104 protein-coding genes and 1 pseudogene (2 of these 105 running past the window's edge) are annotated in these 115,343 nt (G+C 35.7%); 49 read left to right on the top strand and 56 right to left on the bottom strand.

Features of this window, described 5'->3' with window-relative positions:
* The 5 genes from CGC58_RS05065 to CGC58_RS05045 form a co-directional block, all read right to left on the bottom strand.
* Positions 1 to 1,187: the 5' portion of a suppressor of fused domain protein gene (locus CGC58_RS05065; RefSeq protein WP_095895549.1), read on the bottom strand. Its footprint begins 955 nt before the window's first position; the window shows 1,187 of its 2,142 coding nt (coding positions 1–1,187); its start codon is at positions 1,185 to 1,187; its stop codon lies off the left edge, out of view.
* Between the two features lie 48 nt (positions 1,188 to 1,235).
* Complete coding sequence (locus CGC58_RS05060) at positions 1,236 to 2,204, bottom strand: SPFH domain-containing protein (RefSeq protein WP_095895548.1); 969 nt, start codon at positions 2,202 to 2,204, stop codon at positions 1,236 to 1,238.
* A 164-nt stretch (positions 2,205 to 2,368) separates the two neighbouring features.
* Positions 2,369 to 4,270: a coiled-coil domain-containing protein gene (locus CGC58_RS05055; protein WP_095895546.1), complete on the bottom strand. Its 1,902-nt coding sequence runs from the start codon at positions 4,268 to 4,270 to the stop codon at positions 2,369 to 2,371.
* 173 nt (positions 4,271 to 4,443) lie between these two features.
* On the bottom strand, positions 4,444 to 5,091 hold the full coding sequence (locus tag CGC58_RS05050) for a hypothetical protein (RefSeq protein ID WP_095895544.1): 648 nt from the start codon (positions 5,089 to 5,091) through the stop codon (positions 4,444 to 4,446).
* Positions 5,092 to 5,676: 585 nt separating this feature from the next.
* Positions 5,677 to 8,085, bottom strand: a complete 2,409-nt coding sequence (locus CGC58_RS05045) for an outer membrane beta-barrel protein (protein WP_095895542.1) — start codon at positions 8,083 to 8,085, stop codon at positions 5,677 to 5,679.
* Between the two features lie 288 nt (positions 8,086 to 8,373).
* Here CGC58_RS05045 and CGC58_RS05040 point away from each other — a divergent pair, with 288 nt between their 5' ends.
* Complete coding sequence (locus tag CGC58_RS05040) at positions 8,374 to 8,823, top strand: YhcH/YjgK/YiaL family protein (protein WP_095895540.1); 450 nt, start codon at positions 8,374 to 8,376, stop codon at positions 8,821 to 8,823.
* Between the two features lie 21 nt (positions 8,824 to 8,844).
* Positions 8,845 to 9,825: a polyprenyl synthetase family protein gene (locus CGC58_RS05035; RefSeq protein WP_095895539.1), complete on the top strand. Its 981-nt coding sequence runs from the start codon at positions 8,845 to 8,847 to the stop codon at positions 9,823 to 9,825.
* Positions 9,826 to 9,887: 62 nt separating this feature from the next.
* On the opposite strand, the gene CGC58_RS05030 is transcribed toward CGC58_RS05035, so the two are convergent.
* The gene (locus CGC58_RS05030; RefSeq protein WP_095895537.1) at positions 9,888 to 10,988 is read right to left on the bottom strand and encodes an OmpA family protein; all 1,101 of its coding nucleotides are present in this window, start codon (positions 10,986 to 10,988) and stop codon (positions 9,888 to 9,890) included.
* 222 nt (positions 10,989 to 11,210) lie between these two features.
* Between CGC58_RS05030 and rlmN the strand changes: the two genes are divergently transcribed.
* The 3 genes from rlmN to CGC58_RS05015 all read left to right on the top strand — a co-directional run bounded on the left by rlmN (position 11,211) and on the right by CGC58_RS05015 (position 13,198).
* Positions 11,211 to 12,254, top strand: coding sequence for a 23S rRNA (adenine(2503)-C(2))-methyltransferase RlmN (gene rlmN, locus CGC58_RS05025; RefSeq protein ID WP_095895535.1), 1,044 nt, complete (start codon positions 11,211 to 11,213; stop codon positions 12,252 to 12,254).
* Positions 12,255 to 12,385: 131 nt separating this feature from the next.
* Positions 12,386 to 12,616 (top strand): hypothetical protein, encoded by a 231-nt coding sequence (locus CGC58_RS05020; RefSeq protein ID WP_095895534.1) that lies wholly within the window; start codon positions 12,386 to 12,388, stop codon positions 12,614 to 12,616.
* The gene (locus CGC58_RS05015; RefSeq protein WP_095895532.1) at positions 12,617 to 13,198 is read left to right on the top strand and encodes a hypothetical protein; all 582 of its coding nucleotides are present in this window, start codon (positions 12,617 to 12,619) and stop codon (positions 13,196 to 13,198) included.
* A gap of 124 nt (positions 13,199 to 13,322) precedes the next feature.
* On the opposite strand, the gene tsaB is transcribed toward CGC58_RS05015, so the two are convergent.
* The 3 genes from tsaB to CGC58_RS05000 are packed head-to-tail and all read right to left on the bottom strand — an operon-like array spanning position 13,323 to position 15,549.
* The gene (gene tsaB / locus CGC58_RS05010) at positions 13,323 to 13,964 is read right to left on the bottom strand and encodes a tRNA (adenosine(37)-N6)-threonylcarbamoyltransferase complex dimerization subunit type 1 TsaB (RefSeq protein WP_095895530.1); all 642 of its coding nucleotides are present in this window, start codon (positions 13,962 to 13,964) and stop codon (positions 13,323 to 13,325) included.
* Between the two features lie 32 nt (positions 13,965 to 13,996).
* Entirely contained in the window at positions 13,997 to 14,698 is a 702-nt protein-coding gene (gene rsmI / locus CGC58_RS05005; RefSeq protein ID WP_095895528.1) for a 16S rRNA (cytidine(1402)-2'-O)-methyltransferase, read from the bottom strand.
* Positions 14,698 to 15,549, bottom strand: coding sequence for a hypothetical protein (locus CGC58_RS05000; RefSeq protein WP_095895526.1), 852 nt, complete (start codon positions 15,547 to 15,549; stop codon positions 14,698 to 14,700). Before CGC58_RS05000 ends, rsmI begins: the two co-directional genes overlap by 1 nt.
* 118 nt (positions 15,550 to 15,667) lie before the next feature.
* Between CGC58_RS05000 and CGC58_RS12850 the strand changes: the two are divergent.
* The 7 genes and pseudogenes from CGC58_RS12850 (at position 15,668) to CGC58_RS04960 (ending at position 25,368) form a co-directional block, all read left to right on the top strand.
* Positions 15,668 to 16,399, top strand: a pseudogene (locus CGC58_RS12850) (HmuY family protein).
* Between the two features lie 18 nt (positions 16,400 to 16,417).
* Positions 16,418 to 17,047: an HmuY family protein gene (locus CGC58_RS04985; RefSeq protein WP_095895520.1), complete on the top strand. Its 630-nt coding sequence runs from the start codon at positions 16,418 to 16,420 to the stop codon at positions 17,045 to 17,047.
* 159 nt (positions 17,048 to 17,206) lie between these two features.
* A complete protein-coding gene (locus CGC58_RS04980) occupies positions 17,207 to 19,378 on the top strand; it encodes a TonB-dependent receptor (RefSeq protein ID WP_095895517.1) in 2,172 nt (723 codons plus the stop codon).
* 33 nt (positions 19,379 to 19,411) lie between these two features.
* The gene (locus tag CGC58_RS04975) at positions 19,412 to 23,644 is read left to right on the top strand and encodes a cobaltochelatase subunit CobN (protein WP_095895516.1); all 4,233 of its coding nucleotides are present in this window, start codon (positions 19,412 to 19,414) and stop codon (positions 23,642 to 23,644) included.
* 62 nt (positions 23,645 to 23,706) lie between these two features.
* Positions 23,707 to 24,405, top strand: a complete 699-nt coding sequence (locus CGC58_RS04970) for a hypothetical protein (RefSeq protein ID WP_095895514.1) — start codon at positions 23,707 to 23,709, stop codon at positions 24,403 to 24,405.
* A gap of 28 nt (positions 24,406 to 24,433) precedes the next feature.
* Complete coding sequence (locus CGC58_RS04965; RefSeq protein ID WP_095895513.1) at positions 24,434 to 25,033, top strand: MotA/TolQ/ExbB proton channel family protein; 600 nt, start codon at positions 24,434 to 24,436, stop codon at positions 25,031 to 25,033.
* Complete coding sequence (locus CGC58_RS04960) at positions 25,030 to 25,368, top strand: DUF2149 domain-containing protein (protein WP_095895511.1); 339 nt, start codon at positions 25,030 to 25,032, stop codon at positions 25,366 to 25,368. The genes CGC58_RS04965 and CGC58_RS04960 overlap by 4 nt, the downstream gene beginning before the upstream one ends.
* 77 nt (positions 25,369 to 25,445) lie before the next feature.
* On the opposite strand, the gene rpmA is transcribed toward CGC58_RS04960, so the two are convergent.
* Positions 25,446 to 25,706: a 50S ribosomal protein L27 gene (rpmA, locus tag CGC58_RS04955; protein WP_095895509.1), complete on the bottom strand. Its 261-nt coding sequence runs from the start codon at positions 25,704 to 25,706 to the stop codon at positions 25,446 to 25,448.
* A gap of 25 nt (positions 25,707 to 25,731) precedes the next feature.
* Complete coding sequence (gene rplU / locus CGC58_RS04950) at positions 25,732 to 26,361, bottom strand: 50S ribosomal protein L21 (RefSeq protein WP_095895508.1); 630 nt, start codon at positions 26,359 to 26,361, stop codon at positions 25,732 to 25,734.
* Between the two features lie 129 nt (positions 26,362 to 26,490).
* On the opposite strand from rplU, the gene CGC58_RS04945 reads away from it, so the two are divergent.
* The 8 genes from CGC58_RS04945 to CGC58_RS04910 all read left to right on the top strand — a co-directional run bounded on the left by CGC58_RS04945 (position 26,491) and on the right by CGC58_RS04910 (position 32,883).
* Positions 26,491 to 26,982 (top strand): LptE family protein, encoded by a 492-nt coding sequence (locus CGC58_RS04945; protein WP_095895506.1) that lies wholly within the window; start codon positions 26,491 to 26,493, stop codon positions 26,980 to 26,982.
* Between the two features lie 4 nt (positions 26,983 to 26,986).
* Positions 26,987 to 27,859: a hypothetical protein gene (locus tag CGC58_RS04940; protein WP_095895504.1), complete on the top strand. Its 873-nt coding sequence runs from the start codon at positions 26,987 to 26,989 to the stop codon at positions 27,857 to 27,859.
* Positions 27,860 to 27,868: 9 nt separating this feature from the next.
* Positions 27,869 to 28,225: a preprotein translocase subunit SecG gene (gene secG / locus CGC58_RS04935; RefSeq protein ID WP_095895503.1), complete on the top strand. Its 357-nt coding sequence runs from the start codon at positions 27,869 to 27,871 to the stop codon at positions 28,223 to 28,225.
* 221 nt (positions 28,226 to 28,446) lie between these two features.
* Positions 28,447 to 28,725, top strand: a complete 279-nt coding sequence (locus CGC58_RS04930) for a co-chaperone GroES (RefSeq protein ID WP_095895501.1) — start codon at positions 28,447 to 28,449, stop codon at positions 28,723 to 28,725.
* A 50-nt stretch (positions 28,726 to 28,775) separates the two neighbouring features.
* Positions 28,776 to 29,129: a four helix bundle protein gene (locus tag CGC58_RS04925; protein ID WP_095895499.1), complete on the top strand. Its 354-nt coding sequence runs from the start codon at positions 28,776 to 28,778 to the stop codon at positions 29,127 to 29,129.
* 57 nt (positions 29,130 to 29,186) lie between these two features.
* Positions 29,187 to 30,821 (top strand): chaperonin GroEL, encoded by a 1,635-nt coding sequence (gene groL, locus CGC58_RS04920; RefSeq protein WP_095895497.1) that lies wholly within the window; start codon positions 29,187 to 29,189, stop codon positions 30,819 to 30,821.
* A gap of 191 nt (positions 30,822 to 31,012) precedes the next feature.
* Positions 31,013 to 32,170, top strand: coding sequence for a serine hydrolase domain-containing protein (locus CGC58_RS04915; RefSeq protein ID WP_095897121.1), 1,158 nt, complete (start codon positions 31,013 to 31,015; stop codon positions 32,168 to 32,170).
* On the top strand, positions 32,170 to 32,883 hold the full coding sequence (locus CGC58_RS04910; protein ID WP_095895495.1) for a 3'-5' exonuclease: 714 nt from the start codon (positions 32,170 to 32,172) through the stop codon (positions 32,881 to 32,883). Before CGC58_RS04915 ends, CGC58_RS04910 begins: the two co-directional genes overlap by 1 nt.
* A gap of 83 nt (positions 32,884 to 32,966) precedes the next feature.
* Here the strand turns inward: CGC58_RS04910 and CGC58_RS04905 are convergent, their stop codons facing one another.
* The 21 genes from CGC58_RS04905 to CGC58_RS04810 form a co-directional block, all read right to left on the bottom strand.
* The gene (locus CGC58_RS04905) at positions 32,967 to 33,953 is read right to left on the bottom strand and encodes an ATP-grasp domain-containing protein (RefSeq protein WP_095895493.1); all 987 of its coding nucleotides are present in this window, start codon (positions 33,951 to 33,953) and stop codon (positions 32,967 to 32,969) included.
* Positions 33,954 to 33,981: 28 nt separating this feature from the next.
* Positions 33,982 to 34,587, bottom strand: a complete 606-nt coding sequence (locus CGC58_RS04900) for a sugar transferase (RefSeq protein WP_095897120.1) — start codon at positions 34,585 to 34,587, stop codon at positions 33,982 to 33,984.
* A gap of 63 nt (positions 34,588 to 34,650) precedes the next feature.
* On the bottom strand, positions 34,651 to 36,582 hold the full coding sequence (locus CGC58_RS04895) for a polysaccharide biosynthesis protein (RefSeq protein ID WP_095895492.1): 1,932 nt from the start codon (positions 36,580 to 36,582) through the stop codon (positions 34,651 to 34,653).
* Positions 36,583 to 36,667: 85 nt separating this feature from the next.
* Positions 36,668 to 37,792, bottom strand: coding sequence for a DegT/DnrJ/EryC1/StrS family aminotransferase (locus CGC58_RS04890; RefSeq protein ID WP_111970135.1), 1,125 nt, complete (start codon positions 37,790 to 37,792; stop codon positions 36,668 to 36,670).
* 312 nt (positions 37,793 to 38,104) lie between these two features.
* Positions 38,105 to 39,118, bottom strand: a complete 1,014-nt coding sequence (locus CGC58_RS04885) for an ATP-grasp domain-containing protein (RefSeq protein WP_095895490.1) — start codon at positions 39,116 to 39,118, stop codon at positions 38,105 to 38,107.
* A gap of 11 nt (positions 39,119 to 39,129) precedes the next feature.
* Positions 39,130 to 39,753 (bottom strand): sugar transferase, encoded by a 624-nt coding sequence (locus CGC58_RS04880; protein ID WP_095895488.1) that lies wholly within the window; start codon positions 39,751 to 39,753, stop codon positions 39,130 to 39,132.
* 17 nt (positions 39,754 to 39,770) lie between these two features.
* A complete protein-coding gene (locus CGC58_RS04875) occupies positions 39,771 to 41,063 on the bottom strand; it encodes a phenylacetate--CoA ligase family protein (RefSeq protein ID WP_095895486.1) in 1,293 nt (430 codons plus the stop codon).
* 131 nt (positions 41,064 to 41,194) lie between these two features.
* Entirely contained in the window at positions 41,195 to 41,842 is a 648-nt protein-coding gene (locus CGC58_RS04870; protein WP_095895485.1) for an HAD family hydrolase, read from the bottom strand.
* Positions 41,832 to 42,797 carry an ATP-grasp domain-containing protein gene (locus CGC58_RS04865; protein WP_095895483.1) on the bottom strand — a complete coding sequence of 322 codons (966 nt, stop codon included), beginning with the start codon at positions 42,795 to 42,797 and terminating at the stop codon, positions 41,832 to 41,834. The genes CGC58_RS04870 and CGC58_RS04865 overlap by 11 nt, the downstream gene beginning before the upstream one ends.
* A gap of 33 nt (positions 42,798 to 42,830) precedes the next feature.
* Positions 42,831 to 43,826, bottom strand: coding sequence for a glycosyltransferase (locus CGC58_RS04860; protein ID WP_095895481.1), 996 nt, complete (start codon positions 43,824 to 43,826; stop codon positions 42,831 to 42,833).
* Between the two features lie 35 nt (positions 43,827 to 43,861).
* On the bottom strand, positions 43,862 to 45,016 hold the full coding sequence (locus CGC58_RS04855; RefSeq protein ID WP_095895479.1) for a glycosyltransferase family 4 protein: 1,155 nt from the start codon (positions 45,014 to 45,016) through the stop codon (positions 43,862 to 43,864).
* A gap of 352 nt (positions 45,017 to 45,368) precedes the next feature.
* Positions 45,369 to 46,157 carry a glycosyltransferase family 2 protein gene (locus tag CGC58_RS04850; RefSeq protein ID WP_095895477.1) on the bottom strand — a complete coding sequence of 263 codons (789 nt, stop codon included), beginning with the start codon at positions 46,155 to 46,157 and terminating at the stop codon, positions 45,369 to 45,371.
* Between the two features lie 7 nt (positions 46,158 to 46,164).
* Positions 46,165 to 47,319, bottom strand: coding sequence for a glycosyltransferase family 4 protein (locus CGC58_RS04845; RefSeq protein ID WP_095895476.1), 1,155 nt, complete (start codon positions 47,317 to 47,319; stop codon positions 46,165 to 46,167).
* A complete protein-coding gene (locus CGC58_RS04840) occupies positions 47,316 to 48,677 on the bottom strand; it encodes an O-antigen polymerase (protein ID WP_157909192.1) in 1,362 nt (453 codons plus the stop codon). Before CGC58_RS04840 ends, CGC58_RS04845 begins: the two co-directional genes overlap by 4 nt.
* Positions 48,674 to 50,122: a lipopolysaccharide biosynthesis protein gene (locus CGC58_RS04835; RefSeq protein WP_095895472.1), complete on the bottom strand. Its 1,449-nt coding sequence runs from the start codon at positions 50,120 to 50,122 to the stop codon at positions 48,674 to 48,676. The genes CGC58_RS04840 and CGC58_RS04835 overlap by 4 nt, the downstream gene beginning before the upstream one ends.
* A complete protein-coding gene (locus CGC58_RS04830; RefSeq protein WP_198540759.1) occupies positions 50,109 to 50,411 on the bottom strand; it encodes a serine O-acetyltransferase in 303 nt (100 codons plus the stop codon). Before CGC58_RS04830 ends, CGC58_RS04835 begins: the two co-directional genes overlap by 14 nt.
* A 389-nt stretch (positions 50,412 to 50,800) precedes the next feature.
* The gene (locus CGC58_RS04825; protein WP_198540758.1) at positions 50,801 to 51,145 is read right to left on the bottom strand and encodes a serine O-acetyltransferase; all 345 of its coding nucleotides are present in this window, start codon (positions 51,143 to 51,145) and stop codon (positions 50,801 to 50,803) included.
* 164 nt (positions 51,146 to 51,309) lie between these two features.
* Positions 51,310 to 52,593, bottom strand: a complete 1,284-nt coding sequence (locus CGC58_RS04820) for a nucleotide sugar dehydrogenase (protein WP_095895470.1) — start codon at positions 52,591 to 52,593, stop codon at positions 51,310 to 51,312.
* Between the two features lie 18 nt (positions 52,594 to 52,611).
* Positions 52,612 to 53,601 (bottom strand): SDR family oxidoreductase, encoded by a 990-nt coding sequence (locus CGC58_RS04815; protein WP_095895468.1) that lies wholly within the window; start codon positions 53,599 to 53,601, stop codon positions 52,612 to 52,614.
* Between the two features lie 668 nt (positions 53,602 to 54,269).
* Entirely contained in the window at positions 54,270 to 54,401 is a 132-nt protein-coding gene (locus CGC58_RS12895) for a hypothetical protein (RefSeq protein WP_262482467.1), read from the bottom strand.
* Between the two features lie 502 nt (positions 54,402 to 54,903).
* Positions 54,904 to 56,601, bottom strand: a complete 1,698-nt coding sequence (locus CGC58_RS04810) for a right-handed parallel beta-helix repeat-containing protein (protein WP_095895466.1) — start codon at positions 56,599 to 56,601, stop codon at positions 54,904 to 54,906.
* Between the two features lie 219 nt (positions 56,602 to 56,820).
* Between CGC58_RS04810 and CGC58_RS04805 the strand changes: the two genes are divergently transcribed.
* The 9 genes from CGC58_RS04805 (at position 56,821) to CGC58_RS04765 (ending at position 68,021) form a co-directional block, all read left to right on the top strand.
* Positions 56,821 to 58,449, top strand: a complete 1,629-nt coding sequence (locus CGC58_RS04805) for an acyl-CoA carboxylase subunit beta (RefSeq protein ID WP_095895464.1) — start codon at positions 56,821 to 56,823, stop codon at positions 58,447 to 58,449.
* A gap of 29 nt (positions 58,450 to 58,478) precedes the next feature.
* A complete protein-coding gene (locus CGC58_RS04800) occupies positions 58,479 to 59,075 on the top strand; it encodes a peroxiredoxin-like family protein (RefSeq protein ID WP_095895462.1) in 597 nt (198 codons plus the stop codon).
* A gap of 289 nt (positions 59,076 to 59,364) precedes the next feature.
* Positions 59,365 to 60,675, top strand: coding sequence for a c-type cytochrome (locus CGC58_RS04795; protein WP_198540757.1), 1,311 nt, complete (start codon positions 59,365 to 59,367; stop codon positions 60,673 to 60,675).
* Between the two features lie 42 nt (positions 60,676 to 60,717).
* Positions 60,718 to 63,792 (top strand): TAT-variant-translocated molybdopterin oxidoreductase, encoded by a 3,075-nt coding sequence (locus CGC58_RS04790; protein WP_095895460.1) that lies wholly within the window; start codon positions 60,718 to 60,720, stop codon positions 63,790 to 63,792.
* An 8-nt stretch (positions 63,793 to 63,800) separates the two neighbouring features.
* Positions 63,801 to 64,226, top strand: a complete 426-nt coding sequence (locus tag CGC58_RS04785) for a SlyB protein (RefSeq protein WP_095895458.1) — start codon at positions 63,801 to 63,803, stop codon at positions 64,224 to 64,226.
* Between the two features lie 68 nt (positions 64,227 to 64,294).
* Positions 64,295 to 65,701: an NrfD/PsrC family molybdoenzyme membrane anchor subunit gene (gene nrfD, locus CGC58_RS04780; RefSeq protein ID WP_095895456.1), complete on the top strand. Its 1,407-nt coding sequence runs from the start codon at positions 64,295 to 64,297 to the stop codon at positions 65,699 to 65,701.
* Complete coding sequence (locus CGC58_RS04775) at positions 65,694 to 66,218, top strand: DUF3341 domain-containing protein (RefSeq protein ID WP_095895454.1); 525 nt, start codon at positions 65,694 to 65,696, stop codon at positions 66,216 to 66,218. The genes nrfD and CGC58_RS04775 overlap by 8 nt, the downstream gene beginning before the upstream one ends.
* Before the next feature lie 5 nt (positions 66,219 to 66,223).
* Positions 66,224 to 66,793 (top strand): c-type cytochrome, encoded by a 570-nt coding sequence (locus CGC58_RS04770; protein ID WP_095895452.1) that lies wholly within the window; start codon positions 66,224 to 66,226, stop codon positions 66,791 to 66,793.
* A 25-nt stretch (positions 66,794 to 66,818) separates the two neighbouring features.
* Positions 66,819 to 68,021: a quinol:cytochrome C oxidoreductase gene (locus tag CGC58_RS04765; RefSeq protein WP_095895451.1), complete on the top strand. Its 1,203-nt coding sequence runs from the start codon at positions 66,819 to 66,821 to the stop codon at positions 68,019 to 68,021.
* 79 nt (positions 68,022 to 68,100) lie between these two features.
* On the opposite strand, the gene CGC58_RS04760 is transcribed toward CGC58_RS04765, so the two are convergent.
* On the bottom strand, positions 68,101 to 68,484 hold the full coding sequence (locus CGC58_RS04760) for a DUF423 domain-containing protein (protein WP_095895448.1): 384 nt from the start codon (positions 68,482 to 68,484) through the stop codon (positions 68,101 to 68,103).
* 245 nt (positions 68,485 to 68,729) lie between these two features.
* Between CGC58_RS04760 and CGC58_RS04755 the strand changes: the two genes are divergently transcribed.
* Genes CGC58_RS04755 through bioD form a run of 4 tightly spaced genes read left to right on the top strand, consistent with a single transcriptional unit; the run spans position 68,730 to position 73,131 of the window.
* Positions 68,730 to 69,980: an aspartate kinase gene (locus CGC58_RS04755; protein WP_095895445.1), complete on the top strand. Its 1,251-nt coding sequence runs from the start codon at positions 68,730 to 68,732 to the stop codon at positions 69,978 to 69,980.
* A gap of 47 nt (positions 69,981 to 70,027) precedes the next feature.
* Positions 70,028 to 71,338 carry a tRNA lysidine(34) synthetase TilS gene (gene tilS, locus CGC58_RS04750; protein WP_095895443.1) on the top strand — a complete coding sequence of 437 codons (1,311 nt, stop codon included), beginning with the start codon at positions 70,028 to 70,030 and terminating at the stop codon, positions 71,336 to 71,338.
* 5 nt (positions 71,339 to 71,343) lie between these two features.
* On the top strand, positions 71,344 to 72,498 hold the full coding sequence (locus CGC58_RS04745) for an aminotransferase class I/II-fold pyridoxal phosphate-dependent enzyme (RefSeq protein WP_095895441.1): 1,155 nt from the start codon (positions 71,344 to 71,346) through the stop codon (positions 72,496 to 72,498).
* 12 nt (positions 72,499 to 72,510) lie between these two features.
* On the top strand, positions 72,511 to 73,131 hold the full coding sequence (gene bioD, locus CGC58_RS04740; RefSeq protein ID WP_095895439.1) for a dethiobiotin synthase: 621 nt from the start codon (positions 72,511 to 72,513) through the stop codon (positions 73,129 to 73,131).
* A 51-nt stretch (positions 73,132 to 73,182) separates the two neighbouring features.
* On the opposite strand, the gene CGC58_RS04735 is transcribed toward bioD, so the two are convergent.
* The 3 genes from CGC58_RS04735 to accD are packed head-to-tail and all read right to left on the bottom strand — an operon-like array spanning position 73,183 to position 76,043.
* Complete coding sequence (locus CGC58_RS04735) at positions 73,183 to 74,133, bottom strand: mevalonate kinase family protein (protein WP_095895437.1); 951 nt, start codon at positions 74,131 to 74,133, stop codon at positions 73,183 to 73,185.
* 8 nt (positions 74,134 to 74,141) lie between these two features.
* Positions 74,142 to 75,176 (bottom strand): diphosphomevalonate/mevalonate 3,5-bisphosphate decarboxylase family protein, encoded by a 1,035-nt coding sequence (locus tag CGC58_RS04730; protein WP_095895436.1) that lies wholly within the window; start codon positions 75,174 to 75,176, stop codon positions 74,142 to 74,144.
* Positions 75,177 to 75,188: 12 nt separating this feature from the next.
* The gene (gene accD / locus CGC58_RS04725; protein WP_095895434.1) at positions 75,189 to 76,043 is read right to left on the bottom strand and encodes an acetyl-CoA carboxylase, carboxyltransferase subunit beta; all 855 of its coding nucleotides are present in this window, start codon (positions 76,041 to 76,043) and stop codon (positions 75,189 to 75,191) included.
* A 461-nt stretch (positions 76,044 to 76,504) separates the two neighbouring features.
* On the opposite strand from accD, the gene CGC58_RS04720 reads away from it, so the two are divergent.
* The 6 genes from CGC58_RS04720 (at position 76,505) to ald (ending at position 81,552) form a co-directional block, all read left to right on the top strand.
* Entirely contained in the window at positions 76,505 to 77,404 is a 900-nt protein-coding gene (locus CGC58_RS04720; RefSeq protein ID WP_095895432.1) for a 1,4-dihydroxy-2-naphthoate polyprenyltransferase, read from the top strand.
* A gap of 87 nt (positions 77,405 to 77,491) precedes the next feature.
* On the top strand, positions 77,492 to 78,169 hold the full coding sequence (locus tag CGC58_RS04715; RefSeq protein WP_095895430.1) for a metal-dependent hydrolase: 678 nt from the start codon (positions 77,492 to 77,494) through the stop codon (positions 78,167 to 78,169).
* A gap of 51 nt (positions 78,170 to 78,220) precedes the next feature.
* A complete protein-coding gene (locus CGC58_RS04710; protein ID WP_095895429.1) occupies positions 78,221 to 79,375 on the top strand; it encodes a 5-(carboxyamino)imidazole ribonucleotide synthase in 1,155 nt (384 codons plus the stop codon).
* A gap of 38 nt (positions 79,376 to 79,413) precedes the next feature.
* Positions 79,414 to 80,151, top strand: a complete 738-nt coding sequence (locus tag CGC58_RS04705) for a hypothetical protein (RefSeq protein ID WP_095895427.1) — start codon at positions 79,414 to 79,416, stop codon at positions 80,149 to 80,151.
* A gap of 12 nt (positions 80,152 to 80,163) precedes the next feature.
* Positions 80,164 to 80,346, top strand: a complete 183-nt coding sequence (locus tag CGC58_RS04700) for a CAL67264 family membrane protein (protein WP_026193871.1) — start codon at positions 80,164 to 80,166, stop codon at positions 80,344 to 80,346.
* Between the two features lie 96 nt (positions 80,347 to 80,442).
* Entirely contained in the window at positions 80,443 to 81,552 is a 1,110-nt protein-coding gene (ald, locus tag CGC58_RS04695; RefSeq protein WP_095897116.1) for an alanine dehydrogenase, read from the top strand.
* Positions 81,553 to 81,603: 51 nt separating this feature from the next.
* On the opposite strand, the gene recJ is transcribed toward ald, so the two are convergent.
* Positions 81,604 to 83,298 (bottom strand): single-stranded-DNA-specific exonuclease RecJ, encoded by a 1,695-nt coding sequence (gene recJ, locus CGC58_RS04690; protein ID WP_095895425.1) that lies wholly within the window; start codon positions 83,296 to 83,298, stop codon positions 81,604 to 81,606.
* A gap of 197 nt (positions 83,299 to 83,495) precedes the next feature.
* Between recJ and CGC58_RS04685 the strand changes: the two genes are divergently transcribed.
* From CGC58_RS04685 to CGC58_RS04670, 4 genes are all read left to right on the top strand, one after another.
* Positions 83,496 to 83,882 carry a DUF3408 domain-containing protein gene (locus CGC58_RS04685; protein WP_232748866.1) on the top strand — a complete coding sequence of 129 codons (387 nt, stop codon included), beginning with the start codon at positions 83,496 to 83,498 and terminating at the stop codon, positions 83,880 to 83,882.
* Between the two features lie 2 nt (positions 83,883 to 83,884).
* On the top strand, positions 83,885 to 84,439 hold the full coding sequence (locus CGC58_RS04680; RefSeq protein ID WP_095895421.1) for a hypothetical protein: 555 nt from the start codon (positions 83,885 to 83,887) through the stop codon (positions 84,437 to 84,439).
* Between the two features lie 147 nt (positions 84,440 to 84,586).
* Entirely contained in the window at positions 84,587 to 87,484 is a 2,898-nt protein-coding gene (locus CGC58_RS04675; protein WP_095895419.1) for an HsdM family class I SAM-dependent methyltransferase, read from the top strand.
* Position 87,485: 1 nt separating this feature from the next.
* A complete protein-coding gene (locus CGC58_RS04670; protein WP_095895417.1) occupies positions 87,486 to 88,163 on the top strand; it encodes a hypothetical protein in 678 nt (225 codons plus the stop codon).
* A 45-nt stretch (positions 88,164 to 88,208) separates the two neighbouring features.
* Here CGC58_RS04670 and CGC58_RS04665 read toward each other — a convergent pair whose 3' ends face one another.
* The 3 genes from CGC58_RS04665 to trpS form a co-directional block, all read right to left on the bottom strand.
* Complete coding sequence (locus tag CGC58_RS04665) at positions 88,209 to 88,691, bottom strand: DEAD/DEAH box helicase (RefSeq protein ID WP_394336611.1); 483 nt, start codon at positions 88,689 to 88,691, stop codon at positions 88,209 to 88,211.
* A gap of 8 nt (positions 88,692 to 88,699) precedes the next feature.
* Positions 88,700 to 90,346 carry an AAA domain-containing protein gene (locus tag CGC58_RS12665; RefSeq protein WP_157909191.1) on the bottom strand — a complete coding sequence of 549 codons (1,647 nt, stop codon included), beginning with the start codon at positions 90,344 to 90,346 and terminating at the stop codon, positions 88,700 to 88,702.
* Between the two features lie 333 nt (positions 90,347 to 90,679).
* Positions 90,680 to 91,648: a tryptophan--tRNA ligase gene (gene trpS / locus CGC58_RS04655; RefSeq protein WP_095895412.1), complete on the bottom strand. Its 969-nt coding sequence runs from the start codon at positions 91,646 to 91,648 to the stop codon at positions 90,680 to 90,682.
* Positions 91,649 to 91,746: 98 nt separating this feature from the next.
* Between trpS and CGC58_RS04650 the strand changes: the two genes are divergently transcribed.
* From CGC58_RS04650 to CGC58_RS04625, 5 genes are all read left to right on the top strand, one after another.
* On the top strand, positions 91,747 to 92,508 hold the full coding sequence (locus tag CGC58_RS04650) for a creatininase family protein (protein ID WP_095895410.1): 762 nt from the start codon (positions 91,747 to 91,749) through the stop codon (positions 92,506 to 92,508).
* 78 nt (positions 92,509 to 92,586) lie between these two features.
* Positions 92,587 to 93,828: an ornithine--oxo-acid transaminase gene (gene rocD / locus CGC58_RS04645; RefSeq protein ID WP_095895408.1), complete on the top strand. Its 1,242-nt coding sequence runs from the start codon at positions 92,587 to 92,589 to the stop codon at positions 93,826 to 93,828.
* A gap of 16 nt (positions 93,829 to 93,844) precedes the next feature.
* On the top strand, positions 93,845 to 94,306 hold the full coding sequence (locus CGC58_RS04640; RefSeq protein ID WP_095895406.1) for a hypothetical protein: 462 nt from the start codon (positions 93,845 to 93,847) through the stop codon (positions 94,304 to 94,306).
* A gap of 703 nt (positions 94,307 to 95,009) precedes the next feature.
* Positions 95,010 to 95,744 carry a DUF6261 family protein gene (locus CGC58_RS04635; RefSeq protein ID WP_095895404.1) on the top strand — a complete coding sequence of 245 codons (735 nt, stop codon included), beginning with the start codon at positions 95,010 to 95,012 and terminating at the stop codon, positions 95,742 to 95,744.
* Between the two features lie 548 nt (positions 95,745 to 96,292).
* The gene (locus CGC58_RS04625; protein WP_198540756.1) at positions 96,293 to 98,080 is read left to right on the top strand and encodes a chloride channel protein; all 1,788 of its coding nucleotides are present in this window, start codon (positions 96,293 to 96,295) and stop codon (positions 98,078 to 98,080) included.
* Positions 98,081 to 99,224: 1,144 nt separating this feature from the next.
* Here CGC58_RS04625 and rfbB read toward each other — a convergent pair.
* The 16 genes from rfbB to CGC58_RS04545 all read right to left on the bottom strand — a co-directional run bounded on the left by rfbB (position 99,225) and on the right by CGC58_RS04545 (position 114,324).
* Positions 99,225 to 100,283: a dTDP-glucose 4,6-dehydratase gene (rfbB, locus tag CGC58_RS04620; RefSeq protein WP_095895399.1), complete on the bottom strand. Its 1,059-nt coding sequence runs from the start codon at positions 100,281 to 100,283 to the stop codon at positions 99,225 to 99,227.
* A 331-nt stretch (positions 100,284 to 100,614) separates the two neighbouring features.
* Entirely contained in the window at positions 100,615 to 100,998 is a 384-nt protein-coding gene (locus CGC58_RS04615) for a VOC family protein (protein ID WP_095895396.1), read from the bottom strand.
* A gap of 47 nt (positions 100,999 to 101,045) precedes the next feature.
* A complete protein-coding gene (gene rfbD, locus CGC58_RS04610; protein WP_095895394.1) occupies positions 101,046 to 101,888 on the bottom strand; it encodes a dTDP-4-dehydrorhamnose reductase in 843 nt (280 codons plus the stop codon).
* Between the two features lie 16 nt (positions 101,889 to 101,904).
* On the bottom strand, positions 101,905 to 102,474 hold the full coding sequence (gene rfbC, locus CGC58_RS04605) for a dTDP-4-dehydrorhamnose 3,5-epimerase (protein ID WP_095895392.1): 570 nt from the start codon (positions 102,472 to 102,474) through the stop codon (positions 101,905 to 101,907).
* Between the two features lie 13 nt (positions 102,475 to 102,487).
* Complete coding sequence (locus CGC58_RS04600) at positions 102,488 to 103,639, bottom strand: AAA family ATPase (RefSeq protein WP_095895390.1); 1,152 nt, start codon at positions 103,637 to 103,639, stop codon at positions 102,488 to 102,490.
* Positions 103,640 to 103,714: 75 nt separating this feature from the next.
* Complete coding sequence (rfbA, locus tag CGC58_RS04595) at positions 103,715 to 104,587, bottom strand: glucose-1-phosphate thymidylyltransferase RfbA (RefSeq protein WP_095895388.1); 873 nt, start codon at positions 104,585 to 104,587, stop codon at positions 103,715 to 103,717.
* 9 nt (positions 104,588 to 104,596) lie between these two features.
* The gene (locus tag CGC58_RS04590) at positions 104,597 to 104,920 is read right to left on the bottom strand and encodes an L-rhamnose mutarotase (protein ID WP_095895385.1); all 324 of its coding nucleotides are present in this window, start codon (positions 104,918 to 104,920) and stop codon (positions 104,597 to 104,599) included.
* Between the two features lie 6 nt (positions 104,921 to 104,926).
* Positions 104,927 to 106,063: an adenylyltransferase/cytidyltransferase family protein gene (locus CGC58_RS04585; RefSeq protein WP_095895384.1), complete on the bottom strand. Its 1,137-nt coding sequence runs from the start codon at positions 106,061 to 106,063 to the stop codon at positions 104,927 to 104,929.
* 359 nt (positions 106,064 to 106,422) lie between these two features.
* Complete coding sequence (locus CGC58_RS04580) at positions 106,423 to 107,169, bottom strand: glycosyltransferase family 2 protein (RefSeq protein ID WP_095895381.1); 747 nt, start codon at positions 107,167 to 107,169, stop codon at positions 106,423 to 106,425.
* Positions 107,166 to 107,966, bottom strand: a complete 801-nt coding sequence (locus CGC58_RS04575) for a glycosyltransferase family 2 protein (protein ID WP_095895379.1) — start codon at positions 107,964 to 107,966, stop codon at positions 107,166 to 107,168. The genes CGC58_RS04580 and CGC58_RS04575 overlap by 4 nt, the downstream gene beginning before the upstream one ends.
* Complete coding sequence (locus tag CGC58_RS04570; protein WP_095895377.1) at positions 107,963 to 109,000, bottom strand: EpsG family protein; 1,038 nt, start codon at positions 108,998 to 109,000, stop codon at positions 107,963 to 107,965. Before CGC58_RS04570 ends, CGC58_RS04575 begins: the two co-directional genes overlap by 4 nt.
* Positions 108,997 to 109,788: a glycosyltransferase family 2 protein gene (locus CGC58_RS04565; RefSeq protein WP_095895375.1), complete on the bottom strand. Its 792-nt coding sequence runs from the start codon at positions 109,786 to 109,788 to the stop codon at positions 108,997 to 108,999. The genes CGC58_RS04570 and CGC58_RS04565 overlap by 4 nt, the downstream gene beginning before the upstream one ends.
* Before the next feature lie 33 nt (positions 109,789 to 109,821).
* The gene (locus CGC58_RS04560; protein WP_095895373.1) at positions 109,822 to 110,595 is read right to left on the bottom strand and encodes a hypothetical protein; all 774 of its coding nucleotides are present in this window, start codon (positions 110,593 to 110,595) and stop codon (positions 109,822 to 109,824) included.
* A gap of 6 nt (positions 110,596 to 110,601) precedes the next feature.
* On the bottom strand, positions 110,602 to 111,861 hold the full coding sequence (locus CGC58_RS04555; protein ID WP_095895371.1) for a flippase: 1,260 nt from the start codon (positions 111,859 to 111,861) through the stop codon (positions 110,602 to 110,604).
* Between the two features lie 169 nt (positions 111,862 to 112,030).
* Positions 112,031 to 112,915 carry an NAD-dependent epimerase/dehydratase family protein gene (locus tag CGC58_RS04550; RefSeq protein ID WP_095895369.1) on the bottom strand — a complete coding sequence of 295 codons (885 nt, stop codon included), beginning with the start codon at positions 112,913 to 112,915 and terminating at the stop codon, positions 112,031 to 112,033.
* 71 nt (positions 112,916 to 112,986) lie between these two features.
* A complete protein-coding gene (locus tag CGC58_RS04545; protein WP_095895367.1) occupies positions 112,987 to 114,324 on the bottom strand; it encodes a UDP-glucose dehydrogenase family protein in 1,338 nt (445 codons plus the stop codon).
* A gap of 193 nt (positions 114,325 to 114,517) precedes the next feature.
* Between CGC58_RS04545 and CGC58_RS04540 the strand changes: the two genes are divergently transcribed.
* Positions 114,518 to 115,343, top strand: the 5' portion of a protein-coding gene (locus CGC58_RS04540; RefSeq protein WP_095895365.1) for an SLC13 family permease. Its footprint extends 539 nt past the window's final position; only the first 826 of its 1,365 coding nucleotides appear in the window; it begins with the start codon at positions 114,518 to 114,520; its stop codon lies off the right edge, out of view.

The following is a 115,343-nucleotide window of genomic DNA, read 5'->3' as shown; positions in this document are numbered from 1 at the left end:
TAATTTCGTTCAGGCGTTGGTTTTATAATGTATATATCGCAATGAATATCAGGCGATTCTAATTCGTGCAAAACCTCATCAAATTTACCGAAAGACTTTTCAATGTAATTTTCCAAAGCTACACGTTCCTCTTCCGTGTAATAAGCCCAATCTTCGTAATTTTCATTTTCAACGAACTCAAGTTGGTTACTTTCAGCATTGTACGCCAATTGTCCTGATTGCAAGTTGCGAATAATGAAACCTAACCAATCTTTGATGTCGTTATAAAGATAACCTACCTCAAAGTTATTGATGTCTTCATTGAGCATTACGCAGATGATTTGCCCAGAGAATTCTTCTTGTTTTGGGTCTAAATCCATACAAATGAAGAATCGTTCTCCGGCTAAAATCGGAATCCATTTTTTGTTGAAAAGCGTATTTTTGATGTCTTCTTCATCAAAGAAAACTTCTTCGGAAAGCGTTACGTTTTTCCAATTTTCACCATAATGTTCTTTTACGAAATTTAGCCATCTTTCTTGAACTTCAGCCACTTCACTCAGCGAAACGAAATGCTGACTGTCTGTAGCGAAAAACGGCACAATTTCCGTTTGACCGTTAAATGTGCGATAGAGTTCCTTGTAAGCACCGGGAAGTTTCACACCGATTTGTTTTTCAAAGTTTTCCAACTCGGCATCGGAAGCTCCTTTGGCAAGAAGAGTGCGTAATTTAGGTGCTTTTTTCTCTAAAAAGTTTAAGAAACGCTCCAGCGGATACTGCACGTTTTCTCTTCCGCCATTGTAAACATCTACGGGCGAAATGCCTTTTTCTTGAGCGTATTCGATGCAAGCCAAGTAGGTTTCCACATCGTTTCCGCAACCTTGCAGTTCTCGTTCTTTGAGGAAATGTTTTTTGGCTAATTCGCTGTTATTTAGGTAAAAATACGAATATCCGATGCGGTAATTCCACGAAGCCGTGTCGCCGAGTTCTTCTTCCAGATATTTAAAAACTTCGATTGCTTTTTGCAGATATTTTTCGTTTCCGGCTGTTTGGTCGAGCCAGTAAAAGTTATTGTAAGCCCTTCCGAGTTCGCTCAAAACGGCGGTAGAACGCTGTTCCACAGGAAGATTTTCTATGAAATCAATAATGGCTTGGATGTTGTCGTTTTCGTCCCAAGCATCAATTTTTTTCAAGATTTGTTTTTCTGTCATAGTTTTAGAAATTAATTGAAATTATGTATGTTATATTTTTCTTCTGTTTTAAAAATTCGCTAAAATTTCAGCTTTTTTTGCTTTGTATTCTTCTTCATCGATAAGTCCGTTTTCAAAAAGCGTTTTGAGTTTTTGAAGTTTTGTTGTTGGCTCATCGCTGTTTACCGACTGATTTTGTTGCATTTGTTGTTGCATCGTTCCCATCATCATTCCCATTGCTACGCCTTCTTTTACGCTTGAATTAAGATTGCTGCGGTCGTTGCCAATGGCATTAGCAGTGTTAAATTGCTGAAAACGATTCATATCGCCAATAATATTCATACTTGTGGCCTTGTCATAAAACTCTGTGACTTCTTGAGGAAGAGTGACGGAGCTCACCGTGAATTGCGTTATTTCAATTCCGAAGTCAGAGAAATAAGGCTCAATCATCGGACGGATTTTATTGCTCAAATCGGTCATATTTCCTGCAACATCTACAACCGAAAGATTAGTATTGGAAAGAGCTTCCCCAAATTTTGGAGCGATAAAGTCACGAAGTTGTGCTTCCAGTTCAAAAACCGTTAATAAAGGATATGTGCCGGCGTATTCTTTAAAAAACTTGGCGATATCAGCTATTTTTACATTGTACGACCCAAATGCACGTACTCGTACCTGTCCAAATTGTGAATCACGCATCAGCACAGGAGCAGGCGTTCCCCATTTGAGGTTTACAAATTGTTTGGTTGAAAAATAATAGACATCTGCCTTGAATGGACTTTCAAAACCGTACTTCCAGCCTTTAAGTTTGGAAAGAATAGGTATATTTTGAGTGGAAAGCGAATGTGTGCCTGCTGTGAAAATATCGGCGATATTACCTTCATTTAAGAAAAGAACGGATTGGCTTTCGCGTACAATGAGCTTTGCTCCATTTTTTATTTCTTTATCTTGGTCAGGAACTTTCCACATTAGCAGATTGGGGTCAGGTTCCACCCATTCAATGATTTCTAAATACGGAAGTTTTGAATCTGGATTTGACATAATAAAATGATTTACTAATTCATTTGCAAAGATAGGCAGAAGCCCAAATTATGTCAAAGAAAAAGGCGTCTACAAACTGTCTACAAGGAGTATTTTTTGTTGTTTTTTGCTTTGTTAATGAGTGGCGTTTTGGGGTGTAAAGAAGATGAAAAACAACATTTTTATTACGCTGTCAGGCTTTGTAAAAACTCTTCTAAATTTTCTTCCTTTTCTAAGTTTAGTTTTTGTTTGATGCGATACTTGCTCATTCGGATGCTCTTTGGCTCCACATTAAAGGCAGAGGCAATTTCTTTCGTGGAGAGTTTCAAATACATATAAGCACAATATTTCAGGTCAAGGGAAGTGAGTTTGTTGGCTGAAAGTTCACTGAGTTTGTTAAAAAAATCAGGATGAATGTCCTGAAATTCCTTAACGGTTTGCTCGATAGTGTCATCTAAGAATTTTTCTTTTTTCAAAACACGGTCGATGTTGAAAGTGTTTCCTTCCTGTTTGATTTTATCCTTGATTTCTTCCAAAAGTTTATTTTTTCGGTCGATTTGGAGTGCATTTGCCAGAACTTCTTTTTGCATTTGTTCATTTTTGAGTTGCAAGAGCTCTTGTTCTGCTTTTAAGCGGGCTTGTTCTTCTTTCTCAAGCCTTAACTGCATTTTTATTTCCCGTTCCATTTGCGATTTTTGGATAGAAAGCAATCTTCGTTCTTTTTCTTTGAGCAAAGCACGTGCTTCGGCTTCGTCCTTTTCTTTTTCAAGTCGGAGTTGTTTTTCGGTTTGTAGTTTTGATTTGTTTTGTTGATTTCTCACGACAAAGATAAGAGCAATCAAAGCTAAAAAAGAGATGCCTATGTAGAGGTAATTAAGTTGTTTTCTGCTTTCGGCTAATTGTGATATGGTTTCTATTTCTTGTTTTATTTGTTGGTTTTCAAACTCGGCTTCGAGGCGGAGTATCTGTTCTTGTTGGGTTTGGTCGTGGAGCTTGGCTTTGTATTTCTCTTTTTCGTTTTTTAGGTAAAGAGCTTTTTCAAGATTTCCGCTTTTTTCGTAGAGTTGTGATAGGGCTTCGGCAAGAGCAATGAGCGTGTAATAATCGATAACGGGTTGTTGCTTACTGATTTCAACAAAGGCTTCTGTCAGAAGTTTTTCAGCCTCAGAGGTATTTCCTTGCTGCAGAGCGATTTCCGCCAAAAGTCCTTTTGCATTGGCTTGAATTGAAGCAGTGTTGCTTTTTCCTTGCGATACTTCAAGGGCAATTGCGGTGTGCTTCTGGATATTGGCTAAAGTATTTGAGTCGGAGAGACTTCCGCTTTGGAAATAGAAATCCGCAATGTTGATATTCGTTATTCCGTACGTGATTGAGCTTACTTTATTCGGATATTGCTTGTAAACTTCCGCAGACCTCTGTAAATAAATCAGGATACTGTCTTTAAAGGCTTCATTTCGTTCTTTTTTGTACAAATATCCCATAACGGTGGACATTGCCGAATAACCATTGGAAAGAAGATTGTAATTATGAGCCTTATCGGCGGTTTCGATAGTCTTTTGAGCATATTTTCGGGCAAGAGAAGCATCTTCCACACTTGAATAAGCCCCATAGAGAATGTAATAGAGCCTTGGTTTAAGTGATTCAATCTTATTTTCTTCTGCGATGGTTAAAGCCAACTGACAGTTTTCAACGGCGAGGTTGCGTATGTCAAGATAGTTATAGTAATAAGCCTTAGTGTAATATCCGTAAGCGAGTGCTTGAGCGGAATTAGACTTTTCAGCTTCATTTCTGGCTTTCTGCATATATTCTTTAGCCGAATTGGAGTTCTTTATGGCGAAAAAATACTTCACATATTCCGAGTAAACTTGCGGTAAATAATCTCTATGTTTGTTTTTAGCCTTTGATTCGGCTTTTTTAAGGGCATTGTAAACTTCTTTTAGCTTTCCTTCTCCTCGGAATGTTTCACTATCTTCCAGATAACTCTCAATTTCTTTCGAGAAATCTTGTCCGTAAATAGGTTCAGCCAAAAAAAGTATCAATAATGCGATAACTTTATATAAAACAGCTATTCGGAGTCTTTTTTTCATTTCTTTTTAAATTTGTAATGGCAAATATAGTAATTTGAAATATAGAAATAATTTCAAGAGTAGCTTTTTTGCTTCTTTTTTGGTAATAAATCAAATGAAAAGATGATAAAAAGCAATCTTTTATAGGATAAATAAAATCAATTTAGCTTAAAAAGGAAACAAGATTCTCCCAATTATTTTCCTTTTGCCATTCTGAGGAGTCTAAAATTAATGAAAGCAAGTGCCAAATAGTACAAAAACCCAAAAATAATAGCCTCGTGAGGTGTATCGACGAAAGCTCCCTTCATTTTTTTCACGTTTTGATATGCATCGGAGTTGAAAAAGAACTCATCTAAGGCAAAATAAGGTAAAATGGGAGAAAAAATGAGAGTAAAAAACGTCAAAATAAAGTAAGCCAAAGCACCAAGCACAGAAAATAGTATCAATCTGTTTTTGATGTCCTTATCTGTATTGAAAAAAGCAAATCGCATTCTGTGAAAGACGGTCACTAAGTACAAAATCAGTATCCGACTATCTCCCAAATTCAAAGAAAGATTAAAAACTAATGCAAAAATTCCGTAAAAGGGAAAGAAAATCAGTAAAGAATACTTGGCAGGGATTACAGCCATAAAAATTCCCGAATGCACCATAATAAATTCAAATATGATAAGCATAGCCAAGCTATACACTTTGTACGCATCGGAAATATCGGCGAAAAGCCAGAAGTACAAATACGTCCCTGCAAAAACCAGATACTGAAAAATGCTGAAATATTCCAACGATGTATCAAATTTCTCTATAATTGGGACACTTTTTTGCTTCTTGATTTTTTGTTTTGCCATTTCGGACTACTTTTTTGCAAATATATCTCTTTAAAAATATATATAATAGAAAAATTATTCTTTCCCTATAAAAATATTCTTATGAAAATCTCCCTACGATGGACTACTTTTATTTTATAGCTCGTAAAAATCTCCCTACGATGAGTTACTTTTTTTTATACCTCGCAAAAATCTCCCTACGATGAGTTACTTTTATTTTATATCTCGCAAAATTCTCCCTACGATGGGTTGCTTTTATTTTATACCTCGCAAAATTCTCCCTACGATGGTTTACTTTTTTTATACCTCGCAAAAATCTCCCTACGATAGGTTACTTTTATTTTATACCTCGCAAAATTCTCCCTACGATGAGTTACTTTTATTTTATAGCTCGTAAAAATCTCCCTATGATGAGTTACTTTTATTTTATATCTCGTAAAATTCTCCCTACGATGGGCTACTTTTATTTTATACCTCGCAAAATTCTCCCTACGATGGGTTGCTTTTATTTTGATTGATAAAAAAAATCACCTACGAGGGTGATATTTTATTTTAGAAGATGCTAAAAAAGGATGTTTTATTTGATTTTTGAAATGGAAAAACTCTTTATAGCCTGTCAGCTTCCTCCAAATCACTTTTATGGGAGGTTTTTTGACTTTGTTTTCCGATTTTGTAAGTTACATAGAACTTAACTTGACGTGATTCGGCATATCCCCAGATGTAATTATCCAAATTGGGCAAGTGACTTTCCGAATCCCAACGACGCGTATGGAAAATGTCAGTAAAAGAAAAGGCTACACTAAGTTGATTCTCCCAAAAACTGCGTTGCAACCCGATGTCAATACCTCCCGAAGGTTTGGAAATTTCGTTGGTATTGGCGATTTGTTTTGTGGTATAGTCGGCATTGATTTCGCCGGTAAGTTTCCAAGGAAGTTGAAACTGATGTTGTGAGTTGCAGGAGAAAGTCCATTTGCTGGGACTGAAAGAAGCATAATTTTCTATCTGAAATGAATTTCGGACATAGAATAAAGAAGGATTTATGTTCATTTTGTACCACGAAGCCCATCGGATTTCTTGCAGAATGCTTGCCGAGAAATGATTTTGATATCCGATGTTACGCGGAATCATTATCACACGTTCGTTGGGCTGTTTCTCGGTAATTTGTCCGCTGAAATCATTTGTATAGATGTAAGAAAGTATCGCGGTAGTGTTCCCCCAAGTTCCAGAACCACTAATTTTGTGTATTTTTTGGGGTTCCAAAAACGGATTTCCCACCCAGTCGGACAATCCGTCGAGAGCCAAAATAAAGGGACTCAAATCCTGATATGCAGGACGGGCAATTCGGCTGCTGTAATTCAAACTGTATGCTATTTTTTCATCTTTTTGATACGTGAGGCTCGCGGAAGGGAAGAAGTTAATGTAATTTCGTTTGTTTTCTTGATATTTTTGATTGCTTCCTTGACGTGGGAATAATTTCCCGACAGAAAAAGTATATTCGCTACGGATTCCTACTTCTGCGGAAAGCTTTTCGTTTATCCGGATAGCGTATTGCAAATATCCGGCAAGTAAACGTTCTTTATAATCGAAAGTATTGGAACGATTTACATTCAGCAGGTTGCCCGATGGTAATACGGTGAAAAAATCGGATATATTGTTGGAATAAACTTGCGAGAATTTAATTCCTGACGACCAATTTCCTTTCCACAATGGGAACTTTTGATGAAAGGCGGAAGCAAAAATGTGTATTTTTCGGTCGCTGTCAGCCATAAACACGTCATCTGCGATGCGATTTCCTCTCAAATCTTTATGCCAATTGGGTTGGTTTACTCCTGATAAGCCGTCGAAAAATACATAATCCACATCAATGTTATATTTTTCATTCTCGGAAGGTTGAAAGGCGTAAAAAGTACTCAACGCATAACGTGCATTTCTTTGTTTGAAGTAATTGCTTTCTCCGTAAAGGGTTTTTTCATATGTAAAATTATGGTCAAAGATGTCATTTTGCGTGTCGATACTTCCTTTACCGAAGATGGAGTTTGAAGAAAGGCTAAATCCGATTGTATTTTTGTCATTTAGTGAGTAATCCAGCCCGAAATTACCTGAAACGGAACTGCGTCGGTCTGTATCTGCCGACGAACTGATGTACCACTTATCATCTAACTTTCTTTCCGAGCCGTAATCATAATTTATGTAGCCAAAATGATGACTATATGAGGCGTTTATGTTTAGTTTCTCGGTATTGTGTTGCAGAGAAACGTCCGTCGCATTTCGCAGATGATTCCAGTAGGACACGCCACTACCTGCGGAAATGTACGTACCTTCAATGTTGTGTTTGAAAAGCACGATGTTGATTATTCCGGCTCCTCCTTCGGCGTCATATTGTGCGGACGGATTTAGCATAACCTCAATGTTTTTAATTTGTGATACCGAAACGGATTTAAGGAAGTTTGCCAAGTCCTCTGATTGCATATATGTAGATTTCCCATTGATAAAAACCATTGCCCCTTTCTTCCCGAGAATTGAAATTGCGTAAGAATTGTCTATCAATACGCCGGGTGTTTTTCGCAAGGCTTCAAGAGCGTTTCCTCCTGAGGTTATACTGCTTTCTTTGGGCGAAAAAATGATTTTGCCTTCCTCCAACTTAATGGCAGGTTTCTTTCTGTCTGCCGACACAACCACGCCACTTAATTCAGTAATCAAAGGTTTTAGCTTTATGACGCTCAGCGAGATGTTTTTATCCCATTTTAGAGGTGTTTTTTCCTCGTAGGTTTCAAATCCGGTGGCAAAAACTATTAATTTTATGGTTTCAGCATTTCCTTTCAGGGTGAAATTTCCCTCCGAATCGGTGCTTGTTTGTGAAATCACCACAGATTTGTCATACGATAACGCCGAAACAATTGCATAAGGTACTGCTTCGTTGTATTCATCAATCACACGCCCTGAAATAATGTAAGAATTTTGTGAAAAAACGTTGCCTGAAATTAAAAAGAACAAAAGTTGGATGATTTTTTTCATCTTTTAAAGTATTTTGATTGTTTTGAAGTTGTAGTATTGCGAAAAATGAATAAAAATGATTCAAATTTTGTACAAAATTAAAAATTAAAAATTAAAAATTAAAAATTAAAAATTAAAAATTAAAAATTTTATTCTTAAATGTAAATTTAGAATTAATGTAAAATAGTTTCGATGTTTAAGTGTGGAAAAAATGTCGCAATAAAGTCAAAATCAATAAACTTGGATATATATTTGCGTTTTAGTTGATTTTTTCAATATATTTGCATAGCACTAAAAATAAAAGAAACAATGATTCTATCCGATTTAAGTCAAAGTGGTCGTTATGAGGGTTTGCATCCTGCCTTCCCGAAAGTTTTCGAGTATGTAAAAAGTCATAATTTACTAAATGCCGAACTGGGAAAAATAGAAATTGACGGTGAAGATGTATTTATAATTAATTCAGAACCTGAATGCTTAACCAAAGAAAATCAGGTACTTGAGTATCATCAAAAATACTTGGACATTCATATTCTTCTTGAAGGTCAAGAAACCATCGGTTGGAAAAGTTTAGCTGATTGTAAGCAAGAAAAAAAGCCTTTTGATAAGGAGAACGATTATGGGCTTTATGACGACAAGCCAACAACTTACATTACTTTGTATCCGAATCAGTTTGCGGTTGTCTATCCTGAAGATGCACACGCCCCGATTATCGGTCAGGGGAAAATCCGTAAATTAGTGGTCAAAATCAAAGTAGATTAATTCACTTTTTTGGGCAACGATATGAAAGTTATCTCACAAATAAAAGAACCTATCCGCCAAGAAATGGAGCTTTTCGAGCAGAAGTTCCGTGATTCAATGTCTTCAAGAGTGGCTTTACTCAACAGGATTACGTATTACATCGTTAATAGAAAAGGCAAGCAAATGCGTCCGATGTTTGTGTTTCTGGTGGCAAAAATGGTTTCTGGCGGTAGGGTGGAGGAGCGTACATATCGTGGGGCGTCTGTAATTGAGCTGATTCATACGGCAACTTTAGTTCACGATGATGTGGTAGATGACAGCAACAAGCGTCGCGGATTTTTCTCTATAAATGCTCTTTGGAAGAACAAAATAGCCGTTTTGGTGGGTGATTATCTGCTTTCCAAAGGATTGCTACTTTCTATTGATAATTCGGATTTTGATTTGTTGAGAATTATTTCGGTTGCGGTTCGCGAAATGAGTGAGGGAGAGCTTCTGCAAATTGAAAAAGCTCGCAGATTGGATATTGTTGAGTCGGTTTATTACGAAATTATTCGCCAGAAAACAGCCACTTTAATTGCTGCTTGTTGTGCTATGGGAGCTTGTTCTGTAATTCCTGATGATAAGGAAACCATTGAAAAGATGCGTCTTTTTGGGGAATATATCGGGATGGCTTTTCAAATAAAGGATGATTTGTTCGATTATACGGAAGAAAGCATCGGAAAACCAACCGGAATTGATATTAAGGAACAAAAAATGACTCTTCCGCTGATTTATACGCTGAACAATTGTGCAGAAAAAGAGAGAAAATGGATTATTAATTCCATCAAAAACCACAATAAAGACAAAAAACGAGTAAAGGAAATCATCAATTTCGTAAAACAAAAGAATGGGCTTATTTATGCCGAAGATAAAATGCGTGAATTTCAACAAAAAGCCTTAGAAATTCTTTCCGATTTTCCTGATTCAGAATATAAAACAGCATTAACCTTGATGGTAAATTATGTTATTGACCGAAAAATCTGATTATTTAGAATAAAAAAAGAGCCTAAAATTGTAGGCTCTTTTCGTTTTGAATCTTAATTTAATTATTCTCCAAGAATTCTGAATTCTGTTCTGCGGTTTTTGTGGTGTTCTTCTTCTGAACATTGAACTCCGTTAGCACATCTGTTGATTAAGCGAGACTCTCCGTATCCTTTTGCAATCATTCTTGAACGTTGGATACCTTTGTTAGCTAAATAGTTAACAACAGCGTTTGCTCTTTGTTGAGAAAGAGACATATTGTACTGGTCGTTTCCTCTTGAGTCCGTGTGTGACATAATTTCCACACTTGTGTTTTTGCCTCTTAGTAAAGGTAACAACATATCGTCGATAACTTTTTCAGAAGCTTTTGTTAATTTAGCACTATTGTACTCATAAAGGATAGGTAACAAAGTTGGTTCTAACAATTTACAATCAACTTCTTCCCAAACGGTAACTCCTCCTTGTTTAACCAAAACTTGTTTAGTTACAGTTTTGTACTCGGCAGGAACTTCTACTTTACGAGTTGTTGCAGGTGAATCAATTACCTCACGCTTAATAGTAGCGTACTCAGCAGGGATTTCAATTTCCTCAACACGGGCAGGAGTTTTGATTACTTGACGTTTGAAGTTTGCCGATACAGCAGGAATTTCAGTTTCAGTTGTATGAGCGTCTTTTGTTAAGGTTACAACATTAACGCTTTCAAAACGAGCTGGTCTTTCAACAAAACACGCCGTAACACAAGCATCTTTGTTAATTGACGGACAATTATCAAGATGTTTGTATTCCCATCCTGAAGTTTTAGGGAAAACCTCAACGGTTTTCACATCATTTCCAAAAGCAGCAGGAACAACTTTCAGAATAGTTCCTTGTTCTTTTTTCTCGTAAGGAACCTCAACTGTTTCATAAACAGCAGGTACATAAACCAACTTTTTGCTTGCTTCTTTTACAAGAACACGCTCCTCGATGGTTTTGTACTTGGCAGGAACTACCTCTAACTTGCTGTACGCAGGAGAAATTTGGATAGTTTCTGTCTCTTCACGGAATTCGTCCTTAGTGATACATTTCACGTAACATTTCCCTGGAGCAGGATTTGCCGGTAAATCTTGGGCAGATACATAGCCCCCAACCGATAAAATAGCTACTAAGCTTAAGGTTGTTTTTTTCATATGAAAAATTAATTATTGGTTTAAAACAGTAGCAAAAATACAAATTAATATCGCATCTCAAAAAAATTAACAATACTTTGGCTTTTAATCTGACTTGAAACCGAATTATGTTAAGGATTTATTTACAAAAACGTCCTAAGAGGATAAGAATTTTCTTTTTTTGAAAGTAAAAAATCGATGTGTTTTGCACCTATTATTAATTATTTCCTACCTTTGCCTCCTATGCAAGAGAAAAAGGACATACGTGCGTTAAGCAAGGACGAATTGCGTCAGTTTTTTGAAACCAACGGAGATAGAGCGTTTCGCGGAAATCAGGTATATGACTGGCTTTGGAGCAAGGGATTACATTCCTTTGAGGCGATGACTAATTTGCCTAAGAAAACAAGGGAAATGCTTGAAAATAACTTTGTTATCAATCATATTGAGGTAGATGTAATGCAACGCAGCTCGGACGGGACGATTAAAAATGCAGTGCGTTTGCACGACGGTTTGCTGGTAGAGTCTGTTTTGATTCCTACCGAAACTCGTACAACAGCCTGTGTATCAAGTCAAGTAGGTTGTAGCCTGAATTGTACTTTTTGTGCAACGGCTCGTTTAAAACGGATGCGGAACTTGCTACCTGATGAAATTTTTGACCAAGTAAAAGTTATTGACAGTCAGAGTCGTATGTTTTTTGGTCGTCCGCTTTCAAACATCGTTTTTATGGGAATGGGCGAACCCCTAATGAATTACAATAATGTGTTGACAGCCATTGAAAAAATAACTTCGGAAGAAGGGTTGGGAATGTCGCCCAAACGTATAACGGTTTCGACTTCGGGCATTCCCAAGCTAATAAAGAAAATGGCAGATGATGAGGTTAAATTCAAACTTGCTGTGTCGTTGCATTCCGCCATAGATGAAGTAAGGACTTCTATTATGCCTTTTAACGAGAAATTTCCGCTAACGGAACTGCGCCAGGCATTGGAGTATTGGTATAAAAAAACGAAGAACAAAATTACCTATGAGTACGTGGTTTGGAAGGATATTAACGACAAGAAAAAAGATGTAGAGGCATTGATAAAATTTTGCCGTTTTGCTCCTTCAAAAGTAAACCTTATAGAATATAACCCAATTGACGAGGGAGATTTTGCTCAGGCAGACAGTGAGGCAATTGATATGTACCAGCGTATGCTTGAAGAGGCGGGAATTACCGTAACAGTAAGGAGGTCAAGAGGAAAAGACATTGATGCGGCGTGTGGGCAGTTGGCAAACAAAGAGGCGAAATGAGAGGTTTTGGTCTTTTTTTGAAGAATTTAACAATCTGCACGCTACTTATTTATAATGAGTCTTAAAAAACTTGTTTTGTAAAAATATTTTTTGTATGTTTGCCTTGCTTGAATTTTTAAAATGTATGTAAAATGAAAAGTTATTTAGTTCCAACTCATTACGTAGTTGGGTTTGGTACAAAAAACAGATACAATACTTATAATCTTTGGTTGTTTAAGGTTAGAAAAGTACATACTGATTCGTGGGTGCGAGTGTCTGACAACGGGGCAACAACAAGCAAAAACAATTATCTACCCTACTATATGAATACACACGCTATTTTAGGAAAAGATTTTGTTACTTATACTTTATACAGAAAATAGATGAAACGAATATTACTTATTTCAGTAGGTGTAATAGTTGCTACGTTAATATGTTCTTGTTTTGGAGAAACTTGTACAGATAATTACTTAGGGGCATTAAAAGTTGATGGAAAAGGAGGAGGTAAAGTTCTCGTGAAGTATACAGGACCGAAAAAGAGAAATTATGAAGTAGAATTTAGATTCAATTCTGTTGGGAATGAACTGCCTTATTATAATTATTTTATGCCTAATACCATTTGTCGCTCCAAAGATTTTAAAAAAAATAACTATAATTTTTTGGAAATAAAAAATTTAAGTTCAGAAAGCGTTTATGTTTGTGCTGTTCTTAGTGGAGCGGAAATAGATAGGCATCCCAATTATGTTCGCTATACAAGTTTGTTAGATATTTATAGCAAGCAAGATCAAGACCCCAATTATGATTATACAAAGGATAAATCCTTTGAGAGTGTTCAGTTAGATTATATGGATAGGTATGATTTTTATGAGCAATTATTAAAAGAGAACTATCCATATATTATAAAATTAGCTCCTCAGCAGGGTTGTGTAATGAAATGGGGCGGTTTGGGTATAAAGGCTTTGTAAGCAAAATTAGTAGTAATTTTAATAATAGATGAAAGCACAAGATTTTCTTGTGCTTTTTTGTTGAATAGATTGTTATACGAGTACATTATAACGCAACCCAATATAATGAAATTAGGCTTACAAATCATTTTAGGTAATTCGGTTCGAAATAGGCGATGTCTTCGAAACACTTGTTTTTGAATCGTTCAAAGGCGTGTACGACCATATCTCTCGCTTGCGGATAGGCGTTTTTTATGAAAAAAGCGTTGGGGTGGTGGCAAATTTTCGAGAATTTTTCGGCACCATCACCCAAGAAAATTACTTTTCCTTTGGAGAGCCAGTTTGCGTAACTGTCTTCATCTAAAATTTTAGCTTCGGTTTTTTCAATTTCATTGAAATTTTTATCAAAAACAGCACTGTACACTTCCATACGTCGTGCATCTAACATAGGTATAATCAGGTGGTTATCTGCTATTTGTGAGGCTAAGGTTTGCAGTGTAGGAACCGCAATTAATGGTCTTCCCAAAGCGAAACACAATCCTTTGGCTGTTGAAACACCGATTCGCAAACCTGTGTAAGAACCAGGTCCGCCACTCACGGCAATAGCGTCAAGTTCATTGATAGAAATCTTTGCCAAGTTAAGAACTTCATTTATGAAAACGTGCAGGCTTTCGGCGTGCGTGAATTTTCCCTTGTTTTCAGCCTTTTCAGCCAGAAGAGAACTCCCTTCCGAAATGGCTACAGAGCAGTTTATGCCAGAGGTTTCTATGCAAAGAATTTTTGTCATAAAATCAGTTTTGAGAATGTTTTTTGGGAGGATTACTCTTTTGAAGTTTCTCTTTTTTCCTTTGTTGTTTTCCCTTCAACAATCATCACAATTTCTCCTTTTGGAGTCTTCTTTTCATAATGTTGTAATAATTCTTCAAGAGTTCCTCGCTGTGTTTCTTCGTGTAATTTGGTGATTTCCCGAGAGATAGAAGCCTTTCTTTCCTTTCCGAAAACAGAAATAAAGTCCGCAATATTTTTGAGTAACTTGTGTGGAGAAACGTAAAAAATCATTGTTTTTTTCTCGTCTGCAAGCAAAGATAAGCGTGTTTGTCTTCCTTTTTTATCTGGCAGAAAGCCTTCAAAAACAAAACGGTCATTTGGCAAAGCACTGTTAACTAATGCTGGCACAAAAGCAGTAGCTCCCGGAAGGCATTCTACATCAACGCCTTGCTCAACGCACTCTCTGACAAGCAAAAAGCCAGGGTCGGAAATGGCAGGAGTTCCTGCATCGGTGATTAAACCGATATTTTCTCCGTTTTTGATTCGTTGTACCCAATGCCCAACCACCTGATGCTCATTATGCATATGATAACTTTGCATCGGGGTAGAAATCTCGTAGTGTTTCAGGAGTTTACCACTTGTTCGGGTGTCTTCCGCCAGAATGAAATCAACCTCTTTCAAGAGCCGTAAAGCCCTGAGAGTGATGTCTTCCAGATTTCCGATAGGGGTGGGGATAAGGTAAAGTTTACCCATTAAATTTCAAATCGCTTAAGCATTAAACCTAAAAATCGTTCTTCGTAATCTTCTTTTCCTCGCCAATGATTGTAGATAGGTTTTATTTCCTGCTCTATGTAAAGGGCGATTTCTTCTACGCTTTGAAGGTCATTAATATGTTGAACTACAGTGTTGTATTCGCTTTCGCTTCCGAAGAATAACTGACGAATAAATGCAAGTCTGTCGTTCAAGCCAATCTGAGCCGTTTTTCCGAGGCGGTCATTTAAAGACGGAGTTTTTGCAGTTTCGGCTTCCTCTTTTTTCTCAAATACAGGATGTTGCGTCTGAGAAATGAAATCTTCTAAAGATTGCTTTTGTGCTACTTGCTTTGTTTCTACTGGTTTGGCTTGTTCTTCAGTAGTGTGTTCATTATGAGTGTGTTGTTTCTCTGTTTCTTGGTGAGTGTGTGCTTTTTGAACAATATCCTGATATGCTTTATAAGCAGATGTTTTTGGTGATTCGGCAGTATAGCTTGTTTTTGCTACTTGGCTTTCTTCACTTTTGGAAGGGATTTTTTCCGCTTCAACAGAAGTTTTTTCCGTTTGAGACAGAACAATTTTCTGAACCTTAGTAGTTTCTACAGGAAGGTTGAAGATGTCATTTTCATCTTGTTCCTCTTCGATGAAATCTGCAACCTTTTTCATTGTGTATTGTAAACGATCTTCCGATGAACCAACAGAATTGTAATATTTCTCTACAAAATTTAAAATAGATACCTTTTCAAGTAGCTTTTCAAGTTCTTTTTTCAATTCGGGCAAATCCAAATTATCCTTTGTTGAGATAATATTTTGTGCTAATTCTTGTAATTCTTTTTCGAGTTGCTTTTTCATAATTTCAAAACATTAATTAATGTGACACAAATGGGCTCCAAAGGTATAAAATATTATTTTAAAAATAAAAAATGATTCCAAAAAATGTATAAAAAGGACGGAATGATAGAGAAATGTTATGGAAGTTCAAGTTAGATGCAAAAAAAAATTATTGTTATTTTTGTTTATTCTAAATAAATATAATACTTTTGCGTCTGTTATTTTTAATTTTATGAATAAAGGTATTTTATCAGCTCTTTTGGTGGGAGCATTAGTATTAGGGGCTTGTAAAAAAGATGATAACAACCCGGAACCACCCGTTGTAGATAATGGCTACAAAGAAGTTATAGATTTAGATGCAAGCAAATCAGATGCTTGGGTGTATTTTTCTTTTTCAAAAGGAGAAAAAGTCACTGTTACCGAACCTGCTACAGACCTTTCGTGGGACATAGCTTTTAATCGCTATAACGTGAAAACCAATGGAGGAACCTCAGGTAAAGGACAAGCAGGAGTTGTAAACACAAATAGTAAGGAATTTGACTCAGTGAAAGAATCGCCAGCGGAAGGCTATGTGGTAGATACAGAAAAAACAAGCTCTCCACGTCCGGGGTAGGACCCCGTTTCTATTTCAGTAAATACTGCCATCACAGGAACCGTAATGGCTGAAGAGTCAAAAGGTTGGTGGAATTATGCTCCGCCTGTTCCGCCGGAAACAACTCCAAAACAAGAAATTACAAAATGGGTATATGTAGTTAAAACCGCTGATGGTAAGTTTGCTAAAATTCAGCTTACGGGATACAATAATAGCAAAACCAACAAGTCAGGATTCTTGACATTCAAATACAAATATAGTGCTAACGGAAAATTTTAATCATAAAATGGTAATACAATGAAAAGAATTTTTATTACAGCTATTTTGGTAGCGACAGGAGTGCTCGTATCTTGCAAAAAAGATGAAATCAAAAAAGATGACGAAAAACCAAGTTTGGTAGCTAAGGAAATAAAAAGCTTGGATGCTACCACTTCAAAGGATTGGGTTTATTTCTCTTTTGAAAAAGGAACGGTTGTTCAGGTTTCAAATCCGAAGGAAAGTGCCGATTGGGATATTGCTTTTTCTGAATTTTATATAAAAACCAACGGAGGTGAGTCAGGAAAGGGAAAAGCTGAAGTTGCTTTGGTTGAAAGTAAAGAATTTGATGCCGTAAAGGAGGCACCTACGCAAGGATACGTAAAAGACATAGAAGGAGATATGATGTACGGTTATCCTCCGGTCACTAAAAAAGGAACATTTTCTGCTTTAATATCAGGTGGATTTGACTCGAAAACAGGATATGTAAGCCTTTCTCCTAAAAATATAGGAACTTGGCCAAGTGTGTACGCTCCTACTAAAAATGTGTACGTGGTCAAAACCGCTGATGGAAAATTCGTGAAAATTCAAATTACTGATTTTTATAACGATAAAGCAAAAGCAGGTTACTTGACATTCAGATACGTAACAAGCCAAGACGGGAAATTCTAACTCAAAATTATGAGATAAATGTCTGCGTAAGGGTGGGAGAATTTTTTTCCGCCCTTACGTAACAAGCCAAGACGGGAAATTCTAACTCAAAATTATGAGATAAATGTCTGCGTAAGGGTGGGAGAATTTTTTTCCGCCCTTACATTTATAGCTAACGCAATGAAACGAGTTTATTTATTACTTCTATTTTCTTTATTTATTACCAGTTTGTTCGGGCAATATTCTATTTCAGGGAAAGTGATTGATTGCCAAACGAATAAAAGCATTTCAAATGTTTCCGTAGAAATACAAGGCATTGAAAAACAAGTCTTTTCTGATAAAAACGGAAACTTCATTTTCAATAATATGCCCAAAGGAAAGTACATTCTTTACTTGGCTAAAGATGGCTTTAAGGGTACTTTTACTTCAATTCATCTGACAGAAAAAACCAATAACCTGACGCTTTCCATTTGCAGGGATAAAGACATCGAAATCGGTGAGGTTATCGTTACGGCTACCCGAACGCCCAAAAATCTTAAAAATGTTCCTATTACGGTTCAGGTGATTACTTCTGAGGAAATCAGAAAATCGCAAGCAACTGATTTTCAGAACTTCTTGGAAACCGAATTTTCAGGAATTAATTTCACATATGACGGCGGAATGCCCAATATCAATATGATGGGATTTGGCGGAAAGTACGTTCTTTTCCTGATGAACGGAGAGCGAATGGCTGGCGAAACGTTCGATAATATTGATTATGACCGCATTGACCTCGATAATATTGAACGAATTGAAATTATTAAAGGAGCTTCATCATCCTTGTATGGCTCAAATGCCTTGGGAGGAGTTATAAATATCATTACCAAAGACGCACAAAACCCAATTGATATCACGGCAAGTTATCTTTATGATACAAATCAAGACCATAAAATTAACCTTTCGTTAGGGACAAGGCAAAAGTGGGGAAGTTTGGGCGTGGCTTCTTTTTACAAACAGCGAGAGCCTTATATGCTGACAGATACAAGCCCTTTGCAAAGAATTTATGCTGACGGAACTGTCAAGGAAACAGAATTATCTCAAATGAACGTAGCCGGATTTACCAATTACGGTGCTTCTCCGAAGTTGAAATTTAATATTATTCCGCAGAAAATGAGTCTTGAACTTACGCCAAGCTACTACTTTAGTGAAAGAAATAGCGGAACGCAAGCAGCCGAAAAAGTGCGAGACCATTATCACAATTACACAATGGGAGCAAAAACGGATTTCTCCTTTGATGAAAATAAAACGCTCAGTCTGTCAGGAGCTTTTGACCAATATGATAAATCAAATTATTACAGATTACTCAATGAGAGAGAAAAAAATTACGAAAATATCATTTGGCGAGTTGCGGCTCAGTACAACCAAATTATAAATAAAAAACATACGTTTGTTGCTGGCGGTGAGGTGTTTTCGGATAAATTGCTCAGTTTCCGATTTAATAGCAAAGGAACAGAAACTACCGAAAGTGCCAAGAATTACACTTTGTTTGCACAACAGGATTGGGTTTTCAGTCCGCGTTTTACGTTGGTTACAGGCGTTCGTATGGATTATCATTCTTTCTTTAAGGAACATTTCACGTATCGCCTTTCGGGAATGTACAAAGTGAACGATTTAACTTTTAGGTTGGGTTACTCTACCGGATTTCGTTCGCCAACTCTTAAAGAATTATATACCAATTGGTTTCATCCGTGGGGAGGAGGTTTCCAGATAATGGGCAACAAAAACCTAAAACCCGAAAGTAATAACAATATCAATTTTTCGGTAGATTACAACACAAAGAAATGGAACATAACCGCAATGACGCAAGTTTCCGTAATGAAGGATAAAATTGATAACGACTGGAACAGTTCCCGCGATACGATTCAATATACCAACTTTAGTGGGAAAACTCGCATCATAGGTTCGGAACTTTCGGCAACGTATCGATTGAGTAAATCATTCAAAATCAAGGGTTCGTATTCCTATTACAATGCCGAGAAAAGAAAATCAACCAACCGACCACACACATTTACTTTCAAGGCGGAATACATACCAAAATCGGAAGCAAAATATATTCCTAACGTTATTTTGAGCGGAAAACACGTTAGCTCTTCCAAATTATTCGGTCTTGATAGTGATGACCAAGAATTTCATATCCCTTACGAAGGTTACACGATATGGCGACTGCAAACCTCCATACGATTGCCTTACTATTTCACGCTCAATGCTGGAATAAATAATTTATTTGATTACGTTACCAAAACGACGAGCTTCTATTCGAGTATTTCGCCGGGGAGAACGTATTTTATTGGGCTGAAATGGTCTCTTTATTAGCAAAAGTTGAAACAATCAAGAAAATATATTCATATGAAAACTAAAAAAATCTTTTTACTCAGTTTTGCAGCTCTGTTGCTTGTAGCGATAGGGCTTTTGGGCTGGAAAAAATGGGCGGCACCAACTCGTATTGCTTTGGTGAACTTCCCTTCATTTCAAGCATCGAACATTGCTTTGTCCAATACCGATGATTTTATAAAGTACGAATCTGTTTCGGTTGATGAAATAGATAATCTTGAAGGTTACGATTTTATTCTTGCGTGGGCTATGGGGATGAAAATCAACGATGAACAACGCGGTAAGTTTGTTGAAATATCCAAAAAAGTCCCTACGCATTTCTTCGTGGTTACTTCGCCTGAAAACAAAATCAGCAGTTTGGATTCTTTACAACTTAAAAACGTAACCGATTATTTGGATAGCGGAGATAAGAAAAATTATCAGAATTTGGGGAGATATATTCGCCAGTCGATAGACCAAAAAAAGATGTTCGTTACAACGCCCGAAGCCCCTTCGGTAGGCAAAAAAGACGTGCTTTTTCATATTGATGAAAATGTTGATTTTTCGGACGTTTCTTCGTTTGAACAATATTTAAAAGACAATAATTGGTATAAGGAAAACGCTCCGAAAATCGTGATAATTTCCGGAATACATTCTCCTTTTGGCGGTAATCGCGAATATATCAATGACATTATACGTTCGCTTGAAAGCAAAGGAAATAATGTATATCCTGTTTTTTCTTTCGATAAACGACTGGAATTCTTGCAGAAAATCAGTCCGGATGCGGTTGTTTATTTCCCACACGGAAGGCTTTCAATGATGAATGGAGATGTTTTTGTAGAATATCTCAAACAAAGAAATATCCCCATTTTTGCTCCCATTTCAATATTGCAACTTGAAGAAGATTGGTTTAAAGACAAAATGGGAATGTTCGGAGGTTTTATGGGGCAAACCATAGTAATGCCTGAGCTTGACGGAGCTATCTATCCGTATGTGATTATCGCTCAGGAAAAGAACGACAAGGGGTTTTTCGCTTTCAAAACTATTGCCAATCGGCTTGATAAATTCTCTCAAATTGTACAGAATTTCATTCAATTAAAAAACATTCCTACTTCTGAAAAGAAAGTTGCCATTTACTACTTTAAAGGCATAGGTTCGCACGCTTTGGCAGGACAGGGATTGGAAGCAGGAGCATCGCTTTATAATTTGCTCAAACGTATGAAAGCAGAAGGTTTTAAGGTGGAAAATCTTCCTGAAAATGTGCGAGAATTTGAAGCGTTATTGGACAGAAGTGGTAGTGTCATTCCCGATAAAGCCTTTGGCGTATTTGATAAATTCATCAAAGAAGGTAATCCTGCACTTGTTGAAACTTCGGAATATGAAAAATGGTTGGAAAAATCGCTAACAAAATCGGCTTATGACAATGTGATTAACACTTACGGAGCTCCCGAAGGCGGATATATGTCAGTGAATCAAAACGGAAAAGACTATCTGGCTGTTGCACAAATTACATTAGGCAATGTGGTGATACTTCCGCAACCCGCTGCAGCTTTAGGAAAGGATGATTTCACGATGGCTCACGGAGTTGAAGAACCGCCTACGCACGCTTATTTGGGTAGTTATTTTTGGGTACAAAATACTTTCAAAGCTGATGCTTTATTGCATTTCGGTACGCACGGAAGCCTTGAATTTACCCCCGGAAAGCAAGTTGCATTGTGTAGCGATGATTGGAGTGATGTGCTGGTAGGAACCATACCGCATTTCTATTATTACACCATCGCAAACATTGGTGAAAGTATGATGGCAAAGCGTCGCTCGTATGCTACAACATTGTCGTATCTTACCCCTGCTTTTACGGAAACAGATATGCGTAATACTTTCAACAGATTGCAAGATTATATCCGTAATTATCTGAAAGCTCCTGATAATCAAAAGAAAGAAGCTTCGTTGTTAGTTAAAAAAGTAGCTGTTGATATGGGGTTGCACCGCGATTTGCGTCTGGATAGCATACGCTCTGTTCCGTATAGTGAGGAAGATATAATGAAGTTGGATAATTTCGCAGAAGAAATATCTACCGAGAAAATCAACGGAACGCTTTACATCACGGGCGAACCATATACACAAGATAAAATACTTTCTACCGTGATGGCAATGGGAGCCGACCCGATAGCTTATAGCTTGGCTAATCTTGATAAGCAAGAAGGAAAAGTATCGGATAAAGAGCTTAAAAGTCAAGTTTTTTTCACCCAAAAATATTTGAATCCCGCCAAGGATTTAATTCACCAGATTTTAGCAGGGAAAGAAGCTTCGTCCGAGCTAACCGCTTCATTTGCCGATATTTCTGTAGAAGAAATTGAAAAATCAAAACAAATGCTTGCCCCAATGCGAATGCCTTTTGTGATGGGTTCAGGTAGTACCGATAAAAAGAATGACAGTAAAGTCGCCTCTCAAGGGAAACCTGACAAGGAAAATCAAGCAAAGGGTGATTTTGCAGGTAAAAAGCCATCTATTCCTGATAGTGTAAAAAGTAAAATGTCTCCTATGGCAAATATGGGAGGAATGCCGCAAAAAGGCAAAAAAACTACTTACACAAAAGCTGAAAAAGAGCGAGCAAGAGCTATTGTTGAAATCGACAGAACGATTACCAATATTGTTAAGTACCGAGAGGCTTTATTGCAAAGTCCTGATTTAGAAATGAAATCACTCTTTAATGCGATGAAAGGTGGGTACGTTCTGCCTTCATCCGGAGGAGACCTCGTAGCAAATCCGCGTGCTATTCCCACAGGGCGTAACTTGTATTCCATCAATGCGGAAATCACTCCCACTGAAGTGGCTTGGGACAGAGGAGTTGCATTGGCTCAAAATACCATCGATACATATTTCAATCAACACGGAAAATATCCGCAGAAGATAGCTTATACGTTCTGGAGCAGTGAATTTATCGAAACCGAAGGAGTTTCAATCGCTCAAGCGTTGTATATGTTAGGGGTTGAGCCTATGCGTGATAGTTTTGGCAGAATTACTGACCTTCAGCTTGTTCCGTCGGAAAAACTTAAAAGACCTCGTATAGATATAGTGGTGCAAACCTCGGGGCAATTCCGCGATTTGGCAGCCTCACGATTGTTTTTGCTTACGCGAGCCATTGAGCTGGCATCTTCGGCTTCCGGTGAAGAATATGAAAATTACGTCAATAAAGGAAGCCAAGACATTGAAAAAACGCTTGTTGATAAAGGAATTTCACCAAAAGAAGCTCGTGAATTGTCAAAACAACGCATTTTCGGAGGGCTTGGAGGCGGTTACAGCACAGGCACGAAGGAATTAATGCTTTCGGGAGATAAATGGGAGTCGCAAAACGATATTGCCGAAGTGTATATCAACAATATGGGAGCGGTTTATGGTCTTGAAAAAGAATGGGGTGAGCATAGAGCGGCTCTGTTTGAAGCTTCTTTACAAAACACCGATGTACTCATACAGCCTCGGCAAAGTAACGTTTGGGGTGCGTTGAGTCTCGATCACGTTTTCGAGTTTATGGGCGGAATGAATACGGCAATCAAAAAAGTTACCGGCAAAGACCCCAATGCTTATCTGGCTGATTATCGCAATCATAATCGTATGCGTATGCAGGAACTTAAAGAAGCTGTGGGAGTTGAGTCGCGTGCAACTATTTTCAACCCAAAATATATTAAAGATGTTTTGAAAGGAGGCAAAACCAGTGCCGAAGGAATTACCGAATTGGTAACAAACGCCTTCGGCTGGGAAGCTACTCGTTCTGAGGTTATTGATGATGCTTTTTGGAATCAGGTACACGATTTGTACGTTCTTGATAAAGAGAATTTAGGTATGCAAGCTTTCTTTGAAAGAGAAAATCCGGCTGCAATGCAGGAAATTACGGCGGTGATGATAGAAACCGCTCGCAAAGGCTTCTGGAAAGCAACAGACGCTCAGCTTAAAGCGTTGACCGATTTGCATTTACAGTTTGTGGAACGCTTTGGGTTGGAGCCTTCAGGTTTCAGTGGTGATAATACCAAATTACAAGAATATATAGAAAAGCAAGTTTCTAAAGAACAAGCGGTTGCGTATCGTAAGCAAATCGAACAAGCTAAAAATGGAGCAACCGACACAGAACGTAAGGAAGCTAAGGTGTTGCGTAGAGAAGAGCTATCTGATAAAAAAGAAAAAGTAAAACTTGATGGTCTTTGGATAGGCGTTGGCGTTGTTGCCGTGTTTATTGCGATAGTGCTTTTTGTCAGAAAAAGAAAGAAAAGATAGATAAAAATAGATTTTTCTTTAAAGTGTATTTATTTGAACAACAAGTAAATAAGTGATTTGTAATGGAAATTCTTATTTCGGTTTTATTGGTAAGCATAGCCATTAACACGGTACTGAAAATCAGTTTTTGGAAAATCAAATACCGATTGCTTTTTTCTGTGCTTGTTGGTCTTTTTGTCTTGTACGTGTACCCGATGGCTACCGAGCAATCGCAAACCGAACTGAAATGGTGGCTTGAAGACAAACACATACTTGGTACAATTGCTGTAATGGTAACCATTGAATCGATGTTGTACGTTGGCTTTTGCTTTCTGTCGCTCAAGGATTTGTATGTTCCTCAAAAGAGCAAAAAATTTTTGATACTCAAAGCTTATTCGGGCTTGCTGATTTTTCCGATGTCGCTTTATATTACCACACAATCAATGTTTTACTTTACGGGAACGGATTTTTTAACGATTGCAATTTTTGTGGCTTTGGGGCTTTTTGCAGGAATTTTCGCGATGAGTTATTTCGTCCGATGGTTGTTGCCGGAGAAAGATATCCGTCTGGAAATGTTGTTTCTGGTTAGCTTGTTGGTTACAGCTTTGGGACTGATAAGTACAGCCAATGGAAATATTGTTTATGTGCCTAAACAGCAGACAATCAATTACAAAGAACACTTGTTTACTTTTGTTCTTTTTGTGGTGATTTTCCTAACCGGATTTGCCATAAACCAAATTAAATGGAAGTATTTTAATAAACAAAAACACAGAAAAGTATAGTAATTTTTTAACAATATAATTTTAAAAGATGGAAACCATTTCTAAGATATTGTTTTGGGTATCAAATAGTTTGCTTATACCTGATATTATCGTATTGTTGTATCTGTTTGTGAAATCCTTGCTTATGGTGGGCAGCTCTTATAATCGATTCATTAACAAGCAAAAGAATGACAAATTACTGAATGAAATCATCAAATCCAGTACGCCCGATACAATTGAAAATATTAAAAATATACTTCCTGAGAGAGATAATTCGTTGTATATGCGTTATTTGCGAGATATGTTGTCACACAAACCAGACCTTGCCTACACGGAATTTCTCATTACAAATTTTGAAATTGACGCCGAGAAAGACATTGCAGCTTCAAAACTTTTGGCGAAGATAGGTCCTGTTCTTGGGCTTATCGGAACGCTTATAGCGATGAGTCCTGCATTGGTAGGCTTGTCGTCAGGAGATATTTCAGGTATGGCTTACAATATGCAAATTGTATTTGCGACGACTGTTGTAGGGCTTGTAATTAGTATGGTAGGGATTGTTACACAGCAATTTAAACAACGATGGTACACCCAAGAGTCTAATAATTTGTATTATATTTCACAAGTTCGTAACCAAAACATTGCCCAATGAAGCCAACCAAACGCATATCACCTTTGCTGAAAGGAAAAGACGAAAGTGACCCGCTTAGCGTTATTGTCAATCTTTTTGATGTGGCGATGGTTTTCGCTGTGGCACTGATGGTTGCAATGGTGATGAATATGAATATGACAGAAATGTTTACCAATGAGGATTTTACTATTGTTAAAAATCCGGGTAAGGATAATATGGAAATCATTACCAAGGAAGGAAAAAAAATAAATAAATATGTGCCTTCAAATACCAATGGCGATTCTCAAAAGCGAGGCAAACGCATCGGTACAGCATATCAACTTGAAAATGGCGATATTATTTATCTTCCTGATTGATAATGTTTTATGTGAAAAATTAAAAAAGGCTTGGATTACTCAAATCCAAGCCTTTTTAATGTTATTTTAAATAATAATTATGCTTCAAAAGGAACAATTGAAACGTATGATTTATTATTTTTCTTTTTCTCGAACTTAACAATACCGTCGATTTTAGCGTGCAAAGTATGGTCTTTACCTATGTACACGTTTTCGCCTGCATTATGTTGAGTTCCTCTTTGTCTTACAATGATGTTACCAGCAATAGCAGCTTGTCCACCATAAATTTTCACTCCTAATCGTTTAGAGTGAGATTCTCTTCCGTTCTTCGAACTACCGACACCTTTCTTGTGAGCCATTTTCTTTAATTTTTAAGTTTTAAAATTATTTTACAATACCGCCATTAAGCTCATCTTGCCATTTTTTCAATTCGTCCCATTTGCCATCAGCGGCTAATTGAGCTTGTGCAGCCCAAGTTTGAGGGTCTAAGTGAGCTAATGTTGAACTTGCTTCTGCCAAAATAGTTTTGATTTCGTCTGCTGATTTTTTGGCTAATTTAGCAAACGTGTCCACGCCAGCCGCTACAAGAGCTTCTGATGCTTTTGGTCCAATTCCTTCGATTTTTTTCAAATCGTCAGCTTTTGCTGATTTTGAAGGTTTTTCTTCTTTTTTTTCAGTTTTTGCTGGTTTAGCAGCAGCTCCTGATGCGATGATGTTTTCAACAAGGATTTCAGTCAAATATTGTCTGTGACCATTTTTAACTTTGAAACCTTTGCGTCTTTTCTTTTTGAAAACAATAACTTTGTCTCCTTTAAGATGTTTTACCACCTTTGCTTCAACTGAAGCACCATCTATAGCTGGGGCGCCTACGGTAATTGTTCCGTTGTTGTCCAAAAGAAGAACGTTGTTAAACGCAACTTTCTCTCCTTCTTGGTTTTGTAAACGGTGAACAAACACTTTTTGGTCTTTTGAAACTTTAAATTGTTGCCCTGCTATCTCTACAATTGCATACATAGCTTGTTGTTTAAAATGTTAAAATTGGGTGCAAAAGTAAGTCTTTTTTTTCAAATGTCAAAGTTCTTTTTGTGAATTTTGCTATTTCAAAAAAAATAACTATCTTGCGAAACTTATTTTTAAGCTCTTATGAAGAATTTTTTTCTCTTATTTATAGTTCTAACAATAACAGGATGTGGGGTTTATAACTTTACGGGAGGAAGTACGGGAGATGCAAAAACGTTTCAAGTGAACTTCTTTCGTAATGATGCTCCTTTGGTAGAACCGGGTTTGGACAGAGATTTTACCATCGCATTACAAGATTTGATTAACAATCAAACAAATTTGTCTTTGACGGACAGAAACGGAGATTTGGTCTATGAAGGTGAAATAGTGGAGTTTAACATTACACCAATGACGGCTACGGCACAGCAAACGGCAGCTCAAAACCGGCTTACAATAGCTGTGAATGTGCGTTTTACCAATAATGTGGAAGAAAATAAGGATTTTGAAAAACGCTTTTCCTTTTATTATGATTATCCTGGGTCTTCCCAGTTGAGTTCGGTGAAAGGCACGGCAATTCCTGAGATTTTTGAACGAATAACCCAAGATATTTTTAACGCGTCACTGGCTGATTGGTAAAAGGATGACAGTAAAAGAGTTTGTTGAAATATTAAAGAATCCTTATGTAATCGGGGAAGAACAGGCACACGAATTAGACCATATCGTGAAGGAATATCCGTATTTTCAGGCTGCTCGTGTGTTGCAACTTAAAGTGCTTCATTCTGAGGGAAATTATCGCTATAATAAGGCTTTAAAGCTTGCTGCGGTTCACGTTTTGGACCGTTCGGTTTTATATGAATTCATACATTCCAAAGCTGTTGTGCCTGATGTTTCGGCTTTAAAACAGGACTTGAACGAGATAAAAAAAGCGGTACAACGGCAAGAAACGAAGGAAATTCCTGAAGTTGTCAGTGTGAATTATCAGCCTTCGGAGACCTTTACAATACCTCAAGTGCCTAAATCTATTTTTGATGAAGATATTTTTTCAGAAAAATTTATTCGTCAAGGAGATATAGAATCTATCCTTGTTCATAAGGAGGAAATGACCGACTTAATTCCTGAGAAAACGGGAGGAAAACAAGATGCCGTTTTAGGAAATAAAGTGGATTCCATCTCGGAGTGGCTGAAAAATATTTCGGAAGATAAAGAGATGCAATCTTCTGAATATAAGGATGATAATGTGGCTAAAAAGTTTCATCTTATTGATAAATTTCTGGAGACAAATCCTAAGATTGAACCCACGAAAGATTATTCTTCGAACGTAAATTTAGCAAATGAAGTTAAGACTGACCCACGTCAATTAATGACCGAAACATTGGCTCAGGTTTATGTAAATCAGAAAAAATATAAGCAGGCAATTCAAGCTTATGAAATATTAATTTTGAAAAATCCAGAAAAAAGTGCTTACTTTGCATCCCAAATACAAGAAATAAAAAATTTACAACAACAAAAATAATTTATTTAAATGACAACATTCAACATTTTTTTAATCCTTATTGTAGTAGTATGCTTGCTACTTGCGTTGGTTATTATGGTTCAAAATCCTAAAGGAGGAGGGCTTTCTTCTTCTTTTGGTGGAAATACGCAAGTTGTAGGAGGAGTTAAAAAGACGGGAGACTTTTTAGAACGTAGTACTTGGACGTTTGCAACCCTTTTAGCCGTACTGATTTTAGTGGCTAATACTTTGTTGCAATCAAATACAACAACAGGTTCTGATTCAAAATTGTTGGACGGAGCTCCTGTGCAAAATAACATTTTGAATACGCCGGCTTCTACAAACGGAGCAGAGCAACCGGGAACAACTTCAAACACAGCACAATAATAATTGAGAAATTGGGATTAAAAAATTGAGAATTGAGTATCGAGGGTATTGTCAATTCTCAATTTTTGTTTAGAAACTAAGTGTGACATAATGTCAGTTTTCCTGATTTGGCATACTTTCTGAATTGTTCGAGTGGAAGAACATAGAAGAAATTAAAAAACTTCTTATTTTGTTTATCAATTTTTTGGAACTGAATTATAAATTTAATAAAGACATAAAATATGGCAAAAGTGAAAATTAAGCCTTTGGCTGACAGAGTATTAATCGAACCTGCTGTAGCTGAAACCACTACGGCATCGGGTATTATCATTCCTGATACTGCAAAAGAAAAACCACAAAAAGGAACTGTAGTTGCTGTGGGTGCAGGAACAAAGGACAATCCAGTTACTTTAAAAGTTGGAGATGTGGTTCTTTACGGGAAATACGCGGGAACTGAACTTAAATTGGAAGGAAAAGACTATCTCATTATGAGAGAAAATGATGTTTTGGCAGTGATTTAAACATTGCTGTTAGCTGATGGCTTTTGGCTATTGGCAAGAACCGAAACAAAATGAGAGATTTCAAAAAGTTTGTAGTTTGGCAATTAAGCCATCGGTTAGTTTTGAATATCTATCAAGTTACTAAAAACTTTCCGAAAGAAGAGGTTTTTGGACTAACTTCGCAAATAAGAAGGTCTTTTGACTCCATTTCGTATAATATATCGGAAGGAGCGGGCAGAGTTTCCGAAAAAGAATTCGCAAATTTTATCAATATCGCTCTTGGTTCGTCAAATGAAGCTGAAAATCAATTGTTATTAGCAAAGGATTTGGGTTACATCAACCAAGATAATTTTGAAATCTTGAATAATGACTTAATCGCAATCAAAAAGCAATTAGTATCATTACGTAATAAATTAATAAAATAATCTGCGGAAAGCCGAAAGCTAATAGCCAAAAGCCAACCGCCAAAAGCAAAATAAAAAATGGCAAAAGAAATTAAATTTGATATAGAAGCACGCGAAGGGTTAAAGCGTGGTGTTGATGCGTTAGCAAACGCAGTAAAAGTTACTTTAGGACCTAAAGGGAGAAACGTAATTATCAGTAAATCATTTGGTTCTCCTCATATTACTAAAGATGGTGTAACTGTTGCAAAAGAAGTTGAGTTAGAAGATGCTCTCGAAAATATGGGAGCTCAAATGGTAAAAGAAGTTGCTTCAAAAACCAATGATTTGGCTGGTGACGGAACAACTACGGCAACCGTTTTAGCACAAGCTATCGTTAAGGAAGGCTTGAAAAACGTAGCGGCTGGAGCAAATCCAATGGATTTAAAACGAGGAATTGACAAAGCTGTTTCAAAAATTGTTGAAAATTTAGAGAAACAAGCTAAGGAAGTAGGTTCTTCTTCTGAAAAAATTCGTCAAGTAGCTTCAATTTCAGCAAATAATGATGATACTATCGGAGAGCTAATCGCGACAGCTTTCGGAAAAGTAGGAAAAGAAGGTGTTATCACTGTTGAAGAAGCAAAAGGGACTGATACTTACGTAGACGTAGTTGAAGGAATGCAGTTCGACAGAGGTTACCTTTCTCCGTATTTCGTAACAGATTCAGAGAAAATGGTTGCCGAGTTAGACAGACCTTATATCTTGCTTTATGACAAGAAAATTTCTACAATGAAAGATTTATTGCCTGTATTAGAGCCTGTTGCTCAGTCAGGTAAACCTTTGTTAATCATTGCGGAAGATATTGACGGAGAGGCATTGGCTACTTTGGTGGTTAATAAATTGAGAGGAACATTGCGTATTGCTGCAGTAAAAGCTCCCGGATTTGGTGACAGAAGAAAAGCAATGTTGGAAGATATCGCAATCCTTACAGGAGGAACAGTTATTGCTGAGGAAAGAGGATTTTCTCTTGAAAATGCAACTGTTGAAATGTTAGGAACCGCAGAGAAAGTAACTATTGATAAAGATAATACAACTATTGTAAACGGGGCAGGTGATGCAGAGCAAATTAAAGCACGTGTAAACCAAATCAAAGCTCAAATTGAAGTAACTACTTCTGACTATGACCGTGAAAAACTACAAGAGCGTTTGGCAAAATTGTCAGGTGGTGTGGCGGTTCTTTACGTTGGAGCTGCTTCGGAAGTGGAAATGAAGGAGAAAAAAGACCGCGTTGATGATGCTCTTCACGCAACACGAGCTGCTGTTGAAGAAGGTATCGTAGCTGGTGGAGGAATTGCGTTGCTTCGTGCTAAAGCGGTGTTAGCGAAAATTAAGCCGGTAAATGCTGATGAAGCAACTGGTATTCAGATAGTTGCTAAGGCTTTGGAAGCTCCATTACGTACTATTGTTGAAAATGCTGGAGTTGAAGGTTCGGTAGTAGTTGCTCGTGTACAAGAAGCTGCTCGTGACACATTCGGTTACAATGCTAAAACAGGTCAGTACAGTGATATGTTCAAAGCTGGAATCATTGATCCTAAGAAAGTTACGCGTGTAGCGTTGGAAAATGCTGCTTCAGTTGCGGGAATGATTCTGACTACTGAATGTGCTTTGGTTGACATCAAAGAAGAAAAAGGAGCAGGAATGCCTCCGATGGGCGGCGGAATGCCAGGAATGATGTAATATCACGAAAGTATAAATATTTTAAAGAAAAGCTGCCTTTTTGGGTGGCTTTTTTATTTTTATAAATATTTTCAGAATAAAATGCAGATGTTATGAGGAGAAATAATTTACTTGGAGGTAAAATTTTTACAAAAAATTGATTTTTGAAATAAAATTTGTATTTTTGGAAAGGTATTTTAATCGAAAAAGTTATGAAATACGTAAAGAAATTTTTTATAGGGCTGATTGTAGCGTTATTATTGGTCGTTGGAGGAATGTACGCAAGCGGATACGGATACGTTCTTAAGGCTGTACGTATTATCTATGGTTCGGGACATAAAACGGCTTTTTTGTCTGATTATGAGAAGTTTGACAACAGAACTGTCAGTAAAGGAGCAGAATCACAACCTTGGGCGTTACACAAGGATTACAATAAGACAGAAGCTACGAAAGATTTAGAAAATTTGCATAAAAAGTATGAGTCTGTGGCATTTCTTATCTTTAAAAATGATAGCATTTGGCACGAACAGTATTTCGATGGATATTCTGAAAAATCGAAAAGTAATTCATTCTCTATGGCGAAGTCGTATGTTTCTGCTTTGCTCGGAAAGGCGATTCTTGATGGATATATTAAAAGTTTAGACCAGCCAGTGGCGGAATTCCTTCCCGAATTTTCCGAAGGATTGGCATCAAAACTCACTGTGGGCGATTTAGCTTCAATGGCATCAGGTTCGGATTGGGATGAGTCATATTACAGTCCGTTTTCAATCACCACACAGGCTTATTTTGACACGGATTTACGGGAAGTTATGCAACGGATGAAAATTGTTGAAGAGCCAGGAAAAAAATATGTATATCAAAGCGGAAATACGCAATTGCTGGCGATGATAATTGAAAAAGCCACAAAAAAAACACTTTCCGATTACTTGTCGGAATCGCTTTGGAAGCCGTTAGGTGCGGAGAGTGATGCTCTTTGGCAGGTTGATAGCGATGAGAGTGGAATGGAAAAGGCTTATTGTTGTATAGCTTCTAACGCTCGTGATTTTGCTCGGCTTGGCAAGCTCTACCACAATTACGGAAAATGGAACGGACAGCAGATTTTGGATTCTGCTTTTGTGGCAAAATCAATTCAACCGCGATTTCCCGAAAGTCCTGAATATGGGTACGGAATGTGGCTTTTAACTCGTAATGGCAAAAACTTTTTTATGATGCGAGGACATTTGGGACAGTACGTTATCGTTCAGCCTAAAGATAACATTATGATTGTCAGGCTTGGGCATTTGAAGGGAGTAGAAGAGGAGGGAGGAGACCCTTTTACTGAGGATATCTACGGATATATTGACGAAACTTATAAAATGTTACAAAAATAATGCTCAATAAAATCAATTTAGAAGATATTCTTTTTCTGGATATTGAAACAGTTCCCCTTTTTGAGGATTATGAGGAACTTTCACAAATTGAACAAGAATTGTGGGAAGAAAAAACAAAGTATCAACGGAAAGATGATTTTACTGCCGAAGAATTTTACGAACGTGCCGGAATTTGGGCTGAATTCGGGAGAATAGTTTGTATTTCAGTAGGTTATTTTTCTTTTCGGAATGACCAACGTACCTTTAGGGTTACTTCCTTTTTTGGCGATGAAATAAAGATTTTAAAGGAATTTTCTCAACTTATAGACCAGCATTTTTCTCGCCCCAGCAAATTGCTTTGTGCTCATAATGGCAAGGAGTTTGACTTTCCATATATTACGAGACGTATGATAATCAATAATATACGCATTCCTCAAAAGTTGCAATTATTTGGAAAAAAACCTTGGGAAGTTCCGCATTTGGATACTTTGGAAATGTGGAAATTTGGTGATTATAAGCATTTTACATCGCTGAAATTATTAACGCACGTTTTAGGCATTCCTTCGCCCAAGGATGATATTGACGGAAGCCAAGTTCGGGATGTTTTTTACAAGGAAAAGGACATAGACCGAATTGTTACATATTGTGAGAAGGATACAGTAACTGTCGCTCAGGTTTTTCTGCGTTTTCGAGGAGAGGAATTATTAACAGAAGATGAAATTTTGTTTGTTTGATATAAGCCATTTACATAACAACCGCCAAATGTTATATTCAGCGGTTGTTATCAAAAGATATTAAATTTTTAATTGTAAATTCACTAAAATTCACGTGCTAAATCAGATTTTCTTTTAATGACCACATCATCATACATCATCATAATTATATCCTCATCATAGTCTCCTATCTTTTCTTCATTAGCCTTGTTCAGGAGGTTGTTTTCTATCAACTTTACGAAATTAATACCAGCTCCATGAGCGTGAAGATAGGCTCCTCCAAATCTTGGATTAATTTCAGATAAATAATACTCTCCATTTTTGTAAAAGAAATCCATATCAATTGGTCCAAAGAACTCAAACTCTTTTAACACCTTTCTTATAAAAGAGAATAGTTTTTCATCCTTGAAAGAAATTGTTTTACTTGCTCCACCAATTCTCGTCTCAATTTTTCTTTTTGAAAAAATACTAACAGGCTTATTGGTGATACAATCAATATAAACATCAGCATCCAAGTCTTCTCCATCCATAAATTCTTGGATGATGTAGTCATGAGAATTTTCAGCAATCACAGTCTCTAATTCTTCAATATTCTCAATTTTTGTAGCACCAACACTTCCACTTCCGCATTTTGGTTTGATGAAAACAGGAAAATTTATGTTTTCTTTTTTCAATGCTTCTTTGAAGTCTTCTAAGCTGTCGTAAGTTAAGACAGTGTTAATATTTTTTTCCTTCAGATATTTGAACATTTCATATTTATCAAAGCACAGAAATGCGGTTTTAGCTGATGGACATAAAGGTAATACCCCATTACTTAGAAACAATTCTCTATTTTTTGATAAAATCTCAATTTCTGGGTCAATGAAGGTAGTTATAGCCTGTATATTTTCTCTCTTACAAATATCTAAAATAACATCTAGATAGTCAGAATCTGTGATTTTTGGTACCACATAATTTTTGTCTGCAAAATAGAGAGCAGGAGCTGTGTTGCTATTATCTGTTGCGACTAGTTTGCCTCTGCCTTCTAATGTTTTTTTTAAGTCTTGTAGAAGGCGAGCTCTTCGCCCTACACTGCAAAGTAAAATATTCATATTATTACTAATTTATTTTTGTTAATTCCTAATTTTTTCCATTAAAAGCATCAACCGTAGCCTCACCTTCTTGGGAGATTCCTTCACGTATAAAAACCTTCTTTACTGTCAATAGAACAATCTTTAAATCCAGAAAAAAACTGACGTTGTCTACGTACCAAGTGTCAAACTCAAACTTTTTAGTCCAAGAGATTGCATTTCTACCATTTACTTGTGCCCATCCAGTTATTCCTGGTTTTACCTCATGGCGACGTCTCTGTTCCTCGTTGTATAGAGGTAGATATTTAGGTAGTAAAGGGCGAGGTCCGACTAGAGACATATCTCCTTTTATCACATTTAATAACTGCGGTATTTCATCCAAAGAGGTTTTTCTTATAAAAGAGCCTATCGGTGTCATTCTCTCGCTATCAGGTAGAAGTTCTCCATTTTCATCCTTTTTGTCATTCATTGTTTTAAATTTAACAATTTTGAAGATCCTTTCATCTTTGCCTGGTCTAAGCTGGAAGAAAAACGGTTTGCCTTGATTGGAAAAAAATAATCCAACCATAACAATAACGAAAATAGGACTTAGGAGTAAAAAAACAACTAAAGCTACAGTGAAATCAATAGTCGGTTTTATGTAATTCTTATATATCATAGTTTTTCCTTTTTTATCTATAAAAAAGCTAAATGATTTTTTAAGAGAGTTATTATGTTATTAATCAACTTTTTGTTGTGTTTGTCTATCCAAAATCTCAAAGATTGAGTTATTACTCTTGAATTCTTTAACGATTTCTTTCAGAATACGAACCACTTCAATTTTATCACCTAATTTGGCAGCTGCACTGATTTTATTTGATAAAGCATCAATTTCTTCAAAAGCCATTGTCGGGTCTTTCGAAACCATTATCTTTTCGTGGTGAGTAGGAAGCGTTCTTGTATCGTCGCTCAGAAGTTCTTCATAAAGTTTCTCACCTGGTCTTAAACCTGTGTAAACAATTTTTATATCTACATTTGGCTCATATCCAGATAGTTTAATCATTCGGGTAGCCAAGTTTAAGATTTTGACAGGTTCTCCCATATCAAACACAAAGATTTCTCCTCCTTTACCCATCGTTCCTGCTTGAAGAACCAGTTCGCAAGCCTCAGGAATAGTCATAAAGTAGCGAACAATGTCAGGGTGTGTAATGGTAACAGGACCTCCTTTTTCAATCTGCTTTCTGAAGTGAGGAATCACAGAACCGTTAGAACCTAACACGTTTCCGAAACGCGTTGTAATGAATTTGGTTGTGTTACCTTCTTTATTTTGAAGTGCTTGTACAAAAAGCTCCGCAGCTCGTTTTGAAGCTCCCATAACGTTTGTTGGGTTTACAGCCTTGTCTGTGGAAACCATAACAAATCGGTTTATCTTGTACTTGCTGGAAAGTAATGCTAAGTTTTTACTTCCTTGGATGTTCACCAAAATAGCCTCGTGTGGGTTTTCTTCTATCAAAGGTACGTGTTTGTAGGCAGCAGCGTGGTAAACCATAGAGAAGTTATGCTCCATAAACACACTCTCTATTCGCTCTCTGTTGGAAATATCCGCCAAAACGAATTTAAAATTAGTGTTAGGGAACTTCTCTCTCATCTCAAGCTCAATATCATACAGTGGCGTCTCAGCTTGGTCTAAAACCACAATCAATGACGGATTAAATGAAGCTACTTGGCGAACAATTTCACTTCCGATAGAACCAGCACCTCCTGTAACCAATACATTCTTCTGGAAGTGACGTTTCTTAACCTCATCGTTTTGGATTACAATAGGCTTTCTGTTGAGTAAGTCCTCAATTTGAACTTGGTGGATTTTGATGTTTTCATCGGGACGTAGCTTTTGCAACGACGGAGTTTTAAGAATCACCAATCCTCTCTCCAAGAAGAAGTTTACCCATTGGTTTAATTCTTCCTTAGAAAAGTTGTTTTTATTGATAAGCACCCCGTGTATGCCAAGATATTCCTTACGATATTTCATAAGTTTATCTTTACTGTAGATAGTTTTTCCTAAAAGTACAGCGTGGTTGGAGTCGGTTCTTTGAGTTAAGAAACCGGCAACATCATAAGGTAGTTTCGGGTTCCCCATAATTGCTTTTGCCATTGATATGGATTCTTCATCAATTCCTAAGATAAGAATACGTTTTTTTAATGCACTTCTTCGGAATTCTTTCAATTGCTCGAAAATTTCTTTAACGAACAATCGGAAAAAAGACATCAATACGAATGAAATTGCAAAATAAAGTATTAGAGGAATGTTTAGCAACAGCTTGTCTCCCACAGCAATAATGTTAGCTATGTTAAAGAGCCAAAGCACGAATATTGTACATATGTTAGCTAATAGGATTTTAATTAAATCGGTAAATGTAGAATGGCGAATAATACCAGAATAGGTACGAAACACCAGCATAAAAATGATATTTACTCCAATGATTAAAATATATTTTTGATAAAGGAGTAGGTTGTCACTATCTTTTACTTCTAATCCATTTAAAAGGTAAAAAGATACGAACAAAGAAAAAATAGACAAACAGATGTCAATAATCAGAACAATCCATCTGGGTAGATATCTGAGGGTTGATAAATCAATGGTATTACGCTCATTGTATGTTCTTTTGTTCATTATCAATCGTTATTTTGCTACACAAGAAATACTTGTGTGAAAGTTCGACAATTAAGTTAAGTAGTAAATATTTATGTTTTTGTAATTATTTAGAGAAAATTTTTACGATTCGCTCTCTATCTTCATCTGTCATATTAGAACCAGAAGGAAGACAAAGCCCTTTATCAAATAAAGTTTCAGAAACATTTCCTCCATAATAAGGAGCATTAGCAAACACAGGTTGCAAGTGCATAGGTTTCCAAAGAGGGCGAGTTTCGATATTATCTTCGAGGAACTTTAATCGCAAGTCTTCTCTGTCAAAACCTGTTTTTTTGCTGTCAATCGTGATAGCAGAAAGCCAATGATTTGAGAAGAAGTCAGAATTCGGTTCCGTAAACAGAGTTATTCCGTCAAAATTTTTGAATAATTCTTGATAAAAGAAGTGATTTTGACGTCTTTGAGTGATTCTTTCATCAAGCACTTCCATTTGCCCACGACCAATTCCCGCTGTTATGTTACTCATTCGGTAATTGTATCCAATGTGAGAGTGTTGATAATGAGGTGCGTTGTCCCTCGCTTGAGTTGAAAGGAACACAACTTTTTCTTTCTGCTCAGCTTTTTTACAAACTAAAGCTCCTCCTCCTGAGGTAGTTATGATTTTATTGCCATTAAAACTAAGTATCGACATCTCTCCGAAAGTGCCACATTTTTGCCCTTTGAATGTACTTCCTAAAGCCTCGGCAGCATCTTCAACTACGGGTATTTCGTAGCGGTTTGCTATTTGAAGTATTTCGTCCATTTTTGCAGGCATTCCGTAAAGATGCACAACAATGATGGCTTTTGGCTTTTTTCCTTTTGATATGCGGTCTTTTATTGCGTCTTCCAATGCCTGTGGACAGATATTCCAAGTTTGTGGTTCACTGTCAACGAAAATTGGTGTAGCTCCTTGATAAACAATGGGATTTGCTGAGGCTGAAAATGTAAAGCTCTGGCAAATAACTTCATCTCCCGATTTTACGCCGAGAGCAACCAAAGCCAAATGCAAAGCAGCAGTTCCGGCAGATAATGCAGCTACTTTTACATTTTGTCCTAAATATTTTTCCAAATCCTCTTCAAATCCATTCACGTTAGGACCAAGCGGGGCAACCCAATTTTGATCGAATGCTTCGTGGATATACTTAAGCTCACCTCCTCCCATATGAGGGGAAGATAACCATACTTTTGAATTCATTTTTTCTTATTTAATGGTTTGAAATACTCAAAAATAAATATTTTAAATTAATATCTTGATGAAAGACTGATTTTCGGGGTGCAAAGGTAAATATAAAACTGTATTCTTTTATATATTTAACATTTCTTTGTGTAACCTCAAGGGGTTTTTTGTGTTCACAGTTTTATTTGATATTTTGTAACAACCCACAAATTTAGATTATATTAAAAAGTACTTGTTTTTTATACTTATAATTCTCATTGTTTCTAAAGAAAAATGACAAAAATCTATAAATAGCGCTTTTGTTACTTTGCCTGTATGTCGTCACTGTATTTAATTAATTTTTAACAGTCTGTCGCATTTAGAAAACATTATACCTTCTTTATAATTGCAAAATTGCGAAATGTCATTCTTTCCTTTTAGCCATTCGATATAAATAGCAGCTGTATTAATCCCTGCTTCGTGTGAGAAAGGATAACCTCCCCCGAAGCGTGGGTTCAGTTCCAAAATATATAATTCTCCATTGCTTTCAAAAACATCACAATCTAAATTCCCTATGTGCTTGAGATTTTCTCCTATGATTTTCCCAATACGATTAAATTTTTCATCTATTACAGAAATGGCTTTATCTGTTTCGCCAGCTCTCATAGACAATTTTTCACGAACGAATGTGTCTACGTAGTTTCCTTGAAAATCGTTCAAGATATCCATTCCATACTCTGTTCCTAATATTTTTTCTTGAATAATAATTGCACTGCTAAGACATTTTTCGCTAATTACTTCTGCAAGAATACTTCGTTTCATACGAATCATTTGCAGCCTGTAAACCAAATCTAATTCTTCAACAGATTCAATAAAGTCAATACTAACTGAGGCACTTCCCCAACGAGGCTTTAATACCAAAGGGAACTTTAGTTCTCCAGTCTGAATAGCTTTCTTTGCTTCGATTAAAGATACAAAAGTTTTTGGAGATTTTAGTCCGATACTATTTAGAAATTTTACTGTTTCCCATTTGTCAAAGGAAATCCCAATTACATTTTCATTAGATACAAGTACTTTCGCTCCAAATTTCTCTATCTCTTGTTTTTTTACGGAGAGAATAGGTAGCTCCAAGTCGTTTAAGGAGATGATGGCTTTAATGCTGTGCTTTTTTACAATATTGATTATTGTTGGGATGTAATTTTTATCATATATGCCTGGAACCTGAATCGCCACATCAGCATCAACCAATGCGGGAGCGTTCAGTTGCTTGTCGGTAGCAAATACTTTTCCCATACCTTGTAGAGCCTCTTTGAAGTAGTTAATGAGGTAGTTTCTTCGTCCTGCACAAGTGAAAAGAATATTCATATCATTGCGTTTTAAGTGTTGTTATTTTGGCTGTTCCTCAAAATATCCAAATCATTACTTTCGCAACTGGCTACGATTATATCTTTTTGAGAAACAACATTTTCTATTGTTTTTAGTAGTATTTTCAAGTCATTGACGAAAGAAATTTCTTCAACATATTTCACATCCATTTCCAACTTGTCATCCCAACTAACATTGTTTCTCCCGTTCACTTGTGCAAGTCCCGTAATACCAGGTCTTACAGTGTGTCTTAATCTTTCTCTTTCTGTATAATAAGGTAAATATTTTACTAATAGGGGTCTTGGACCAATCAGAGACATATCTCCTTTTAAAACGTTAATCAACTGAGGTATTTCATCTAAAGATGTTTTTCTTACAAAAGCACCTATTTTTGTAAGTCTGTCGGCATCAGGAAGTAATTTTCCGTTTTGGTCTTTTCTGTCATTCATTGTTTTGAATTTGACAATCTCAAATATTCGATTGTTTAAACCTGGTCTCTTTTGGAAGAAGAAAGGTTTACCTTGATTGGCAAAGAATAAGCCAACCATAACTATTATAAATATTGGAGATAAAATAATCAGCCCAAATAATGCCGCAAGAAAATCAATTAAACGTTTTATATAATTTTTGTACATAATGCAATTTTATTTTGTCAAACTTTTGAAATTATGAACTTTCTTTTTCCTGTTTTTTCTACAGGAATTTCATCTACTTCTTCTATTTTTATAGTTGTTTGATTTCCAAAAACATCAAGTAGCATATTTTCAATTTTTTTGAAAGTTTCATATTTGTTTTCAAATTTATGCACCAATCTCAGATGTACCAGATGCAAGTTTTCTTGTATTAGTTGAAATTGAGTGATATTTTTAAAATGCCATAGAACATATATTATGACATAAGGCGGTAATAATCCTCCGTTGTTGTTTTTTAAGAGGTCATTGGCTCTTCCTTGTATTGTTTTGATGTATTTTCTGTTGTTTTTTACCCCGAAAGTACACAAATCTCCGGTTTCGTAGCGAATCAAAGGGACGGCTTTGTTGAATAAATCCGTGATTACAATGCGGGCAAGTTCATCTTCCTGTGCTTCTTCATCACTGTCTAATTTCAGAAATTCAAAATTATAACTCGCTTCATTGGTTAAGAAATAATCTTCCCCAGTAGCAGGTTGTTGAGCGAACATCCCCATTTCTTGGTTAGAGTAGCGAGAGACTACAGGACATTTGAAAATATCAATCAACTCCCTTTTTGTGTGTAAAAGCAATTCTTCAGCCATTGATATTATGGATTTTACTTTCCATTTATTAGCTTCTGAACGGCTTTTTTCGTCCATATTATTTACCAGCTCCGCAAAAGAAGAAGCATAACCAGATAACACTTTAATATCTTTGTCTTGCTTCATTATTTTTTCAAGAGAAAGGATGCCTTCTTTGCTTAGGCTGGAAGTGTCGTACATTCTGAAATTTTCCTTGAATGACGAAAACCAATTTTTACGATTGATATTCGTCCATATTCGCAAGGAGTACATTCTGTCTCCTATATCGTAATTAGCAATATGGTAGAAGAACAATATGTCCATTTTGTTCCTCAAAACCTTTTCGGGATTTTGATATATTCTAAAAGTAATTCCCGTGGAACCACTGGTTGTCATCACCCGAAGAGAATCCTTTTTGTCAACATAATCCTCGGAGAAAAAACTATCATAATTTTCGTTAACATCTTTTTTGCTTATTATTGGAAAACTTTTGAGATTACTAGGGTCAAAACTTTTATAAAAAGATGTTTTTTTGCAAGCATAATTTAAAATCTCATTCAGCCTTTTGGTTTTGATTGCTTCGTAATCTCCTTCCTGATTATAAATTTTTGCAATCTCGCTATAGTGTTTTCTTTTGCTTCCTCCTGTCAGATAATCTATCCCCCAATAGAGGCAATATCGAATGTTTTTCATAGTAGTTAAGTATGTGCAGAGTTCCTCTTAAAAAGTCGTTTTAGTTGGTGAATTTCTTCTGTTTAGGTTTCTCGCAAAGATATAAAATTATTTAATATTGGGGGGTATTAACATCGATTTTATGATATTTTTCACATTATTATGTCAATTATGTTTGTCAAATCATCAACTTTGTGTCTTGGAAGAAGATCTTTTTCGAGATTGAAATTTTGTGGATGTATATTCCAGCCTTTGTCAAGTAAGCATATGGATGTCCAATTTAATTTATTTGGAATTATAAAATCTTTTTTGGGATTGTCCGCGATATAAAAATACTCGTCGATTCCTTCTTCCTGAAAAATGGTAAAATTTCTTTCATCAGGCTTGGAAGACCCAAATTCCTCTGAAATGATAATTTTGTCGAAAATATTCTCAATATCCAATGATTTTAGCTTATTTCGCTGAGTTACAGAACGACCATCAGTTATGAGTCCTATCTTGTAATTTTTTGATTTACAGAAATTAAAGATGATTTCGGCACCATCGTTTAATTTTAAATTTGGAAAATGATTTCTATACATTTCCAACAACTTTTCCTTGGTAAGATGCGGAAATTTATTCACCAGAAATGAAAAGGCATCTTCTCCTTGATGATAAATGTCAAGTATTTTATCGTAAAGGGATTCGCAATCTTCAGAATTACAAGCAAAACGGGCAATCTCTTTATATGCTGATTTTAAAAAATCTATTTCGTAAATCAGTGTGTCGTCTAAATCAAAAATGATGTATTTATTCCTCATAGTCGTGCACTAAAACCTCATTATCATAACGAAGCATCAATAAATTATCTTCCCAATTATCGAAAGGTTGAATTTCTTTATTTAGAATATATTCATCAATAATGAATTTGGGAAAATTGGCACCAGCCAAGTAACTGAGCGGGTAACCTCCCCCGAATCGTGGGTTAATTTCGATTCCGACAACTCGTTTAGTATCAGGATTGAAGAAGAATTGCATCGTGAGGCAACCCACAGCTCCTTCTATTTTGTTTAGGCGAGTTTTGATAAAATCTACAAGTTCATTTTTTCTTGTAACCCCCTTATTTACTTCTCCAGCACGTACAAAAATTCTTTTACGAGGAACTAAACACTTTAACGTGTTGTGTTTGTCATAATATGTATCAACAGTAAATTCTTCATATTGAGATTTATCAATGTACTCCAAGAACATCAATTTGGGGTTATTTAAATGATATTTTTTAAGTTCCGACGCATCGTTTATCAATATAGATCCTTTACTTGCTGAACCATCATAAGGTTTTATAAACAAAGGAAATTTAGGGTTTTCTTTATCAATAGTTCTTGGAATTTCAATGTTGTTGCTGATAAAAAATTGATTGATTTTTCTTTTATCTCTGCATTTTTCTATGAAATCCAATGATGAAATTATGGGTGTTATACCATTGTCTAAGAACAGTTGTTTGTGCTTGGCAAGGGTTAAAAGCTCAGTGTCAATTGTTGGGATTATCAATTTTATATTCCATAATTGGCAAATATTTAACAGATTTTCAATATAATTGGGAGCGGTTACGCTACAAACTTTTTTGTAACCGTCTGAAATTATGCAAGCAGGAGCTAAGCTTGGGTTTAAATCTACCGTATAAACTTTATTTTCAGGGTTTAGATGCTTTATCTCTTTTTGAAAAAATTTAACCAAAGAAACCCGCTGTCCAGCGGAAGTTATGAGTATGTGCATTGTAAACTTTGAATTAATAGATGTGTTTTTGTACTATTTAAAAATGTTTAAAAGCCTATTGAACTTTATGAAAGTTTGCAAGAAGAATTTATTGTTGAAACATTTGATTAACAATTTATCTCTTCTGTTATATCCTTTGAAGTTGGTAATCGGATATGCCGGATATTTGCATTCTTCTAAATCTGACAAAAATTTTTCCAGTTCAGAAAATTTCCTTTTACTTCTAAGAAAACGGACAATAGCAAAGTACGTGTACGATTCCTGCCTTGATTTTAGCCGAGAAAAGGCTTTCATATTCCCGTTGAAGTTAGTTTGTTCTATGATTTCGCTAAATCGTTGAGCAACATAAAACATATCATCATTTATCTTTTTTGATCGCTCTGGATTTTTGGTCTTAATTGTTGATTCATTATTTGTAAAATAGCCATAAATAGGGTTATCATAAATTCTTCCTTTTTTTACTCTCAAAAGTAATTGAGTTGTGAAAATGACATCTTCACAAAGGCGTCCGTCTTCGAAAAAAAGATTGTTAGCAATGGCACGTTCAAAGATAAACCAGCAGGAACCATTATAATAACTATGTTTACCAATAATGTACAAACCATTTCCTTCAACCTCTTTCTTTAGAGGTTCTATTTTGCTTGTAGGATTATATGATTGTGAAGTGCTATAAAGTTGAAATCCCAAAAAATCAAGCCCTTCCTCTTCAAGAATATTTAGAAGGTGATTTAAATACCCTGAGTTTAAAAAGTCATCAGAGTCAATAAAATATACATATTTCCCAACCGCATACCCCAATCCGACATTTCGGGCAACGCTTTGACCTTGATTTTGCTGATTGAAAACTCTAATGTTTTGATGTTTTTTTGCTAGTTGATTACAAATTGATAAGCTATTGTCGGTTGAGCCATCGTTAACAAGAATTATCTCAAAACTGTCGTGAGGGAGTTGTTGATCAAAAAGGCTTTTTACGCATCCTTCGAGATATTTTTCAGTATTATATATAGGTATTATAATAGAAAGTTGCATAAGTAGTTTTATATGTGGGTAAATAACAATAAAATTTATTCCATATTATGAAGGACTGTCAATTTTTTATATTCTTCCAAAATAGCTTTCCAAACTACTGATTGCTCATAACGTTCTGTAATCATTCTTCGACTATTTTGTTTTAATTTATTATAGAAATCCTTATCTGTGAAGAGAAGTTTCATTTTTTTCTCTAACTCCTCTGTGTCTTTTGCGGGAATAATAATGCCGTTTTCTCCTTCAATGATTATTTCGTTACAACCATTAATATTTGAAACTATACTTGGTAACTCCATAGCACCAGCTTGTATCACTACATTTGGAAATCCCTCTCGATAACTTGGAAACACCAATGCATCTGAAATAGCAAAAAAAGGACGAACATCCTTTTGGAAGCCAACGTAAATGATGTCTTTATTTTTCTCTATTTCTATAATGCTCTCAGGCTTTAAAGGGTCTAGTTTTTCCTCCATTGGTCCTACCAACAAAAGTTTTAAATTACTTACTTTAAGATTTTTGAAAGCTTTTACAAGTTCGTTAATTCCTTTATCTCCTACTAATCTCCCAACAAATATAAAGATGAAATCATTATGGGCTATATTTAATTTTTGCCTTAGTTTCTCCTTATCCTCTTGTGAAACTTGGTCTTTGGAAAAAAAAACTAAGTCAATTCCATTGACATTGCCATTTGCTATTACTTTCAATGGTTTGGAAGTTATTTTATAATTTATCAGATCGTTTTTTACGCCATTTCCTTCAGGATAAACGTGGGTGGCTGACCAACACAAGAGCCTGTCCATTGAAATTAGCAATTTTTGCATCATTCCAGTTTTTGAAGGAAAAATTAGACCTGTAAAAGTGTGTATTCTAATAGGTACACCAGCTAACTTTCCTGCTAACATTGTAAGCAGTCCAGCTTTTGGAGTTATAGAATGCACAATTTCAGGTTTTTCTTTTTTGAAATATAAATACAACTTTACCAAAGAGACAAAATCTCTAATAGGAGAGATGCTTCTCTGCATTTCAATAGGATGTGTCTTCACTCCCTCTCGTTGTTGCACTTTTTCGAGCCGTTCATCGTATCCTGATATGGCAGTAACCTCAAAATACTGATTTAGAAAACGAAGCTGCCCCTTTAGTAAAGTATCTAAAGAAGCTGCTATTGTTGATGTACGGAATAGCTTAATCATTTTACAAAAGTAATTAGTGGGACAATGATATTTTTTGCAATTTTGTCTAGTGTGTAAGATTAACTAATAAAAAATTAACAACAATATTTGAAAGTGTTTATGATTCGAGAGTTTTCATTGATAATTGGTACTCTCTGTAATGTTCTAAAATTTTAAAATCCTTCATGATTGCGAGTTGATATTTTCACTAGAATCAGAAATTCTTTTCTTTAGATAAATTAGAATAAAACGAAATATCTGTACCTTTATCTATCTGTCAGAAAAAGATACTACTTCCTTTAATACAGAAACATTGTTAAATTTTTTTGTAGCTAAATTATTTTCTTTTTGGAGTACAATATACCTCTGCGAATCACTTTTTCTTGCTATTATGTCCATATCTTTTTTCTAACAAGTATTCGTAACCGAAAACTGAGTGTAAGAGAGCTCCCAAGAACGCTTGTATGTATCTGAAGAATGCCTTAACATATTTGCCCTCTTTGAAGAGTCTTAAACCATCATATTTATACTTCTTGAAAGTGGTGGATACTTTTATGTTATCATCTCCTTGGTTATATATGTATCCATTAGAATTTAGCAACATTATTTCACCGTCGTAATTTGTAGCTACGTAATTTAGGAAATGTCTATCCTGAGAGTACTTTAACGAAGGATCAAATACATAATCTTTACATATGTCGGCTCTTAGAACAGTCGGGGCAAATCCCATCTTCTGATATGCGGGTGATTTTATGTTGATCGGTTTTTCCTGTTGGTATCTGGTGTAGTATACATTATTTTTGTACACAATTTTCATTGTCTGTGAGACACCCAATAAACTGCTGTTTGATAAATGCTTAACTGCATTTTCTAGGAAATTGCTCTCATAGCAGTCACCTGCATCAAGGAAAGCACAGAAATCTCCTCGCATCATTTCAAATGTCTTTTGCCTGGCAACAGGTCTTCCTTTGTTTTTTTCGAATCTGTGAAAGAGAATCCTACTATCATTGAACTTGTCAACGATGCATTTGTGATTTTCCTTTGAACCATCATCTACCACGATAACTTCCCAGTTGGTGTATGATTGGTTTATAACGCTATTAAGTGAAAGTTCAAGACCTTCTAAGTTGTTGTAAACAGGTATAGTTATTGATACTAGCATAATTTTATTATATTGGATAAATTCTTTTGATATTTTGAATTTGATCAGAATCTAAATAATTCTGCTTTATGAGTTGTCTTGACATACTGCTATGAGATTTGTATAAATCATAATTTTTCAGATATTTTACTACGTATTCAGTATATTGATCTAAATCATTGAAATCTGTTATAAACCCAGTGAAATTATGTATAACGACATCAGTCACACCTCCAACTGCGTTGCCAATGATGGGCTTTCCGAACGCCATTGCTTCCAAGCAAACACGAGGAAGTCCTTCCGTCCATGAGGGATGTATTAACACATCAGTTTCTCTAAAGTAATCCATTATGTTTGGAGGGTCTAAAACTATTTTTACCTCATCTTGTAGTTCGTACTTGCTTATCAGATTCGATATATAGTGATAATATTTTTCTGACTCTTCTCCTTTGTAGATTATACCGGTAAGACACATCTTAAATGGGATATTCATTTCTTTCAATTTCCTTGCGACTCCAATACATATGTGTTGCCCCTTTGTTTTTAGAAAACCACCTGAATGCAATAATTTTATGGGGTTTTCATCATTGAAAGGTTTTTCATATGATGGTGTGTATTGATTGAAAATGTTTGAATCAATAACGTCGACGAATACTCTTATATTTTCTAAGTTAGTAAGTCCTCCAGTAAATATGGCTTGTCGTGTGGCTTGTGAAACAGTCAGAAACTGAGGCTTGTATTTTTTCAAAATTCTTTTTGTAAATAGCGATAGTCCCTTATAATCGAACCACCCTCTGGCAAAAAATTCAATCTTATAAAATGAATTAGATGCTAATATGTTTAAACATTTGGTGTTATTAACATTAACTACATCTGGGCGAAACTCTTCAACTATTTTAGAAAACTCTTTTTTATATTTTCTTTCAAGGAAAAAATATTTGACAGCATTACATAAATATTTTAGTTTTGATTTACTACTTATAATCAGTGGTTTTTCTCTAGGGTCGAGAACCTTTAATTCTAATAGACAAGATTTGGTTTCTTGTACGAAGGGCTGATTACATCCCCAAAAATCAACAATTAATACTTGATGTCCTAATGATTGAATTCGTTTAGCTAGTTCAATTGTACTTTTTCTTGCTCCTCCAAAGTTTTGAACAGCTTCTAAAAATATTATTTTCATGATTTAAGTTTTTCAAAAAAATTAACTATGTAAAAAGGCATATAAATAAATAATAGGGATACGGCAAAAGCAAAATACATGCTGCCAATGTTTAGCATAAATATCATCGATAAAGTTATGGATAAAGTTATATAAACATACTTATATCCCAAAAAGGTTTCTTTGTAGGATTTCCGTTCTATATAGAGGGAAATCAATAAAAATAAAGGAGCGTATAAAAATCCTCCAAAAATACCAAAATGAAAAACTCCAGAAACAGATAGAGGAACAATTTGATCTCTTACAAGAGAGTGTCCATACACGGCTTTGTTAAAAAAAACGTTTGTTTTGTAGGTGTCAGATGAATACTTTGCTAGACCCGGTAGATTTTGTATCATATCATTTATAAAGAATAATGAATGATTTTTAATAACTAAATCCCCATAGGCATCAAGACCTGTTGCAACATTCCCAGGACCTGCAAAATATGCATTTAAAGAAGATGTGCTGAAAGTACTTTCTGTTGTTGCTTGTTGCTCCCCCCTTGTGAATTTAGCTATGGAAGCTATGAGGATAATAGGTATGATGAATAAACCAAATGCAAAAATAAGTTTCTTAGAAGATTTCTTATCTAACATAAATGTTACCAAAATAAGCAATGGTAGCGCAAAATGTATAATACTTAATCTGCTTGTTCCAATTATAAAAATAGAAGACATGACTATAATCATGAGGTAGATATATTTTTTCTTGTTTATTGATATTTTTTTACTGTTGTAGACCATACCTATAAAAAAAATAGCTGCTATTGTTTTGAGAGGGGTAAATAAAACTCCTGCAAAACCAGTATCCTTCAATTCTTCTCTGTCTACGACATATTTTTGTACGAAAGAACCTAAATTCCAAACTAAGTTAACCTTAGAAAGGTAGCCACTAATGTATATATATGAAAATAGAGCTATTAACAATGAATATATAAATATAGAACTACTAATAGGTTTAATGTAACTTGTTCTACTTATAAACGACGTTTGTTGTTTTTGAGCGACAAAATTTAGTATAACGAAAATAAAAAAGATTTCCAAAAGCATCAAGAATATAGCAACCTCTCCATTTGATGAGTGAAAACCTGTCATATATTCTCCCGTAGATACCTTATACGGCATGATACAGTAACGGATTAAGGCTTGAATCATGAATAAATTGAATACAATGCTATTTTTCAACAATAGAAAAATTTTGTAGAACATAGAACTCATTAATCCAAAACATAAGGGCAAAATAAAAATAGCTTTATATTGAGGATTTCCTACCTCAAATAAGCAAAGAAAAGAAGAAATAATACCTGTAATGATAGCTATGTATTTAACGTTGATCATCTCGGATGTTTTTTTATTTTATGAATAATGAACTTTAATTCTTTTACGTTTAATGCTAGGCATTGCATTACGAAAACTATGAGCATAATGAGAATGTAAACAGACAAATTAATTGCTATATGTTTAAAGTCAATATACCAAAATGCTAAAAAGGCTATCAAGTTTGCAATGAAAGCTGTTGAAAGAGGAATTAAGATGTCTTTAAATTGGTCTTTTATTTTGTAAAGGGTAAGTTGATCTATATAATGGATACTAATGAAACTAGTGATTAAGTTTGTGAAAAGTATCCCATATAGCACGAAATCTATAGGGAATAAGAATGTTACAGATAGGATCGAAAGCCCTATGATAGCTTTGCTGATGCCAATACTTAGAAAAACTTTAGCTTCTCCCGCAGACTTTAGTGTGTTGGAGGCAGAATTATCAATCAATGAAATTATTACTCCAATGCTCAATATAGTGAAAATCTTATTTGCTTGAATCCACTGTTCTCCTAAGACAATGTGCAGGATACTGGTCGCATTGAAAGGAATTATTAGTAACAGAGGAAAAGCTAAGAAGTAAATTCCTCTATTTATCTGCGAACACATTAGCTTGAACTCTCCTTTATTTGTAGTTTTTGACAGTATAGGAAAAGCAGCACTATCAAATAAAGATCGAAAGAAAAACACTGGAAAACTAATTAGTTTTTGTGACTGAGTGTACAACCCAGTCGTTTGGATAGTGTAAACTTTTGAAATGGCAGAAGAAATAATATCATTGTAGCCAACCTGAATCATTCCTGATAATATGATGCGCCCTCCAAATCCAACTAAATCTTTAAAGGATTTTTTTGAAAATTGTACTCTTGGGATGTACCTTATAACAAAAAAGATGATGATAGAGTACACGCCTGAATAAAGTAATAATTGAATAACTATTGCCCAAACACCCCATCCCTTTAGTGCACAAAGGATTGAAACACCAACAGAAACTAAGAGAGCTGTAATTGATATGAAAGATTGCTGTTTAAACAACAATTTTTTTATTAAGATAACTCTCTGAACCATTGTAAGAGCATTAAACACCAAGGTTAGGGATAACACCCTTATAATATTCTCTAATATAGGGGCATCAAAATAATTGGCTATAGCAGGAGATAATAGAAAAATTAATGCATATAGAAAGATACTCATAAAAAAATTAAAGGTAAACATTGTATTACAATCCAATTTTGTAACATTTTTTTTGTTTACCAAAGCAGCCCCCATCCCCGATTCTACAATCATATTCGATATAGAAGTAATGACAGCCACTGTTCCAACTAGACCAAATTCGTAAGGAGTTAAAAGCCTAGCTAAAACAATTGTAGCTAATAAATTAATCCCACTATATCCAAATCTCTCTACTAAAACCCAAGAAAAACTTGATACAATTTTTGTATTCGAAATATTACTGCTTTCCATTAATTGTCTTTACTACTTTCCCTGGAACACCAACAACAACAGAACCATCAGGTATGTCTGTTATGACAACAGCATTTGCCCCGATCATAACATTGTTTCCAATAGTGATTCCGCCCAAAATACAAGCTCCGCACCCAATAAAAACATTTTCTCCTATGGTAGGAGCGAATTTATCATTCCGACCTCCAATTGTTACATTTTGAAGTATAATAGTACTTTCCCCAATGATGGCGTCAGGATGAATTACGACTCCTAGGCCACTATGTAAAAAATATACTCCCTTTCCCATCTTTGAAACAACAGGCAATTCACAAGAATATATTACTCTTATATATCTCATTAAGAGGCCTGGTATAATAGGTATTTTTTTTTGTTTCAAATATTCCATAATGCGATATATTTTCATTATAGAACCTCTATCTCCTTCAAATATTTTTAGAAATGGCATAAACACAAATTTTAATCTAATATTTTATAGGCTATGTTTTAAATTAAAAGATAACTTTCAAAAATAACTTTTGATTGCTAGCAATTTGTTTGTCATTTTAAACAATTAATATTCACAATTTTTTTAGAATTCATTTCCCTTGAAATTGATACATTACTTAATTGCTGAAATAAGTTACACTTTTATTTTATTGTATAGAATACGGCGTAAATGAGTTAAAAAGTCTTCTGTTATTCATTAATTTTTACAACTTTTCCTGGTATTCCCACAACAACGGCATTATCGGGAATATCATTTATGACTACACTATTAGCTCCGATAGAAACATTATCACCTATCGTTACTCCTCCTAGTACACAAGCTCCACAGCCTATAAAGACATTCTTGCCAATAGTTGGTACCCCCCTGTTATTTCTTCCCGCAATAGAAACATTCTGATAGATAAGGGTATTTTCTCCAATAATAGCATCAGGATGAATCACAACTCCTAATCCATTGTGCTTCAAAACAACTCCTTTGCCTAATTTTAGACTAACAGGCAAATCACAAGAATAAACAACCCTTATGTACCTCATGAAGAATCCAGGCAAGACGGGAATTCTCTTTGCTTTAAGGTACTCCATTAAACGAAAAATTTTCATCAATGAACTCTTTTCTTCCCTTATTAGACGAAAAATACTCATAAAAACCAATTTATTATAATTAATTACACATTTTCTGAATATGGTTCGAAAATTAGCTATAATCTTGAATCTACTATGTCTAAAACTCCTTTTACATCATAAATTATAGAGTTTTCTTTCCTTAATCTATTAATTTCCAACTTCAAAAACTCTTTGTGAGCAACTCCAAGAACTACGGCATCAAATTTTGTAGCAGGCAATTTCTGTGTACTTTCCACACCATACTCGTGCTTTACCTCTTCTGGATTTGCCCAAGGGTCAAAAATGGTTACTTTTACACCAAAATCTTCCAAAGCAGCAATCACATCTACAATTTTCGTATTGCGAACATCAGGGCAATTTTCCTTGAAGGTAACTCCTAACATCAGTACTTCAGCCCCGTTTACGTTGATATTTTTCTTAATCATCGCTTTTACGACTTGCTCAGCTACATATTTGCCCATAGAGTCGTTCAATCTTCTTCCTGCCAAAATAATCTCAGGATGATAGCCGTACTCTTGTGCTTTTTGAGCCAAGTAGAATGGGTCAACACCGATGCAATGCCCACCCACCAAGCCAGGTTTGAATGGTAAGAAATTCCACTTCGTGCCAGCCGCAGCTAATACCGCGTGGGTATCGATATCCATCAAATTGAAGATTTTTGCCAACTCATTAACGAAAGCAATGTTAATGTCGCGTTGTGAGTTTTCAATTACTTTAGCCGCCTCAGCCACTTTTATAGTCGGAGCCAAATGCGTACCTGCTGTAATGACCGATTGGTAAATATCATCTACGATTTTTCCTATTTCTGGTGTAGAACCCGAGGTTACTTTTAAAATTTTCTCTACTGTGTGTTCCTTGTCTCCTGGATTGATACGCTCGGGTGAATATCCCGCAAAGAAATCCACATTATACTTCATTCCTGAAGTTTTTTCTACTACAGGGATACAATCTTCTTCAGTAGCTCCTGGGTAAACCGTTGATTCATAAACTACAATATCTCCTTTTTTCAGTACTTTTCCCACAGTTTCACTGGCTTTTACTAAAGGCGTAAGCACAGGACGATTGTTTTTATCCACTGGTGTAGGGACGGTAACCACATAGATATTAGCATCCTCAATATCTTTTAGATCAGCTGAACATAAAAGCCCATTATTTCCTGTTTTGAAAGGATTCTCTTTCACTAAAGCTGACTGCAACAATTCATCAGAAACCTCCAAAGTATCGTCGTGACCTTGGTTGAGTTTTTCTACTCTATCTCTGTTAATATCAAATCCTACTACCGGATATTTTGTGGCAAAAAGTCTTGCTAATGGCAGACCAACATATCCTAATCCAATAACTGCTATTTTGTGTTTCATTATTTAGTTTTTTTATGATTATTTCAAATTTTTCCAATACCAATCTACGGCTTCCTTTAACCCTTCTGCAAATTTATGAGAGGGCTGATAGCCTAAGTTTTTCTGTGCTTTTTCTATGGAAGCCAAAGAATGAGGTACATCACCCAATCGATTAGGACCGTTTAGAATTTCTACTTCTGCAATTTTAGGGTCGTACTCGGCAAGAAACTTCCTTAGCAATTCGGCCATATCTTTGATGGTCGTTCGGTCTCCCACCGCTGTATTATAGACTTGATTCACAGCATCAGGATTCTCCGAAGTTATCGACAAAAGATTCATCTGAATCACATTGTCAATATATGTAAAATCACGAGAGTAAGTTCCATCGCCATTAATGGTAGGCGATTGGTGGTTCATCAGCTGAATCACAAATTTGGGAATTACCGCCGCATACGCACCGTTCGGGTCTTGTCTTCTACCAAACACATTAAAATATCTCAATCCGATAGTGTCAAAATCATAAGTTCTTTTGAATACATCGGCGTATAGCTCGTTCACATATTTGGTAATCGCATACGGAGAAAGAGGTTTTCCGATGACATCCTCTACCTTAGGTAGCGATTTAGAATCACCATAAGTAGAGGAACTCGCGGCATAAACCAAGCGTTTTACTCCTGCGTCTCTCGCTGCTACGAGCATATTGAGGAAGCCACCTACATTGACCTCGTTGCTCGTAATTGGGTCGTTAATCGAACGGGGAACAGAACCTAAAGCCGCTTGATGCAACACAAATTCTTGTTCCTCACAGGCTTTTCTACAAGTTTCTAAATCACGGATGTCGCCTTCAATCAAAGTGAAGTTTTTATTAGACAAAAAAGGTTCTATATTGTGTCTGTGACCTGTGGCAAAATTATCCAAAACAGTTACTACAGCACCTAATTCCAACAGCTTTTCGGAAAGATTAGAACCAATAAAGCCAGCTCCACCTGTAACCAAAACTTTTTTATCAGTTAAATTTTTAAAAGACATGCTTAAAATTATTTTTTAGATGTATCAAATCTTGTGAATATCAAATCTTATTTGTGTTACACATTACGTTGCTGGAGAAAACTTAAGTTTTATTAATCAAATGACTCCAAAGTGTTTTAAATAAAGATTTACCTCGTTGTTGATAATTAATTTAAAAAAACAATTACCTTCAAAAGCTTTTTGTTTAGTCTTTCTTATTTCAGAAAAACTTCCAAATATATCTCTCGGGGTACATATATTTATTTGATTTCTTTTTTTTGTAAAGCAATAATGTTAATCACACAGCCTGATTAAGTTATCAGGATCCCAACTCCAACTGTTAGGTTCTTTATCAATACTACGAAAAATCAAGGTCAAGAATTCCTCTTTTTAATATATATTTTCTAATCAGAGAGTAGCCTGTTTCCAAGTTATACTACTCAGTATTCGTAAAGAATAAAAATACAGTCTGTACCTTCATTATGGTCTTTTGACATGCCTGTACATAGGAAAAAAACAGGTGAATATCAAGGCGTCGATTTGCGAAAAAAATCTTCAAGGATTTCATTTTTATTCGAAAAAATGTTCAAACATAATCAACTTTTTCTTTGACCAACGTTTTTTTAAGAACTTAAATTTCTCAAATTTAACTCTGAGTTAGGATATGGTAAGACCAATATGGGTGCCCTTTAGAGTAGCTCAATCACCTCATCTGTTGTAGGAGGTGTCGATGTTTCCCTCTGTATTGAGGTATTTACACTATGTGAAGCTACCTCAAATTTGTATTTTTGTTCGAAAAGGATGATGTCCTCTGGTCTCATCGCTGGCTTTTTATAAGGCAACATCTCCCTTGAATCACTACCATCAACATAACCAGCTCTTACATTTAACGTAGTGGCAATCTTTCGCGTTACTAAGGTACTGTCAAAAGCTATGGTATTGCCTCCTATATTCCTCTAAATGAGAAACTTATCAATGTTATATTCATATATTCTTACTGCCTGAATTGATTTTCAAATACTTGTTTGTATACACAACGTTAGAAGATGAACCGATAAGAGCATCTTTTTATAAAAGTGAATTTAATGTCGGCTACAAAGGTATGTGTTTTTTTTGTATGATTATCGTTTTTTTTTCTTTTATGAAAAAAATAACAATTTATGATATGTAAAGTACTTTACATGCCTTGCAACATGTTCACATAAATCAATCATTTTTGGTTAAAATACTTTTTGCGAAAAATAAGAACACAATTCTATTGATACTATACTAGGCTATGGGTTAGTTAGTGATATACTATGTGTAATGCTGCTGTAAAATTCCCTAAATTCCTTTTAAATTCTTTGAGGAACTCGTTACTATCCAGGAATTAGTATCGTTTTTTCGCAATCTAACAAAGCCACCAAAAGGTACTTCAATGCCACTAAATTTTGTGGTGCCCCAATTTTCTATGCGGTTTTTTGTAAGGTTTCTTTTCGTTCCAAAAAGGATTTTTAGTGAAGTTTTGTTGTCCGAGTTGTTGAGGTAATAAAATTCAGACCCCGAAATAGGGATTTCATCAGATAGATATAGTTTGGTTTCTTGTGTGCTATCAATATGATTTATCGCCATTCCGTCAAGGGATTTTGAAACAGTGAGCTCTGCGTTTAGTGATGGAAGTACACTTTCCTTACTTATCGTCAAAGAAAATGTGTTATGCAGATCTGAGTTTGTAAATCTGTTTCCACTGTGGTTGTAGAAAGGTTTTTCATACCCTTTTACTGTTAAATTTTGTATAGTTACATTTTTTAAGTCTTCTTTAAAAGTGTTTGCAGTGATGTTTCGAATAGCAGCTAGTTTATAAGTAGCTCTTTCTGACGCTTCAATAATAGGGTTTGTGATTTTGATGTTTTTTGTGCCAGTACTTTTCACTGCTAAATTACTACAGTCAAAAAGTATTGGAGCTAAGTAAATTGACTGTTTCGTTGATGTTACACAATCGATAAATTTAGGATTGATAATTTCTGTTGTAAAGTTATCTGATTGGTGATTGTGTATATAGACTGCAGTGTTTTTTGCCTTGTAAAAAGTTGGGTTGTATATTTTGATGTGACCTTTTACATAGTTGGTGTAAGCGGAAATCATAAGGGCATCGCCTTCAAAAATTGGATCAAAAATATCTATCTCAAAGTAGGAATATGAAAAAGTTGTTTTTTCTGGCTTAAGAATGTGTGATTTGTGCGTTGAGAGATTAATCCCTCCAGTATAGTACGTGCCATTTCCATTGTTTCTAACAATTGGTCTGTATATTCGCAATCCTGTGACGCTGTCACCATTCCAATCAGGTTCTATATCTATTCCATAACCAGGGTTTTGCCCTCCTGTGTCTTCTGCGACCAAGTCATGTATTTCTATGTCTTTACCAGATAGTATGGATAAACCTTGACGTCTATTATCTGGTAGATAGGGTTTGTATATTTTAACATTTTCACAGTTTCTTAGATAGATTCCATCTCCCCAGAATTTTGTGACATATGCATTTTTTATAACAATATTTTTACAGTTTGCAACATGTATGCCAAATCCCCACTGTCCCGTTTTTCCTAAATGTGTATATTTATCACCCTCTAGATTGGGATTAATTAGTGTTATGTCTTTTTTTCCTCTCAAATCTATCACAGAATAAACCTCGAGACTATTGGGCTTAACTTTTATTTTTGCGTTTTTCTCGAAAGTAATGGTTGATCCATTTTTAGGAAAAACCCCAAACCCATTAACTAATTCTATCTCATATGTCCCATCCTTTATTAGTACGTTATTATATGCTCTGACCACATTCTGAAAAAATGTTCTAAAATCTCCTGTTACGTTGTCAGGAGTAATTATAAAATCATATTCTCTATCATTAATATTTTCATTAAGTTCTTTGTGTTTTTCATTGGCGTGTTCAAGAACATCTTCAAAAGTACAAGAACTTCCTCCAAAAACTATAATGGGTACAATTCCTAAAAATAAAAGTGAAGTAATAATTCTTTTTTTCATTTGCTATTTATTTAGATTTTAAAAAATTAATTTGTGGGGCAAAACTATGCAAAATTATCTAATAAACAAAATGTGTGACATATAGCATTGATGAAATCTCAACTTTTTAGAAACTTCTTTTTTTGCAATATTGAGTATTATCGGCAGATTTCACTTACCTTTTTCGGCTGTTTAAATCTTTCTTTGTATTTTCGCCCGAAAAATTGAAAATAAGGATTTATGAATGTTCAATTTAATATCAATGAAGATTTTAACAAACTTGAGCTGAGTGAATTACGTCGAAGATTAGCCAAAGTAAAGGAAGGCGGAGGTAAAAAGCGTCTTGAGAAATTACACAGTCAAGGTAAACTTTCGGCTCGTGAACGCATTGAATATCTTTTAGATAAAGACAAAGAATATATCGAAATTGGGGCGTTTGCAGGTGAAGGAATGTATCCCGAACACGGTGGCTGTCCGTCGGCTGGTGTGGTTGTTGTAGTTGGGTATGTGTCTGGAAAACAATGTGTTGTAGTGGCGAATGATGCTACCGTAAAAGCAGGAGCTTGGTTTCCTATCACGGGAAAGAAAAACCTTCGTGCTCAGGAAATTGCCATTGAAAATCGCCTGCCTATCATCTATTTGGTGGACAGTGCGGGCGTGTACTTGCCAATGCAGGACGAAATTTTTCCCGATAAGGAACACTTCGGGCGAATTTTCCGTAACAATGCGATAATGAGCAGTATGGGAATTACTCAAATTGCTGCCGTTATGGGAAGTTGCGTTGCCGGCGGGGCGTATTTACCCATTATGAGTGATGAAGCCCTAATTGTGGACAAAACGGGAAGTATCTTCTTGGCAGGAAGTTATTTGGTAAAAGCTGCTATTGGGGAAGATATTGATAATGAATCGCTTGGTGGAGCAACTACACACTGCGAAATCAGTGGAGTGACCGATTTTAAAGCGAAAGACGATAAAGATGCCTTGGACAGAATCAAACGAACGATGGCAAAAATCGGGACGTATGAAAAAGCGGGGTTCAATCGTGTTGAAGATCAAAAACCGTTGAAAAATCCTGAGGAAATATATGGAATTCTGCCTAAGTCGAGAGCGGAACAATTTGATATGATGGAAATTATCCTTCGTTTGGTGGACAATTCTGAGTTTGATGAGTATAAAGCTGGTTACGGGCAAACGCTCATCACCGGATATGCCAGAATTGACGGTTGGGCGGTGGGAATAGTTGCTAATCAACGTAAAGTGGTCAAAACCAAGAAGGGAGAAATGCAGTTTGGTGGGGTGATTTATTCCGACAGTGCCGATAAAGCCACTCGGTTTATTGCTAATTGCAATCAGAAAAAAATTCCGTTGGTGTTTCTGCAAGATGTTACGGGCTTTATGGTTGGTTCGAAATCCGAACACGGCGGTATCATTAAGGATGGAGCTAAAATGGTAAATGCAGTGGCAAATTCGGTGGTTCCTAAATTCACGATTGTAGTCGGAAACTCTTATGGTGCAGGAAATTACGCAATGTGCGGAAAGGCGTACGACCCTCGTTTAATTGTTTCGTGGCATAGCGGAAATATCGCCGTGATGGGAGGAGCGCAAGCTGCAAAAGTGTTGTTGCAGATTGAAACAGCGTCACTTAAAAGCAAAGGAGAAGAAATCAGCAAAGAACAAGAACAGATTTTGTACGATAAGATAAAATCGAAATACGATGAACAGATTTCACCCTATTATGCCGCCGCCCGATTGTGGACAGACGCCATTATCGACCCGCTCGAAACTCGCAAATGGATTTCAATGGGCATTGAAGCCGCTAATCACGCTCCCATCGAAAAACCGTTTAATTTAGGAGTTTTGCAAGTATAGCGAATTGATTTTTTTAAACATATAATATAATGAGTGTTAAAAAAATATTTTTAGGAATTTTCTTTCTATTATCAGTTGCTTCTCAAGCTCAGGATGTTTCTAAAGCACTGAAAGTAGGTGATAAAGCCATCAATTTCACTTTAAAAAATGCTAAAGGAGAGGACGTTACCTTGTACTCTTTGTTAGAAAAAGGAAATGTGATAATTACTTGGTACAGAGGAGGCTGGTGTCCGTATTGTAATGTAGCTTTAAATCAATTGCAGGAAAAATTACCAGAGTTTAAATCATTGAATGCCAGTTTAGTTGCCTTAACTCCTGAATTGCCTGACCACAGTCTTTCAACTCAAGAAAAGAATAAACTTGAATTTGAGGTTCTTACAGATTTAAATAATGAAGTGGCAAGGTTATATGGTGTCGTTTTTAAATTGGATGACAAGACGGCACAACGTTATGAACAAGCTTTGCATTTGAGTAGCCGAAATGGGACTAATTCTTCAGAATTACCCGTCCCTGCAACATATGTCATTGATAAAAAAGGAAATATACGTTATGCTTACGTAAATCCAAATTATAAAGAACGTGCCAATCCGGAAGTAATTATTCAAGAGCTCAGAAAAATTCGCTAACAGGAATTTTGTGAAAAGCAGTAGTAATAAAATTGTTAAAAGAATTCATAGTTGTTAAAAATCTTAGGTTTTGATTTTTATTTTTTGAGATAGAAATATTAATAGCTTGAAAAATTGTCAAAATTACTTGCTTGGATTGATGTGAAAAGTCATTTATTTAGAATTTATATAAATTAACTCGAAAAGAAATAAGTTTTTTTGTATATTCCTAAGATGTTCTATTTTTGTCACTTGAATAAATGAGTTTATCAGAGAGTTCAACAGAAAATAGTAGATAACATATTTTAATATGAAAAAGGTTAAAAACCATAAATTGTTAAATATCAGTATTTTTAGCTTCTTGCTGATGTTGTTTTCAACTTCAGTTTTAGCTCAGGAAGGTGCGACCAAAGGTGACCCTGTAAAAGGGGAAACTTTATTTAAAACCAACTGTATGGCTTGTCACCAGTTGGATAAACGTACCATTGGCCCTGCATTAGGAGATGTGACTGAGAGAAGAACTAACGAATGGCTTCATAAATGGATTAATAATAGTGCGGCATTAATCGCTTCGGGTGATGCTGATGCAAAAGCTATTTTTGAGGAATTTAATCAAGTTCCAATGGCTCCTTATGAGGGAATTCTTTCTCATCAAGATATAGAAGATATTTTGGCATATACGGCAAATCCTCCTGCTGTACAAGAAGTTCCTGAAGAGGAAGTTCCACAAGTTATCGTGGAAGACCCAGAGGTGGCAAAGGAAAGATCGGTAACGTATGTTACGGCTATTTTGGGGATTACAGTGCTTTTAATAGCGTTGTTTGTTATCTTGTTTGTGTTAGGAAATGCTTCGAGAATTATAGCAAATGGGGATATTTCAGCAGAAGAATTTGCAAAACGTAAAGAAGGGCTTTTGTCAAAAGCGTTTGCAGATAATCCATTTTTAGTGGTAACAGCCGTTTTGGTGTTGTTGTTCGGTTCAACCTATGCTATTTTTGGATATTTAATGCAGATAGATGTGAATCAAGGGTATGAGCCTATCCAGCCAATTCATTACTCACACAAAATCCACGCAGGAGATAACCAGATTGATTGTAAATTCTGTCACTCGGCAGCACGTGTTTCAAAAACGGCAGGAATCCCGTCGTTAAACGTGTGTATGAATTGCCATGAGACTATATCGGAATACAAAGGAGCAGAAGATTTGGCTAACGGTTACACAAGAGAGTTTTATACCAATGAAATCAAAAAGTTGTATGAGGCTGTGGGCTGGGATGAGAAAACCTTTACATATACGGGAAAAACCAAGCCGGTACGCTGGGTTCGCATTCATAATCTGCCTGATTTTGCCTACTTTAATCACTCACAACACGTAACTGTGGCAGGGTTGGAATGTCAGCAATGTCACGGAAAAGTGGAAGAAATGGAAATTGTTCATCAGCACGCTCCCCTTACAATGGGTTGGTGTGTGGATTGCCACAGAAAAACAGAGGTAAATGTGGATAATGGTTATTACCAAAACTATAAAGAGGTTCACGCAGAGCTTGCTAAAAAACTTAATGTGGAAAAACTTACTATCGCTCAGTTGGGTGGTTTGGAATGTGGTAAATGTCACTACTAATTTACAATTATTATTTAAAGAGTTAATATTCAGATTATAACTATGGCATCAAACAAAAAATACTGGAAAAGTGTAGAAGAACTTAATGAAAATTCGGTATTCGATACACTGAAACAGAATGAGTTTGTAGAAGAAATACCTGTTGATGAGTTTTTGGGCGATAAAGCAACTCTTGAATCGTCATCAACTTCACGCCGTGATTTCTTAAAATATGTAGGTTTTACTACGGCTGCCGCTACGTTAGCAGCTTGTGAAGGTCCTGTTCATAAGGCAGTTCCTTACGTGGTTCTTCCTGAGCAAATTCGTCCTGGGGTAGCGGATTATTATGCTACAACCATTGCCGATGGTTTTGATTTTGCAAGCATTCTTGTAAAAACCCGTGAAGGACGTCCAATTCTGATAGAACATAATCGTGAAGCTCAGTCGCACTCTGATGTAAACGCCAGAGTAATGGCTTCTGTGTTAGGATTATATGATAATCTTAGGGTGAAAAATCCTATGGCTAAGGGCGGGGCTTCTGTTTCTTGGGCTGATTTGGATTCACAAGCAATCAAAGCTTTGGAAAAAGCTACACAAAATGGAAAACAGATAGTCATTTTGAGCCATACGCTGGCAAGCCCTTCTTCATACAAACTTATAGAAGGATTGAAGGAGAAGTTTCCTACTTTGAAGTTAGTGGAATATGATACCATTTCTGAAGAAGCTACGCTAACTGCATTTGCTAAGAAATATGGTGTGCGTGCGATGGCAGATTACGATTTTGCTAAGGCTGATGTAATAGTTTCGTTTGGTGCGGATTTTATAGCTGATTGGCAAGGTGGAGGTTTTGAAGGAGGATACGCCAAAGGACGCATTCCGGTGAAAGGAAAAATGTCACGACACATTCAGTTTGAGGCAAATATGACTTTGTCGGGAGCGAATGCTGATAAACGAGTTCCGGTTACTCCATCGCAACAGAAAGTGGCTTTAGCTAAATTTTACGGTTACTTAAATGGTGTTTCTGTGAGCGGAAATCTTCCTGAAAATGTTGAAGAAGCTGTGAAAAAAGCGGCTGCTCAAGTAAAAAAGGCAGGTAGAAAAGCTGTTGTGGTAACAGGAATTCAAGATGAAAACGCTCAATTATTAGTGTTGGATATCAATGAGAAATTGCAAAGTGAGGCTTTCAATCCTCAAGCTGCTATTTTAACAAGAAAAGGAAATGTTTCAGAGTTGAAGCAACTTATTTCTGATATGAATAATGGAAATGTAGGTGTCTTGATAATCAACAATCTGAACCCATTATATACACTATTTAACGCTGGTGAGTTTGCGAAGGCTTTGGAGAAAGTAGATTTTTCAGTTTCTTTTTCAATGAAAGCTGATGAAACTGCTATCAAAACAAGTTATATTGCAGCGGCTCCACATTATTTGGAGTCTTGGGGTGATGTGGAACTAAAAAGAGGTTATTACGCATTGACCCAGCCTACTATCCGTCCGTTGTTTGACACTCGTCAGTTTCAAGATGCGCTACTGAAGTGGTCTGGCTCTGAAAAAACATATTATGATTTCATAAAGGAAAGCTGGACAACCGATATCCTTGGTTCAGCAAAATGGAATCAAGCGTTGCACGATGGTTCTTTCGTTAAAGAAGGTTTGGAAAACATAGTTTCTTTGGCAGAAGTGTCTGTTAATGATGCAGTTCAAAGTTTGTCCAAAGCAACTTCTAACGGATTTGAATTAACGCTATATTCTAAAATTGGAATTGGTGACGGACAGCAAGCAAATAATCCTTGGTTGCAAGAGCTTCCCGACCCGATTACCAGAACTACTTGGGATAATTACATCACAATGTCAGCAGCTGATGCTAAGCAATTAGGGATTAAAAACTGGCACGTAGCTACAGGTGCCTTGGATGGAAATTATGCTAAAGTTACTGTAAATGGAGTTAGTTTGACGGCTCCTGTACTTATTCAACCAGGTCAAGCTAAAGGTTCTATAGGTTTGGCTTTTGGTTATGGTAGAGTAGAAGGTATGAAAAAAGAAATGCAGGTAGGTGTAAATGCTTATCCGCTTTATTATAACTTCGATAATGTACAAAATGTTGAGAGCCTGACAAAAACAGATGGTACACACGAGTTTGCGTGTATTCAGTTGCATAATACTTTGATGGGACGTGGTGATATTTTAAAAGAAACCACCCTTGAGGAGTTCAATTCAAAACCGGCTGAAGAGTGGAATAAAAAGCCAGTTGTTTCTTTGGATCACAAAGAAGTTTTGGCTTCAAGTGTTTCACTTTGGGAATCTTTTGACCGTTCGTCAGGGCATCATTTTAACTTGTCGATTGACCTTAATGCTTGTACGGGTTGTGGAGCTTGTGTGATTGCTTGTCACGCAGAAAATAACGTACCTGTAGTCGGAAAAGAGGAAGTACGTCGTTCAAGAGATATGCATTGGTTACGTATCGACCGCTATTATTCTTCAGATGATACTTTTGCAGGAGATTTGAAAACGAAGGAAGGTATCAAAGGATTGAGTGCTGCTCTTTCTACTTACGGAGAAATGGAAGTTGCTTCCGAGAATCCTCAAGTAGCATTCCAACCGGTTATGTGTCAGCATTGTAATAATGCACCTTGTGAAACAGTTTGTCCGGTAGCAGCAACTTCACATGGTCGTCAAGGGCAAAACCATATGGCTTACAATCGTTGTGTGGGAACACGTTACTGTGCAAATAACTGTCCGTACAAAGTGCGTCGTTTCAACTGGTTCTTGTACAATAATAATGACGAGTTCGACTTCCATATGAATAACGATTTGGGTAAAATGGTACTTAACCCAGATGTTGTTGTTCGTTCACGTGGGGTAATGGAAAAATGTTCATTCTGTATTCAACAGACGCAAGCGGTTATCCTTAAAGCTAAAAACGAAGGACGTGAAGTACGTGAGGGCGAGTTCAATAACGCTTGTGCTTGTTCGGCAGCTTGTGGTACCGGAGCTATGGTGTTTGGCGATATCAATGAGAAAAACAGCGATATAGCTAAGTTGGTTGCTGATGACAGAGCTTATCACTTGTTAGAGCATATTGGAACAAGACCGAATGTGGTTTACCAAGTTAAGGTCAGAAATACGCAAGAAGTTTAGTCGTAAATATGAAGAAATATATTTTTATATTAACTTTAGGAGCGTTGGTTTCCTGTGGTGGTGCTAAATCGCCCGAGTTACAGCGTTTGAAGGCTAAAGAAGAAATCTTAGCGTTAAACACGGAACTTAACAGTCTTAAAATAGAACTTGAGAAGGAACGCATAGAGAACGAAAGCTTAAAATCTGAAGTAGAAAAAGTTAATTCTAAGGCAGATAAGAAAACGTCTGATTTTACTTCTGCCGAAGTTGGTTCATCTTCAGCTAAAGATGCTAAACAAGCCAGAAGAGCTTTGAAGAGAGCAGAAAAAAGAAATCGGAGTTTAGCGAAGAGCAACAGAAAAATGCAGAAAATCGAGAGAAAGATTCAAAAAGTTCAGAAAAAGATAGAAGGTCTTAATAAAAAGGTGGAGTTTGTGGATAATCAAGTAAAATGATGCATACTACACTTTTAGAAAATCTTTATAATAAAAAGTTTAATTTTTTTAATATTTAATAATAAAATATGGCATCGCATTACGAAGCACCTATACGAAAACCCTTAGTGACGGGCGACAAGTCCTATCACGATGTTACGGTTGATATTGCTCGTCCTGTGGAAGGAAAAGCCAACAAGATGTGGTGGACGGTGTTTTCCATCTCATTGGTCGCCTTTCTTTGGGGGTTGGGTTGTATGATTTACACTATATCGGAAGGTATTGGTACTTGGGGATTAAACAAAACAGTCGGTTGGGCTTGGGATATTACTAACTTCGTTTGGTGGGTTGGTATTGGTCACGCAGGAACGCTGATTTCTGCAGTACTTTTGTTGTTCCGACAAAAATGGAGAATGGCAATTAACCGCTCGGCTGAGGCTATGACAATCTTCTCGGTTGTGCAAGCAGGTTTGTTTCCTCTTATTCATATGGGGCGTCCTTGGTTGGGATATTGGGTGATGCCCATTCCCAATCAATTCGGTTCGCTGTGGGTGAACTTTAACTCTCCTCTATTATGGGACGTATTTGCGATTTCAACATATCTTTCCGTGTCGTTAGTGTTCTGGTGGACAGGGCTTCTTCCTGATTTTGCAATGCTTCGTGACAGAGCCGTGAAGCCTTTCCAAAAGAAAATTTATAGTTTGGTAAGTTTCGGGTGGAGCGGACGTGCAAAAGATTGGCAACGTTTTGAAGAGGTTTCGCTCGTTTTGGCAGGTTTGGCAACGCCTTTGGTACTTTCGGTACACACCATCGTATCATTCGACTTTGCTACATCGGTAATTCCGGGATGGCATACAACCATCTTCCCACCTTACTTCGTTGCCGGTGCGATTTTCTCAGGATTTGCGATGGTAAATACGCTTTTGATTATTATGCGAAAAGTATGTAATTTTGAGGATTACATCACCATTCAACATATCGAGCTTATGAATATCGTAATTATGATTACAGGTTCGATAGTGGGTTGTGCCTATATTACAGAGCTTTTCGTAGCTTGGTATTCGGGAGTTGAATACGAGCAATACGCTTTCTTGAATCGTGCAACGGGTCCTTACGCTTGGGCATATTGGATGATGATGACTTGTAACGTGTTCTCGCCTCAATTTATGTGGTTCAAAAAGCTGAGAAGAAGTATTATGTTCTCATTTATCATCTCTTTAGTGGTAAACGTAGGGATGTGGTTTGAGCGTTTCGTGATTATCGTTACATCACTTCACAGAGATTACCTTCCTTCTTCTTGGACGATGTTTTCACCAACATTTGTTGATATAGGAATTTACATAGGAACAATCGGATTCTTCTTCGTGTTGTTCTTGTTATACGCACGTACATTCCCTGTAATTGCACAGGCGGAAGTGAAATCAATCTTGAAATCATCAGGAGAGAAATATAAAAAATTAAGAGATAATAATCCTAACCACGACCACAATGAGTAAGAAAGTAATACAAGCATTATATAATGATGATGATATTCTGATGGATGCGGTGAAAAAAGTCCGTGCAAAGAATCATCACATTGCAGAGATATATACTCCTTTTCCCGTTCACGGATTGGATAAGGCTATGGGATTAAAGCCTACGCGTATTGCCATTGCGGCATTCGTTTACGGGTGTATCGGGCTTACGGTAGCAACTTTGATGGTTAATTACATTATGATTGAAGACTGGCCACAAGATATTGGAGGTAAGCCAAGTATGACTTTCTTGCAGAATATGCCTGCGTTTGTGCCGGTTATGTTTGAGATGACAGTCTTTTTTGCGGCTCACTTGATGGTAATTACCTTTTACTTAAGAAGTAAATTATGGCCATTCAAAGAAGCTGAAAATCCTGATGTAAGAACCACAGATGACCACTTTTTAATGGAAGTGCCTGTGACAGAGAGTAATATTGGAGATGTAACAACACTTTTGAAAGAAACAGGAGCTGTTGAAATTAAAATAGCAGAAAAATAGGAGATATGAAAAATATAGTGAAAATAGCTTTATTCAGCAGTGTATCTTTACTTTTAGTATCTTGCTTTAATAAACGTGAGCCAAACTATCAGTTTATGCCAAATATGTACGAAAGTGTTGGATATGAAACATATCAGCAATCGGGGGCATTTAAGGATAGTATGCAAGCTCAATTACCTGCCTTGGGAAGTATCAAACGTGGGTGGCAACCTTATGAATATCCTGATACACCAGCGGGTTTACTTCTTGCAAAAGAAGAATTGAAAAATCCTTTATTGGCTGATTCTTTGAATGTTGCATCAAATATTGAGGCTGGAAAAGCATTGTATGATATTTACTGTGCTGTTTGTCACGGAGAAAAAGGTGACGGAAAAGGAATCTTAGTAGAGAGAGGAAAATTCGCGGGAGTTCCAAGTTATGGCGACAAAAACCGTGTAATTACACAAGGAGGTATTTATCACGTGATTTACTATGGGCTAAATGCAATGGGTTCTTATGCTTCACAAATTAATGAGAAAGAGCGTTGGCAAGTGGCTTTGTATGTAGAAAAACTACGTGACGAGTTGGTAAAATAATTCCCTAAAGAAAGATATTTAGATTATGTACACATTTTCAAATAAATTAAAAATTACCTCTATAATTCTTATGGTTATAGGGATTATAGGAGTTGTTGTTGGGTTTTTAACGGTTCCGCATACGGCTGAGGACGAACACGTTCTGCATATGCTACATAACAAACCCTGGGCAGCGGTGTATGTTGCAGCGTTGTTTTTTATGTTGATTTCTTTAGGGGTATTGGCTTTTTACGCTATCAATAGAGCAGCTCAGGCGGGGTGGTCACCGGTTCTTTTCCGTGTTATGGAAGCAATTACAGCCTATTTATTTCCAGGTGTGCTGGTAGTTTTTACACTTTTGGTACTTTCAGGGATGCATTTCAATCACCTTTTTGTTTGGATGGACGAAAGTGTAGTGGCTAACGATCCTCTGTTACAAGGGAAACAAGGCTATTTGGATGTGCCTTTCTTCTTAGGACGTGCGGCGTTTTATATGATTGGTTGGGTGTTGTATCGTCACTTTTCAAGAAAGTTTTCTCTTGCACAAGATACAGCTACTGATGACCGTAATTTTGTGAAAAACTTTAAAATATCTGCCGGATTTTTGGTGTTTTTCTTGGTTACGGAGTCAATGATGTCTTGGGATTGGATTATGAGTGTTGATCCGCATTGGTTCAGTACATTGTTCGGATGGTATGTGTTTGCAAGTTTCTTTGTTTCAGGAATCACAGTTATTGCCTTGATAACTATTTACCTAAAAAGCAGAGGGTATTTGGAATATGTAAACAGTAGCCATTTGCACGATTTAGCCAAGTTTATGTTTGGTATTTCGATTTTCTGGACGTATTTGTGGTTTTCTCAATTCTTATTGATTTGGTATTCAAATATTTCCGAAGAAACAGTTTACTATGTAGCTCGAATTAGAGATTACAATTTGTTGTTCTTCGGTATGTTGATTTTGAACTTCATATTCCCATTGTTGGTATTGATTAACACAGATTACAAACGCATTAGCTGGTTAGTATTTGTGTCAGGTGTCATAATTTTAATCGGTCATTATATTGATTTCTATGTTATGATTATGCCTGCTACTGTGGGTAACCAATGGAGCATTGGAATTACTGAAATTTCGGCTGTTTTACTTTTCTTAGGATTGTTTATCTTTGTTACTTTTACAGCCTTGTCAAAAGCTCCTTTATTGCCGAAACGTCATCCGCTTATTGAGGAAAGTAAACATTTCCATTATTAGGATTGAAAATAAAATAATAAAACCATAGCTAAGCTATGGTTTTTCTTTTTATAGGTAATAAGATTTTTTTAAATTGAATTTATTTCTTCTTTAAAAAGCCAATTAATAAAAGTACCCATCCCAGCATTAAAAGCAATCCGCCTAAAGGAGTTATCAAGGCAAATGACCTAATGTTTATGGAAGTAATATTCTCTGTGGAAAGTAGATAAATAGAACCCGAGAAAAATAAAACTCCCAAAACCATTGCGATAAAGGCAGATTTCCTGATTTTTTCCGAAATTCCGTCCATAGTCGATAAGAATAATAGGAATAAAGCGTGGTACATTTGGTAGCGAACGCCTACTTCAAAGCTGGAAAGAGCTTCCTCAGTAAGATGTTTCTTTAGCGAGTGAGCACCGAAAGCTCCTAAAATTATGGATGTAAGTCCGAATACAAGAGCCACAATAATAATCTTCTTTTTCATTTTATGTAGAATTTATAATTTGTAGATAATTTTTTGTAAGCCACAAAGTTATAGTATTTTTTTGAATGATTATAATTAATCTGTGTTTAAAAATTATTTCAAGAAGAATCATCAGTGATTATTTTTCAATAAAATTCTTACGCTAAAAAGAATTTTGCATATTTTTGTGGTTCGAAATGATATTGTTTAATAAATAATCTCAAGAGAGTGAATTTCTTGAAATATTATTTTTATTTTTACAGATTATGAGAATATTCAAATTTGGCGGGGCATCGGTAAAGGATGCGGCAGGTGTAAAAAATGTAGCAAAAATCTTGGAAATGGTCGGGTATTCCGATACATTGATTATAATTTCGGCGATGGGAAAAACTACAAATGCCTTAGAGGTAGTTGTTCGTAGTTATTTTGAGAAGAAAAACCTCCAAGAAAGCATTGATTTGGTTAAAAACTTTCATTATGAGATTATTCGTGATTTGTTTTCTAACGAAAATCATCCGGTTTATTGGAAAGTAGATGGATTATTTGCCGAATTGATATCTTTTTTGGAGAGAAATAAATCACCCAAACATAGTTTTGTGTATGACCAAGTAGTCAGTTTTGGCGAATTGATTTCAACCACGATTATCAGCCAATATTTGAATGATTGCGGTATTAAAAACACGTGGCTTGACGTTCGAAATTTGATAAAAACTGATAGCAATTTCCGTGATGCAACAGTTAATTGGGAGGATACGCAGGAAAATATTGTAAATAATGTGAATAAATCGCTTTTGAATATAACTCAAGGTTTTATGGGAAGTGATTCTAACTTTTTCACAACAACTTTAGGCAGAGAGGGTTCGGATTATACGGCGGCTATTTTTGCTTACTGCTTGGATGCCGAAAGTGTGACTATTTGGAAGGACGTTCCCGGAGTGCTTAATGCAGATCCTCGTTACTTTGAAAAAACCGAATTGTTACACAAAATCCCTTATAAAGAAGCCATTGAGCTTGCTTTTTACGGAGCTTCGGTGATTCATCCCAAAACGCTTCAGCCATTACAACGAAAAGAAATTCCTTTATTTGTGAAATCATTCGTAAATCCCACATATTCAGGAAGTTCAGTTTGTAATGTGGCGGAATTGGAGCCTAAAGTTTCTTGCTTTATCCTGAAAAAAGGACAAGTTTTAATCTCATTATCATCGCTTGATTTTTCTTTCATCGTTGAGGAAAATATCAGTTATATTTTCAAGCTTCTGCACGATGCAAAAATGAAGGTTAGTGTGATTCAGAACTCGGCTATTAGTTTTTCGGTTTGTGTTGATAATAAATTTGATACTCTTTCGGATTTATTGGAGAAATTGAAAGCAAGATTCAAAGTTTCTGTATTTGAAAATGTAGATTTGTACACAGTTCGTCACGCAACAGAACAATCTATTAAAGAAATTGAATCAAATAAAGAAGTTTTGCTGAAACAAGTACTTCAAAATACGGTTCAACTTGTTGTTTTAGGATAAAAAGGAGCTTTAAAACAACCGTAAAAGCAATTATAGCATAATAATTTATGAAAAATCGCTTCAGAGAACATATTGAAAGAGTATTTAATCTTGAAAATAAGCGAATTTTGGTTGCTATTAGTGGCGGAGTGGATAGTGTTGTACTTGCTTATTTACTGCATCAGTTGAAGATTGAAATTGTTTTGGGGCATTGCAATTTTCAGTTGCGAGATGATGAAAGCAATGAAGATGAGGCTCTTGTAAAAGAATTTGGGAAGAGACTGAATGTAAAAACTTTTGTTAAATGTTTTGATACTCAAAAATTTTCTTCTGAAAATCAGTTGAATACACAACTTGCAGCTCGTAAATTACGTTATGATTGGTTTGAAGAGGTCGCCTTGGAGAATGAATGTGATTTCATAGCCACCGCCCATCACGCTGATGACAACATAGAGACCTTTATTATAAATCTTTCCAGAGGAACGGGATTAGATGGTTTGCTGGGAATTCCGCAGAGAAATGGAAAAATTATTCGTCCGTTGTTGCCATTTTCTCGACAAGAAATTCTTGAATTTGCTGAGGAAAACCGACTTTTATGGCGAGAAGATAGTTCTAATGCGAGTGACAAATACCTCAGAAATAAAATTCGGCATAATATTGTTCCCGTTTTAAAGGAAATACATCCTACATTTCTTAAAAATTTTGAAAAAACACAATTTTTTCTTGCTCAATCTGCTCAATTCATTGATTTTTTTATTCAGAATATCAAGAAAGAGTGTTTTATTGAGGAAAAAAGTCAGATTAAAATTCACATCGAAGTATTAAAACGAAATTATCAATCGGATTTTGTGCTGTACAAGTTGTTATATCCGTATAATTTCAATAATATCCGAGATTTAAAGCAAATTTTGGAAGCAGAAACCGGAAAAAAGCTTTTTTCGGCTACACATATTCTTTTAAAAGATAGAAATTTTCTTGTTTTGAAGGAAAAGGAAGAAAAAACTGAAAAAATTTATGAAATAAATAAAGATACATCTGAAATAAATTCACCTATCTCATTGAAATTTCAAATAATTGATAATGAGGAAATTGATGTATTTGACAAAGAAAAAATTTTTATTAATGCCGATTTACTAAAATTCCCAATCTTATTGCGACATAAACAGGAGGGAGATTTTTTCTATCCTTTTGGAATGAATCAGAAAAAGAAATTGAGTAAGTTTTTCAAAGACGAAAAATATTCTATTTTTGAGAAAGAAGAACAATGGTTGCTTTGCTCGGGTAGTGATGTTGTTTGGGTTGTTGGCAAGCGTTTGGATAACCGTTTCAGAGTTACAGAAAAAACTCAAAAAGTATTGATAATCAGTTATGATGAATAATTAAGATGAATAGAATTCCTAAACACATAACTCGAAAACTGGCTGAAAGAAAAGAAAAAAATGCTTTCCGAATACTGAAAACCAATCAATTTCAAGTTGATTTTTACTCGAATGATTATATAGGATTTTCAAAATCGGAAGAAATAAAAATGGAAGTTGAACGTATTTTATCAGAGGCTGATTTTCAGTACGGAGCCACGGGTTCACGTCTGATTTCCGGAAATTTTTCATTGTTTGAAATAGCTGAAAATGAGATAAAAAAGTTTCACAATTCGGCTTCTGCTTTGCTTTTTAATTCGGGGTATGACGCTAATGTAGGTTTTTTTTCCTGCGTTCCGGAACGTGGAGATGTGGTTTTGTACGACAGCTACATTCACGCTTCAATTCGTGATGGAATTTCAATGAGTTTGGCAAAATCTTACAAATTCAAACATAATGACTTGGAAGATTTGAAAAAAATATTGGAAAAATTCTCAAATGGTGAGAATTCTGTATTTGTTGTTACGGAATCTGTTTTTTCTATGGATGGTGATTCTCCTGATTTGTTGGAAATGAATGAATTAGTTAAAAAGCACAATGCTTTTTTAATTGTTGATGAAGCACACGCATTGGGAGTTTTCGGGAGTCAAGGTTGCGGATTGGTGCAACATTTAGGATTGGAAAATGACATTTTTGCGAGAATTGTGACTTACGGGAAAGCGTTGGGATGTCACGGGGCGTCAGTTTTGGGAAGTGAAATTTTGAGAGATTATTTAGTGAATTTTGCTCGTTCGTTTATATACACTACCGCAATGTCGCCGCATAGTGTCGCCACAATTTTGGCGGGTTATAGACAGTTACAGAGCACGGAATCCATTGATATATTACATCAGAACATTACTTTTTTTAAAAGAAAAATCAAAGAATTTCAGCAAAAAACATCAAAAAAATATCCGTTCATTCCTTCCGATTCGGCAATACAAGCAGTTATTTTGTCCGGAAATGATTTTGTGAAAAAGATAGCTCAAAATATTCAGAAAGAAGGATTTGGAGTGATTCCGATTCTTTCGCCAACAGTTCCGGAGGGTCAGGAACGATTGCGGATATGTCTGCATAGTTTTAATACGGAAGAAGAAATTTCAACTTTTTTTGATGTCTTTCATAATCAGTTTCTTACTTAAAATATTTCGCAAATGAAAAACACTTATTTTATCACAGGAATATCGACCGATGTGGGGAAAACAATTGTTTCCGCTATTATTACGGAGGCTTTGCAAGCCGATTATTGGAAGCCTATCCAAGCAGGAGACTTGGAAAATTCGGATACGCATAAAGTTAAAAGATTGATTTCTAATAATAAAACGCTTTTTCATAGTAGTTCTTATGCTTTGAATACGCCTGCAAGTCCGCATCTTTCTGCCGAATTGGACGGTATTTCGATAGATATAAAAAAAATAAAACGCCCCGATACTGATAATCACTTGGTTATAGAGGGGGCGGGAGGTCTTTTAGTCCCTCTAAATCAAACAGATACTATAGCTGATTTAATTTTGCCTTCGGATAAAATTATTATAGTTTCTCGGCATTATTTAGGAAGTATCAATCACACCTTACTTACTTATGAGGCTCTGAAACACAGAAACTTACCTGTTTGTGGAATTATTTTCAGTGGAAAGGAAAATAAATCCTCTGAAAGTATTATTTTGAAAAAAACAGGAGCAAAATTCCTCGGGCGAATAGATGAAGAGCCGTATTTTGATAAAAATGTGATTTCGTACTACGCTGATAAATTGAAACTAACTTTGGAAGAATAAAATACAAAAATAAAATCTCTGAATAAATTCTATTCAGAGATTTTTAATATTTTAAAATTGATAAACAACTTCTATTTTGTGTCCGGATAGCGTTTTCTTTGCTTTTTCCAAGTCTTCTGTGAATCCTAAAATATAGCCTCCACCTCCTGAACCACAGAGTTTTAGGAAGTAATCGCCTGTGTCGATACCTTTTTTCCAAAGCGTATGAAATTCTGCCGGAATCATCGGTTTGAAATTATTTAATACCACTTTGGAAAGTTTTTTTACATTCTTGAAGAGTGATTTAACATTTCCTTTCAAAAAGTCATCAATGCAAGCATCTGTATATTTGATGAATTGCGTTTTTAACATACTTTGGAAAGCCTCATTCTTCATATTTTCCATAAAAATCCTCACCATTGGGGCGGTTTCTCCCACAACACCACTATCAAGCAAAAATACAGCCCCTTTGCCATTTACAGCCTGCGAAGGAATTCCCGTAGGTTCAATATTATCTTTGGAATTGATGAGAATAGGCAGACTTAAATAACTGTTTAAAGGGTCTAATCCTGAGGAAGTTCCGTGAAAAAAGCTTTCCATTTTCCCGAAAATGGTTTTCAATTGCAAAAGTTTCTCCCGGGTCAAGTTTTCCAAAACAGTGATTTTATTATGTGCGTACTGGTCGTAAATAGCAGCCACCAACGCCCCGCTACTTCCTACGCCATACCCTTGTGGAATACTGCTATCGAAAAACATTCCGTCGTTGATGTCTTTCTTTAGTTGTTCGATGTCAAAGCTAACAATTTCAGGATTTTCTGAGGATAATTTTTCCAAATGAAGAGCAAATTTAGCTAAAGCTTGGTTTGATTTTTCGGCTTCGGCTTTTTTGTCTTCACTTATTTGGTCAGGCATTTTCAGCGCTCCGTTATAAAAGTTATACGGTATGGCTAATCCCTTGGAATCCTTGATGATACCATATTCTCCAAAAAGTAAGATTTTTGAGTAAAATAGAGGTCTTTTCATATTCAGATTTAGTAGTTTGAGTTTAATCGGTCGCAAATATACTGATTGTTTTCGCAAAATGCAATCAATTCATCTTTAATAAATTGCAAAACTTCATTTTTGTACGAATCGGGGTACAAAACGTGTACGTTGGCTCCTGCATCTAAAGTAAAGCAAACGGGAACTTTGGTTTCCTGACGGAATTTCCAAATGCGTTGAATGACTTCTAAAGTGTTAGGTTTCATTAGTACAAAATAAGGAAGACTGGTCATCATCATTGCGTGTAGCGTTAGTGCCTCACTTTCAACAACTTCGATGAATTCATTCAAATCTCCCTGAGCAAAAGCACTGATAAGGCGGTCAATATTTCTGTGGGCTTGCTCGAAGCGTTTTTCGGCAAAAGGATGGTTGTGCATCAAATCGTGACCAACAGAACTGCTCACTTGTTTTTGCCCCTTATCGATGAGCAAAACTGTATCCTGATAATTTTTGAAAACATCGTGAATTTCAAACGGATACATTATTCCGTAAAGGTTGGAACTGTTTGGGATAGATTTATGCTCTCCCCAAACCACAACGCTTCCTTGTGTACTTCGGCAGGCACTTCCCGAGCCTAATCGTGCTAAAAATGAGGCTTTTTGCCAGAAATCCTTTTCTGAAATATTAGGATTTAATTGTTTTTCAATCTGCATTAAGCACACCGATAGTGCAGCCATAGCACTTGCTGAAGAAGCAATTCCGCTACTGTGCGGGAAGGAATTTTCCGAGTATATCTCAAACCGATAATCCTTCAAAAACGGCAAATATTCGTAAATCCGATTGAAAAAAGTAACTATTTTCGGATGAAAAGACGGTTTGGGTTGTTTTTCAAAAAAGAAATCGAATTGAAAATCGTTAGAAGGATTTTCTAATTTTTCAAAATGAACTGAAGTTTCTGTATAACAGTTTGTTAGTGTAAAGCTAATGGAAGGATTTGCAGGAATTTGCCCCGCAAGTTTTCCCCAATATTTGACCAAAGCAATATTACTCGGTGCCTTCCAAGAAACAAAATTTTTATCGTTCATTTATTTTCTTCTTTATCGTATTGGGCGATTCATTACCAAATCGATGTATAAATTCACCTTGTCTTTCAATTGCTTACGATTTACAATGAAATCCAAGAAGCCGTGTTCCAAAACAAATTCCGCAGTTTGGAATCCTTCAGGCAAATCTTGTCCTGTGGTGTCTTTCACTACTCGCGGACCGGCAAAGCCAATCAACGCCCCAGGTTCGGCAATGTTGATATCGCCAAGCATCGCGTAAGAGGCGGTTGTTCCTCCAGTGGTTGGGTCGGTACAAAGCGAAATATAAGGTAATTTTGCTTCATCCAACTGAGCCAATTTCACAGAAGTTTTAGCCATTTGCATCAACGAAAGTGCGGCTTCCATCATTCTGGCTCCTCCTGATTTTGAAATCATTAGGAAAGGTAACTTGTGTTTGATGGCGTACCCAATTGCTCGCGAAATTTTCTCACCTACCACACTTCCCATCGAACCACCGATGAAAGCAAAATCCATACAAGCAATCACGATTTTTTCTCCTTTCGACTTGCCAACAGCAGTGCGAACGGCGTCTTTCAAACCTGTTTTTTGCTCTGCTTCTTTTAGGCGTGTTGCGTACGATTTTGTATCAACAAATTCCAAAGGGTCTTTGGAAGATAAGTTGGCATCAAGTTCTTTGAATTCGTTATTGTCGAATAGAATTTGGAAATATTCTTTGCTTCCTATCCTTACGTGGTAATCATCTTCAGGACTTACAAAGTAGTTTGTCTCAAGTGCTTCATTATCAACGATGTTTCCGCTTGGGGACTTGTACCATAATCCTTTGGGTATATCTTTCTTTTCCTCAGTAGAGGTCTGTATTCCTTTTGCTGTTCTTTTAAACCAAGACATAATCTCTCTGTATTTGTCGGACAAAAGTATGAAAAAAAAATGAATTTGAAAACAGAATTAACATTTGAGAAATATAATCCGCCATAATGTTAAAATTTTAGAAACGAATTATTTTGCTGATTTTTAAGTTTTTTAAAGAATTTCTTTTAAATAAATTAATTTTTTAGGAAGATATCTTCGTTTGTTTTATTAGTTTTTGATTTTTGGGTGTTAAAATCAGTGAAATTTTACAGATTTGTTTCTTTTGTTCAAGAAAATGAATTTTTTTATTCATTTATATTTTCTACCTTTGCAATATCAAAAAAATGAAATTCAAAAGAGGTTGAAATTGCTGGTTCTCTTATGATTACGTGATGAGAAGGCTTGGGTGTTTTGTAAAATTGATGCTTTTTGTACAAAAGTCGTTTTGCAGAGGAAAAGTAAAGAATTGTGAATTTTTCAACTTCGATTTAAGGAAATAAATGAAACTACGAACATATATAAAAGCTGCTCGATTGCGGACATTGCCTCTTTCTGTTTCGGGGATTATTATGGGGAGTGCTTTGGCGTTTCGTGCAGGCTACTTCCGATGGGAGGTTTTTTTGTTGGCACTTTTAACAACGATTCTTTTTCAGGTGCTTTCTAATTTTGCAAATGATTATGGTGATGGAGTAAAGGGTACGGATAACGAAAATCGTGTTGGTCCTGAGAGGGCTTTGCAAAGTGGAAAAGTAACTCGGAAACAAATGAAGTTTGTCGTTGTGGTAACGGCTTTGTTTTCAGTACTTTTGGCAATTGCATTAATTTATGTTTCCTTTGGAGAGGAAAATCTGTTATATACGCTGATTTTCTTTCTTTTAGGAGTGCTTTGTGTGGTGGCGGCAATCAAATACACGGTGGGAAAATCAGCTTATGGTTACAGAGGATTGGGAGATGTGTTTGTCTTTATTTTCTTTGGATTGGTAAGTGTGCTTGGTTCGTATTTTTTGTATGTGCATCAGTTGAATTGGAAAATATTTTTACCCGCTACGGCAGTTGGGCTGCTAAGTGTTGCAGTTTTGAACCTCAATAATATGCGTGATTATGAAAATGATAAGGCTGTAGGCAAGAATACGTTGGTGGTAAAAATGGGAATTGATTTGGCTAAATATTACCATTATTATTTGGTAGTTTTGGCTATGTTGTGTATGATGGCTTTTTCGATTTTGAACTTTCAGGTGCGTTGGCAGTTGCTTTATATGATAGCTTTTTTTCCGTTGGTGATTCATTTACTATCTGTTAAACGGAATAAAAACTTGAAAGATTTAGATAAAGAATTGAAAATTGTGGCATTGAGTACTTTTTTTTTAGCATTGTTATTTTTCATTGCACAAATTTTGTAATTTCGCCAGCAAAGATATTTTAACTTGATATTTTATATTTAATCACTCAAATACATTTACTTTTATCTCATAGATGTTAAAAATACTATGGAAATAACTTTTTACGGACATTCTTGTATTGGAATAAAAACAGAGGATATAAATCTTTTGGTTGACCCTTTCATTTCAGGAAACCCTTTCGCAAAACACATTAACGTTGATCAAATAAAAGCTGATTACATCTTGATAACCAATGCTCATCAAGATCATACAATGGATGTTGAAGCCATCGCAAGCAGAACCAGAGCAAAAATTATTTCAAACTTTGAAATAGTTGAAAATTATTACAATTTGGGATTTGATGGGCATCCTATGAATTTGGGCGGTTCGTTTGATTTTCCGTTTGGACATTTGAAATTTGTACAAGCCTTGCATTCTTCAACGTTTCCTGATGGGAAAGCAGGAGGTTGTGCGGGAGGTTTTGTTTTGAAAACACCTGAAAAAACTGTTTACATAGCTGGGAATACGGCGTTGCACTTTGATATGCAGCTTATTCCGGTGCGTCATAAGATAGATTTTGCTGTGTTGCCAATCGGTGGTAACTTCACAATGGACATAGAAGACGCTGTTATGGCCTCTGATTTTGTAAAATGTAATAGGGTGCTGGGCGTAAACTACGACACTTTCAGCTACATTAAGCTTGACCACGAATTGGCAAAACGCAGTTTTAAAGCCAAAGGAAAGGAGCTTTTGTTGCTTGAAATAGGCAGAACTATCACAATTTAATGGAGTATCTTTCTTATTTTTTATTCAGAATTACTTTGCAATTAATTTAAAATGAATTACTTTTCATCAGATTTTACTTTGGGTATATTAGGAGGAGGGCAATTGGGTAAGATGTTACTTTCCGAAACCCGAAAGTATGATATTAAAACGCACGTACTAGATTCCAGTGCCGATGCTCCGAGTCGTTTGGCTTGTAATGAGTTCTTTCAAGGGGATTTGAATGATTATGAAGCGGTTTACAAATTCGGTAAAAATGTGAATGTTCTTACCATTGAAATTGAAAACGTGAATGTTGATGCTCTTGAGCAGTTGGAAAAAGAGGGAATAAAAGTATATCCTTCGGCAGAGAGTTTGAGAATCATTCAAAATAAAGGATTTCAGAAAAAATTTTATAAAAAAAACAACATCCCGACAGCAAGTTTCGAAACTTTTGCTTCGAAAGAAGAATTAAATCAGGCAGTTACAGAAGGCAAAGTTCAGTTTCCTTTTGTTTGGAAAAGTACTCGTTTTGGTTACGATGGAAATGGAGTAAAGGTTGTCCGTACAACGGAAGATTTAGCGAACATTGCTGATACAGAATGTATTGCTGAAGTGATGATTCCTTTTAAAAATGAATTGGCTGTAATAGTGGCTCGCAACCCGAAAGGAGAGATAAAAACATATCCTGTTGTAGAAATGGAATTCCATCCTGAAGCCAATCAGGTTGAATATGTGATTTGCCCGGCTCGGATTGCGAACGAAGTAGCTGAAAAGGCTCGGAAAGTAGCTCTTCAAGTGGCTGATGCTCTCAAAATTACGGGTCTTTTGGCTGTAGAAATGTTTCAAACTCAAGATGATGAAATTTTGGTCAATGAAGTGGCTCCGCGTCCTCACAATTCGGGTCATTACAGCATTGAAGCTTCCTACACAAGCCAGTTTGAACAGCATTTGCGTGCTATTTTGAATCTTCCATTGGGCAGAACTGATAGCAAAGTGGCTGGAGTTATGGTGAATTTGGTTGGAGCAGAAGGCTACAAAGGTAATGTAGTTTATAAGAATATTGAAAAAATTATGGCTATGGACGGCGTTACACCACATATTTACGGAAAACGAGAGACGAGGCCTTTCCGAAAGATGGGACACGTTACCATTGTTGATGAGAACGTTTCCAAAGCAAGGGAAACAGCCCAAAAGGTAAAGGAAACCATTTTGGTAATTAGCGAATAATTTAGAAGTTGTCAAAAACGTTTTTTATACATCATCAGATGAGAATATTGTTAGTATTTCTAATTTCAGCTGTTGCTTTTGGGCAAAATCTCAAAACAGATTGGCAAAAAGAAAATCTGAAAGGAAAAGTAAAATCCGTGGAAAGCATTGCATATCGGTACGTTGGTAACGAAGGTAAAAAGGAGGCTCTGTCCAACTTCAATACACAAGAAAAATATAACGACAAAGGATTTAAAATTTCCGGTCGAAGATTTACAAATGAGGGGAAAACCTCTGCAAGCTGGCGTTATTTTTATGATGATAAAAACCATCTGACAAAAGTTGAAATTCTAAATGAAAAGAATCAAGTAGAAGAAGTTTTAAAGTACATTTACGAAGCTAAAGTTCAGAAAGAGGAAGTTTTAGGTTATGATGCCTCAGGAAAACTCACAGGAAAGCAAGTTGCTTCGTATGATGAAAAGGGAAACAAAATCAATGAGTTATCCTTAACTGCTGATGGTGCTTTCTTATTAAGACAAGAAATTGTTTATGATGCAAAAAGCAACGTTTCGGAAAAAAGATTTGAGGATAAGGAGGGAAAGAAAGTTCTTTTGAAGTACGTTTACGACGACAAAAATAACATTATCGAAGAAAATTACTACGGAGAAGGGAATCAGCTTTATGGGCAAAAAATTTTCTCCTACAAATACGATTCAAAAGGCAACTGGACGCAACGCACTGAGCGTATTTATGATGTTGAAAGAGTTGTCACAGAAAGAAAAATAGAATACTTTTAAAAAGAGTGAATTATGTCAATGAATAAAAATACTGTTTTAGGATACGCCACACTTATAATGATTGTTGTAGGGGTGGGACTCATAGCTTTAGGAGCCTTCCGATATGATGATATCGCAGGATTTGGCTTTGCGGCTGTAGGCGTAGGTTTTTTTGCTATTGCTTGGGTATTCAACGCTTTAAAGGGAAGAGTTTAGGTTTAAAGATAAAAAAATATCATTGTTTTTTTGTGTTTTTCGATGTGTTTTTATAATTTTAGCACATCAAATATGAAAATTCTAAATAAAAAAACAATGAAAATAGGAATTCCAAAAGAAATTAAAAACAACGAAAACCGCGTTGGAGCTACGCCAAGTGGTGTTAGCGAATTGGTTAAAAACGGTCATACTGTTTATGTACAAAAAACAGCAGGGCAGGGAAGTGGTTTCTCCGATGAGGAGTACGTAAAAGCTGGTGCGATTATTTTACCAACAATTGAGGAGGTTTATGCAACAGCTGATATGATTTACAAAGTGAAAGAACCCATTCTTTCCGAATATGATTTGATACGTGAAGGTCAATTGATTTTCACGTATTTTCATTTTGCTTCGGAAGAGGCTTTAACTCACGCGATGATAAAGCAAAAGGCGGTTTGTTTGGCTTACGAAACGGTTACTGCTCATAATTCGCTTCCTTTACTAACCCCAATGTCAGAGGTTGCAGGGCGGATGGCTACTCAGCAAGGAGCTCGATTTCTTGAAAAACCTCAAGGGGGAAGAGGTGTACTTTTAGGGGGCGTTCCCGGAGTGAAACCGGCAAAAGTTTTAGTTCTTGGAGGCGGAGTTGTAGGTTACAATGCGGCGATTATGGCTGCCGGATTGGGTGCTGATGTAGTCATTGCGGATATTTCACTGCCAAGATTACGTGTTTTGGATACTATTATCCCGAAAAATATTGACACTCTGTTTGCTTCGACTTATAATATTCAAAATGAGTTGCCTTCTTGCGATTTGGTGATTGGTGCCGTACTGATTCCGGGGGCAAAGGCTCCACATCTTATCACCAGAGAAATGCTCAAATTGATGAAGAAAGGCTCTGTATTAGTGGATGTTGCTATTGACCAAGGCGGTTGCTTTGAAACATCAAAAGTGACAACGCATAGCGAACCGGTTTATGAGGTTGAAGGCATTGTTCATTACTGCGTAGCGAACATTCCGGGGGCTGTACCATACACTTCCACTTTGGCACTGACCAATGCAACCCTACCATATGCCATAGAACTGGCTAACAAGGGCTGGAAAAAAGCTTGTCAAGATGATAAGGGACTTGAAGAAGGCTTGAATGTCGTTCAAGGGAAAGTGACATACAAAGCCGTAGCCGATACCTTTGGATTGGAATATACTCCCGTTTGCGAAGTGTACTAACGAATCATTAAAATAAAAAGCAGTAGTTTTCTACTGCTTTTTTCTTTTCCTTTATTTTATATCCCTCACTTTTAGCTGCAAAGAAGTGTTTCCGTTCCAGTGATTTTCTTCGATGGAATACACAATTTCAAAGGGTTTGCCCGATTTTATGAGTTCCAGTTTGTGACCCAAGTTAAAACCCACCGCCGAGAAGAATTTTTCTCCGTTAAAATCCTTTAAAGTAAGACGAAGATGGCTGTTATCCTTACCGATTTGCTTTGCAAAACCTGTGTCAATCACGTTTTTGGCATAAAATACGGGAGCCATATTCTGCGGACCGAAAGGCTCAAACTGTTTTAAAATGTTAAACATCTTCGGATTAATTTTTTCCAACGGAAGTTCGGTGTCAATCACTATTTTGGGCGATTTTAATTCCTCAGGAAGTGTTTCTGCAACTACTTTCTCGAATTTTTCTTTAAAAAGAGGATATTTTTCAGGGAGAACTGTCAGTCCGGCAGCATATTTATGTCCTCCAAACTGCTCAATATATTCCGAACACTGCTCCAGAGCCTCATACACATCAAATCCTTGCACGGAACGCACCGAAGCGGCGTATTTTTCTCCGCTTTTTGTGAAAACTACCGTCGGGCGATAGTATGTTTCAATCAATCGGGAGGCAACAATGCCAATAACACCCTTATGCCAATGTGGAGCGTAAACAACTGTGGCTGCTTTTTCCTCTTCCTGATTGGTTTGTATTTGATTTAAAGCTTCTTGCACGATGGAAGCATCAAGGTCTTTACGTTCACTGTTAAAGGTTTCAATTTGTTTGGCTTTGGCAAAAGCTTGGCTATAAGAACTTTCCGTTAGGAGTTTAACGGCAAACATTCCGTGTTCGATTCTTCCTGCCGAATTGATTCGCGGAGCCAATCGAAATACAATATCCATCATTTGCACGGGTTTGGCTTCCAATCCTAACAAGGCGGTAAGCCCTACGGACGGATTTTCGTTCAGAATTTGTAATCCGTAGTGCATTATTACCCGATTTTCGCCCGTTACGGGAACAATATCCGCCCCGATGGCAACAGCAACCAAATCCAACAGCGGTTGTATCTGTTCAAACGGATTTCTCATTTGCTTATTGAGTGCCTGTACCAATTTGAAGCCCACACCACAGCCACAAAGCTCTTTATACGGATAATTACAGTCGGTTTGCTTAGGATTTAAGATAGCCACCGCCTTGGGAATTACTTGCGAAGGACGATGATGGTCGCAAATGATGAAATCAATGCCTTTTTCGCCGGCATATTGCACTTTTTCAACATCTTTGATACCACAATCCAAGGCAATGATGAGCGAAAATCCGTTTGCAAAGGCATAATCAACCCCTTGAAAGGAAACACCATAGCCTTCGGTGTATCGGTCGGGGATATATGTGCCAAGTTGATGCGTAAATCGGTTTAAATACAAGTACATTAGCGAAACGGAAGTTGTTCCGTCCACATCATAATCGCCATAAATGAGGATTTTTTCCTGTTTTTCAATAGCTTGTAACACTCTTTCCACTGCTTTTTCCATATCTTTCATCAAAAATGGATTGTGCAAGTCGGAAAGAGACGGACGAAAGAAGCTTTTTGCCTCTTCAAAATCGGAAATACCTCGCTGAGCGAGCAAAGTAGCAGGAATTTCGCTGAGGTTTAGTTCCTTTTGGAGCTTCTGTACGATTTCCGGATGAGGTTTGGGCTTAAATGTCCAGTGATGAGTCATATTGTTGAAAATTAGTGCGTTGTTTGGGTTTATTTTTTATGGAAAAAATAGAAGAGTTATCTCAAAAATTTTATTATCAGCAAGTTAATTGGTTTTTAAGATATGTAAGGTAACGATTTGGTAACGGAACTATTTTCATTGTTTTTACCTATTTTGGGTAGTAACTCAATGAGGCAAAGTTACAAACTATTTACATATTGTCAAAAAAATCTTACCTTTGCCCTGTGAAGCGGGTGCGGGGGACTTCTTCGGATGTTGATGCTTTTTCAAAAACGCAAGAGAAAAATCCTCAAACGAAAAACGAAAAACCTGCTTCCAAAAAAGAATCGCCTCGAAAGGTAAAATCCGATAATCTTTCGTATGAAACCCTATTTTTTAGGCAGGGGGACACATCGGCAAGAGAAGGGAAGTCTGTGTATATTCGCTCGGAATATCATCAACGTATTGCTCGAATTGTTCAAGTTATCGGTGAGGACAAAATTAGTATTTATACTTATTTGGATAATGTTTTAAAAGCTCATTTTGAGCAATATAAACAAGAAATTGCCGAAAGTTTTCAAGAAAAATACAAACCTATTTTTTAGTTATGGAAAAACTCATCACCATACTGCTGCTACTGATTATTTTTCTGTTATTATCGGAAAAATTTTCATTGAAAATCGAACGGAAAAAATATTCCAACCCCTTTCCCGAATCCCAAAAAACTCCTGAAAAGCCCGAGCAAAACACCTCTATAATGGGGAAAAGTAAATTTGTACCTCCAAAGCAGGAAAATCCATTAACAGAGGCTGAAAAACGGGCAATTTTAGCAGAGTTTGAGCAGAAAAATGAAAATTACTTACCTGATTTTGAAGATGAAGAAGAGGATTTACGAGCGATGCGAACTCCCGAGCAAGACAATGATTTTGCCACGGGCTTGTCTTTTGAGGATTTGGAAAAAGTAACTGATTTTCTAAGCCAAAATGCATCTTCTACCACTGAAAACAAAGAATTAGCCCAAAAAGTGGTTGGTACCAATCTATTGGAAGAAATTGAAAAAGCCCTACCTGAGGCTTCGCTAAAAGTAGCCCGACTTTTAGACGAAATTTTATCACAAACTCCCCAAAAAGAAAGTGATTTTGATATTGAGGAGTTTGTGTGAGATGTAATTAAAAAACTCTATGAAAAAATATTTTTTATATCACTGACATTCAGTTTATTGAAAGAATAATTAAATATTTTTAAACAAGAATTATTAGCTGTATTATTTTTATTTTATATTTTTGTGGATTGTATAAAAGTATTCATTATGGATAATCATCACCTAACTTTTAAAAAAAACATAGTAAATCTTGGATTTACTACAGAGGATGATTGCCTATACTTAATAGATAATACTGATAACTTAGCAGAGCCTCAAATTCAATTTCATTTGGATAAGGCTCGAAAATTAAGTGCTTCGGCTATCTACTTACGAAAACAACTTAATGGAAGCTACAAGCCTCAAGTATATCTGTTTGATTTTACCGATAGAAACTTTGAAGAGACAAATGAACCTGAGTTAGCTCAAATTCAGACTAATATATGGAGTAGTGGTGAAGTTCCATTAGCTTGTATCTTCTATAGAACAGAAATTAAAATTCTTGACTGCACAAAGCATATAACAAAAGAATATAAACCCGAATATTTAGTAAGAGAGTTAAAATTAACAGGAAAAACTCATGAGTTATATAACGAACAATTTGCCGTAAAAATAAAAAGTGGAATTTTTTGGGAAGAAGAAGAGCTAAAAAATAAATTTAAATTCCAAAATTCTGCTTATGATAAATTGATTGATAATATCCGTTATGTGTCGAAAAAGCTAACAACTGAGTTTACTACTATTTCAGTTGAAATAGTTAATAAAATAATTGTTCAATCAATACTGATAAAATATTTAGAAGAAACCATCGATAGTAATGGTAATGAATTATTATCAAAGAAATATTTTCAAAAATACAATGATGCCTTATCTTTTAGTGATGTTTTAAAACAACAAGGTAAATTTGTAGAACTTCTTTCGGATTTAAACAAAGATTTTAATGGAAATGTATTTAGATGGGATAGTGCAGAAGAAGATAATCTAAAAGAATTAGATTTGTCTATTCTTGCTGATTTATTATCAACTAATAAAACAGACTTGAATTCTAATCAACTAGAATTAGAATTTAACGATTGGAGGTATTTTGAATTTAAGTTTATTCCTGTTGAGTTGATTAGTCGTTTGTATGAAGAGTTTTTAGCAGAGGATAAACAAGATAAAGGATTGTATTATACTCCTTCGCATCTAGCAAAATTATTGGTTGATGAATGTATTCCGTTAAAAAAATATAAAGATATTGATTTAAAAGAATATACGATTTTAGACCCTGCTTGTGGTTCGGGAATTTTTTTGGTAGTGGCTTTTAAGCGATTAGTGCAGATATGGCGACTCCAAAATAATATGGCAACTCCAAATATTGATGATTTAAAATCAATTTTGAAAAACATTTACGGTGTTGATAAAGAGGAACAAGCAGTACGATTGGCATCATTCAGCTTGAGTTTGGCTTTGTGTAACGAATTGAATCCTATTACAATTTTAAATGAATTGAAATTTGATGATTTAACAAAAACAAATTTAATTCATTCTGATTTTTTTGAATGTAAAGCCATTGAAAATAAGAAATTTGATTTGGTAATAGGAAACCCGCCTTATGTTAGAGGAGGTACGAAAGATTTTGAAAAAAACACTACCAAATTTATTCAAAAAGAGATAGAAATTCCAAACAATCAAATAGCTTTAAAATTTTTGGGAGATTCGTACTCTTTCTTAAAGAAAAGAGGATTGCAGTGTCTATTGGTAAAATCTTCGGGAATATTATATAATACTGGATCAAGATTTTATTTAGAAACATTGCTCACTGAAACAAATGTTGTCCAAATATTAGATTTTACAGCTCTTGCAAGAAATAAATCATTATGGGATAACAAAAAAGTTTCTTTCTCTGTTGATGGAAAAAAGAAAGAAACTCCTCTAGAAGTGGAGACAGCTGCTATTTTTATTAAAGAAGGAAAGCCTAATTTTTCAAGAAATATATTACATTTAACATTCAGAAGAACAAAAGCTACTAAAGAGCGAATAATTTTTGAAATAGATGACTATGACTTACATTTTGTAAATCGTCAAACTGCGATAAGTAATAAATTTATTTGGAAAAATAACCTATTAGGAGGAGGAAGAATAAAACAAACAATTGAAAAATTGTCTAACACAAAAAAATTAGAAGAGTTTTTTGAAAATTATGGGATTTATGGAGAAGGTGTTGGAGGTGCTAAATCTTTACATAATGATGCTTTTTTAGGTGATAAAATAGAATCATCTTTTATAACACAACAGTATATTTCATCTTTTGAAGGATTGAAAGAAAAAGAAGTCTATAAATATCCTAACTTCTTAATTAAAGAGAATATTGAATTACCTTTTTCATATAATGATAAGCCAATAAAATTTTCAAATGAAATAGTTGGTTTTTATTCATCTGAAGAACAAAGATTAAGACAATTAGCATCTTACTTTAAAAGCAATATTGATGTTTTGAAATTCTATAATATATGTACGAGTGGTAAATTACTTGTTTATAAAAATACGGCTTGTAAACAAGAGGATATATTAAATCTTCCTTTTGATTTTAATATAAATCTTTTACTATCCGAAATGGATAATAAAATCATTAGTGATGTTAATAATATAATGCAAATGTTTATTCGAAATGGTGAAAATTCAAAAGCCTTACAACCAATAAAACAGCATAATTTATTTTCCATTATTTCAAATTATGGAACCGAATTTTCACGAGCATTAAATACGATTTATCAAAACGAAAGCCACAAATTTAGACTATCTGATGTCGTTCAGTTGAAAAATTCATTAATAGCAACTGTTTTTAAGTATGATAATGAAAATACAGAACCTAAATTCCATAAAGATTTGTCTGAATTAGGCATTCAAGGACTTACAACTAACGATATTTCGGTTCATTTATCGGTAAATAGGATAATAAAATTATATCCTGAAAAAGATACCATTGTTTTTGTAAAACCAAATCAATATAGGTATTGGCTTTCATTAACGGCTTACCGAGATGCAGATAAATGTTTTTCTGATTTTTCAAACGCAGGTTATTAGTATGATTGCAGAGGAAAATTTATACAATAAACAAGTTCCTAATATTAGTATTTCAGATATTGGTAAAATTTCTCTTATTAAGGAAATAATGAAACAATCTGTTGATAACTTTAAGTCCTATCTTCGTTCAGATTTTTATAATAAGAAAAATTTTAATGAAGATAGCTTTACACAAACTTATGTAGAACAAACTCAAATATTAATAAGAAATAGGGATTATCCTTTTAATGTAAGCTCTAGTTATCGTGATATTACCAATCAAAGTAAAGGTATATCAGATTTTTACTTTTATCCTAATGAAGAGGGAGTCTCCACTGCTTCTATTTTTTCAGTAGAAGCTAAACGATTACCTGCTCCTGAAAAATATAGAGAAAAAGAATATGTAATTGGAAGTAAAAATAACGGAGGTATTGAACGCTATAAAACTGAAAAACACGGCAAGGGCTTAAAAAAATGTGGTTTATTAGGTTTTGTAGAAAAAGAAAATTTTGATTATTGGAGTATAGCCATAAATAAATGGATTACTGAACTATCTGAAACTGACAATTCAAGTTGGAAAAGAGATGAAAGGTTATCATTAAAAGAGTCAAATTTAGATTTTGGTGTATTAGAATCCGTTGCTCATAGAACAAATGATGATATCCACTTGACCCATATTTGGGTTTCTATAAATACTTAAGACCACATAAAAACTATTCACTTCTAAGTGGTCTTTATTTCAACATCACTTTATTTCTAACACTTTTTCCATCACATCGAAGTAAGGCTGTTGGCTCCACAATTCTTTGTTTCCAATCACGTAACAGCGTTTTTTTGCACGAGTAAGAGCCACATTGAGCATATTAGGCTTTGAAGATGCCCATTGACGAGAACCAACTTTATCTGGATGACTTCCTAAAACAAGGAATACTACATCTGCTTCTTTTCCTTGGAATGTGTGAATCGTACCACATTGAACATTTTCGAAATTATTTAATGCTTCTCTGCATTTATCTGCAACTGCTTTAAAAGGAGATATTACATAAATATCCCCTAAATATGTTTTTCTTAATCCACTGATTTTTTCTTTGAGTAATTCAATTTCCTCATTAATAACTTGGCTATCTCCTGAACCATTACCAACAACATCAAACCAACAAGATTCACCAATATATTCTTGTTCGTTTTTATCTTTCGTGCCTTTTACCATTTGATTTTCGTACGCTATTTCATTGGCTATATCGACATTGGGTTAAAACATCTTCGGTGGGTTCTCAGTGGAAATCCAGTCCAAACATCTCCCATTTGTGTTCCGTATTTGGAAATTCTGTCGGCTAACTGTTGAGCAGAACCGTTGTATGGAGACCAAACAGAATCAATATTTTGATGTTTTATCAATCCATCAACCAAAGTTTTGGGAATAGTAACCACAGGCTCTACTTGTATTGGATCACCTACAATAACACATCGTTTTGAGCGTTGAATCAGACCTGCAACTGATTGAGGCGTGGCTTGTCCTGCTTCATCTATTAATAACCATCCGATTTGATTTTTTGCCATATTAGGAAACAATTTACTTGCCGAAGCTAATGATGTAGAAACCACTGGAACACAGAAAAAGAAAGTATCCCAAAGTGATTGTATTAGTTCTTCATCAATTTTCGCTCTACCTGTAATCATTTCAAAAAAAGAATTCAAATTATTTTTGAATTGTTTGGCGTTGTTAAGAATTGTATATTTATGAACTTCGAGAGCATTTAAAAATATTTCACTACGAAGTTTTGCTATAAATTCTGAATGATATGGAGAGAGTAAATGAATTTCTTTCAAATCTTTACCATAGAATTTTTCATCAAAAAGATTCTTTTCCTCAATTTTGTAATCTTGGGTAAGTTGAGATTTTAAGTTTTCATATTCTTTTTCAAATCTCTCAATTTGATTTAATTGATTTTGAAAGCTTTTGAGTTGATTTTCAACAATATTCAATTCAGAACTCTTTTTCTCAATTTGAGAGTTAAGTTGCTTTATTTCCGATGAAATACTATCAAATTCGCTTAAAATCTCACTTATTTCATTGTTCCATTTTTTATAATTTTCTGTATTAAACAACTTTTGGAAGAAAAAGAAAATAGGCTTTTTATTATTATGAAGAACTTGATTCTTCAATCTCTCTTCTCCTGACATATTGATAAAGCCTATTGCTCTATCCTCACTCATTGCCGAATCTTGAACTTTGAACCAAACGTCGTTTTCATTGGAGGCATACTTGTTTATATCAATCCACGAATGTTTGTAATTAAAATGCTCCGGAATGTTGCCCTGTTGGTCTATAATGGCATACAAATGTCCGTCTTCAACTTTTTTGCGTACAATTAAATAGAATTTTCCTTTGTATTTGAAAACATCATTATCTCTAAAATAGTTACAACTATCGTATTCTTTAGCAAAAAATATGGTTCTGTTTTTTATCTGAAAACCTTTTGATAGCTTATCCGAAGGTACAAATTCATATTTTGGTTTTTTATAAGGAGGAGAATGTAAAACACAACTGTAATTTATTTCTTCTTTAGTTGAAATTTTCCAGTTTTTATCTACCGAAAATGTGTAATAATGCTCATCAAATGCACTATAAATCACTTTTCCTCTAATCGGAGAAAAACTTTCAATGTAAATACTGGTATGAATTGGCTTAACGAGGGTTTGCATCGTTTTTTTATTCATAAGTCCCAATTTTCTATCCACGTAAAATGGGAGAATATCATTAGGATTTGTGTTTTTACAATTGGCAAAAAGTTCCTCAAGTTCTTTGCGTGCTTCTTCTTCCGTTTGTGAAAAACCACAAAAAGAAGTTAAAAATAAAATGATAAAACATACCTTTTTCATAGTTGCTCGTTTTGTTTTATGTTGTTACCCCACAGATTTCACGGATTAACACAGGTTTTTTACGATTAGTTTGTTATAATTGTTTTTCTGTGCAAATCTGTGTTATCTGTGGGAGTGTTTTCGTTATTATTTCTCACAGATTTCGCGGATTAACGCAGATTTTTTTGTCTGGTTTGTTATAATTGTTTTTCTGTGTGAATCCGTGTAGTCTGTAGGATTGCTTTTTATTTTATTTTCTCACAGATTTCGCGGATTAACCCAGATTTTTTGTGTCTGGTTTGTTATAATTGTTTTTCTGTGTAAATCTGTGTTATCTGCGGGAGAGTATCTCAATTAGTATCCTACTTTTTCACGTACTCTTTTCAGGACTTCGTTGGCCGTTTTTTGGGCTTTGAGGGCTCCTTCTTGCAATATTTTTTCCAACTCGTCGAGATTTTCCATATAATAATTGAATTTTTGGCGTGGCTGGGCAAATTTTTCAAGCAAAAGTTCGTAAAGAGCTTGCTTGGCGTGTCCGTAGCCGTAATTTCCCGCCAAATAATTAGCGTGCATTTGCTGGGTTTGCTCCTCCGATGCAATCAATTTATACAAAGCGAAGACGTTGCACGTGTCGGGGTTTTTGGGCTCTTCAAGTGGCGTGCTGTCGGTTTGTATTGCCATTACTTGTTTGCGGAGTTGCTTCTCCGGAAGGAAAACATTAATGAAATTATTACGCGATTTACTCATTTTTTCGCCGTCTGTTCCGGGGATTATCATAATGCGTTCCTCGATTTTCGCTTGCGGAAGCACGAAGGTTTCTCCCATTTGATGATTAAAACGCGAAGCGACATCTCTGGTAATTTCAAGGTGTTGCAATTGGTCTTTTCCTACGGGAACTATCTCAGCATCATAGAGTAAAATGTCGGCGGCCATCAGCATTGGATAAGTAAAAAGCCCTGCGTTGACGTCTTCGAGGCGGTCAGCTTTATCTTTGAACGAGTGGGCAAGGGTCAGACGCTGATAAGGGAAAAAGCAACTTAAATACCACGAAAGTTCGGTAGTTTGCGGAACGTCGCTTTGGCGGTAGAAAACTACTTTTTCTATGTCCAGCCCAAAGGCAAGCCACGTGGCAGCCACGCTGTAAGTGTTGAAACGAAGTTCTTCTCCGTTTTTAATTTGAGTGAGCGAGTGCATATCCGCAATGAATAGAAAGGACTCGTTTTTAGGGTCTTGTGCCATTTGCATTGCTGGAAGGATAGCCCCTAAAATGTTTCCTAAATGCGGAGTTCCAGTGCTTTGTATGCCTGTTAGTATTCTTGCCATATTTCTCTGGGTTTTCAAATTATTAAAGTGGACAAATTTACAAAAACATTTTCAATTTTTTTTATACCTTTGTAGCTCAATCAAAATTAAAGTTATATATGCGACCTTACATTTTAGCTGAAACCAATTGGAAAGCGATTAAAGAAACACAATTTTCCGTTGCCATACTTCCGTGGGGAGCTACCGAAGCTCATAATTATCATCTTCCGTATGCCACTGATGTTATTGAATCGGAGTGCATTGCCGCCGAATCGGCTCGGATTGCGTGGGAACAGGGTAGCAAGGTGATTGTATTGCCAGCTATCCCCTTCGGAGTGAATACAGGGCAGGCCGACATTACGCTGGATATCAACATCAATCCCAGTACACAGCTTATTCTTCTGACGGACATTGTAGAAACACTCAATCGGCAGGGAATACACAAGCTGGTTGTTCTCAATAGCCACGGAGGGAATGATTTTAAACCAATTCTACGTGAATTAGGGCTTAAATTTCCTAAAATGTATATTTCTTTATGCAATTGGTTCCAAAATTCTGAGAAGAAAAACTATTTTGATAACGTAGGAGACCACGCCGATGAGATGGAAACTAGCCTTTTGATGCATCTGCGTCCTGATTTGGTACTTCCTTTGTCGCAAGCAGGTGACGGAGCCGAAAACAAGCACAAAATAGCCGAATTTACGCAAGGGTGGATGTGGGCAGAGCGTCAGTGGAGCAAAGTTACAGCAGATACAGGTATTGGCAATCCCAAACTCGCCACAGCCGAAAAAGGAAAGCGTTACTTTGAGTATATTACAAAAAAAATAGGGAATGTTTTGGTGCAATTGGGCAAATTAGATACTGAGAATCCGTACCAATAGTATTTTTTTTTGTACGAAGCGAATTATTTTTATATCTTGCAGAACTTTTTTTAATTACTCTACAAAGAAATAATAGTTATGACAGCAGAAAGATTATCATCTGAAAAAGCGATGGAGCTTGAAGACAAACACGGAGCACACAATTATCATCCGCTTCCTGTGGTTTTAAGCAAGGGCGAAGGAGTTTACGTTTGGGATTTGGAAGGAAAGAAATATTTTGACTTCTTGTCGGCATACTCGGCGGTAAATCAGGGGCATTGCCACCCCCGAATCGTCGGCGTGATGACAGAGCAAGCTCGGACACTCACCCTTACCTCGCGTGCCTTTTATAATGATAAATTAGGCGTTTACGAAAAATATGCAACCGAATATTTTGGCTTTGACAAGATGTTACCGATGAACACGGGGGCAGAAGCCGTAGAAACAGCTATCAAAATATGCAGAAAGTGGGCATACGAACGAAAGGGAGTGCCTGAGAGCCAGGCCGTCATCATAGTTTGCGAGCAAAACTTCCACGGGCGAACTACCACAGTGGTTTCATTCTCGTCGGATAAGAATGCGCGAAAAAATTTCGGACCATATACACCCGGATTTATCATCATTCCGTATGATGACTTGCAAGCACTCGAAAAGACATTAGCAGAAAATCCGAACGTAGCTGGATTTTTGGTAGAACCCATTCAAGGAGAAGCGGGCGTGTACGTTCCGTCGGACGGATTTCTCAGCGGAGCAAAAAAACTCTGTGAAAAACACAACGTACTGTTTATCGCCGATGAGGTACAAACGGGAATTGCCCGTACCGGAAAGCGATTGGCTGTTGACCACGAAAACGTGAAGCCTGATATGTTGGTGCTGGGCAAAGCCCTCAGTGGCGGAGCTTATCCAGTAAGTGCCGTACTTGCCGATGACCATATTATGGGAGTGATAAAGCCAGGGCAACACGGAAGTACCTTTGGAGGGAATCCCGTAGCGGCTGCCGTTGCGATTGAAGCCTTACAAGTTGCCGAAGACGAAAACTTAGCTGAAAATGCTCAAAAATTGGGTGAAATCTTCCGTAGGGAAATCGGAGAGTATATCAAAAATTCAAATATTGCATCGCTGGTACGCGGAAAGGGACTGTTGAATGCGGTAGTTATCAACGATACGGAAGAAAGCGACACGGCGTGGAACATTTGTTTGCGTATGCGAGATAAAGGACTGCTGGCAAAGCCCACACACGGTAATATTATTCGTTTTGCACCACCTTTGGTAATGAGCGAAAGCCAGTTAAAAGAATGTATTGACATTATCATAAGCACATTAAAGGAGTTCGAAAAATAATTTAAAGTGTACATATATGGAAAATCAATTAAATTCATCTTGGGGCGATAACAAAAAGTTAGAAGTTACGCCGTTTATTAAAGATACTCTTTCAGAAACAGCAAAATGGGCGAAGTTTCTGGCTATCGTAGGTTTTGTAGGGATTGGATTTTTATGTTTGGTAGGTATTTTTACACTTGTTATAGGGGTATTTCATTCATTCGGTTTGCTTACGATTTATTTAGTTCCTGTAGGATTAATGAGCTTCATAATTGCTTTCATTTACTTCTTTCCAATAAGATATCTGTACAATTTTTCGACAAAGATGAAAAACGCTTTGACTCTTACGGATGATCAAGCTTTTTCGGAGAGTTTTTCTGCTTTAAAATCACATTATAAGTTTGTAGGAATCCTTATGATTATTGTTGTTTTAATATATCTCATAAACTTTTTTATGTTTTTTTTGGAAGCAATATTCGGGGAGACGGTATTGTTGTAAATTTTTAAGTTAAACAACTTTTTTTTGATTTTGACCTTGCAGGGATGTAAGGTCAAATTTTTTTTTAATAGGAAGCAAACTTTTTTCTGACGTCTTACCATTTTAAGACAACTCGGTAAAGCAGATATTTATAAGATATCCGAATTCCCTTGACAGAAAATTTTTCTTTGTTTGCTTGAAATAAAAATGCGTACTGCTTACAAATTAGTTTTTTTAAGATAATAGAAAATTACAACTCTGAGAATAATTCTTTGAAAATAGGTTTTTATCCTTATTGGAAGAATATAATATATATAATTATAAGAAATTATTTCGATTGCATCTGTAAAATGTTTCCGAAAATGAAAATCTGTTTGGAAAATAATAATCAGAGTGTTTTTTTATAAAAATCCAAACAGAAAACTATCAGCAAAAAGTTTTCTGACATAAATCCGAATAGAAAGTTATAAGCAAAAAGTTTTTTTGAGAAAATCTGAATGGAAAGCTGTTGGAGAAAAGTTTTCCTACTATGTAAAAAATAATGCCGAGAAAACTTTTCTTTTGACAAATGGAAATTCAACCTAAATGTAAAAAACAATCTTTTGCAAATTTCAATCCGAACAAAATCATTCAAGAAAGTTGCTAAATGATTGTTAAATAATTTGTTATTTACAAAAAAGTGAATTATCTTTGAGGCATATTTGATTCTTAAAAGAAAACACGTATGAAAACAACAAAACTAATTTTCAGTTTCTCAAAACTAAGGAATAGCGAGTATCCGTTAGTTGTAGAACGTATTTTGGAGATTGTTGCAAAGCACAATCTGGAAGAATTAGCTTTGAAAAAGGCGTATGACAGGGTTGCACTACTTCAACCAGAATTGGAAAAAATCAAAATTCAGGAAAAAGCAAGTGGTTTTACAACTGAAATAGCTGCGGCGAATAAGTTGCGGGATAAAATAACGATAGTTATTTTCAATTTGGTGAATAATTTCAAACAATTAGGGATTTCGCCTTACTCCGATAATGCGAAAGTACTTCATTTGTGGCTGTCAAAGTATGGAAAAGGCATTGTTAAGGAAAATAATACCTCACAGACGGAGAAAACGAACCAGTTAATCGCTCAGATGGAAGCAGATGAAGCTATTAAAAAGGCACTTTCTAACTTGCATCTTACCGATTTACTCAACCGACTCAAGAAAGCCAATGAGGAATTTGAAAGACTTTTCCGCTCCCGCACCTCGGAAATTGCCGGCATACCCGAAGTAGATGCAAAAGCCATTAGGCAACAAGCAGACAAGGAGTTGAACAAACTTTTTGTAGCAATCGATTTCTGTGCATCGGAATACGAGGATAAAGATTACAAACCGCTAATTAGCGAGTTGCAGGAATTGCTTAATTATCATAAAACACAAATTAAAGCAAGAAAGAATAAGAAAACACTCCCTGATGTTGCTTAACTTGCAATGAAAAGTGTGTTGGTTTAAGAACTTGATAAATGAATTTAGATAAGAAAAGGAGTTGAGGTCTTGTTTTTCAAAGGCTTTGGCTCTTTTTGTTTAACGCAGGTACAAAATTTGATTCGGATTGCGATGAATTTATACCAATGATGGAATATATATTGTAATTTTGTTGCGGTAAAAACAGTTTTTTGCTTTGCGTCACTTCGAGTGATTTGCGTAAAGGTAGTGGAGCAAATCGTATCGAGAAGTTTGGAGTTTGGTTCTCGATACAAATTTTATTTTCGCTTTGCTTCAATAAAATTCACTCGAACCGCGAGAGGTTATTTTTTGGGTATCTTTGGTAAAAACAGTTTTTTGCTTTGCGTCACTTCGAGTGATTTGCGTAAAGGTAGTGGAGCAAATCATATCGAGAAGTTTGGAGTTTGGTTCTCGATACAAATTTTATTTTCGCTTTGTTTCAATAAAATTCACTCGAACCGACGAGAGGTTATTTTTTGGATAATAGAGAAAAAACGTGATGTAATTCTACTTTATTTTTCAGTTTTATGAAAATAGGAAAAAGAAAACTTGTAAAATTTTTGAGTTGGAAGTCCAAACACCTTACCAATCATCAATTCATATTGATTTTGTGTGCCATTATAGGTATTGTGTCGGGTATTATGGCGGTTTTCATCAAAAAGTTTACATTGCTGATTCAACATATATTACAAAATGGCTTGGTGGCATCGTATCATAGGGCTTTCTACTTTTTTTTCCCTACGATAGGCTTTCTGATAGTATTTTTCATTATAAAATACCTGATAAAAAAACGTCCCGAACCGGGAATCCCATATACTTTGTATGCGATTTCACGTCTGAAAGGGCTAATCCCTCCGAAACAGATGTATGCGAGCCTTATTACAGCTCCGTTCACGGTGGGTTTTGGTGGTTCTGCGGGTTTGGAAGGTCCTATGGTAATTTCAGGAGCAAGTTTCAGCTCATATATAAGCAAGCTGTTTCACATTAATCAATCGGAACGAATGTTGCTCATTGCGTGTGCTTGTTCGGCAACAATGGCGGCAATGTTTAAGGCTCCGGTAGCTGCAATAGTGTTCGCAATTGAAGTTTTTAGCTTGGATTTAACCTTATTATCACTTCTTCCGCTGATGGCTTCCTCCTTGCTGGCTGTTTTGACCTCGTATTTCTTCTTAGGAAATGAAATTCTGATGCCAATTAACTTAGATGGTGAGTTTACTTTAAGCGATGTACCTTACTATGTGCTATTAGGCGGATTGACGGGCTTGATTTCAATCTATTTTTGTACAGCCTACCAGCGAATTATATCCTATTTTGAAGAAATAGACTCCTATTTGAAGCGTCTGTTCTTTGGCGGATTGATGTTGGGTTTGGTAATCTTTTTTATTCCTCCACTCTACGGGGAAGGGTTTGAGGTGATGAATACGCTCATTAGTGGCAATCCGAAAGACGTGCTTCAGAATGCTTTTAACTGGGAAGTTGAAGGAGCGTGGTCTATTATCGTGCTGATGATGGGTCTGGTTCTTTTCAAAGTCGTAGCGATGGCAACTACGGTAGGAGCAGGCGGAGTAGGAGGAGTGTTTTCGCCGGCTCTTTTTACGGGTGGTATATTAGGAAACCTATTTGCAAGAATCGCCAATCAGTTGGAAATATTCGGACACTCGGTGCCGCTGGCAAGTTTTACATTGGTGGCAATGGCAGGGCTTGTAGCCGGAGTGTTGCACGCTCCCTTGACGGCTATTTTCCTCATTGCGGAGCTCACGGGCGGATATACGCTATTTATCCCACTGATGATTGTAGCCTCCGTTTCATTTGCTCTGTCCAAATACTATATAAAACACTCGCTTTATACCAAGCGTCTGGCTTTAGAGGGGAATCTTATCACGCACGATAAAGATCAGAAAGTTCTCACGCTGATGGATATCGAGTCCGTTATCGAAAAAAATCTTATCCCAGTAACAGCACAGATGACGTTAGGGGAGTTGATAGATAACGCGGTGATAAAATCAAACAGAAATGTATTCCCTGTGGTTCACCCAAGTACAAAAATTCTTGAAGGGCTTATCTTGCTGGATAATATACGCACGATAATGTTCAAACACGAGTTCTATGAAATTGTAAAGGTGAAAGATGTGATGCAATCTCCCCCTGATATCATCCGATTGGAGAAAGACAAGATGTCGGATATTATGGATAAATTTCAAAAGACCAATGCGTGGAATTTGCCTGTAGTAAAAGAAGGTGTTTATGTGGGATTCATATCGAAATCCAAGCTCTTGACCGCCTACCGCAAAAATTTGATTTATTTTTCTACTTAAAATCAATCAGAAATCTATAAGAAAACAAAAAGCAACAAGCATTCCGTTTGGATAGTTATCGCTTTTTTATATTTTTTGACCATTTTATACGAATTTGAAAAATATTCGCTTTTGAATTATTGTTTTATATCCCCCTTGCCCCCTTAAAAGGGGGATTTAAGAGTTTTATTTTTAAATTTTATGAGAATTATACATCTTCAATAGGTTTTTTATTCCCCCTTTGAAGGGGGTAGGGGGATGTTATTTGTTATTTAATAAGAAACCTATAAGAAAACAAAAAAGCGATAAGCATTCCATTGGGATAGTTGTCGATTTCTTTTTTCTGTGATATTTATTATTTGACTTGATAAATATGTACCGTTTTGTCAGGCTGAGCGTAGTCGAAGCCTTGCAAGTAAAAGCTTCGACTTCGCTCATCTTGACACTCTGATATTGTCAAAATGTTTTTAGATAGTATTTTAATTTGAAAGATGTATTAAAACAAAAAGCGACAAGCATTCCGTTTGGATAGTTATCGCTTTTATAATTTCTTTGATATTTATTATTTGACTTGATAAATATGTACTGCTTTGTCAGGCTGAGCGTAGTCGAAGTCTTGTGAGTAAAAGCTTCGACTTCGCTCAGCTTGACACTCTGGTATTGTCAAAATGTTTTCAGATAGTATTTCTGCCTGAAAGATGTATTAAAACAAAAAGCGACAGACATTCCGTTTGGATAGTTATCGCTTTTTTATATTTTTTGACCATTTTATACGAATTTGAAAAATATTCGCTTTTGAATTATTGTTTTATATCCCCCTTGCCCCCTTAAAAGAAGGATTTAAGAGTTTTATTTTTTAATTTTATGAGAATTATACATCTTCAATAAGTTTTTTATTCCCCCTTTGAAGGGGGTAGGGGGATGTTATTTATTATTTACTCTGAAAATATTAAGAAAATAAAGAAGCGACAGCTATTCCATTTGGAAAGTTGTCGCTTTTTTTATTTTTTTTGATATTATTATTTAACTTGATACGTATGTGCTGTTTTGTCAGGCTGAGCGTAATCGAAGCCCTGCAAGTAAAAAGCTTCGACTACGCTCAGCCTGACATTTTACCTCTGTTAAAAAGGTTTTCGAATAGCATTTTATTTTGAAAGATGTTACTCTATCGGTTTTTGTACATCTGGTCATAGTATTTTTGGTAGTCGCCACTGGTGATAGTATCCAGCCAATCCTGATTTTCCAAATACCATTTCACGGTGAGGCGAATTCCTTCTTCGAACTGTAAGGAAGGCTCCCAGCCGAGCTCATTCTTAATTTTTGTGGCATCGATAGCGTAGCGAAGGTCGTGTCCTGCTCGGTCAGTAACAAAGGTAATGAGTTTTTCAGAGGTTCCTTCGGGGCGACCCAGCTGCTTATCTACTTCCTTGATGATGACGCGTATCAAGTCGATGTTTTTCCACTCGTTAAAGCCCCCGATGTTGTACGTATCGCCAATTTTGCCCTTGTGGAATATCACGTCAATTGCTCTGGCGTGGTCTTCAACGAAGAGCCAATCTCGCACATTTTCGCCACGTCCGTAAACCGGTAGTGGCTTGTTATTCCGAATGTTATTGATGAATAATGGGATTAATTTCTCAGGAAACTGATAGCTTCCGTAGTTGTTGGAGCAGTTGGAGATAACTGTCGGAAGTCCGTAGGTATCTTGATAGGCTCGAACGAAGTGGTCGGACGAGGCTTTCGATGCCGAATAGGGCGAATGTGGGTCGTACTTTGTGTTTTCGGTGAAAAGCGTGTTGTCCATCTGCAAAGCACCGTAAACCTCATCGGTGGAGACGTGGTAGAACAGTTTCCCGTCCCAATTGCCGTTCCAAACCTCACGTGCTGCCTGTAGGAGTGATAGCGTACCCATAACATTGGTCTTCGCGAAGGTAAAAGGGTCTTTAATACTGCGGTCTACGTGGCTTTCTGCTGCCAAATGGATAATTCCGCTGATGTTTTTGCTCTCTATGAGTTGTTTCATAGCCTGAAAGTCGCAGATATCAGCCTTTACGAACTCGTAGTTAGGTGATTTCTCTATATCTTTGAGGTTTTCCAAGTTTCCGGCATAGGTTAGTAAATCCAAATTGATGATTCTGTAGTCAGGATATTTGTTTACAAACAACCGAACCACGTGTGAGCCTATAAATCCAGCTCCGCCTGTTATTAAAATATTTTTTTTCATTTAAAGTGCTTTTTAAGTAACCAAAAACCAATTAACAAGTACCAAGTTAGTTTGATGTGTATTGATTTCTATTTTTTTAATTTCATTTTATTATAGATTGAAGCTAAAATATTCTTCAATTCGTTACTCTCCTGTTTTAAAGTTAGCTGTGTTTCAAAAAGATGGCAATGGTTCTGATTGTCAGACTGAGCGTAGTCGAAGTCTTGTAATAATAAGACTTCGACTACACTCAGTCTGACAAAAAAAACCTCCTTTTTATATTTTTTTCTTAGAGCTTCCTAATATGTTTTTTCACAATGAAATAAACGAGTTCATTATCATCACACAAGATTTAAATCGTTACTTCAATTTGATTTCCTTCTATGCCAATAATGCTACTTTCGTAATACCCATCTCCTGTTGTTCTGGGGTTGCTTATAATCTCAAATCCGTCAATCCTTAGTCTTTCCGTAAGCGAATTTACTTTTTCCTTACTTCCTACACTAAAAGCTATGTGAATATAACCTGTTTGTGTTAAGTGTTTTTCGTTGTCAATCATATAAGGTCTTGTCATTATTTCAAGGCGTGTTCCGTCATCGAATGAAATAAAATATGAACGGAAATTTGTTTTTTTATTATGGTATTCCTCATTAGATTTTCCATCAAAATATTTTACAAAGAACTCCTTTGTCTTCTCCAAGTCATTTACGTAAAGAGCTATGTGGTCTATTTTCATATTATATTCTTTTTATACTTTTCACTTTATCCTTTATACTTTTTATTTCATTTCCCTTTCAAAGCCTCTTTCCAATGTGAAATTGTATAATTAAAATCGTTTTTTAGCTTTGATTTGTCCAAAACCGAATAACTTGGACGTTTTACCTTACTTGGGAATTCGCTCGACAAGCAGGGTTTTACAATGCAGCTGCTTCCCGATATAGTAACGATTTCGGTTGCGAAGTCGAACCACGAACACACGCCTTCATTCGAGAAATGATACACCTCGCGTTTGCCTTTGAACAAATCTTTCTCAATGACATAGACGATAAATTCAGCTAAATCGCGAGCATTCGTAGGCGTCCCGACCTGGTCGAAAACTACTTTTAGTTCATTTCGTTCAGAACTCAATCGTTGGATGGTTTTTACGAAATTATGCCCGAAGGAAAGCGAGTACAACCACGAAGTGCGGATAATAAGATGGTCAATATCCGCATTTTGGATTGCTTTTTCGCCATCTAATTTGGTTTTTCCGTACACGCCCAAAGCTTTGGTTGGGTCGGTTTCGGAATAAGGAGTGTTTTTGTCGCCTGCGAAAACATAATCGGTTGATATATGGATAAGTACGATGTTGTTTTCTTTACAGATTTCAGCCAGATTACGCACCGCAATGTGATTGATTAAGTCGGCGGTTTGGGCATCGTCTTCGGCTTTGTCCACATTGGTGTATGCCGCACAATTAACGATGATTTGAGTGTTGTTTTTCCTCACGAAATCCGAAACAGCTTGCGAATCAGAAATATCCAAGTCCGAAGCATCGGTAAAGATATAATTCCCGATTTTGGTTTTAATATTTTGAATTTCAGAACCTAATTGCCCACCGGCTCCAGTTACTAAAATGTTTTTCATTGTTTTAGATTGTAAATTATTCGTACAAATTCACATTAAAATCGAAGTGATAAGCGTCTTTCAAAAGCGGACTTTCTTTGTCTTTTTGCGAAAGAATAACGGCTTCGGCAGGTATTTTCCAATCAATCCCGATAGCGGGGTCGTTCCAAAGGATGCTTCCTTCTTCTTCGGGAGTGTAGTAATTGTCGCATTTATATTGAAAAATGACTTCCTCGCTTAGCACGGCAAATCCGTGAGCAAACCCTCTGGGAACGAACAATTGTCGCTTGTTTTCGGCAGAAAGTTCAACGGCTACGTGCTTGCCAAAAGTAGGCGAACCCTTGCGGATATCGACCGCTACGTCCAAAACTTTTCCTGCTACCACACGCACCAATTTTGACTGACAAAAAGGTGGTTTTTGGAAATGAAGCCCGCGTAAAACGCCGTAACGCGATTTTGACTCGTTATCCTGCACGAAAGTAGTATTACAAATCTGTTCTACAAACTTTTGCTGTGAAAACGATTCAAAAAAATATCCTCGCTCATCGCCAAAAATTTTCGGTTCAATGATGATAACGTCTTTTATTTCTGTTTGGATAATATTCATAGGTTACTTGTAATCAGAAATTTAATTTAAAATAATATCTTTTTAACCACTCTCGATACAGCGGGTCTTGAAAAGTCAAAACACCTCCCACGTCATCTAAAACGTCCTTATCTACTAAAGCTCTTTTTAGCTTGACCACATTGGCAGAGGAGCCCAATTTATAAGTGTCCATCACTTTTTTAGAACTCAAATTTTGCTCTCCATTAAGCAATGCTTTTAAAAATCCTAACTGAGTATTAGTCAAGGTTTCTGTCAGTGTTATAAAAAGTAAGCTAAGTTGTTGTATCAGGCTTTGATGGGTACTCTCAATAATCTTTTTATTGCTTTTTTGTACTGTTCTAAGCCATACTTGTTGAGCTAATTGCTGCACATAATATGAGTGATTATCAACAAGTTCTACAATTTTTTTAGCCTGACTATCTGTGATTTGTTTGTTGGTTTCTTCAAAACGTTGCTTAATGAAATTTACCCATTCTTTAGTGTTAATTTTTTCTAAAAAAATAATATCACCAAACTTATAAAAAGGCATTGATGTATCTGTAAAAACTTCTATCAGCATATGTCGCTTACTACCATAAAAGCAATATGAAACGTGCTGATGTCGCTGAAAATGAGCTCTTAATTTCTTCTGAAACGATAAACTATCTGAAAAAGAGGCTATGTTCTGAAATTCATCAAAACAAACCACAATTTTGACACCTTTCTTTTGTGCGATATTCTCTGCTAAGTTCAAAATATCATCCGGATTTTTCTGTAATTCTTTCCACGAGATACCAAACTGTAACGAAGTTTCATCGTTTGAGGCTAATGAAACTTGTGGTAACAATTGTGAAAGAAATTGCTTTGCATTTGTTACAAAATCATCCCACCGTGAAGAAGTAGCTTTTAAAACTGCGTTAGTGAAAGAGATATAAAACTCCTCTTCTGTACGTATATTAAAAAGGTCTAACTTGCATATTTTTAATGTTTTATCATTCTGAAATGATTCGGAAACTTTTTCTACCAAAGAAGATTTTCCCCATCTACGAGGAGAAATCAGGATTACATTCGTCCCTGACAAAAAACGTTGTCTTAATGATTTTATTTCCTCTTGTCGATTGACAAAATCTGTTTTCAGAATAATCGTTCCGAATGCAAATGGTGTGTTTGTAAGTACCTCCTGCATAACCAAAATTTTTTGCAAAGGTAAAAAGAACTTTTTATCTTACCAAAAGGTAAGTTACCTAAAGGTGATAAAAAATTATTTCAATAAATCAATTAAGTATTGTCCGTATTGGTTTTTAAGCATCGGTTGAGCTAATTCTCTGATTTTTTCTGCTGAAATCCAGCCTTTTTTGTAAGCGATTTCTTCCAAGCAGGATATTTTAAGTCCTTGACGTTTTTCGATGGTTTCCACAAAGTTAGAAGCCTCAGAAAGAGAGTCGTGTGTACCTGTATCAAGCCACGCAAATCCTCGTCCTAATAATTGGACTTTCAGTTCATTATCTTTCAAAAACTCCTGATTTACAGTGGTAATTTCCAATTCCCCGCGTGCCGAAGGCTTGATGCTTTTAGCTACTTTTACTACTTTATTCGGATAGAAATACAGCCCAACAACGGCATAGTGGGACTTGGGATTTTCGGGTTTTTCTTCGATGGAAAGTACGTTTCCTTCTGCGTCAAATTCGGCAACTCCGTAACGTTCAGGGTCTTTTACCCAATAACCGAAAACGGTTGCTTTACGGTCTTTCTGGGCAGTTTCCACAGATTGCAGAAGCATTTTGGTGAAACTTTGTCCGTAAAAAATGTTATCGCCCAAAACCAAGCAAACATCTTCATTTCCAATGAATTGCTCTCCAATTATGAAGGCTTGTGCCAGTCCGTCGGGTGAGGGCTGTTCGGCATAGGAAATGGAAATTCCGTAATCGCTTCCGTCTCCTAAAAGTCGCTGAAAACCAGGCAAGTCTTGTGGAGTGGAAATTACCAAAATCTCCCGAATGCCTGCTAACATCAACACCGAGAGCGGATAGTAAATCATCGGTTTGTCATAAATGGGGAGTAACTGCTTCGAAACACCTTTCGTGATAGGGTAAAGCCTTGTTCCTGAGCCTCCTGAAAGAATAATTCCTTTCATAGTATTTAATTATTTTGTGTAAAAAACCTGTTCCATTGTGTGCCACCATTCTCCTTCTTTAAGTTCCAAAGATTGTTGGCAAGGGTCGGTTTCTGCCCACCAACGTTGAGTTTCGGGGTCGGCAGCCATTTTTTGCATATCTTCCTCAAAATTTTCGCCAATATATTCAAAATAAGCAAAAAGGAGCTCATTATTCAATAAAAAAATGGAATAATTTCGGATATTACATTCGTGAATTTTATCCAAAACAGATTGCCACGGATTGGCGTGCAATTCCCGATAATAAGCTAATTTTTCGGGTTTTACCTTGATAACTTGTCCAAATCGTTTCATAATTTACTATCTTCTTATTCTGATTTTTAGTGCTTTTTCAATAGGAATATCCGATAAAACCACCAAATAACCTCCTCCTCCTGCACCACTGAGTTTATAACCAACTACTGTTTCGGGTAAAGAAGCAATTTCCTTACGAATTTCGTCATTTAACATATTGGGATATAAAGCAACTTGTGCATCAAAAGAAGTGGTCATCGCTTTTCCTGTGGCTTTTAAGTCTTTTTGAAGTAAGGATGCCCAGAGTTGTTGTGCTGCCTCGGATAGTTTTTTTACTTTTTCGGGGGTAACATCTGCTCCTTCTGTTACGTGAAGATCACTATGTCGAGGCTGTAAAGGCAACAGATACAAATGTTCTTCAATCCAAGAAAGTAAATCACTTGATAAATTTTTCTCAATTTTTTCTGGCCAAAAACCTCCTTCGTACCAATAGTAGTTAAGCCCAGGGAGTACTATTCCGAGTGCATCTTGCGAGCCACTGATATAATCTTCTCCGGGAAAATTTTCATATGAAAACAAAACCTTGGCTAAATGCTCTCTATCTCCTTCAGGGATATCAGTATGCCAAAGCTCAATGGCTTTTTTACGCGTACTTGTAGACATTCCGCTGCGGTCATTGAAATCATAATCTGGTTCAATACAAATAGTTATAACAGGACCTGCACAAAATTTAGATACCGTAGGCTGATCAAGCCAACCACCAGCCAAATCGATTCGATAGGGAATAAGACATTCCTTGCGTAAGGCCGTTGTGCTACGAGTAGGCAAATTTCCGTGTGGAATTCGCTTACTTACGTAGTATTCCACTCCTAACTCTTTGCACAAAGCTTCCTTGGTGGGTGAATGTCCATCTTCATTAACAAAAAGAATATCTGGTTTTAGCCGCATCATATCCTCTTTAAAATCCAAAATCCCTGAGCCTGAATTGATCCAAGCATCCTTCACAAAGCGTAATGCTTTTACCATATACAAACGCTCTTGCTCTGGATTGATGGTTTTTCTGGCTTTGAGTTCCTGAATGGTTTTATCTGAACCAATGCCTACATACAAATCTCCTAATTGCGATGCTTCTTCAAAGAAAGCAACGTGTCCCGAATGCAACATATCGTAACATCCCGAAACAAATATTTTTTTTCTGTTCAAAATAATTTATTTTTATGAAATTACTTTTTTTAAGTAATTGTCTCTTTTAAATAATTTTATATCACTACACATTATGCTTCTGTCAGTCCTTCAATACAATTTTATGTTATGCTTTTTTGGAATTATTGATATTCTTATCAAAAATGAATTTATTGATTTGCTGAATAACTTGTTACTGTTCTTATTTCTTTCAGATTGTGAAAAATTTGAATCTGTAAAAAGTATTACAAGACTCCTTTTATCATAAATCTGAAAGAAAAGAGCCTCAATACTCTCTCTGTAAACCAATAAATTCTATCCTATTCCATATTTATTGTTATTCTGGAATTTTCTTTGTTGAGTCTACCTCTTCTTATGCATTACTTCATAAACTGCAAAAACTTGGACAAAGGCTTTCTTAAAAAGTGGAATAGTGAAATTGACATACCATTGTCTTTCCAAGCTAAATAACACTCTTTATTGGCTTGTATAATATTTTTAATACTCTGATTACTCGCTCCTCCCATTCTCATTTTGACCATCGTTATTGGTAAGTATATTGTTCTAATACCATTTTTTTCGATGAATCGCAACATAATTTCGTAGTCAGCAGCTATTTTGTATTTAAGATTAAAACTTCCATACTTTTGATATATTTCTTTTTTTACAAAGAAAGTAGGATGTGCTGGATGCCAGCCTTTTTTAAATAATCCCTTTTTGTATTTTCGTGATTTCCAGAACCGAATAACTTTGTTGCTGTCTTTTTCATCGATATACTCTAAATTACCATAAACAGCCTCGCAATCTGTCTGTTCAAATACGTTCATAACCTGAGTCAATATGTCGTTAGAACTATAGAAATCGTCTGAATTAAGAATTCCTATAACATCACCAGTAGCTAAAGCAATTCCTTTATTCATAGCATCATATATCCCTTTGTCAGGTTCAGAAAGAATTTTAACAACACGATTTGGTAACTTTTTAATAATTTCAATTGTATTATCTTTCGAGTTGCCATCTACAATAATGTGTTCTATAGTTGGGTAATTTTGGTTGTACACAGATGTGATTGTATCAGCAACAGTTTTACTACTGTTATAGGTCGCTGTTATTATCGATATTTTCATTTCAGTTTTCTTAAACTAACTATAATAACTCTTCTAATATATTTAAGAATGGAGTAGATATTTAATAAAAAAAACTCAATTGGGTTTATTATTTTCATATCATGAGCGACCTTTATATTCTTGAGTTCCCCTTTTTCCATTTCCCATAGATTGGAGGATAATCCAGAATGGCCAAAGTGAGGCTTCCCTGCACCGGTAATAACCAAACTTTCCTGAAATAAATAGCAGTTGTTATTTGCACACACTCTCAACCAATACTCTCCTTCTTCAAAATACCTTTGATTATCTTTAAAAAAACCCGTATTTGATAAAATTTCTTTCTTCATCATTACTGTAGGGGGAGACAAAAAGTTTTTTATCAACAACAGCTTTGGATTTAATTTTGTTAGTTTTTGAAACTTGACTCCTAAAAAAGTATTGAAAACTTCTTCATTTCGATTTGTTCCCAACAGATCTACGTCAGGAGACGATTCAAATACTTGAACTTGTTTTTCTATTTTCATAGGTAACCATTCATCATCTGCATCTAAAAAAGCAATGTATTTACCTACTGATTTTTTGAGTCCCTCATTTCGGGCTTTTGCAGCTCCTCCATTTTTCTGATTTATGAGAGTTATGTCTAAATCGGGATGTTGACGCATATAATTTTCTACTACCTCTCTTGATTCATCTTGTGAACCATCATTTATTATAATAATTTCATAATCACATTTGTAGGTTTGGTTTTGTACTGAGTTTAATGCTTTTACAATCGTTTTAGAGGCATTATACATCGGAATAATTACGGAAATTTTCATTTTATTAAATAATTTTTGTATGGTATCATTCTGGGAACATCTGCTGATTTCTCATCAACTTGTAAGGCATTTATCTGAATGCCAAAATAATAAATCATAAAAAGGAATACAGTATATATTTTTAAATTTTCTTTTTTCATGAAAAAAATAATATTTGGAACTAAAATTATTTGTGCTATTAAAAAATAATACCCCATTCTTGTTACTGGTATGAAGTTCGCGAAAAGAATGTTAATTCCGACTCCTATTAGATAGATATTTAACAAAAAAGTGATTTTTTTTTCAGAATTATGCTTGAGCCCCCAAATAATAATAGTACTAATTATAGTCAAAGATAATACTTTTGCCAAAGGAAAAGTCTTACTCACCAGTAAATCTGCATATACTGCATATTTCCCTGTTAAACCAATGAGTACTTTCGATACATTTATGTAAGATAATATAAAGGCTATTAGCATTCCAATAAGATAAAATTTTAAAGTATATTTTTTCTCAAGCCATTTTCTTCCAAAAAAGATGAGCAAAAATGGAAATACAGCTGAGTAATGAAATAAAATTGCCACCATACTCAACACGAAATATTTTGTTTTCTCATTTTTGAAAAGATAATACAGAGCCAAAAAGAAAACGCTGATAGCTATGGATTGTCGCAGAATAGAAAAAGAATTCAAGTACAGACCTGGTATCAATAGATAAATCATCAAAGCCATTCTGGGACTTGTTGTGAATTTTTCAATAGCAATGTAAGTAATTGACAAGGTTGCTAATGAAAAAAAGAAAAACATACTCAAGGGGTTGTTGAATAATTGAGATAAAGTAAAAATAGCCAATTTTGACAAAGGTTCCATTGAGTCTGTTCCTCTTCCTTTGAAAAAACTAACATAATTAAAATAATCATATCCTACCTCATACCTCAACCCCGAAACTAAAATAATAAAGAGCAAGGCTACATAATTAAAAAATTTATTTCTTGTTATGTAGCCATAGGTTAATATCAATCCTATGAAAATATAATATGTTATATAAAAAATCATTTTTTATAAAAAATCTTATTTTTCCATAATGAAAAAGCATATGTATATTTACCAAAGATGCTTAATTTTATCATATCATATAGATAATAAAAATCAATTATTTTATAAACTTTGTTTTTTTTTCGTATAATATGCAATTCTTCTAGTGTTTTTATTGATATCCCGCTACTTACCCCTCCAATGTTGAAATTTGCAATTACTCTATCAATAGGAATAAATACGTAACCTTTTAGATACATCCGTAAAATAAAGTCCCAATCGGAAGCAATTTTATAATCAGTCGAAAAACCTCCTTCTTTTTGATAAATATTTTTAGAAACAAACACGGTAGGGTGACTAATAACCATTCCTTTTTTTAATCCATTAAGCTTTTGAGGAACATCACTAGCGTACAAGATTTTATTTCCTTGTCTCATATTGAGCCTTCCATAATAAATGCTATTATCTTTTGATTTGTTTAAGTGATTTACCACACTTTCTATAGCATCCAATTCATACCAATCATCAGCATTGATAATCCCGATAATATCTCCTTTTGCTTTAGCAATTCCCTTATTCATTGCATCATAAATTCCTCTATCAGGTTCACTTACCCAATAGGCAATTTTATCTTGATACTTTTTTATAACATCAAGTGTACCATCGGTGCTTCCTCCATCGATGATAATATATTCGACGTTAGGATAGGTTTGATTGATTACAGATAAGATAGTCTGTTCAATAGTTTTTACGGCATTAAATGATACTGTAATGACTGATACAAGCGGAGTATTCATCTTATTTTTCATTTTTAATATTTGGTTTGATATTTTAAAAACTATTTATTTTGCCATTGTCAGGACTTTTAGCAATATCTGTGAGATGTTATTTAAAATCATGTCACGAAACCCTATTTTATTAATAAGACTCTCAATCCAAATACGTCTATTACTAACATCATACCCTTTACCCGTTGAACCTGAAACTCCTAAAAGTTGAGGTATTATAGGGAAATTTTTTATTTTTTCTTCTTTTAAATTATCGTAAAAAACTACTTCCAGAAATTTTCCTTTATGATCCTGAACGCTTTTATGTGCATTTAGCAATTTCTCATTGTACAAGCTTTTGGAAATTTTATAAAAGACGGTGGTTACGTAATTACTCTTTCCTTTATCTAAAAAATGATAAGTTGTAAAGTGTGTTGGTGATTTTGATTTTCTGTGAATATAATCAAAGTTTTTTACAAGCACTCGTCCAGTAAGTTTGTAAAAAAAATCTACTTCTTGTACAGATTTACTATGTGTAAGCACATATTGAATTATCTCACCTTCTCCGTACCCCTTACCTTGTTGTTTTACTTTCTGAAAATCTCCCTGAAAGCTTAATACTTCCAAAATCTTATTTTTAACTTTTGCTTTTTGTTGTAATTCAGAATAGTCATATTCATATAATGTATTTTCACAGAAAATAATATGGGAGACAGTTTCGTAGTTGTCTATGGCATATTCTATCGAATTGAGATATTGCCTTAATCGTTCTTGAGTTTGTTTAAGTTTTGTAAAAGGAACTTCATTTTTTTCAATATTGATTGCTCCTGTTAATAATAAAACAGTCATAGTATATTATTTAATCTTAGGGAATAAAAATATTTGTTGTTTTTTACAGATGAAAATTAATAACATAAATATAATCAATTCTGTAAACGTTGCACATAATACAACCCCCATTTCTTCAAAAATCAAAATTAAAGGGCTTATACAGAGTAAGCTAAACATACATCCAACCATAACAACCTTCAATAAATCCTTTTTCATTCCGAAAGTGATGAAGATATTTATTGCTATTATACCATTAATAACAGAGAATAAGGGTAGTAAAGCTGAATATTTCAAGACATAAATTGCTTGATGAAATTTGTCAGTACCGTACATCAAGTGAATAATTTGCTCCGAACCAAAATATAGAACAATTCCTAATGCAATTCCTACTCCAAACATAAAGTAGATGACTTTGCGGATAAAATTTATACTTTTCTGTTTCGATTCCAGAAAATAAATGTTCATTCTTGGAAAAATGACTTGTATTACCGATGAAAGTAATGAAATTAAGGCTCTTATTAGTTTGTCTGCAGCCGAATAAATTCCTACAACACTATCATTGGTCAACAAGCCTAGTACAACAACATTAGTGGTGGTGTACAGATTAGTGGAGATACTCATTGCAAATACATGAGCACCACTCAAAAGCTGTTTCTTTGCTTCATAAAAAGTAGGTTTAACGAAATGTACTAAACGATTCTTTATGATAATCATTAAACTCAGTAATGCGGAAGCTAATAGAGCTAACATTTGTATTAGTAGGGCTACGTAGTAATCCGTTTTTTCTGTGACAAAATAGAAAGTTAATAATAACATTACGATTCTTGGAACTACATTAGCAACAGTAATGGATTCAATTTTTTCCATACCTTGAAATAACCAAAGAGGAAATAAAAGCGATGAAAACACACCGATAAACCCTATAAGGAAAAGAATGTATTCTTGTCGAAACCTGTCAAATGAAAAAACAATGACAACAAATAATAACAAGCTCAGAATGAGTAATGAAAATTTAGCTAACATTGTATTCCAAAATACACCGCTAATTCTGTTTTTATCTTTTGAAGAGTCTGCTATTTCTTTTGTGGCAGAAACATTAAATCCAAAATCTACTATAAGAATAAAATATCCAACAAATGCCTGAACAAACATTATTTTTCCCAAATTCTCCGACTCCAATGTCCTGCCTAAGTATGGAAGCAAAACTAAAGGGATGAGATACTGAGCTATCTGTAAAATTAACAAATAGGAAAAATTTTTGCGAAGAATTTTATCTGAAAGCATTTCAAATGATATATTAATTTACTTTTTAATTTTTCTAAAAGTTTATTTTTTCTATTTATACATACTCCAACCATTTACTTGACAAATCAAATCAGTTCTATTGATTACGTTCTTCAGCAAAAGTATTCTGTCAATTTTCTTTCTTTGATGATATAAAACTATTTGTAAATTACCTTTCAACTACCTCCTTAATATAATCCTTCACACATTTTTTGGCTTTCCATCCTAAGGATTCGGTTTTTTCGGTTATCACGTCCGAAACCATTCGGTTACCTTTGCGTGCCGGAAGCATTTCTATTTTTCCGCCAAACATTTCCGCGATTTCAAGAATTGTGTAAGTTTCTGAATTTCCGATGCCAAACTCATCTCCTAAGCCTTTTTCCCCGACTAACAACAAGCCTTCAACAATATCGTCAATGTGTGTAAAATTCCTTTGTTGCGTTCCGGGCGAAACTACTGTCAGAGGCTCCCCTTTTTTCATTTTTTCTGAAAATAAGGCAATGAGAGTAGCGTACTTCCCTTCGCTGATTTCTCGTTTGCCGTACACATTGTAAAAATAGACAATAGCATATTTCAATCCGTACCACTCGCCGTAATTCTTAATTAATTCCGTATTAGAGGCTTTTGACCAAGCATATGGGCTTTGATTTCTTCCGATGCCGCCATCTCCAAACTTCGTGCTACTGCCTGCATAGACCAATTTACACTTGTGTCTTCGGCAGAATTCCAATACTTTAGAAGTGCCTACTTTGTTGAATAGCAGAACTTTATCAATGTCTTCGAAACTTTGCTCCACACGCGAGTATTCCCCCAAGTGATAAACCAAATCGGGTGCAAAGTTAATCAATTCAAAGATATATTCCGTACTTCCTTCAATATATGTTACACCTTCGATGTGATTTTCACGGCTTCCGGTGAAGTAATTATCAAGTGAAAATACTTCATTATCAGGGTTTTTAACCAGTGATTCACACAAATTAGACCCCACAAATCCTGCTCCGCCGGTGACTAATATTTTTGTTTTTAATGTTGATTGACAATCGTTATTGTTCATTTTTTTCTCAAAAAGAAAATTATTTCGGTTTTTAATTTCGTCGTTGTTTTGTCAAATAATTTACTTCTGAATCACATTTTTCGCACTTTACAACCAATTTGGATGTATTCAAAACCTCTGCTTGGCAAATCGAATGAATTGTACTGATTTCGTCCGTCAAAAATGACTTTTTCCTTAAGAAGTTTGGCGATTTCATCAAAGTCGGGCGAACGGAATTCTTTCCATTCGGTAAGAAGAATCATCGCGTCGGCTCCTTTCAAGGCTTCATATTTGCTTTCAAAATAGGAAATATTCGGCAAATCCTTCAAATAACAAGCCTTTGCTTCACTGATTGCTTTCGGGTCGTAAGCTCTGATTTTTGCTCCGTGTTTTATGAGTTCTTTGATGATGTAAATTGCCGGAGCTTCACGCATATCATCGGTTTCGGGCTTGAAAGAAAGTCCCCAAATGGCGAAAGTTCTGTTAGATAAATCGTTGCCGTATTTTTTGATGATTTTCTGTGCGATGATGTATTTCTGCCTATTGTTTACATTGTCCACGGCTGTGATAAGTTCGGCATTGTAACCAACTTCTTCTGATAGTTTCTTTAACGCCAAAACATCTTTCGGAAAGCAAGAACCTCCGTAACCACAACCCGGATAGATGAAACTATAACCAATGCGCGAGTCCGAGCCAACTCCCAAACGCACCTTATTCACGTCAGCTCCAACGCGTTCGCAGATATTGGCAATTTCATTCATAAAAGAAATTTTCGTGGCAAGCATTGCGTTCGAGGCGTATTTTGTCATTTCAGCAGAACGTACATCCATTGTTATGAAGCGTTCGTGTTGCATAAAAAACGATGAATAAAGGCTTTTCATTTTGCCTAAAGCGTATTCGTTTTCAGCACCAATTACCACGCGGTCGGGCTTCATAAAATCTTGAATGGCTTTTCCTTCTTTCAGAAATTCAGGATTTGAAACTACATCAAATTTGATAGAAACATTTCTTTTTTGTAACGCTTCTGAAATGGTGCTTTTTATCTTATCGACTGTCCCTACGGGAACGGTGGATTTGTTCACAACGATTAATTGTTTTTGCATTGATTCACCGATTGATTTGGCAACAGAAAGCACATATTGTAAATCTGCCGAACCATCATCGCCCATAGGAGTCCCAACTGCAATGAACACAATTTCAATATCTTCAATGGCTTGAGCCAAGTTGGTTGTGAAGGCTAAATTCTTACTTGCCACATTGCGTGTAACCATCGCTTCAAGTCCCGGCTCATAAATGGGAATGATTCCCTTTTTTAATTTCTCAATTTTTTCTGAATTAATATCAACACAAGTTACGTGATTTCCTACTTCGGCAAAGCAAGTGCCGGAAACTAAGCCTACATATCCTGTTCCTACTACGGCTATTTTCATTTATGTTTGAATGTTAAAAAAACAAAATAAAAAGTTACTATTTTTCACTTTTTGCAAAGATACATTTTAATTGTTAAATTTTAGTCTTTAGGTAGGATTTTCTTCATAAAACGCAAAAAAACGAATAATATGAGGTGAGAGAAGAAAATTTTTATTTAACTTTGTAGAGGTAATTCTTTTTCAATTTTGTGTTATGCAAGTAAAAACTCGAAAAACAGTAATTATTGTGTTTGCAATAGCTTTGGCATTGCTATTTAATTATTTTCTTCCTTATGAAGAAAAGGTGAATAAAGGCTTGGCACTCTTGGTGTTAGTTGCTATTTTGTGGCTTACCGAAGTGATTCATATTACGGTTACGGCGTTGTTAATTCCTGTTTTGGCAATCTTTTTCGGTCTTGAACAAACCAAACCGGCATTGCAGGCGTTTGCCAATCCTACCATTTTTCTATTTTTTGGAGGTTTTGCCATTGCAACAGCCTTGAGCGTCCAGAAGTTAGACCAGTACATAGCCAATAGAGTAATTTCATTGGCTCAGGGAAATTTTGCAATAGCAATTTTTCTGTTACTTTCCGTTACGGTTTTGCTTTCAATGGGGATTAGCAACACAGCAACTGCAGCGATGATGATTCCGCTTGGAATTGGAATGCTCAAGAATTTAGATTATGACTCGAATAAAGGAACTTATATGTTTGTTATTCTGGGAATTGCATATAGTTCCAGCATTGGTGGAATGGGAACTTTAGTAGGTTCACCACCCAACGCCATTGTAGCTTCGCAGTTGAATTTGACGTTTTCAGATTGGTTGAAATACGGAATCCCCGCAGTGGCTGGGCTGATGCCTTTGTTTTTACTGGCTATGTATTTCGTTTTCAAGCCGAAATTGAATATTAAAGTCGATTCGAATACGCAAGTAGAAAAGCTGAACAAAAAACAATACGTTACCATTGCTATTTTTGTGGTAACAGCCATTTGCTGGATTTTGGGAGAATATCTAAATAAGTCAATTTCAGGCTTTTTAG

Source organism: Capnocytophaga stomatis, from assembly GCF_002302635.1.
In the GTDB taxonomy this organism is placed as follows: domain Bacteria; phylum Bacteroidota; class Bacteroidia; order Flavobacteriales; family Flavobacteriaceae; genus Capnocytophaga; species Capnocytophaga stomatis.
Note: the sequence above shows the minus strand (reverse complement) of the source record. Positions and strands in the feature narration are given on the sequence as shown.

Bases quoted from the DNA above. Each gene is read 5' to 3' on its own strand.
- CGC58_RS04960 (WP_095895511.1), top strand. From the start codon at position 25,030: ATGAAGCCAACCAAACGCATATCACCTTTGCTGAAAGGAAAAGACGAA.
- CGC58_RS04700 (WP_026193871.1), top strand. From the start codon at position 80,164: ATGTCAATGAATAAAAATACTGTTTTAGGATACGCCACACTTATAATG.
- CGC58_RS04675 (WP_095895419.1), top strand. From the start codon at position 84,587: ATGGATAATCATCACCTAACTTTTAAAAAAAACATAGTAAATCTTGGA.
- CGC58_RS04775 (WP_095895454.1), top strand. From the start codon at position 65,694: ATGAGTAAGAAAGTAATACAAGCATTATATAATGATGATGATATTCTG.
- CGC58_RS04895 (WP_095895492.1), bottom strand. From the start codon at position 36,582: ATGAACAAAAGAACATACAATGAGCGTAATACCATTGATTTATCAACC.
- CGC58_RS04575 (WP_095895379.1), bottom strand. From the start codon at position 107,966: ATGAAAATTTCCGTAATTATTCCGATGTATAATGCCTCTAAAACGATT.
- CGC58_RS04745 (WP_095895441.1), top strand. From the start codon at position 71,344: ATGAATAGAATTCCTAAACACATAACTCGAAAACTGGCTGAAAGAAAA.
- rpmA (WP_095895509.1), bottom strand. From the start codon at position 25,706: ATGGCTCACAAGAAAGGTGTCGGTAGTTCGAAGAACGGAAGAGAATCT.
- CGC58_RS04915 (WP_095897121.1), top strand. From the start codon at position 31,013: ATGAAATACGTAAAGAAATTTTTTATAGGGCTGATTGTAGCGTTATTA.
- CGC58_RS04845 (WP_095895476.1), bottom strand. From the start codon at position 47,319: ATGAAAATAATATTTTTAGAAGCTGTTCAAAACTTTGGAGGAGCAAGA.
- rfbC (WP_095895392.1), bottom strand. From the start codon at position 102,474: ATGAATATTATCCAAACAGAAATAAAAGACGTTATCATCATTGAACCG.
- CGC58_RS05040 (WP_095895540.1), top strand. From the start codon at position 8,374: ATGATTCTATCCGATTTAAGTCAAAGTGGTCGTTATGAGGGTTTGCAT.
- CGC58_RS04830 (WP_198540759.1), bottom strand. From the start codon at position 50,411: ATGGGAAAGGGAGTATATTTTTTACATAGTGGCCTAGGAGTCGTAATT.
- CGC58_RS04905 (WP_095895493.1), bottom strand. From the start codon at position 33,953: ATGAATATTTTACTTTGCAGTGTAGGGCGAAGAGCTCGCCTTCTACAA.
- nrfD (WP_095895456.1), top strand. From the start codon at position 64,295: ATGGCATCGCATTACGAAGCACCTATACGAAAACCCTTAGTGACGGGC.
- CGC58_RS04805 (WP_095895464.1), top strand. From the start codon at position 56,821: ATGAATGTTCAATTTAATATCAATGAAGATTTTAACAAACTTGAGCTG.
- CGC58_RS04980 (WP_095895517.1), top strand. From the start codon at position 17,207: ATGAAACGAGTTTATTTATTACTTCTATTTTCTTTATTTATTACCAGT.
- bioD (WP_095895439.1), top strand. From the start codon at position 72,511: ATGAAAAACACTTATTTTATCACAGGAATATCGACCGATGTGGGGAAA.
- CGC58_RS12895 (WP_262482467.1), bottom strand. From the start codon at position 54,401: ATGAGACCAGAGGACATCATCCTTTTCGAACAAAAATACAAATTTGAG.
- CGC58_RS05020 (WP_095895534.1), top strand. From the start codon at position 12,386: ATGAAAAGTTATTTAGTTCCAACTCATTACGTAGTTGGGTTTGGTACA.
- CGC58_RS04885 (WP_095895490.1), bottom strand. From the start codon at position 39,118: ATGAATATTCTTTTCACTTGTGCAGGACGAAGAAACTACCTCATTAAC.
- CGC58_RS04970 (WP_095895514.1), top strand. From the start codon at position 23,707: ATGGAAATTCTTATTTCGGTTTTATTGGTAAGCATAGCCATTAACACG.
- CGC58_RS04975 (WP_095895516.1), top strand. From the start codon at position 19,412: ATGAAAACTAAAAAAATCTTTTTACTCAGTTTTGCAGCTCTGTTGCTT.
- CGC58_RS04760 (WP_095895448.1), bottom strand. From the start codon at position 68,484: ATGAAAAAGAAGATTATTATTGTGGCTCTTGTATTCGGACTTACATCC.
- CGC58_RS04870 (WP_095895485.1), bottom strand. From the start codon at position 41,842: ATGAGGAATAAATACATCATTTTTGATTTAGACGACACACTGATTTAC.
- CGC58_RS04930 (WP_095895501.1), top strand. From the start codon at position 28,447: ATGGCAAAAGTGAAAATTAAGCCTTTGGCTGACAGAGTATTAATCGAA.
- CGC58_RS05015 (WP_095895532.1), top strand. From the start codon at position 12,617: ATGAAACGAATATTACTTATTTCAGTAGGTGTAATAGTTGCTACGTTA.
- CGC58_RS04910 (WP_095895495.1), top strand. From the start codon at position 32,170: ATGCTCAATAAAATCAATTTAGAAGATATTCTTTTTCTGGATATTGAA.
- recJ (WP_095895425.1), bottom strand. From the start codon at position 83,298: ATGACTCATCACTGGACATTTAAGCCCAAACCTCATCCGGAAATCGTA.
- CGC58_RS05030 (WP_095895537.1), bottom strand. From the start codon at position 10,988: ATGAAAAAAACAACCTTAAGCTTAGTAGCTATTTTATCGGTTGGGGGC.
- CGC58_RS04730 (WP_095895436.1), bottom strand. From the start codon at position 75,176: ATGAACGATAAAAATTTTGTTTCTTGGAAGGCACCGAGTAATATTGCT.
- CGC58_RS04710 (WP_095895429.1), top strand. From the start codon at position 78,221: ATGAATTACTTTTCATCAGATTTTACTTTGGGTATATTAGGAGGAGGG.
- CGC58_RS04860 (WP_095895481.1), bottom strand. From the start codon at position 43,826: ATGCAACTTTCTATTATAATACCTATATATAATACTGAAAAATATCTC.
- CGC58_RS04765 (WP_095895451.1), top strand. From the start codon at position 66,819: ATGTACACATTTTCAAATAAATTAAAAATTACCTCTATAATTCTTATG.
- CGC58_RS04635 (WP_095895404.1), top strand. From the start codon at position 95,010: ATGAAAACAACAAAACTAATTTTCAGTTTCTCAAAACTAAGGAATAGC.
- CGC58_RS04825 (WP_198540758.1), bottom strand. From the start codon at position 51,145: ATGAGGTACATAAGGGTTGTTTATTCTTGTGATTTGCCTGTTAGTCTA.
- groL (WP_095895497.1), top strand. From the start codon at position 29,187: ATGGCAAAAGAAATTAAATTTGATATAGAAGCACGCGAAGGGTTAAAG.
- CGC58_RS04560 (WP_095895373.1), bottom strand. From the start codon at position 110,595: ATGACTGTTTTATTATTAACAGGAGCAATCAATATTGAAAAAAATGAA.
- CGC58_RS04550 (WP_095895369.1), bottom strand. From the start codon at position 112,915: ATGAACAATAACGATTGTCAATCAACATTAAAAACAAAAATATTAGTC.
- tsaB (WP_095895530.1), bottom strand. From the start codon at position 13,964: ATGACAAAAATTCTTTGCATAGAAACCTCTGGCATAAACTGCTCTGTA.
- tilS (WP_095895443.1), top strand. From the start codon at position 70,028: ATGAAAAATCGCTTCAGAGAACATATTGAAAGAGTATTTAATCTTGAA.
- accD (WP_095895434.1), bottom strand. From the start codon at position 76,043: ATGTCTTGGTTTAAAAGAACAGCAAAAGGAATACAGACCTCTACTGAG.
- trpS (WP_095895412.1), bottom strand. From the start codon at position 91,648: ATGGCAAGAATACTAACAGGCATACAAAGCACTGGAACTCCGCATTTA.
- CGC58_RS04820 (WP_095895470.1), bottom strand. From the start codon at position 52,593: ATGAAACACAAAATAGCAGTTATTGGATTAGGATATGTTGGTCTGCCA.
- CGC58_RS05045 (WP_095895542.1), bottom strand. From the start codon at position 8,085: ATGAAAAAAATCATCCAACTTTTGTTCTTTTTAATTTCAGGCAACGTT.
- CGC58_RS12665 (WP_157909191.1), bottom strand. From the start codon at position 90,346: ATGAAAAAGGTATGTTTTATCATTTTATTTTTAACTTCTTTTTGTGGT.
- secG (WP_095895503.1), top strand. From the start codon at position 27,869: ATGACAACATTCAACATTTTTTTAATCCTTATTGTAGTAGTATGCTTG.
- CGC58_RS04755 (WP_095895445.1), top strand. From the start codon at position 68,730: ATGAGAATATTCAAATTTGGCGGGGCATCGGTAAAGGATGCGGCAGGT.
- rsmI (WP_095895528.1), bottom strand. From the start codon at position 14,698: ATGGGTAAACTTTACCTTATCCCCACCCCTATCGGAAATCTGGAAGAC.
- CGC58_RS04940 (WP_095895504.1), top strand. From the start codon at position 26,987: ATGACAGTAAAAGAGTTTGTTGAAATATTAAAGAATCCTTATGTAATC.
- CGC58_RS04590 (WP_095895385.1), bottom strand. From the start codon at position 104,920: ATGAAACGATTTGGACAAGTTATCAAGGTAAAACCCGAAAAATTAGCT.
- CGC58_RS04570 (WP_095895377.1), bottom strand. From the start codon at position 109,000: ATGATTTTTTATATAACATATTATATTTTCATAGGATTGATATTAACC.
- CGC58_RS04705 (WP_095895427.1), top strand. From the start codon at position 79,414: ATGAGAATATTGTTAGTATTTCTAATTTCAGCTGTTGCTTTTGGGCAA.
- ald (WP_095897116.1), top strand. From the start codon at position 80,443: ATGAAAATAGGAATTCCAAAAGAAATTAAAAACAACGAAAACCGCGTT.
- CGC58_RS05055 (WP_095895546.1), bottom strand. From the start codon at position 4,270: ATGAAAAAAAGACTCCGAATAGCTGTTTTATATAAAGTTATCGCATTA.
- CGC58_RS04815 (WP_095895468.1), bottom strand. From the start codon at position 53,601: ATGTCTTTTAAAAATTTAACTGATAAAAAAGTTTTGGTTACAGGTGGA.
- CGC58_RS04670 (WP_095895417.1), top strand. From the start codon at position 87,486: ATGATTGCAGAGGAAAATTTATACAATAAACAAGTTCCTAATATTAGT.
- CGC58_RS04545 (WP_095895367.1), bottom strand. From the start codon at position 114,324: ATGAAAATAGCCGTAGTAGGAACAGGATATGTAGGCTTAGTTTCCGGC.
- CGC58_RS04770 (WP_095895452.1), top strand. From the start codon at position 66,224: ATGAAAAATATAGTGAAAATAGCTTTATTCAGCAGTGTATCTTTACTT.
- CGC58_RS04890 (WP_111970135.1), bottom strand. From the start codon at position 37,792: ATGAATTCAAAAGTATGGTTATCTTCCCCTCATATGGGAGGAGGTGAG.
- CGC58_RS04735 (WP_095895437.1), bottom strand. From the start codon at position 74,133: ATGAAAAGACCTCTATTTTACTCAAAAATCTTACTTTTTGGAGAATAT.
- CGC58_RS04650 (WP_095895410.1), top strand. From the start codon at position 91,747: ATGCGACCTTACATTTTAGCTGAAACCAATTGGAAAGCGATTAAAGAA.
- CGC58_RS04680 (WP_095895421.1), top strand. From the start codon at position 83,885: ATGGAAAAACTCATCACCATACTGCTGCTACTGATTATTTTTCTGTTA.
- CGC58_RS05050 (WP_095895544.1), bottom strand. From the start codon at position 5,091: ATGGCAAAACAAAAAATCAAGAAGCAAAAAAGTGTCCCAATTATAGAG.
- CGC58_RS04965 (WP_095895513.1), top strand. From the start codon at position 24,434: ATGGAAACCATTTCTAAGATATTGTTTTGGGTATCAAATAGTTTGCTT.
- CGC58_RS05035 (WP_095895539.1), top strand. From the start codon at position 8,845: ATGAAAGTTATCTCACAAATAAAAGAACCTATCCGCCAAGAAATGGAG.
- rfbA (WP_095895388.1), bottom strand. From the start codon at position 104,587: ATGAAAGGAATTATTCTTTCAGGAGGCTCAGGAACAAGGCTTTACCCT.
- CGC58_RS04785 (WP_095895458.1), top strand. From the start codon at position 63,801: ATGAAGAAATATATTTTTATATTAACTTTAGGAGCGTTGGTTTCCTGT.
- CGC58_RS04925 (WP_095895499.1), top strand. From the start codon at position 28,776: ATGAGAGATTTCAAAAAGTTTGTAGTTTGGCAATTAAGCCATCGGTTA.
- rocD (WP_095895408.1), top strand. From the start codon at position 92,587: ATGACAGCAGAAAGATTATCATCTGAAAAAGCGATGGAGCTTGAAGAC.
- CGC58_RS04835 (WP_095895472.1), bottom strand. From the start codon at position 50,122: ATGGAAAGCAGTAATATTTCGAATACAAAAATTGTATCAAGTTTTTCT.
- CGC58_RS04580 (WP_095895381.1), bottom strand. From the start codon at position 107,169: ATGAAAATATCGATAATAACAGCGACCTATAACAGTAGTAAAACTGTT.
- CGC58_RS05060 (WP_095895548.1), bottom strand. From the start codon at position 2,204: ATGTCAAATCCAGATTCAAAACTTCCGTATTTAGAAATCATTGAATGG.
- CGC58_RS04810 (WP_095895466.1), bottom strand. From the start codon at position 56,601: ATGAAAAAAAGAATTATTACTTCACTTTTATTTTTAGGAATTGTACCC.
- rlmN (WP_095895535.1), top strand. From the start codon at position 11,211: ATGCAAGAGAAAAAGGACATACGTGCGTTAAGCAAGGACGAATTGCGT.
- CGC58_RS04800 (WP_095895462.1), top strand. From the start codon at position 58,479: ATGAGTGTTAAAAAAATATTTTTAGGAATTTTCTTTCTATTATCAGTT.
- CGC58_RS04615 (WP_095895396.1), bottom strand. From the start codon at position 100,998: ATGAAAATAGACCACATAGCTCTTTACGTAAATGACTTGGAGAAGACA.
- CGC58_RS04850 (WP_095895477.1), bottom strand. From the start codon at position 46,157: ATGCTAGTATCAATAACTATACCTGTTTACAACAACTTAGAAGGTCTT.
- CGC58_RS04625 (WP_198540756.1), top strand. From the start codon at position 96,293: ATGAAAATAGGAAAAAGAAAACTTGTAAAATTTTTGAGTTGGAAGTCC.
- CGC58_RS04555 (WP_095895371.1), bottom strand. From the start codon at position 111,861: ATGCTTTCAGATAAAATTCTTCGCAAAAATTTTTCCTATTTGTTAATT.
- CGC58_RS04565 (WP_095895375.1), bottom strand. From the start codon at position 109,788: ATGAAAAATAAGATGAATACTCCGCTTGTATCAGTCATTACAGTATCA.
- rfbB (WP_095895399.1), bottom strand. From the start codon at position 100,283: ATGAAAAAAAATATTTTAATAACAGGCGGAGCTGGATTTATAGGCTCA.
- CGC58_RS04875 (WP_095895486.1), bottom strand. From the start codon at position 41,063: ATGAAAAACATTCGATATTGCCTCTATTGGGGGATAGATTATCTGACA.
- CGC58_RS04640 (WP_095895406.1), top strand. From the start codon at position 93,845: ATGGAAAATCAATTAAATTCATCTTGGGGCGATAACAAAAAGTTAGAA.
- CGC58_RS04945 (WP_095895506.1), top strand. From the start codon at position 26,491: ATGAAGAATTTTTTTCTCTTATTTATAGTTCTAACAATAACAGGATGT.
- CGC58_RS04715 (WP_095895430.1), top strand. From the start codon at position 77,492: ATGGAAATAACTTTTTACGGACATTCTTGTATTGGAATAAAAACAGAG.
- CGC58_RS04985 (WP_095895520.1), top strand. From the start codon at position 16,418: ATGAAAAGAATTTTTATTACAGCTATTTTGGTAGCGACAGGAGTGCTC.
- CGC58_RS04600 (WP_095895390.1), bottom strand. From the start codon at position 103,639: ATGCAGGAGGTACTTACAAACACACCATTTGCATTCGGAACGATTATT.
- CGC58_RS04720 (WP_095895432.1), top strand. From the start codon at position 76,505: ATGAAACTACGAACATATATAAAAGCTGCTCGATTGCGGACATTGCCT.
- CGC58_RS04880 (WP_095895488.1), bottom strand. From the start codon at position 39,753: ATGTACAAAAATTATATAAAACGTTTAATTGATTTTCTTGCGGCATTA.
- CGC58_RS05000 (WP_095895526.1), bottom strand. From the start codon at position 15,549: ATGAAAAAGCAACTCGAAAAAGAATTACAAGAATTAGCACAAAATATT.
- CGC58_RS04855 (WP_095895479.1), bottom strand. From the start codon at position 45,016: ATGATTAAGCTATTCCGTACATCAACAATAGCAGCTTCTTTAGATACT.
- CGC58_RS04795 (WP_198540757.1), top strand. From the start codon at position 59,365: ATGAAAAAGGTTAAAAACCATAAATTGTTAAATATCAGTATTTTTAGC.
- CGC58_RS04865 (WP_095895483.1), bottom strand. From the start codon at position 42,797: ATGCACATACTCATAACTTCCGCTGGACAGCGGGTTTCTTTGGTTAAA.
- CGC58_RS04840 (WP_157909192.1), bottom strand. From the start codon at position 48,677: ATGATCAACGTTAAATACATAGCTATCATTACAGGTATTATTTCTTCT.
- CGC58_RS04790 (WP_095895460.1), top strand. From the start codon at position 60,718: ATGGCATCAAACAAAAAATACTGGAAAAGTGTAGAAGAACTTAATGAA.
- rfbD (WP_095895394.1), bottom strand. From the start codon at position 101,888: ATGAAAAACATTTTAGTAACTGGAGCCGGTGGGCAATTAGGTTCTGAA.
- rplU (WP_095895508.1), bottom strand. From the start codon at position 26,361: ATGTATGCAATTGTAGAGATAGCAGGGCAACAATTTAAAGTTTCAAAA.